Genomic DNA, 115343 nt, shown 5'->3' on the forward strand with positions numbered 1-115343 from the left:
CAGCTCCAGGACGTCGGGGGCGTTGCCGTCCGGGGTGACCCGTACGAGGTAGGGGGCGGGGCCCTTCCGGTCCGCCCACGGCGTGTCCGTCATGCCGCTGGGTGTGCCGAACCGGGCCAGGTCGACCGTCGCCGGCGTCCGCTCGGCGGTGTAGTCGCGGCCGTCGCCGCTCCCGTCGCCGCCCGTGGTGCGCACGCCGGTGGTGGCGTAGGCCCCGGACTCGTCCAGGTCGTAGGCGGCCGCCACGTCCGGGTCGGTGGCGTCCCGGCCCGCCGCGAAGGCGCGGGTGAGCAGGTCGAGGAGGGTGCCGCGGTAGCCGTTCGGCCGGGTGCCGGGCGGCAGGTGGAGCACCTTGGGCACGCGGGTGTCGAGGTTCGTGCCGGGGGCGCTCAGGATCTCCTCGGCCTTGACCCGGGCCCAGAACATCCGGGACCGCTCGGGCTCGCCCATCTCGTGCGGGCCGGACAGGTCCAGGGCGGTCACGGCCTCGTCCTCCAGGTCGCCGCCCCGCATCCACTGCGCGGCGGCCTCGATCGCCGGAACCTCCACGAAGCCCACCAGGTCGTCACCGGGCCATGCGGCCCAGTGGTCGGCCGCCGCGGCCAGCACGCGGCGCACGACCGCCCGGTCCACGCCGGACGCCGCCTCCGGGTGCGCCGCGACCACCCGGTTGAGCAGGTCCAGCGTGAACGGCCCGGCGGCGTCGAAGTCCGTGTCGCCGCGCCACATGTGGTCCACGGCGGCCACGCCGCGCAGCAGCTCCGCGAAGTCGGGTGCGTCGTCCACGTCGTGGCCGAAGGTCAGCCGCAGCGCCCGCACCAGGCGCAGCGTTCCGGCGCGCATCTCGTCGGAGACCTCGCCGCCGCCGGGACTCAGGCCGGCGACCGCCGCCAGCCGGTCGAGGTCGGGCCCCTCGGGGTCGGGGCGGAACAGGGCCCACGCCCGGTGACGGCCCTGCGCGTCGGCGAACAGGGTGCGGGTGTAACGGCCGTCGTGGCTGCGGGTGCCCTGCGAGCCGTAGGACAGCCGGACGCCGCGGCCCGTGGAGGTGGCGAGCTGCTGGCCCAGGGAGAGGCTGCTCAGCGGGTCGGGGACGAACGGGCCGGCGTAGGCGTCGCTCGCCGTGTTCGGCGGCACGGGGACGGTGCGGTCCCCGGGGACGCCGCTCCAGCAGACCACGAAGTCGATCCAGTGGTCCTTCGGCAGGGTCGACAGGCTCTTGCGGCGCCTGAGCCACGGCCCGGCCTCCCGCTCGTCGACCGGCCTGACGGTGCCGTCCCTCATCGCCAGGTGCAGGCGGCCGGGCGAACCGTGCGCGTCCAGGCGGTACGCGGCGCTCTCCGCGCCCGGACGCGGCAGCTCGTGCTCGGCGGAGATCCGCCCCGTGGCCGGGTAGTAGTGGACGTACGTCGACATCCGGTCCAGGTGGCGGTCGTCGTCCTCGAAGGCGGTCGCCCACTCCGCGGCGTGGTGCGAGGCGCGGCCGATCTGTCGGCCCGTCAGCGCGCTGACGATGGGGCGGGTGGCCACCTGCTGGTACCAGTCCGGCACGTCCTCGTCGGGGTCGGGTGCCAGGCCGGGCCCGCTCGCGGTCCAGTCGCCCGCGGGGGCCCCGGGGCGCCGGATGGTGTCGACGGTGCTCACGCCCTGGTCCGAACTGAGCGTCACCTCGCCGCTGTGCGCCCAGACCGTCAGGCCGGTGCGGTCCGCGAGCGTGCGCGGCAGGTCGAGGTACTGGTCACCGGCGAACGGGACGGCCAGCACGATCGGCGTGTCCTTCGGCAGTCGCTCGCGTGCCACGTCCGCCGCGACGAGCTCCACGAACTCGTCGACGTCCAGGTGCCGCGTCGAGCCGTCCGGCAGCAGTGCCTCCACCCTGTCGTGCCGCCCGCCCGCCGCGACCACGTACGGGGTGACGCCCCGGGGCCAGGGGGTCGGCCGTGTCTCCGCGATGTCGTACGGGCCGGGCCCGGTGTCCTCCAGTACGTCGCTGCGGGTGGTGTCCAGTTCGGCGGCCTCGCTGGTGTCCGGGGCCCAGTTGAGGCCGGGGACGCGGCGGCCCCCGGCGGTGAAGTGGCGGGCGCGGCCCGGTCCGGTCACGCCCAGCTCGGTGAGGTGGAAGGCGGCCAGGGCCGGCAGGCTCGTCGCGCGACCGGCCGCGGCGGCCCTGTTCACCAGCCCGAACAGGGCCTCGCGGATGTCCTGGTCCACGGACGTGCCCGGGGCGAGGTGCAGGACACGGGCGGCGAGGGCGGCGACGTCCAGCGGGCCGTGGCGCAGGGTGCGGTGGCGGCGGCGCAGGGCGTCGAGGGTCTGCGTGGCGGCCGCGTCCGGCGCCTGGACGACGCGGATCGTCGCCTGCCGTCCCAGGTCGGCCCGGCCGACGCCGGCGAGGGCGCCCGTGCCGGTCCAGTCGTCGGGCACCCGGTTCATGGCCAGCGCCTTGACGCGGAAGTCCTGGGCGGTCAGGCGCGGGGCGTCGGCGGGGAGGTGCTGCTGCAACCGGCGAAGCGCCTGCGTCAGCTGTCGCACGAAGTGGTTGCGGGCGGCCGTCGCGCGCTTCAGGCCCCGGTTGCCCTGGCCGTCGGCGCCGTAGCCGGTGACCTCGACGCGCGGTGGGGCCCAGCCCTCCCGGCGGTTGTGCAGTCCGGCGGCGGCCACCTGGTGCGCCAGCCGCTCGATGGTCTCCAGGCCGGTCGCGGACGGGGCCGTCGCCTCGCGCGCGTACGCCACGAGGCTACGGGGAGGGAGCGCGGACGGCGCCGGGGCCACCGGGCCCGTGAAGAGCGGCTGGGTGAGGGTGGTGGGCGCGGGGGCGGGAAGAGGTGGGGGCGCGGGCGCGGGAGCCGAGGTCGTCTCCACGCCCTCCATGGGGTCCCCCGCCGACGAGGAGCGGGCCTTGGCGGCGCTTTCCGGCGCGGCGGTCTCCGTCTGCCCGTCGGCCGCGTCCAGCGCGGTCGGGGCCTGGGCGGTGAGGACCGGGGTGGCGGGGGCCGGGGTGGCGGGGGCCGACGCGGGCGAGTCGCCGGACGGGTCGAAAGCGAAGGCTGTGAAGTCGAAGGCGGTGATGTCGAGGCCGGCGAGGTCGACGTGGTCGAGGTCCGCGCCGGCCAGGACGGCGAGGTCGAGGTCGGCCGCGGTGTCCGCCGCCGTGCCCTCGGCGGAGTCCTCCGCGAGGTCGAGGCTGGTGGTGTCCGGGATGGGATCGTCCGACGCGGTGTCCCCCGCCGTGCCCTCGGCGGGGGACACCGCGTCCGGGGCGGGCGCGGTCCAGCGCGGGCGCAGGCCCAGGTCGGAGCGGAGGATGTCGGCGAGTTCGGCGGCGGACTCGGCGTCCGTAGGCCCGGTCAGCGCGTGGTCCGCGACCCGGCGTACCGCCTCCTGGAAGGCCTCGCCCGCGTACCGGTAGTCGGCACGTGCCTCGTGCGGCTCGGCCGGCAGGACCAGGACCACGGCGGCGGCCCAGGCACGCACGGTGTCGGCCTCGTCCGAGCCCTCGGGAGCCGCGGCGACGAAGTCGGCGTACGCCCGCGCCCACACCCGCCGTGCGGCGTTGGCGGCCGCCGTGTCCGACGCGGCCGTCCAGGCACCGGGGCCGGTCATCCTGATCCGGGCCAGGTCGAGCGGTGGCAGTGCGGCAGCGGGGAGCCGGTCGTCGCCGCGCAGCGCCATCTCGGTGCGCAGGCCGACGGAGAGTGTGATGCCCGCCGCCTCCAGGTCGCGCGGGCCGACGGTCTCGTCCTCGGCGGGGGACGACTGCGCGGGCGGCAGGTCGGTCCCGGTCAGCCGGTCCGCGATCCAGCGGCGGGCGTCGGCGTCCCCCGGGACGGAGGGCGCCGCGGCGCCCTCCCCGCTCCCCCGCTCGGCCTCCCGCGCCGCGCCCAGGGTCTCCGGGGCGGTGCCCAGGGTCCGCAGTCGTGCCTCGGCGTGCTCCAGCCCGAGGCGCGCCGCGTCGGCCTCGGCGCGGGCGTCCGCGACCGCCGTCTCGTCGCCGCCGGCCCGCTCCGTCGTGGCTGCCTCGGTGGTGGCGCGTCCCAGTGCGGCCAACGCCCGCGCATGGGCGTCCCAGGCGGCGGCGAGGGCACCGGCGGGCCCGGACAGGGGCTCTGTCGGCGCGTCCGTACGGTGCGTGGGCGCGGAGTTGGTGGTCGGCGCGACCGGGCCCGTGGCGTCGGCCGCCGGGTCGCCCTTGGGGCGGCCGGTCCGGTCCCAGGTGCCGGTCGGGGCCGGCTGTCCGTCGGGGCCGGGCAGCATCGCGACGGTGTAGGTGCCGGTCGCCGGGTCGTGGTGGAGGGTGGTGGCGCCGCGGGTGGTCCACCAGTTGCGGGCCGAGTTGCGGGTGCCCTCGTCGGGGAGGCTGCCCCGCGGCGGCCGGGTTCCGGCCGGGCTGCCGTGCGGGACCACGGCGATCACCTCGGTGTTGCCGGCCTTCCCGAGCAGTTCCGCGTCGTGGAAGACCAGTTCGCCGAACTGCCGGGCGGGCACCGCGGCCGGGGTGGGGCCCGGCAGCACGAGCCCGTCGGCGTCGCCGTCGGCGACGTAGACGAAGGGGGTGGGGCGGCCCGGCTGCGTCACCCAGGGCGCGGGCTCGCTGCCGACCGGGACCAGTGAGCCGTCGGGCCCGCGCCCGAGCAGGGTGATCACGCTCGGGTCGAAGGTGCCCGAAGGCCGGTCCGTGCCGTCCAGGGTCCGGCCCCATGCGGTGCCGTCGGCGTTCCTCAGCAGCCGTTCCGGTGCCAGTGCGCCCTGCTGCTCCAGGTGGTGGGCGGCCAGTTCGTGGATCCGGCGCGGGTCGCGGCCCACGGCGGCCGCCTGCCGGGCCACGGTCACCGCTTCGCCGAACCGAGCCGGGTCGGGGGCGGGCAGGTGCAGCACGGCGGCGGCGAACACGCCGCGGTCCACCCTGCTCGTCACCATGGCGACCTTGAACGACGCCCACACCAGCCGCGACCACTCGGTCTCGCCGACCGGTGCCGTGGCGTCGAGTCCGAGGACCTGCCGGGCCAGGTGCTCGCGCTGCGGGGACGCGGCGAGGCCCGCCAGCAGGTGGGCCAGGTGCGGAAGGGCGAGCCAGTCGCTCAGCGGACCCCGCTGCCCGGCGTCGAGGCGACCGGCGGCCTCGGTGAGGAGGCGGCGGTGGTCGTCCGGGGTGACCGGCGGTACCGGCCCCGGGGCGAGTCCGGCCGAACGGTGCCGGCCGAGGATCCGCTCGTACAGGTCCAGGGTGAAGCGGCGCGCGCCGTCGCGGTTCAGGGCCGGGTCGGCCTCGTGCATCAGGTCGAGCGCGCCCATGCCGCGCAGCAGTACCGGGTACTCCGGGCTGTCGTCGACCGCGGGGCCGAAGATCTCGCGCAGCGCCCGCACCAGCCGCAGGGTCCGCTCCCGTACGGCGTCCGGGGCGGCGCCCGTACCGGTGTGCAGTGCGGCCTCGCGGGCCGGCCCGTCGAGCGCTTCGCCGGCCGGCTCCGGCCGGAACATGACCCACCGGTGAGCGCGGCCGCGCGCGTCGGTCACAAGGTTGACGTATGTCTCGGGATCGTTGTGCCGGGCCGGGCCGACCGAGTTGGAAAGGACGGTCGCGAACACCGTGCGGCCCGTCTCGTTCGCCATGTGCTGGCCGGTCGCCACGACCGCGAGCGGGTCGGGCACGAAGGGCAGCGGTCCGCTGATGTCACCGCCGAGGACGCCGCCGATTCCGGGGCGTGCCGCGGCGTAGCAGATGAGCGGCACCACGGGGTGTCCGGGGGCGAGCGCGGTGAGGCTGCGGCGGCGGGCGAGGGTGCGCGCGAACCGCGGCCCGTTGTCCTCCCTCGGGCCTTGCGGGGTGTGCCACATGACCGTGCCCGGGGCGCCGTGGTTGTTGGGGAAGTACGGCGTCGGCAGGCCGAGTTCGACCCAGGGCAGGGTGGCGGGGGTGCTGCCGTGGTCATAGCCGCTGCGCACGTAGGTGTAGGAGGTGACCGATCCGAGGCGGCTGTGTTCGAGTGTCCGTGACCAGCCGCCGTCCGCCTCCTGGGCGAGGGGCATCGAGATGTAGCCGGTGGACCGGTGGCCGTGGTGGGCGACGGAGAGGGCGGTGACCCGGTCGTCATCCGTTCCGCCGGGCGGGGTGCCCGGGGCCGCGGGTGTGTCGGCGAGCCACTGGCCCCGGGTCGTCCGCCCCTCCTCGTCGAGGAGCAGGAGCATCGAGCGGTCCGGGGCGCTCGGCGGGTGTCCGACGACCGCCCGGCCGGTGGCGGACCACACCTGTCGGCCGAGCCGGTCGGCGAGTGTGCGTGGCAGGTCCGAGGAGGCGCCGCCGGGTCGTTCGACGTGGAGGAGGATCGCGCCCGGCCGGTGGGCCAGGTCCTGGTCGAGGGCCAGCAGTTCGCGCAGCACCTCGCCGGGCACGGAGCGCGTGAACCCGCCGAGCCCGCGCACCACGACCGCGTCGTCCCGCCCGGCGGCGAGGACGAGGTAAGGGTCGGGGTCGCCCGGTGCGGGTCGCCACGGAGCGTCCTCGGTGCCGCCGTCGGCGGTCGTGCCGTCGGGGGTGCGCCGGAGCCGGCCGGTGCTGCCCGCGTCGAAGTCGCCCGGCAGGGCGCGGCCGGTCCAGTTCCGGCCGCGTGGGCGGCCTTGGGCGTCGGTGAGCCGGAAGTCCGGGTGGAACACGCCTCGGTGGGCCAGGTAGTGGGCGGACAGCGCGGCCAGGGAGGTGGCCCCCGTCGACGTGGGCAGTGTCATGAGCCGTACCAGGGCGCCGCGGGCCGCGGCGTTCACCTGCTCGGCGGGGCCGAGCAGCAGCACCCGGCGGACCATCGCGTCCAGGTCCAGGAAACCGCCGGGCGGGCGGGGGTCGGCCCCCCGCAGCCGGTCCAGCCGCTCCAGTGCCTCGGCGGCCCGGTCCCGGTCGACGTCGCCGAGGGCGCCGAGGCCGTACAGCGCGTCGAGGAGGGCTTCGCGGTGCCGCTCGGCCTCGTCGGACGTCACGTCCTGGAGCGTGGCGACGCCCGAGGAGGCGCCGGGGACCGTCGTCGCGGGGTCGCCGAGCGGGTTGGTGCGGTGCGACTCCCGGGGCTGGGGGCTGTTGAGGCCGGTGGTGGCGGGCCGGGTGTGGAGGGGGCGGGCCCCTGCCGGGCGGATCGGAAGGCCGGTCGCGGTGCGGGTACCGGTTCCGGACCCGCTCTCCAGCTCGTCGCGGAGGGCCTCGGCGTGTTCGTCGGGGAAGCGTCCGTCCCGCGCGACATGGGTGCGCAGTTCCTGCTCGCCGAAGGGGTGGATGTTCCAGTACCTGCCCAGGTTGTCCGTGTAGTCCAGGGCGCTGTCGTGGTCCGCGATGTCGTCGAGGGCGAGCTGGGCACCGCGCATCACCTCGTGGAACGTGTGGTGGTCGACCGTCAGGGAGACGGCCAGCATGCCGGCGCGGATCAGGCCGAGGTCGAGGTCGACGCCCCACTGGTCCCGCATGCGGGCGGCGTGCAGCATGAAGCGGTACGTGGATCCGGCGGTGCCGGTCGCCACCAGGCCGCCCGAGGACTCGGAACGCTGCTGGAAGCCGGCGCTCATCGCGAGGTCGTACAGGGACGTCGCCGGCAGCCAGGTCAGTCCGTGCTCGTTGACCGCGATGCGCCGCTCGGCCGCACTGAGCGGCGGGCGCGCGTCCTCCGGGCGGGTCCGGATCGTCACCGACCGCTCCAGTTCCTCGACCGCCTTCTTCTTCTGCGCGGGGGTCAGGTCCGGCGAGGCGAGGATCTCCTTGGCGCGCCGCTCGAACTCGGCGTGGGTCTCGCGCTGCCGCCGGCTCGGCCGTTCCTCGGCGATCTCGGGGTGCTGCTCCTCCCGGCCGCCGAGCATGTCGGGCACGAAGTCCTTGGAGATGCCCTCGTAGAGCAGCGCCACCAGTTCGCGCAGGTTGCCGCCGCGCAGCACCTGTTGCAGGGCGGGGCGGGAGGTGCCGACGACGCCGGCCTTGTACTTGCTGGTGTCGCCGAACAGGTCGAGGCTGTGGGGGTGCCGCTCGCGCGCCGCCTTCCACGCCGCGTTCGCCATCTTGCGGTACTCGGCCACCACGGCCTCGTGTTCGGCCAGGTACTCGCCCAACCGCTTGTCGAAGGCGAGGGACTCCTCGGCGTAGCGGATGCGTGCCATGACCCACGGCGGTGCGGCGCTGTTCCGGTGCTCCGGGCCGGGCAGCGGGGAGCGGCTGCGCGCGCGGGACGCGGCACGGCTGGGGACGGCGCCCTCGGACCGGGGCGCCGCGGACTCGGGCACCGCGGACTGGGGCGTCGCCGGCCGGGTGTTCCCGGGCGGGGCGGCCACGGGTCGGGCGATGTCCGTCGGCACGTCGGCGGTCGGCACGTCGCCCGTCGGGCGCGGGAGCGTGGCGCCGGTGAGCGAGGCGGGCGGTGTCGGCGGTGCCTGGCGGTGGTCGTCGATGTCGACGGTCACCGTGCGCCCCGCGTCGGGGTCCGAGGCGCCGCGTACCCGCTTGGCGTCCAGAGTGAGGCCGAAGTCCCGTACGGCCAGGGGTGTTCCGGCGACGCCCTGCTGCGAGGCGGCCAGGATCCGGGCCAGCCCGGCGCCGAGCTCCCTGCCGACGGCCTCGGCGCGCTTGCGGGCGCGGGCCTGCGAGCGGTTGCCGTGGCCGGTGACGGTGACCGCCGGCAGCGGCAGGCCGTGAGCCCGGTTCCACAGGCCCACGCGGGCCAGCGTCCGGGCCAGGGCTTCGATCGTGCCGTCGGCGCCCTCGGGCAGGCCGTGCTGCTCGCGAGCGAAGCGGATCGTCCGCTGGTGGGGGCGCGGGGTGTGGCCGTGGAGTACCACCGTCGTCAGCGGGTTGGCGAGCGCGGGGGATTCCTCGGACAGCAGCGCCGCGTTGACCTCGTGCGCCGACTCCCCCGGCCGCTTGCTGTACGCCCGGAAGAACCACAGGTCCTTGGGGCCGAGTACCGGCGCGGCGGCCCTGACGGCTTCCCTGGCGCGGGTGCGCGCCCGGTCCGCGGCGCGCTGGGCGAGGGCGTGCTCGGGCCGGTCCTCGTCGAAGTAGAACGGGATGCGCTCCGCGTCGTGGAGTTCGGCCAGGGCCCTGGCGGCCCGCGCGAGGTCGTCCAGACGGGCCGTCTCCGTGCCGTCCGCGCCGTCGCGCCGTGCGTCGGCCAGCCGCCGTTCGGCCGCGCGGGCGAGGCGGGTCAGGCCGTCGCCGCCGTGCCGGTCGAGGTTGTCGTCGACGATCGCGTCGAGTTCGTCGTCCGGGATGCCGCCGCCGGAGTGGGTCTCGTTCTCCAGCGTGATCTGGTGGGTGCCGTCCTCGCTGGCCAGGACGACCTGTGCGAAGTGGTAGGGCGCGTGCGGGCCGACCCGGTCGCCGGGCTTGGCGTGGTTGTGGGTGAAGAGCTGCGCGCCGCTGTCGTTGGTGGTGCTGACCGACTGGATCAGGTAGCCCTCGCCGACGCCCGCCCAGGCGTGCTCGTTGACGCCGATGCGCCGTGCCGCCGCGGACAGGAGGGCTCGGCGGGGGTTGTCCGCCGGTTCGTGGCTCAGGGCGCCGCCGTAGCGTTCGCCGGGGGTCGGGGCGCCGACGACACCGCCGGTGAACCGCTGGTCGAGGCCGGTGCGGCGGGCGGCCCAGCGCGGGGTGACGTCACCGGCGGGGCGGGTGCCCTCGGCGACCTCCGTCAGGGCCTGCGCCAGGTGGTGGGTGCCGGTGACCTCGCGGCCGTGCTGCCCGTTCACGGGGGCTGTGGCGACGGTGTCGCCGGCGGGGCCGCGGAAGGCGATGTGGGACAGGGACGCGGGCCCGGTGCCGGCCACCATCTGGGCGAAGTCCCGCGTGAAGGCGTGTTCCGCGGAGCCGGACGCGGTCAGGAACTCGGGCTCCACCCGGAAGAGGGGTTCGCCGTAGGAGCCGTCCTCCTGGGGGAGCAGGACGCCCGTCGACTCGTCGGCCTTCAGCCGTACCCCCGCTCCGGCCGCGGCCAGCCGGGCCGACGAGGCGTCGATCGCCGCGCGGGTGGCGTACGCCTGGCGCCCGCGGCCGGTGGTGCCCTCGCCGTCGGCGAGCAGCGCCAGGGTGCGGTCCTCGGAGATGTGCAGCGGCGGCCGGTCGGCCATGAGGACGGTGCCGTGGTCCTGGCTCGGCAGGAGCAGCGCGTCCGCCTCGGCGCCGGTGCCGTCCCCGGCGCCGACCTCCGCGACGTGCCGCGGGAGCGGCTCGGTGAACAGGACGCCGGTGCCGTGTTTGTCGATGACGCCGTAGTCGCGGGTGAGGAGCGGCCGGGTGCGGCGCTCGTCGATCCGCCGTTCGAGGACGAGGCGGTCGGCGAGGCGGTCGAACTCCGCGTCGCCGTCGCTGCTGGAGCGTTCGCCGTCGTCGTCGCTGTCGGGGCCGGTGTCGCTCTCGCTGTCGCTGCTCAGGTCGCGGGCGCCGGGGAGGCCGTCCCGCTCCGAGGGGTCGACCGGCGCCCAGCCCGCGCCCGTGTCGCCGTCGCGCAGGTCCAGGGCGAGCCGGGACCCGGCCGTGGGGTGCGTGGCCACGGCGACCGGTGCCTCGGGGCGCCAGACGCGACGGCCCGTGGTGCCGGCGACGAGGACGGCGAGCGGCGCGGCGATGTGCGGGGGCAGTGCCAGGACGATGTCCGCGCCGCGGGGCCGCCGGCTGTCGTAGGAGATGAGCATCGCGAGTTCGTCCAGGCGGGTCACCCGGAAGGTGCGACCCGGCATGAGGGAGACCTCGACGGCGCCGTCCGCCACCCGGGCGACGATCACGTACGGGTTCTGCCACGGTGCGGGCCGTTCGACGACCCGGCCGGTGCCGCGCAGGACGTAGGAGCCGGGCGCGGGGGCGGGGTGCTGCCCCGTGCGGCCGAAGTCGCGTCCGGCGGCGTTCCCCGCCGGGTCGCTCAGCAGGGTGCCCTCGTCCAGGGCGCCGCGTCCGGTCTCGATCTGCCGCTCGACGAAGTAGCGGGCGAGGTCGTCGGTGGTCTCCAGGTCGTCCGAAGAGGCGTCGAGTGCCAGGGAGCCGAGGAGCCGGTGGTCGGCGGGGCCCGGCCGGGCGTCGCCGGGCAGGTGCAGGACCTGCCGGGTGACGCGGTTCAGGGCGCGGAACAGCGACTGCGGTTCCTGGTCCTCGCCGGCCTCGGTCGACACCAGCGCGAACAGTGCCTCGGAGGTCTCCCTGAGCCGGTCGCCGGGGACGGTGTCCCACCGGGGGCCGAAGACCGTGTTCAGCCAGCCGGTGTCGGCCCAGCGCGGCTGCTCGTCCTCGTCGTCGGAGTCCGGCTCGTCGTCGGAGTCGTCGGACGGCTCGGACTCCTCGGGTGCCTCCCGCACCGTCGTCATCGGGCGGCCCGGGGGCAGCGACGGCGGGAGCGCGCCGTCCGGGCCGGTCTGCGGGGTGGGTTCGGGGAGCGACACGGGGTCGACCCAGGCGGGTTCGCGCCGTTCGGCCGGCGCGGCGGCCCGGGCGTCGGCCCAGCTCGTCTCCTCGGGGGAGGTGTGCGGCTCGACATCCCCGGTGACCGCGGCCCACAGCTGGAGGTGGCGTGGGCGCAGCCCGCTCGGCGCGAGGCCGTCGGGGGCCTGCTCGCGGAAGGCGCCGAGGAGGCTACCCGGCGCGTCGAGGCGGTCCGGGTTGGCCGCGTCGGGCGTCTCGTCGCGGAGGAACAGCTGGTGTCCCAGTTCGTGCGCGTACTCCTCCGGGTCCGCGTCGGCCCACCACGCCGGCTGGTTCATCGGCCGGTCGCGGCCGATCAGGTCGACGGTGAGGTGCGGGTCGTCGTCCGGGCCGACGAACTCGACGGTGACGTGCAGCCGGTCGCCGCCGGGGAGGCGGTGGCCGGGCCGGTTGTAGAACCGCTCCACGCCCTCGGCCACCCGCGCCGTGACGGCGTCGGTCGCTTCGCCGTGCGGGCGCAGGGCGAGGCGCACCGTGAGGTCGGTGACGGTGTCGCCGCCGTGGGTGAAGCGCCGTACGTCGAAGGCGGAGCGCACGACGGTCCGCGGCCGGTCGTCGATGCGGGCGGCGGGCGGCGCCGGGTCCCGCGTCAGCGGGACGCGCAGGGCGGTGGAGCCGTGGGCCGGTATCACGTACAGGGCTTCGGGGTCGGCCGCGATCCGGTGCGGCACGGGGTCGGGGTCGAGTTCGGCCAGCCGCGGGGCGAGGGAGTCCATGTTGGCGATGCGGCCGATCCAGCCGCTGTCGCCGCGCAGCAGCGTGCCCGTCGCCCGGTGCACGAAGTCGTGGCCGAAGCGCGTCCATCCGTCCGGCGGGAGCTCCGTCCCGTCGGGCAGCCTGATGTGCCCGGTGTCGGCCACCTCGTAGCGGAAGGGTTCCGCACGGGAGTCGGCGGTCCGGGTGTAGGCGTACCAGCGCCCCGGGGGTCGTTCCGCGGCGGTGGCCGGGGACTTGTCCCCGAGGTGCGCGGGCGGGGGTGTCGCGGGTGCCTCGCCGACGGGTACGACGGAGACGGGGCCGTCCGGGGCGGTGTCGCCGTGGCGGGGTCGCACGAGGGTGACCGGGCGGCCGATGGGCCACTGCTCGGCGACGGGGTCGAGGCCGTCGTCGCGGGAGCCGCCGAGCAGGCCGCCGCCCGTCCTGAGGCTGCCGCTCGGGCCGCGGGTGGCGACGTGGCGCGGTCCGCCGCGGTGGTCGTCGACCGTGATGTCCACGGTGGTGCCCGGGTCGCCGCCGGCCGACGCCCTGGGAGCGCGCGCCGAGACCGGGTCGACGGTGAACCGGTCGGCGGTGAGGTGCGGTCGGGGCGTGCCCGCCTGGAGCGTGGCGAGCGCGTCGGCCAGTTCGCGGCGGAAGGTGTCCGCGACCGCCTCGGCCCGCGCCTTGGCGGGGTCCCGGCCGACCAGGCGGGTGGCGCGCTGCCCGCTGACCGTGACGTCCGGCAGCGGCAGCCCGTTGGTGGCGTTCCACAGGCCCGTCCTGGCCACCACCTTGGCGAGGTGCCGGATGGCGTTGAGCGAGCCCTCGGGGGTCCGCTGGGCGCCCTTGTCGAAGGTGACGGAGACCGGCAGCGCCTGTTGGCCGCGGAGCACGACGGCGGTGAGCGGGTTGGCCTCGGCCGAGGGGCCCTCGGTGAGCAGTCCGGCGTTGGTGTCGTGGGCCGACTCGCCGGGCCGCTTCGCGTACATCCGCATGTACCACTGGTGCTTGCCCGGGATGACGGGTTCCAGGCTGCCGATGCGGTGCGCGGCGGCGCGCACGGCGGCCTCCAGTTTCCGCTCGGCCTCCGCGCGCTCCGGCGAGCCCGCTGCCGCGGTGTGCCCCTCCGTCTGGGCCTGCTTCGCCCGGATCAGGGCGAAGGTCAGGTCCAGGTAGCCGCGCAGTTCCGTGAGGTGCCCGTCGGCCGCGTCCGCTTCCCGGCGTTCGATCTCCCGGCGGAGCCGCGCGGCGGTCGCCCGCAGGTCGTCCAGGTCGTGGTTGCGGAGGTTGGCGTGGACCGCCCGGCGGTGGCGGTGGGTGCGCTGCGAGACGCGGGCGTGGTTCTCCAGGGAGATCTGGTGGGTGCCGTCCTCGCTGGCCAGGACGACGGTGGCGAAGTGGTAGCCGAAGTGCGCGCCGGTGGCGCCGGTCTGCGGCTTGGCGTGGTTGTGCTCCAGGCTGGCCTGGCCCTGCTCGCCGGCGGCCGCGACGGACTGGACCGCGTAGGCCTCGCCGACGTCGGCCCAGGCGTGTTCGTTGACGCCGATCCGGCGTGCGGCCTCCGAGAGGGCGTCGCGACGGGGGTCGTCCGGCCGTTCGAGGCTGAGCGCGCTGCCGTAGGCGCGGCCGGGCAGCGGCCCGCCGTGGCCGCCGGTGGGCCGGTCGTCCCGGCGCACCAGCCCGGCCGCCCAGTCCGGGTCCGCCGACTCCGGCCGTTCGTGGCCGTCCGCCACCTGGCCGAGGGCGTCGGCGAGGTGGTGGGTGCCGGTGACCTCGACGCCGTCGGAGGCGTTGACGGGCGCCGTGACGGGCGGGCCGCCGTCGGGGCCGCGGAAGACCATGTGCGAGGTGCGGGAGGTGTCGGCCAGCATGTCGGCGAAGTCCCGGCAGACCTCCTCCGTGGACTGTCCCGAGCGGGTCAGGAATTCGGGGGTCACGCGGTACAGGCGGCGGCTGCCCCCGTCGGGGGTGGGCAGGACGATGCCGACACCTTCGTCGGTGCGCAGCCGTACGGCGAGGCCCGCGCGCGCCAGTTTGACCGAGGAGGCTTCGACGGCCTCCCGCGTGGCGAAGACCTGCTGGCCGTAGGCGCCGTCCTCGACGGCGAGGGTGCGGTCGGCGGAGATGCGCAGGGCGGGCCGTCCGGTGACGGGCGTGGAGGTGTAGTCCTGCTCGTTCATGAGGAGCTCGGGGGCGTCCTCCGTGCCGGTCATCGACCGCGGGGTCTGCCAGTTGCCCCGGAGGCCGCCGGGCTTGCGGAACAGCACGCCGTCGCCGGTGTCGTCCACGATGCCGTAGGTGCGGGTGGTCAGCGGCACGGGCCGACGGGCCCGGAGTCCGTCGTCGGGTCCGGGGTCCCGCTCGTCCGGGTCGCCGGTCCCGGAGTCCTGCTGGTACAGGCCGAGGAGGTCGTCGAGGTCGCCTTCCTGACCCGGCGCGGCCGTGCTCCAGACCGTGCCGGCGCCGTCGTCGACGGGTCCGAGGGTGAGGTGGTCGGCGCCGGTCCGCCAGTCGGTGGACGGGCGCGGGGCGTGCTCGGAGTACCAGACCCGGGCGCCGGTCAGGTCGGCGACGTGGCGTGCGAGGGTCTCGATGTCGTCGTGGGGGAAGGCCAGGACGATGTCGTCGGTCCCGTGCCGGGCCGGGTCCCGGGTGACGAGCCGGGCGAACTCTCCGGCGGTGTCCAGCGTGACCGTGCCGTCGGGCGTGGTCAGCCGGACCGCGTCGCCGGCGTCCTGGGCGAGGACGACGTACGGCTTCGACCACGGCGCCGGCCAGGTGGTCAGCCGGCCGTCCGCGCCGTCCACCGCGTACGTGTCCAGGGGCGGTGTCTGGTCGCCGGTGCCGGTCCAGTTGCGCACGGTGCCGTCGCCCCGCGGGAACCGGGTCGCCCGTCCCAGGGCCCGGTCGTGGCGCCGCAGGTACGAGGCGAGGGCACCCTCGGCGGCCAGGGCGGACGGCGGGGCGTCGAGCGCGAGCGAGCCGAGGAGGGTCAGGTGTTCCTCGCCGACCCGTGTGTCGGGGCGGAGCCGCAGGACCCGCCTGGTCAGGGCGTGCAGGGCACTGAGCGCGCCGGTGGCCTCACCCGTGGTGCCGGTGTGCTCCCGGGCGAGCTGCCGCAGCGCGACGGCCGTGCCGATGAGCATCTCGGGCGAGTGGCCGCTGCGGGCGGCGGGGGTGAAGAGGAGGTCGAGGTACTCCTCGGGGGTGAGGTCCGGGCCGCCGTCCTCGCCGTCGGTCTCGTCGCCGTCGGTCTCGTCGCCGTCGGAGCTCTCGCCGTCGGTGTCTTCGGTGAACCGGAACTGTGCGAGCCGCTCGGCTTCGGTGTCCTCCGTGAAGCGGAACCGGGCCAGTGCCTCGGCCTCCGTGGGCGCGGGCCGCGGCCGGCGGTCCCCGCCCGGGTTCTCCGCGCCGGACAGCGTGTCGAGACCGAACGCCTCCTCGGGGTCGGGTTCTCGGCCCTGGTGCGGGCCGGCGCCCCGTGGGTGCGGGCCGACGTTCACGCCCCGGCCGTCGTCAGGGAAGACGGCGTGGGCGGTCGGTGCGGAGGCGTCCGGGGCCGTGCCGGTGCCGTCGGCGGGGGTCTCGATGGCCGGCCGCCTGCGGGGGGCGGTCGCGGTGGGTGACGGCAGCGGCGTGGGAGATGGCGAGGAGGCCGGTGAGGGAGCCGGCGGGGACGGCGGCAGCGGGACGGATGCCGCGTCCAGGGCCGGGTCCGTGGTCGGGGTCCGGGTCGTCGTGGTGTCCGGCGCGGTGCGGTCGGTCCCGGTCACCCGGGCCGGGGCCGGGGTGCGCTCGATCAACGGGACGAAGTCACCGCCCCGGCGGCGGAGCCGCAGGTGGGTGCCGCCGTGCCCACCGGGGCCGGGGTAGGTGTGGGCGGTGCCGTTCTCCTCGACGAGGGTGACGGTGGTGCCGGTCGCGGCGGCGGCCCAGCGGGCGACCGCCAGGTCGGCCTCGGTGGTGGTCCAGCGGGCCTCGGCGAGGTGGCGGCGCAGGTGGCCGTCCTTCGCCTCCTGGCTCGGCGCGGGGGCGCCGCGGGGCCGTACCGGGGGCGGCGGTGAGAAGAGGGCGGTCCGCTCGGCCGGGGTGCCCGGCAGGCCGTTCAGACGCATGAGTTGGGCGGGCGACGCCCCGGCACGCGACCGCAGGCGGCCTGCCTCCCGGCTGTCCGGGCTCGGCTGCGCGGCGGCGTGCCGCAGGGCGGTGGACAGGGCGCCGAAGAAGCCGTTGCCGCGGCCGGTGGGCGTTCCCTGCGTGTAGGTGGCGCCGTCGGGCGCGGTGAGGACGCCGTCGCGGGCCAGGCGGTAGCGCGGGCCGTCGCCCTCGGCGGGCGGCAGCCAGGGCGCGGTGGTGTGGCTGCGGTGGGTGGGCGGCTTGGGCGACTTGGGCGGCTTCCCGCTCGCGGCCCGGGTCTCACCGGACGTGCCGGAGGTGCCGGACGAGCCGGAGCCCTCGGGTACCGGTGCCGGCAGTGCGGTGGTGGACGGGGCGGGGGCGTGTGCGGGCAGGGCGGCGTGGAAGTGGCCGTCGGCGGCGAGGAGGACCGGGTCGGCCGCGCGGTCGACGGCGGCCGTGCCGTCACGGGTGGCGCTGTCCTGGTCGTCGCGGTACGGGAGGAAGCGCTGTTCGCGGCCCTCGCCGGTGATCACGGTCAGCGAGGTGCCGAGGAGCCGTGCGGCCAGCGCGGGCAGCAGGTCGGCGCCGCCGTGGTCACCGGCGCGGCGCCCGGGCGGGGCCGGGGTGTCGTCGGTCCGTCCGGCGTCGGCGGGCAGCGGCTCGGTGGCGAACGGGCGGGCCAGGGCGAGGGAGGCCAGCGCCGCCCGCTGCGCCGGCGTCGGCCAGAACGTCTCCGGGAGCCGGCCGAGGGCGTCGAACTCGGCCTGCTGCTCCCGGGACAGCGTGATGCCCGCGCCGTCCAGCTCCGCCTGGGTGAAGGTGTCGGCGGTGTCCGGGGCGAGGGAGTCGAGCAGGTCCCTGTTGTCGGGCCGGCCCAACTCCCGGGCGAGGCGGTCGCGGGCGGTGTGGACCGCGTCGGCGGTGACCTCGGGGTCGCCCGGGGACGCGGTGAACCGGTCGGCGAGGTCGGCGCCGAGCAGCCGGGGCAGCCGCCCGCGCTCCCGGGCCGCGGCGATGAGCGCGTGGAAGAACGAGGCGCCGTCGTGCGGTACGTCGTGGACCGCCCGCACGACGGTGCCGTCCGGTGAGGTGAGGGTGCGCGCTCCGGTGCCGTCGGGCTCGGTGACGGTGTACGGGGCCGGGGCCTCGGAGCGCCATGCGGGCTCGGTGTACTGCTGCGGCGCGTCCCGCACCGGCACCGCGGCCGAGCCCTGGTGGTGGGCGGTGAGCCGGGACGCCGCGAGGTGCAGCCGGTGGTGGTCCGCGGCGGCGGCGTCCACCCGCTCCCGCCACAGGTGGGCGTCGTCGCGGGCGGCCTGCCAGGCGCGGACGGCCGGGGACCCGGCGAGGTCCCGCGGCAGGACGGTCGTCACCGCGGACGCCAGGCCGGGGTCGCCGTCACCGAGCGCGGCGCGCTCCGCGGGGCCGAGGGAGAGCCACGCCTCCCGGGTCCGGGCGCGGGCGTCGTAGTACTCCTTCTCGGCGGCGGCGAGGTCGGCGGCGGCCTTGGCCATGTCGTCCCAGGCGGTGGCGGCCTCCTCGGGGAAGGAGGAGTCGTCCAGGAGGCCGTGGTCGCGGGCCTGGTCCTCGCGCAGCCAGACCAGGGCGGTGGTCTCGGCCTCGGCGGCGCGCGGGCCGCGCCTCGCCTTGCCGAGGGTGCGCAGGGGCCGGCTGTCGGTGATCCGGTGGTCCGCCTCGGAGACCGCCAGCCAGGTCACCGGCAGCGCGAAGAGCATGCTGCGGTCGGTGCCGAACTTGACGTGGGTGCCGAGGGTGACGTCCTCGGCGCCCTTGGGCGCGATGCCCTCGAGGGCACCGCCGACCGGGCCGGTGGCGCCGGGGTTGGTGACGCCGGCGCCGCCGGTGGCGACCAGCGGCGCGGTACCGAGGGCGCCTTCGGTGCTGTCGGTGATCCCGGCTTCCGTCGCCTGGGAGGTCTTGTGCCGCTGCATGGCCTCCATGCGGGGCGCGCTCTCGACGGCGAGCAGGCGGGCGCCGCGGCGGTGCATCTTGGCGTAGAGGCGGGAGTCGGCGGTGTGGGACTGGCCGAGGAGGCGTGCGGAGGACTGGGTGGGCAGCACGGAGCCGTCCGCGCCGAGTGCCTCGCGGAACCCGGCGGTGAGGCCGCCCTGGGAGATGGCCTCCTGCTGCGCCTGCGCGGGCGCCGTGCCGAGGGCGCCGAGCGGGGTGTGGCGGGCCATGCGCACCTGCCCGCTCAGTGCTTCGCCGGTGTGGCGCCTGCCGAGGTCACCGTCACCGAGGCCGTCGGCGCGGGCGGTGGCGAGGGTGAGCGCGTCCTCGACGTTGGCCGCGCCGCGGATGTCGACGGCGAGCATGCCGGAGCCGGTGCTGTCGTCGAACGACAGGATGTCGTCGCCGTCCGCGCGCCAGGCGGCGACGGCCTCCTGACGCGCCTGGTCGGCCGTCAGCATGCGTACCGCGCGTTCGGGTTCGGTGACGTCCTGTTCGGTGAGCGTGCCGTCGTCGCCGGTACCGGACGGCGTGAGCAGTCCGGCCGAGACGAGTTCGTGGAGCGTGCCGACGTGCGCGACGGCGCGCGGTGCCAGCAGGTCACCCGCGGAGTCGGTCATGGTGACGGTCAGGACGTAGCCGGTGACGACCTCCGCGTGCGCCTGTGTGGTGGCCATGTCGGGCATCGCGGTGCTGCCGAAGGTGTCGGTGCGGGTGCCGGCCCGCTGTCCGGTCGCCGTGCCCTGGAGGGACGGGTGGGCGGCGAGGACGTCGCTGCCCGGTGTGCGCTGGCCGGCGCCGAGGGTGAGGTCGCCGCCGCGGTCCTGGGTGACACCGAGCGCCAGGTCGCGGGCGATGGGCCGGTAGTCGTCCACCTCGTACCCGGTGCGCAGCCGCTGCACGGTGGTGTCGACGGGCGTCAGCTTGAACCGGACCTGTGCCGGGCTGCCGCCGACGGGCAGGTGGTGAGGGCTCGACCAGGTGCGGTGGCGGACCGGCAGGGTCATTCCGTCGGTGGTCAGCTCGTGCAGGTGGGCGAGGAGGAAGTCGGGCGAGAGCCGCTGCAGGACCTGCTCGCGGTCGTGCGAGGGAACGCCGGCCTTCTCCAGGCGCGGCAGGAGCTGCTGCGCCGCGCGGCTGGCGTCGAGCCGGCCGTTGGGGTGGGTCGGGAAGCGCCGGCCGCGCAGGAAGCCCGGCACCCGGTAGCCGCCGCCGAGGTTGCGCGGGGTGCCGGTGCCGAGGCCGTCCGGAGCGAGCCCGGTCTCGATGGCGTCCTGCATCGGCAGGTGGAACATGACCGCGTCCCGGACGCGGTGGAGCGCGGCGGCGGCCCGGCGTGGGGACAGCGCCCGCCCGGCGCGGTCGGAGAGCCGTCCCGCGGCCGTGCCGATCCGCTGTCCGGCCCGGGTGCCGATGGTGCCCATCGCGGCCGTCCAGCGGTCGCGGACGGCGACGGTCTCGGTGGCGTCGGCGACCACCAGGTACGTGCGTCCGGTGTACGTCAGGGTGGTGCTGCGCCCGCGGGTGACGGACTGCGCGAGGGCGCGGCCTCTGCCCCAGGCGTACTGGAGCGTGCTGCCGTAGGACCCGGACACCGGCTGGGTGCCGGGGGCCTGCTGCAGGGGCGAGAAGCTGCCCTGAAGGCCGAGCGTGGTGCGCGAGGTGGTGCTCCAGCCACCGGTGACCTTGTGGTCGTTGGCGACCGTGTTCTCCAGCGAGGCGGGCCCCGGGTCGCTCATGACCCGTACGTTGTCCAGCTCGCCGCGGAGGGCGGCCTTGAGGTAGTGCGTACGGAACGGACCGGCGCCGTTCAGGCCGGTGATGCGGGCACCGAACGGGCCGAGGTACTGGCCGAGTTGCCCGGCCACGCCGAGGTCGGCCACCGCGCGGCGCAGCGCGGTGCGGACCGGGGTGCCGGGCGCGCTGGTGTGCCAGGAGTCGCCGGAGGCGCGGTCCGCCGTCTCCTGCATGAGTTCCTGGCGTCGCGGGCCGCCCTGGGTGCTGAGCACCACGTGCGGGGAGCCGAGCAGCCGTTCGACGAGCGACCGGCTCCTCGCGTCGGTCCGGGGCATCGGACGGCTGGTGCCGTCGAGCAGTTGATCGGCCTCGGTGGCGGAGAGCCGCCGCGGGGCGGGGTCCGTGGGGGCGGACGTCGTCGGGGCCGTGGACGGCGCGGCGGACGGGTCCGCGGGGGCGTGGTGGTGGGAGCCGTGCGCGGCGGGGACGGCCAGTTCGACGCGTCCGACGGGCTCGGTGCCCCGGCGGAACAGCGGGCGTTCCGCGACCGTGCTGACGAAGACTCCGGCGCCGAGCAGTCCGGCCGTGAGCAGGCGGGGCCAGCCGCGCGGGCGCCGGTGCCCCTCGAAGTCGGCCCTGAGCTCCACCCGGTAGCTGTAGAGGTCGATGCCGCTCTGGGCCGTCAGGTGGTCGTGGGCGACGGTGACCGTGTTCCGGGTGGCCTCCTGACGGGTGTGGGCGTAGCGTCCACCGACCGTGAGGTTGCCGACCCGGCGCGGCAGCCCGGTGCCGCCCACCTTGTCGTGGTCGCGCGGCGAGACGCCGACCTCGACGCCGGCGGAGTAGGTGCTGGACTGCTGCTGTCCCTGACCGGAGACCTCGTTGCCGATCACAGCGTTGCGCAGGGTCCGCTCGTTGAGGGTGGCCTCGAACCGGCGGTCGGTCAGCCGGGCCCGCAGGGTCAGCGTGTGGTGCCCGCGCCTGACCTTGCCGTCCTCGACGAGCGTGACCGGGACGCCGGTGGTGGTCAGGTCGTCCAGCGCCTGGGCGAGGGTGGGCCGGTTCAGCGCCTCGCGCACCTGCCGCTCGTTGAACCACGCGGTCCGCAGCCGCTCGTCGCCGTACCAGAGCCGCGCCGACCGCGGGTGGCTCCGCATCGCGGGCGGGAGGAACAGCGACGGGTAGGAGGCGTGCAGGGTGTCCAGGACGGTGTCCGCGAACGTCCGCAGGGGGTCGCGCGAGGGCTCCGGAGTGCCGTCCCGCACCGGTGCCGTCTGCGGGCCGGTGGCGGGGTCGGTGCCGGAACCGGTGCCGGTGGCGGTGTTCTCGAGCGTGTTCCCGGGCCGGTCCTCGGGCGGGTTCCCGGGCCGGTCCTCGGGCGTGTCCCCGGGCGTTTCCCCGGGCGTGTCCTCGGGCGTTTCCCCGGGCCGGTCCTCGGGTCGGTTCTCGGGCAGGAAGCCCTCCGCGCGGACCTGGCCGCCGAGATGGACCGGGTCCTCCTTCCTGAGGTACCAGGGCACGGGGGGTTCGACGTCCGGGTTCGGGCCCGAACGGCCGGGCGTACGGCTGTCCCATCCGGCGAGCCTGCGGGCGTCCTGGGTGGACATCCAGTCCAGGCTGACCACCCGCACCGGCCGCGCCGCGGACGCCGGTTCGCCGGCGCCCCGGACCATCAGGGTGCGCTCGACCCGGTACAGCGCCATCGGCTGGTTGCGGACCCGGCCGGTGACCTTGCGGGCCGCGTCGGTGCCCAGGTAGTGGCCGCGCCCGGCGGCGAGGTCCGTACGGACCACCGGCCCGCCCTGCACCCGCACGTCGGTGACCGGCCCGGGGAACTGGTGGTTCGGCCCGGAGGTGACCTGAAGGCCGAACCGGGTCTCCCTGACGTGCCCGCGCTGGTTGGAGTACGTGGTCTGGGTGAGGTCGCGCACCTCGACCTTGGTCGACTCGGTGACCAGGTCGGCTCGGTGCGGCACCGAGCGCTCCACGACCAGGTGTCCCATGGGGCGTTGACCGCTCCCCCGGGTGAGCTCGGGTCCGCTGACCGGCCCGGTGAGCCGACCGAACAGGCCGAGCAGCCGCCCGGGACGGGTGTACGACACGAGGGTGCGGTGCGCCGAACTGCCGGGCCGCGCGCCGGAAAGGGCCAGCGCCACGTCCTCCGCCGGGTCCGTCAGGTACAGGCCCGTGGAGTCGAGCAGCCGCGGGTGCTCCCCCTCCGGGAAGGTGAGGGTCCGGGGCGCCCGGCGCAGCCCCTCGTAGGGCACGGTCAGGTCGTCGGGCAGCCGCCAGCTCAGCCCGTCCCGCATGCCGAACTCGGCGGTGTGCAGCAGCTGTCGCGTCCAGCGGAGGCCCGGCGCGGTACCGGTCGTACCCGTCGTGCCGGGCGTCCCGTCGGTGACGGCCGGGGCGGCGGCGGGAGGCGTCTCGGTGACGCGGTGGACCCGTACCCGGTAGTGGACATCGTCCAGGTGCAGGTGGGAGCCCTCATGGGCGCGGTACTCGGACTGCTGGTACGCCGTGGTGCCCTGCGAGTAGTCGGTGCGGCGGGCCCAGCCGAGTGAGGCACCGATCTTCAGCAGCCAGTCCAGCGGCGGGCCCATGCTCAGGGCGCCGGCGATCCGGCGTCCGAAGCCCACCGTGCGCCCGCCGCCCGTGCCGGTCTGCCCGCGCCGCGCCGTGTCCGCCTTGACCGTGCCGCCGCCCACGTCGGAGAGGCGTACCCAGCGGTGGTACGGAACGGCCTCCACCGTCATCTCGAGGCCGACGCCGGACTTCTCCCGGCCCACGAAGCGGGCGCCGCGCGGGGCGGTGAACGCCGAGGGCTGGTCGGCCAGCAGCCGCAGCAGCTCCGCCTCGTCGAACCTCTTCCGCAGCCCTTCCGGCAGCCCGTCGAGGATCTGACGCGCGGCGAGTTCGGGCGCACGCAGGGTGAGGACACCGGTCCCGGCGAACAGCCCGGCGGGCTCGGTGCCCGGCGGTGACCCGTCCGGGTCGGTGTCGTCCGGGTCGGTGTCGTCCGGGTCGGCTCCCGGCCTGAGCAGGGCGGCGGGCAGCCTGCTGCCGTCCTCGAAGGTGACCGTGCGCGGCGCCGGGCCCGGCCGGCGGGCGTCCGGGCCGGTCAGCAGCCGGGCCGGACGGTACCGGTCCAGCTGCGTCTCCAGCGGCGTCCGCTCGTCCTCGTCGGCCGGGTCGGGGCCGGTGTCCGTGATCCCGGCCATCTCGCGCAGCCAGTCCCCGTACGGGTCGGAACCCTCGGGGGCGGGCCGCGAGTCCCGGACGGGCTGCGGAACCGGGGCCGATGCCGGGTCCGTGTCGGGGGCGGAGTCCGTGTCGGGGTCGGGGTCCGCGTCGGGGACCAGGGCGTCGAAGTGGTCGGTCCCGTTGTACGCCACGTGCAGGGGGTCGCCCGTGCCGCCCGGGTGCAGCGCGATCGTGGTGAGCGCGCCGGGCGTCCTCGGGTCGGGCTGTACGACCCGCAGGTCGAGGTCGAGGGTGTGCGCCAGCGTCTCCGGGAGCAGGTCGGCGAAGGGGGACGGCCACAGGTCCACGCGTGCGGCGGTGGCGGCGAGCAGTCCGCGTCCGCCGAGCCGCCGCGCGTCGGCGGGGGTGGGCGCCACCTCGGCGAGCCCCGGGTAGTCGCTGCCGGCCACGATCTCCCGCCACCGGCCCGGGTCACCGTCGGTGACGACCTCCCGTGCGATCCGGTCCCACTCCTCCGCGATCCGGCGCTGCGCGCCCGCGTCGCTCTCCCCGGCCAGGGCACGCAGCCGCAGGTCGTTCACGACGGAGTGGACCGGGTCCGGCACGAGGGCGTCGGCGAGGTCGCCCAGTTCGGTGTGGGCGACACGGTCCCGCAGCCGCGCACGCAGCCCGCCGACGCTCCACGCGGCCCAGGCGGGCGGGACTGCCCGGGAACGCGCGCTGTCGAGGACCGATCGGAAGAAGCAGTTGCCGTCGGGCCGGGCGAGGACCCGGCGGAAGGTGCGTCCACCCACCCGCAGGAGGCTTCCCGGCTCGGGGGTGGTGGTCACCGGGCCGAACGTGGTCAGGTCCTCGGCGGGGCTCTCCGGTCGGCTCGGTACGGGTGCCAGGTCGGGCCTGCGGCGGGCGAGTTCGGCGGTGTCCTCGGGGCCGAGGCCCAGTTCGGACAGGGGCAGCGGATCGTCCGACAACCCCCAGGCGACCTGGGCCGACCGGGCGTAGTCGAGTCCGCGCACGTCGTCCCGGGAGACGAGCGCGGTCGGCGGCAGAGGGGGCGGCGGTGGGGGGATCAGGTCGTCGAGTGTGGTGCCGGGACCCTGGTCGGCCCGGGAGGCGTGTGCCGCCCGCAGGAAGGCGGTGTACTGCTCGGGCGTGGGTCCGGTGGAGGGGTCGACGGCGGCGCGACCGCCCGCCGGACCGCCTCCGGCACCGTGCCAGTCGGTGACCATGCGGCGGAGCAGGTCGGGGGTCATACGGCCGTCGCCGTAGCGCGTGGCGCTGTCCGTGCCGTGCCAGCGCAGGCCGTCCACGTGCGCGAGGCCGGCCAGCAGGTCCCGGTGGCCGGGCCGCTTCTCGGCGTCCGGTCCGAGCGCGTCGCGCAGGGTGCGGATCTGCTGGAGTGTACGGGCGCGGGCGAACGGGTCCGCCGGGCCGGGGCCGGTGTGCAGACCGGCGTCGCGCGCCAGCCGGTCCAGCTCGGCGCCGCTGGGCTCCGGAGTGAACAGCCGCCACCGGCCCGGCCCGTCCCCGTCCTCCATGAGCACCGCGCGGACGTCGCCGTCCTTGCCGCGGGCCGTACCGACCTCGGTGGTCGGCGCGTACACGGGGCGGCCGGTCCGGTTCGCCACATGCTGGGCGACCGGGAGTCCCGCGATCCTCGGCTGCCGCCCGGTCTCGCAGGAGTACAGCACCAGCGGCCGCTCCCGGTCGCCTTCGGCCGCCCACGCCTTGAGCGCCTCACCGAGTTGCACGCCGCTGACCTTCACGGTGGGCCGGGAGGCGTCGTGGGTGCCGAGGGTGACGGTACGCGGGGTGCCGTGCCCCACGAAGTAGTCGGCGCCCTGCTCGGTGCCGGCGCCGGGGAGCGCGGTCGGCGGACCGGTGAACACGGCACGGGGGGCGGACCTCGCCGGGTCCGCCGCGTCCGCGCTGTCCGTCGGGCTCGCCGTGCTCGGGGCGGCGGGTCCGGACTCCGTGCGTACGCCGCGGAAGGTGTCCAGTCCTAGCAGCGCCCGGCGCCCGGCGTCTCGGGCCGTGCCCTCGTCGGCCGGGTCCTGGGAGATGGTCAGCGTCCGCACGGTGCGCCCGGGTTCGGGCCGTACCGCCGTGTCCGGAACGAGGCGCCGCACCTGGTCCAGCGGGACGGAACGCCCGTCCAGTGTGGCCAGGACCGGCTCGCCGCCCGGCCGCGGGACCCCGTCCACAGGGCGTACGACGACCTGGGCTGCGCGCGACGGGGAGGCCACGGACGAGGTGGCGCCGACGTCGCCACCGGACTCCATGTGCAGTCCGACGGCGGGCTCACTCCAGGGCCGCGACGCCGAGACGAACTTGGCCGCGACGTCCGAGGTGACCCTCACGTCAGTGGGCGGGACGGCTCCGTCGGTGCGCGGGACGGCTCCGTCGATGCGCGGGACGGCTCCGTCGGTGGTCGGCGGTGGGGGCTCGACCGGCGCCACCGGTGCCTTCTCTGGTGGGGCCGCGTCCGCCGAGGGCACGGGGCCCGCGTCCGCGGATGCGGTGCTCTCGGTGACGACGGACCGCACGTCCGGGGCCGGACCGAGGGCGTCGGCAAGCGGCAGCAGCACGTCCGCGCCGGGGAAGTCGGCCTCCGGGGCGGGGGTGTCCGCGGGGACGGTGGCGAGACCGGTGAGCGGACGCGCCCGGACCGGGTCTTCGGGTGTCTCCCGGGTCAGCTCCACCGCGGCGCGTACCGGGCGTCCGGCGCCGTCCGGTGCGGCCGGCGGGCCCAGCACCACGGCGCGGTCGGCGCCGACCCGGTCGAGGAGCGCGGCCGCCTCGGGCGAACCGGCGGCCGGCAGCAGCCCCTCGGACACGACGACCGTGAGCGGCGCGGCGCCCCCGTCGACGGTGACGGGGCCGGTCGCTTCGGCCTTCGGCGGCACGGGGGCGGTGTCGCCGGGCGCCGCGTCCCGGGTCCCGGGCACACCGTCCGTCGAGGTCACCGTCTCGGGGACGGAGGCGTCCCGACCGGGCACGCCGGAGGATGGCGGGTCCTGCTCCGACGCGGGGGCGCCGCCGTCGGAGTCCACGGCAGCACGGTTGCCGGCACCCGTGTTGCTCCCGGCACCGGCCCCCGACCCGGGACCCGCACCGGGAGCGGCCGCCGTACCGGGAGCGGCCGCCGTACCGGGAGCGGCCGCCGTACCGGGAGCGGCCGCCGTACCGGGAGCGGTCGCCGTACCGGGAGCGGCCGCCGTACCGGGAGCGGTCGCCGTACCGGGGGCGGTGGTGGGGCCGACTCCGGTGCCTGTGCCCGTACCCGTGTTCCCGGCACCCGCACCCGCACCCGTCCCCGCGCTCGCGCCCAGGCCCGCGCCCGTACTCGCACCGACCCCCGTTCCCTCACCCGAACCGGAGCCGCTCCCCTCCCCCACCGGCACCGTGCCGTCGGTGACGGTGAGCGGCGGCGTCACCGTCACCGGTGGGCCGAAGCTCTCCAGGGAACGGCGCACGGCGTCCGTGTCGACCTCCGCGGCGGGGCCGCTTCCCAGAGGGACCACGCGGATCTCCGGGGCCTGGGACAGGTTGCCGTGCAGGGCGTCGCGGACGCCGATCTCCGTGGCGCCGGGAGGCTGCGCGCCGCGCAGGGCGGTGAGGTCGCGGAGTGACTGTTCACGGATGTCGGCGGAGCCGCGGTGCACCTGCTGCCACAGGGCGTTCTCCGTGGCGGTCACGGGCAGCGTGCCCGGGGAGTACGGCGGCGGGGCCGACGACGTGTACGGCGGAGGGTCCGTCACGGAGTACGGCGGAAAGTCCGTCACGGAGTACGGCGGAGGCGACTCGGCGCCGCCGTCCACCGAGGACGGCACGGGCGTAATGCCGGTGCCGCCGGTGGTGTCCGGGTGCGAGGGGCCGTCGGTGCGACCGGTGCCGCCACCGGTGCGCGGGGGTTCTTCGGAGTCCCCTGTCCCCGAGGACGCGCCGTCGCCGCCGGAGACGGTGGGCGGCCTGTCGCGGAATCCCTCGAGGATGTTGCGCAGTTCGGCGCCGCCGTTCATGGCACCGTCCGTGAGCGTGGCCTCGACCTGGCTGCTGATACCCGCGCCGACGAAGGTGGACCAGCTCGTGGACCAGTCGCCGTCGAACGCGCCCTTGATGAGGATCTCGGCGAGCGCCTCGCCGGAGCCGGCGGCGAGGAAGTCGGCCGTGCCCTTGATGCCGTAGTGCCCGGCGATCGCGCCCGGCCGGTCGGCGTTGTTGCGCAGGATCTGGTTGTTCCGCCACAGGTCGGGGTTGTCGCGGAAGTTGTTCCGGAAGGAGAACAGGTCCCGGAAGCCGGTCGGCGGGACGTACGGGTTGTTCGTGACCGGGTCGGGACGGCCGTTCGGGGGAGTGTCGACCTTGGTGTCCGGGTCCGGCTTGGAGTTCGGCGTGTGGTTGCCGGCGTCGAGGCCGAGGTCGTTCCTGAGCTTCGGCGGCGGCTTGAAGTCGAGGTCGGGCCCCTTCTTCAGGAAGGCGTCGTCGTAGCTTTTGACGATCTTGCCGGCGAACTCGGCGAAGATGCTGGTGAGTCCGCCGGCCGCGGCACCGAACGCGGCGTCCTTGAGGATCTGGCTCCAGTCGAAGCCGTCGGGACGGCGGCCGTCGGGAGCGAAGTTCATCATCGCCAGCCGGACCGCGAACGTGGTGAACGCCTCGGAGAACGCCTCGGTCAGCGAGGGCGCGATGTGCAGCCGCTGGAGCAGGTGGCTGAGCGTGGTGAGGATGAGGAACCGGCTGCGCATCTTGGCGAGCATGATCTGGCTCGCCGACGCGCCGCCGGTGAAGAACGACAACGCCAGGTAGATGGCGATCTCGATGAGCAGCCGGATGACCTCGGCGATCACCTGCCACTTGGACTCCATGATGTCCATGGAGGTCTTGCGCCGGCCCTCGGCGATCTTGTCGAGTTGCTCGGAGAACTCGCGCAGGTAGTTCCTGCCGCCGTCGTCGGTGAGGGTGCCCATCGCGGCGGCGTACGCCTTCGACAGGTCGTCCGGCATGGACTGGCCGATGTCGTGCACCGACTTCTGGATCAGCGCGGACATCTGGTCGATCTTGCGGCCCAGCCGGGCGTAGGGCCCGCGGCTCTCGTAGGCGAGGTCCTCGTCCGCGTCGATGAGTCTCTCTCCGGTGAGGATGAAGATCATCGCGTTGACTTCGGGCGACGGCATGATGCTCATCGGCAGCCGCCCGTGAGGCCGTGCGGGCAGCACCGCGGAGCCGCTCCCGGCGTACTGCGGGAGCGGCCTGCGGCGCGGGGGTCAGTGGCGGCCATGCCCGCCCGTGTCACCGCCGCCCGGGCCGAGACCGAAGCCGTCGGTCTCGATCCGGCTGGTGTTGCGGTCGATGTCCTCCAGGTTGCGGTCCCGGGTGCCCTCCATGAGCCGGACCTGGTTGAGCGTGGCGTCGGTGATGCTCACCAGCGCGTCGCGGACGGACAGCATGGTGTCCTTGGTGGTCTGCCGCTCCTTCTGCTCCTGCGGTCTGGCCTTCTCCGCGAAGTCACCCGAGGTGCCGGGCCACGAGACCGTGGGGGCCAGACCGTCGAGGAACTCCTCGGTCATGCTCCTGGCCAGGGTCGCGATCTCCTCCAACTGCCCGGTCAGGGCCTCGATGCGGGCCGGGTCGACGTAGTACCGCTGTCCCATGTCAGTCCTCCCCGTCCTCGCCGAGCGCGTCTCGCCAGCCCGGGGCCGCGCCGTCCGCGCGTGCCGTCTCCTCGTCGTCCTTCTCCAGCACGCCGGGGCCGAAGATCCGCTCCCAGTCCAGCTCGAAGCCCTTGAGCTCGGGCACCTCGCTGCTGGGTTCGGTGAAGGGGGCCATCGCCTTCATCACGTGCCGGTTCATCTTGAGCCGCGCCGCGCTCGCCGCCTCCAGGACGCTGGCGGCCAGCTCCTGCGGGGACATGGAGCGGTACTTGTCCTCCAGGAACTCGATGCCGGCCAGCTCGCCCTGCGGGCCCACGGTGGCGCGCACGGCACGGTCGGAGGAGAGCACCGCGAACGAGGCCTGCCGCAGCTCGCGTTCGGTCCGCTCGACCGCCTCCTGCGCCGACCGGAGTTCGGCCATGGCCTTCTCCAGACGCTGTTCCAGTGGTTCCGTCACGTCCGCTCCCCCGATGTCCTGCGACTGCACAGTGGATCTTGCCCGATGAGGTGTCCGCCGCGACAACCGGGGCCCGGTGGTGTCCGTCTCCCCACACGGGCGCGGCCGTCGCCCCTCCCGGCCGTCATCGTCCGATGACGGCCGGCGTACCGCCGTCCTCGGTGCCCCACACGTCCGCGTCCTCCTCCAGGTAGTCGGCGGACGTGGTGAACCCGCGGCCCTGGCCCGCCGTCTCCTCCTCCGGGGAGTCACCACCGGTGGTGGCCACGCGGGATGCCGGGGACAGGAACGTGTCGCCGTCCTCCTGGCGGTTCCAGGGGCTGCGCCGCCTGCGGTTGCGGCGCTCGCTCTCTTCGGCCGCGTCGACGAGGACGGCCCGTACCCGCTCGCCGTTGCCCTTCTCGCCGCCGCCTCCGGCACCGCCCATGCCGCCCATCGGCATACCGGGGGTGCCCGGCATGCCCGGGGCTCCGGCCGTGCCGGACGCGGCAGCCGGGCCGAGGGCGCTGCCCCCGGTCGCGGTGGTGCCGTCGGACAGCGGGGCCGCGGCGCCCGTCACCAGGCCGTCGGTGCCGACGGAGGCACCGGCGGTGAGTCCTCCGCCGCCGGCCGAGCCGAGGGGGCCCCCGTTGCTCAGGCCCAGGCCGGAGGGCGAGAGGGTCTCGGTGCTGATGCCGCCGCCCACGCCACCGCCGCCGCCGGGCGCGTCGAGGGAGCCGAGACCGTCGAGGACGCCGTCGCCGACCGAACTCGTCGGGGTGTCACCGGTGTTGAGGTCGTGCAGGTTCACCGTCTCGGTGTTGCCCCGGGCGTCGGTGACGGTGGCGATGCCGGTCTCCGGGTCGACGACCTGGGTGCTGCCGTCCGGGAACTCGGTGGTCAGCATGCCGTTGTCCAGGGAGGTGACGGAACCGTCGGGGTTGGTCACCTGCACGCCGTGGGTCAGGTCGGTGGTGGTGACGGACCCGTCCGGGTGGGTGGCGGTCAGCATCCCGGTCCCGGTGTCGAACGTCGCCCGGCTGCCGTCCGGGAAGTGGGTGAGCAGGTCGTCGCCGGCCAGTGTGGTCTCTCCGCCCGTGGGGGTCCGGAGTCCCGACCCGTCGTCCGGGCCGTTGCCGTCGAGGCTGCCCAGGTCGAGGTCCCCGAGCCCGCCCAGCTCCCCGTTCGACTGGGTCGGCAGGTCGCCCAGGCTGCCGAGGTCGCTCCGGCCGTTGAGGTCGCCGAGGCTGCCCAGGTCGGTGGTGGTCGTCGTCCCGTCCGGGTCGGTCGTGACCGCCCGGCCCGTCGACGGGTCGATGCTCTGCGTCGTGCCGTCCGGGAACGTCGTCGTCAGGTTGCCGTCGTCGTCCAGCGACGTGACCGAGCCGTCCGGGTTGGTCACCTGCGCGCCGTTGCCCAGGTCGGTCGTCGTCACCGATCCGTCCGGACCGGTCGTCGTCAGGGTTCCGGTGTCCGGATCGAAACGCGTGCTGCTCCCGTCGGGGAACTGACTGGTCGGATCGCCGCCCGTCAGCCGTGTGGTGCCACCCGTCGGCGTGTCCAGCACGCCGTCGCCGGCCCCGCCGTTGAGGCCGCCGAGGCTGCCCAGGTCGGTGGTGGTCGTCGTCCCGTCCGGGTCGGTCGTGACCGCCTGGCCCGTCGACGGGTCGATGGTCTCCGTACGGCCGTCCGGGAAGGTCGTGGTGAGCTTGCCGTCGTCGGTGAGGGAGGTGACGGAACCGTCCGGGTTGGTCACCTGCGTGCCGTTGCCGAGGTCCGTGGTGGTGGTCGTGCCGTCGGGGCCGGTGGTGGTGAGCAGCCCGGTGTCGGGGTCGAAGCTGGTGCTGCTGCCGTCCGGGAACTGCGCGACCGGATTGCCGCCGACGAGGCCGGGGGTGCGCTCGGACGGCATCCTGGTGCCGCCGCCGGAGTTGAGGCCGCCGAGGCTGCCCAGGTTCGCCGGCGGGGGCACGGTCGTCCGCTGGTCGCCGTCGCCCGTGCCGCCGGTGTCGCCCAGGCCGGCGAGACTCTCGCCGACCGCGTTGCGGGCGTCACCGAGGGCGTCGGGGTTCCGGGTGAGCGAGCCGTCGTCGCCGCCGTTGATGCCGCCCATGTCGCCCATGTCGCCCATGCTCTCGGTGACCGGGAGGTCCCGGTTCAGCATGTCGTCGAGGCCGCCGAGATCCGTCGTCGTCGGGTCGTTGAGCGTACGCAGCTGCTCCTGGGCCTCGTCCGCCTGCTTCTCCTGCTCGGCGCGCAGCTCGTCCTGGTACCGCTTGTCCTCCTCGCGCTGCCGGTTCTGCTCCTCCCGCAGCTCGTCCTGGGCCCGCTCGTCCTCCGCACGCTGCCGGTTCTGTTCCTCGCGCAGCTCGTCCTGGTACCGCTTGTCCTCCTCGCGCTGCCGGTTCTGCTCCTCCCGCAGCTCGTCCTGGGCCCGCTCGTCCTCCGCACGCTGGCGATTCTGTTCCTCGCGCAGCTCGTCCTGGTACCGCTTGTCCTCCTCGCGCTGCCGGTTCTGCTCCTCCCGCAGCTCGTCCTGGTAGCGCTTGTTCTCCTCGTTCTGCCGGTTGATCTCCTCCTGGGCCTCCTTGGCCTTGCGCTCCTCGTACTCCTGCGAGGCGGTGCTGGTCGACTTCGGCTCGGGGACGTTCTCCGTGAAGTCGCCGCCCAGGTCCAGGAAGGTGTTGTTCAGCGTGGACTGCACGCCCCGCGCGGGCTTGACGAGGTACTCGTCGACGCCCCGGCTCCAGATCTGTACGGCCTTGTCGCCGACCTTCGCCCAGTTGGCGATGTCGGTGAGGTCGCCGTACTCGGGATGGTTCTGCGAGAAGCCTTCCTTCGGGTCGTGGTAGGTGGACGAGGAGTACGCCGAGTAGGTCGTCTTGATGTCGGTCTGGGCGACGTTGTTGGTGTCCACCCACTGGGCCAGGTCGTCCAGGACGTACCGCAGCACGCGGTGCGGGTCGTAGTAGTCGGAGTTGGCCCAGGTGATCCAGGCGTCCAGCAGCTTGTCGGCGGCGTTCACCAGGGCCGAGCGGGCCTGGGAGAGGGCCCGCGAGTACACCGTCTTGCCGGTGCCGTCACCCTCGCCGGTGCTCGGCGCCTTGTCGAACGTCTCGATGTAGGCGTCGTAGTTCTCGCGGATCTTCGTCAGCAGGCTGCGGAAGACCTCCGCGGCCTCGCCCTTCCAGGCGGCGTCCTCCCGGCCGAGGGCGTCCTCCCACTCCTTGATCTTCGGCCCCTGGTCCCGGAAGAACTGGGCCGCGAAGTCGAAGCTCTGGCCGGTGGTGTCGAAGGACTTGAGGTCGACCGCTGCGCCTTCGGCCACCCCGAGGTTGCTGAAGCGGGCGTTCGACGTGTTGCCGCCGAGCAGTTCGAGGAGCGCCGTGCGTGGCCCGTTCATGTACCGGGCGAGCGCGACGGTGCTCATCTGGTCCTTGTTGTAGTCCTTGAACTCGTTGCCCTCGCGCACGGAGGCGTTGGCGACGTCGTCCGTCCCGGGGTCGGCGAAGATCGTCTCGTCGCCCGCCCGCACCCGGCCCTCGAAGACGATCCTGGCCTGCTTGATCTGGGTCCTCTTGCCGCTGTCGAAGAACCAGATGTCGTAGTCCTCGCCGGTGTTGCGGAGGAAACCGGAGGCGTCCTTGACGAAGGAACCGAGACCCCGGTCCCTGATGTCCATGCGGAACAGCTTGCCGCCGTGGTCGGAGCGGAGGGTGTCGAAGACGGTGCTGCGGTCCGGCACGGGGTAGCCGGTGATGTGCGTGACCAGGGTCGCCCAGACGTCGGACGACGCGTCCGTGACGTCTTCGTACTTGTTGACGTTCTCTTCGGAGTTCGCGTCGTAGCGGTCGACCACCGGGCGCCCTCTCTGGTCGGGATGTCGTGGTCACGCGGCACGGGTGCCGCGCGGTGCGGGTTCTCTAGGAGTCGGAGTCGTCCCCGGCGCTGCCGCCGGCGGTGAGGGCGTCGACCTCGTCGAAGTGCTGGAGGAGCGTCTGGGCGTCGATCGCGTCCAGGTTCTTGGCCTGGGTCTTCTCCGCGCCTTCGATGGTCTCGGTGAGCGCTTCCTGCAGCTCCTTGTACAGGTCGATCTGGTCGCCGAGGAGCTTGTCGAGGGCCGTGGCGGCCTCGCGGACGCCTTCGAGGAGCTTCGGTCCCGAGACCAGCGCCTCGGTGGCCATCTTGCCGATGCGCAGCAGCTGCTGGTTCTGGTCGAGGTTGTCCTCGGTGGTGTGGCCGTCGACGAGGTCGCCGAGCGTGCGGGGGTCGCCGTTCCCGCCCCCTTCTCGGTGCCTCTTCGCGCTCTTGTAAGCCCTGTCGACCTCGTAGTCGCGGAAGTTGGCCATCGCGGACAGGTCGAAGTGCTTGATGTCTGTCGGGTTGTCGGCCATCGGAAGCTCTCCTGCCGCTCGGTGGCGGATACGCGGGCTGCGAAAGGGGCGGGGGCACACCGGTACGTGACCGTCGCGGCGCGCCGCCCACCTCTCGTGACTGACGCGGGCCGGGCCCGGCGGGTCTCAACGCGCGCGGACGTTGCCCCAGTTGTCGGCGCTGCGGCGCTCGTCGCGGGAGTGGTTGTCGTGGATGGACTGGATCAGCGTGCCGTTGTCGTTGAGCAGGGTGGCCATGTTCTTGGTGGCCTGGTCCCACTCCATCTGCACCTGGCGGTACATCTCCTGGTCCGCACCCTCCCAGGAGGCGACGAGCGGCTTCAGCTCGTCCTCCAGGTTGTTGAGGGTGTTGATGATCTGCTGCGTCTGGTCCGTCAACTCCTCGACGGCCTTGCGGACCATGGGGTACTGCACGTCGATGATGCCGTCGGCCATGACGTCTCCTCTCGGGTGGCCGGACGTCTCGCGTCCGGCGGGCTCGAACAAGTGCGGCCTCGCTCGGGGCCGCACGGCGCCGGACGCGTCAGAGCAGCGCCTGGAAGACGCCCTGACTGGTCTTGCTGTTGAGAACCTCGGTGAGGTCCTGGTTCTCCTGCGCCAGACGGTTGGCGGAGGTGACGTTCTCCTGGAGGGCGTCGATCATCTTGCTGATCTGGACGACGACCGTCTGCGCCTCCGCGTTCCAGCTGCGGAAGAGCTTCAGCAGGGCCTGGCCCTCGTCGCCGCCGACGCCGGAACGCGACGCGATCTCGCCGACGTTGTTCTGGATCTTCTCCACCTGGCTCCGGGCGGCCTCCAGGGACGACACGCCCCCCAAGCCCTTGGCATAGTCCGCTTTCCTCGCGGCGCTGTCCGCCATGTCGCGCTCCCTTCGTTCGAGCGATCACGTTGGGGTGATCAGTCGCACCGTTGCCCGCTGAGGCTAAGTAGAGGCTCCCGTTCCGCGCAACGCGCTCCGGAAGTTTTCTGAAGTTCTTACGGTGACTCAAAATACGTCCCAGGTACGGATGTTGACCGCAGGTTTCGAGCGGATGAACACTTCCGCCGGGCCGAACTGTCCGTCATGCGGCATCCGTACGGGCGGCGAACCCCATGCGGGCGCCATTCGGGCGCACGGAAGCGGCAAACGGTCATCGGGCGGGCCCGCGGGGCGGGATAAGCGCGCCATCCGGCCCATTCACGGGACGGCCTCCGGACCGGAAATTCTGAGCTTTCCCTGAGGTTCGACGGCGACCGGAAAGAACGAAAAGGCGCCATGTCCCGTGGCCGCTACACCCGCCCCGAACGGAAAAGCCCTCCGCCTTCCTCCTTTTCCGCCCTCAGGAATCCCTTTGGGCCTCTTGTCGGGACCGTGACGCGGTGTCCGCTGTGTCCTGAGTGGCCGGCGGGTCCGCTGTGACGAAGCTCGCAGCGGTGCCCTTCTCCTCCGCGTCCCCTCCCTCCTGCCGCGCGTCCGTCCGGCAGTCGGGTGCCGTGACCCGGGCTTTCGCGGCGCCGGTGGCCACGTCCGGGTCCAGGTCCGCGCCGGTCGGCAGCGTCGCGAGCAACGGTGCGGGCACGGAGTCGATGTCGTCGGCGGCGTACCCGAGCGCCTTGAGGGAGTCCTCGGCGGGGACGCGGTACTTCACCCCGTTCTCGGCGACCAGGTAGGTGGTGCCCGCGTGGGCGGCGCCGCTGGCGTGCAGCGCCCGCACCAGGGCTCCGCGGCCGGGCCGGACGACGGTGGCGTCGGTCGGTACGCACGCCTGCCGCACCGGGGCGTCGGTGCCCGCCGACACCGCCACCGGGGCGAGTGCGGTCAGCGGGGCCAGCACCGAGGCGATGCGGGCTCCGGCGTCGCCGCCGTCCACCTGGGCGCACAGGGCGCTGCCGCGCGGTACGGACTGCGGGGCCGGCGGCGCGTCCGGCAGGCCCGCCGTGCCCGCCTGGCCGGCGTCCTCGGCCCGGTGCTCGCGCAGCGCGTCGGCGCCGACCGTGCGCGCCTCGGGCGACTCGCCCCGGTAGGCGTCCTTCTGGGTGGCCGGGTCGCCCAGCACAAGGGCGGCTCCGAGCCGGGTCAGCGGCACCAGGCCGTCCTCACGCAGCAGGTGGTACGAGCTCTCGCCGCCGGGCACGCTCACCTCGAAGACCTGGCCGACGCGGGTGGGCTCGCCGCCGAGCTCCGGGCCCTCCCCGCCGCGTCCCGGCACGTCGGGCGAGCGCAGTTCGGGGCCGGGGGCCAGCGCGTCCAGGAAGGCCGCCGAGACGGGCACCGCCTCCTCGGAGCCGTGGCCGAGCGCGGTGCGGGCGTCGGACTTCTCGTCCAGCGGCAGCCTGCTGCCCCGCCACACCAGGTACTCCGTTTCGTCCGGGCCGCGCACCAGCACCGCGCGGTCGGCGGCGATGTCCGTGGTGTCGACCGGCGCGCCGGCCACGAGCGTCGTCGCCCCGGCCTCCTCGACGGCCGAGGCGGAGACCGCCGCGGACGTGCTGGGGTCCGCGCCGTCCGGGCCGGTGACGCACATGTTCCAGGCCCCGCTGTCGAGCTGCCCGGCCTCCGGCAGGCTGTCGGGGGCGCCGGGAATGCCCACCGGGCCGCCGACGGGGACGCCCCGCAGCGAGGCGGTGCCGACGTCCTCGGTCGGCAGGTCGGCCCCGCCGATCAGGCGGGCCGAGGTGTAGTTGCGCACCGGGTGCAGTACGCCGTCGGTGTCGGTCCACAGGTAGCGGGCGCCGGTGTCACGGTTGACCACCAGGTGCCGGCCGTCGCGCCAGCTGTCGTTCCCGCCCGGGCGCAGCAGGCCGTAGACCACGGCGCCGGCACCGATGAGGACGGTGAACAGCACGCCGAAGACGACACCGCGGGTGGTGCGTCCGAGCGGGCTCTCGGGAGCGTCCGGGTCGGCCGTCAGCAGTCCCGAACTGAGCCTGCCCATCATGAAGCTGTGGGCCTGTACCTGGTCGCGCTTGGACTGCACGGCCTCTCCTCGTCTCGTCGTCCATGTGCCCGGGGGCGCGGGCACGCCCCGTGGCGGCCTCCAGGGCCGGTCCGACCGTTCGCGCCTGCCTTCGGGCGAGGACGCGAAGGTCGGGCAGGTCCTAGCCGAACAGTCCGCGCAGCCAGCCGAAGAGACCGGCCACCCACAGGCTGAGCGGCAGCAGCGCGACCGCGAAGACGGTGTGCGCCAGCTCCGCCGTGCGGCCCCAGTACGGCAGCATCCGGCGGCCCGGAACGGTCCAGGCGGCGATCACGAGGCCGGCGGCGGCGGCCAGCAGCACCGCGAAGACCACCAGGCGGGTGTCGCCGTCGCCGTCCACCGCCCAGGCGCGGGCGAGCAGCAGCAGACCCGCGACACCCGGCAGCGCCAGCGTCAGCCGCTGCCCGATGTGCACCAGGCCGCGGGAGTGCAGGAGCAGCAGCAGGCTCAGCACGAGCGCGGTCAGCACCTCGGGCAGGTTCGGGTGTTCGGCGAGGACGACGAGGGCCGCCACGGCGGCGGTGCCGGTGGCCGCGAAGAGCGCGGTCACCCAGCGTCCGGCCAGTTCGGTGCGCTCGGCGACCTCGTCGCCCGCGTAGGGCTCGATACCCTCCTGCAGTTCGCCGGCGGAGGACGGCAGCGCGGGCATCCGCATGCCGGCCAGCTTGAAGGCGAACGGCGCGACGGCTCCGGCGCCGAGTGCCAGGACCGTCATCACCAGCGCCACCGCGGCCGGCGCGTGCAGCCCGGCGTAGCCGATCAGTGCGCCGGTGACGGCGGTGGCCACCGCCACCAGCGCCGTGGCGAACAGGGACGGGGCGGCGACGGCGGTCGCCGCGAGGGCCAGCACCGCGCCGCCCGCGCCCGCGGCGCCCGCCGCCAGCAGGCGCGCGCCCACCACGCGGGCCGCGTCGGGGCCGGTCAGGTCGCCGCCGGGCAGGATCCAGCCGGCCAGGGCGAGGCAGGGCGCGACGAGCAGGCCGAGGACCGTCGCCGTGAGCCGGTCGCCGACCGCGCGGCTGGCCGAGCCCGCGCCGGCGAGCACCAGCACTCCGGTCACACCGGCGCAGGCCACCCGCAGCGAGTCGGAGCCGTCCAGCCCGGGCCGGAACACCAGCACCAGGGCGAGGGCCAGGGTAGCCACCGCCGCGCCGCCCAGCAGTCCGCGGGCGGCGTTCGGGCTCCAAGTGCGCATCCGGCGGCCGACCGTGTCGGATATGCCGTCCACGAGGTCGTCGAGGCGGGCCTCGGGCAGGGCCTCGGTGTGCGGGCGCAGGTAGAGGACGTCGCCGTCGGCGAGGCCGGCGTGGGCGAGGGTGGTCTCCTCGTCGAGCGGGGCGTCGCCCAGCCGCTGCAGCACCCAGCCGGCGTGGTCGAGCCCGGCCTCCTCGGTCTCCTCGCCGACGTACCGCAGCAGGGTGGGCAGCAGGTCGGTGACCGGTACCCCGGCGGGCACGGCCAGGTCGACGGAGACGTTCGGCGCACGTACGGTCAGGCGGCACAGTTCGGCCACCGTGCTGTCTGTCATCAGCACAACTTTCGTCATCCGTGGGGGGACTTCGGCAGAAGGAGTTCCACGAAAAGGGGACGGGAGCAGAATACGGAACGCGGCTTCGGCGGAGCGGAGGGGTCCCGACGCCGGAACGCCGGGGAATTCGGGGCCACGTACCGAGTGGTACGCACGCCCCGCGTGGACAGGCCGCGTTCGGTGAATGCAGACTACTGCCTACGCCCGTCGGATCGTGTCGTGGGCCTCGCACCGCGCCCGGAAAGGGAGTTGCCCGCTGCGCACGTCCCGTGCCCGATTCCCGCCCGGGAAATCCACGTGACTTCCGCCGCCCCTCGGGCCTCCCGGAACCGGCGCGGCACGACCCGGTCCACCCCGGGCGTACCGATTAACGGTGCGGGTCGCGGTCGCAATGCCCAGTGATAGCGGAGGTCCAGTCCTTGAGTGTGGTGTTGTTTCGCCGTCCCGCCCGCAGGCGCGGTCCGGAGATGCCCGAGGGCCAACTGACCCTCCAGGAACCGCCGGTCCTCTCGGAGACCGTGCCGGACACCTCCGCGATCTGGACATACCTGCCGATGGCGCTCATGTCCATGTCGATGATGCTGATGTTCCTGCGCCCCGGCGGTGGGAACGGCGTCTTCATGTACCTGGCGCTGGGCGTCATGGCGCTCTCCGCCGCCGCCATGCTGCTCGGCCAGCTGATGCGCCGCTCCGGCGAGCGCAAGCAGCGCCTGAAGGGTGAGCGCCGCGACTACCTCCGTTACCTGACGCAGATCCGCAAGCGCGTGCGGGCGACCATCGTGGAGCAGCAGCGGGCGCTCGCCTGGCGCCATCCCGAGCCCGGCTCCCTGCGGTCCCTGGCGCGCACCTCACGGCTGTGGGAACGGCGCCCGGCCGACGAGGACTTCGGCGAGGTCCGCATCGCGGTGGGCGAGCAGCAGCTCGCCCTCTCCCTCAACCCGGTCTCGACCCGGCCGGTCGAGGACCTGGAACCGCTGTGCGCGCACGCCCTGCGCCGCTTCGTACGCGCCTACTCGACGGTTCCCGAGCAGCCCCTCGGCCTCTACCTGCGTTCCTCGGCCCGCGTGCTGCTGCGCCCCGAGGATCCGGACGGCGAGGACGGCGCCGCCGCGGAGGTCCCGCCGCGGGGACGGACGCTCGGCCGTGCCGGCGAGGGGGCGCGTACGGAGGAGACGCGAGGCGTGGACGGGACACGGCCCGGGGCCGGGGTGCGTCCGGGCGGCCCCGCCGACGAGGCGCTGGCGGACCTGGTGCGTGCCGTGATCGCGCAGCTCGCCGTCTTCCACGCCCCCGAGGAGCTGTGGCTCGCCTTCTGCGTCAGTGACGAGCGGCGTGCCGACTGGGAATGGGTGAAGTGGCTGCCGCACGTCCTGGACCCGCACGAGGAGGACGGCGCCGGACCGGTCCGGCGGGTCACCGCGGACCTGGCCGAACTGGACGACCTGCTCGGCAACGAGTTCGCCGAGCGTCCCGGTTTCGACCCGGACGCCCGGCCCGGCCGTGACGAGCCGTTCACCGTCGTCGTCCTGGACGGCGTCACCGTGCCCGAGGGCCACCGCTGGGCCGGCCACGGCTACCGCAACGCGTTGGTCCTGGACGTGTCCGGCGCGACGCGCTGGCGTCCGGGCCGCAACACCCTGCGCCTGACGGTGGGGCCGGACACGATCAGCCTGGTGCGCACCGACCGCAGCCGCAAGGAGCGGTCGGTGCCGCTGGGCCGCCCCGACCGCCTCGGCCCGCTGGGTGCCGAGTCGCTGGCCAGGCTGCTCACCGCCCGCCGGATGAGCCTGGGCACCGACATCGCCCAGCCGCTGGAGACGGACATCGAGCTGACCGCGCTGCTCGGCATCCCCGACCTCCACCGGCACGACGCGCGGGCCCACTTCGCCCGGCAGACCGGGTCCGCCCGGCTGCGGGTGCCGGTGGCCGTCGGCGTCGACGGGCGCCCCGTCGAACTGGACATCAAGGAGTCCGCGCAGGGCGGCATGGGCCCGCACGGCCTGCTCATCGGCGCCACCGGCTCCGGCAAGAGCGAACTGCTGCGCACCCTGGTCCTCGGCCTGGCGCTGACCAACTCCTCCGAGACCCTCAACTTCGTCCTCGTCGACTTCAAGGGCGGCGCCACCTTCCTCGGCCTGGAGGAGCTTCCGCACACCTCCGCCGTCATCACCAACCTCGCCGACGAGGCCGCCCTCGTGGAGCGCATGCAGGACGCGCTGCACGGCGAGCTGATGCGCCGGCAGGAGCTGCTGCGCGCGGCCGGCAACTACACCTCGGCCCTGGAGTACGAGCGGGCCCGCGCGGGCGGCGCCGGTCTCGTACCGCTGCCCAGCCTGTTCGTGGTGGTCGACGAGTTCAGTGAACTGCTCTCCGCACACCGCGAGTTCATGGACCTGTTCGTGATGATCGGCCGCCTCGGCCGTTCCCTCGGGGTCCACCTGCTGCTCGCCTCGCAGCGCCTGGACGAGGGCCGCATGCACCAGTTGGAGAGCCATCTGTCGTACCGGATCGGCCTGCGCACCTTCTCCGCGATGGAGAGCCGCGGTGTGCTGGGTGTGCCGGACGCCTACCAACTGCCCTCCGCGCCCGGCAACGGCTACCTGAAGTCCGGCGTGGAGTCGCTGACCCGGTTCCGCGCCGCGTACTCGTCGGGCACCTACACCCGCCGTACCGGTGCGGTGGCCCGGGCCCGGGTCGCCAGTCAGGTGGTGCCGTGGACCAGCGGCTGGGTCGTGCCGCGCGCCCCGGAGGCCCCGGCGGAGCCCGAGCCGGTCACCGCGGAGACCGACGAGGAGGAGGAGACGCTGCTCGACGTGGCCCTGGACCGGCTGCGCGACTCCGGTCCCGCCGCCCACCAGGTGTGGCTGCCGCCGCTGGACACGCCCGTGCCCCTGGACGCGCTGCTGCCCGGCATCGTCGCCGACCCCGAGCGGGGCCTGAGCGCCGCCGACTGGTCCGGCACCGGCCGGCTGCGCGTGCCGGTCGCCCTGGTCGACAAGCCCTTCGAGCAGCGCCGCGACCCGCACGTCGTGGACCTGTCCGGCGCCGGCGGCCACGTCGCCATCGCGGGCGGTTCGCAGAGCGGCAAGTCCACCCTGACCCGCACGCTGATCGCCGCCCTCGCGCTCACCCACACCCCGGCCGAGGTGCAGTTCTACTGCCTCGACTTCGGCGGCGGCGGTCTCTCCCAGCTGGCCTCCCTCCCGCACGTCGGCGGGGTCGCGGCCCGGCTCAATCCGGAGCGCGTGCACCGGGCGGTCGCCGAGGTGATGACACTGCTGGCCCGCCGCGAGCAGTTCTTCGTGGACCACGCCGTCGACTCGATGCAGTCCTACCGGCGCCGCCGGGCCGCCGGGGAGTTCCCCGACGAGCCCTTCGGTGACGTGTTCTTGGTGGTCGACGGCTGGTCGACGGTCCGTCAGGACTACGACGACCTGGTGCCGAAGTTCAACGAGCTGGCCGCCCGTGGCCTCAACTACGGCATCCACCTGCTGATCAGCACGACCCGCTGGGTGGAGCTGTCCGCGCAGGTCCGAGACCAGTCGGGCACCCGTCTGGAACTGCGGATGGGTGACCCGATGGACTCCGAGATCGACACCCGCAAGGCGCGCTCGGTGCCCCGCAGCGGGGGGCGCGGCATCACCCCCGACAGCAAGATGCACTTCCTGGCCGCCCTGCCCCGCATCGACGGCAGTGGTTTCCTGGAGGATCTCGGTGAGGGCGTCACCCACCTGGTCTCCGAGATCTCCCGGCACTGGACGGGGCCGTCCGCCCCGCAGGTCCGGATGCTGCCGCACCGGCTGCCGGTGGCCGAACTCCCCGCCCCGCAGCCGACGGAGGGCGGCGGCATGCGGCTGGCGCTCGGCATCGACCAGGATGCCCTGGAGCCGGTCTGGCACGACTTCAGCCGCACGCCGCACCTGACCGTGATCGGCGACACCGAGAGCGGCAAGACCAACCTGATGCGCCGGATCACCGAGGGCATCACCGCCCGGTACGCGCCCAACGAGGCGAAGATCATCGTGGTCGACTACCGCCGTACGCTGGTGGACACGATCCCCGAGGAGTACCGCATCGGGCACGTGATCTCCCTGGACAACCTCAAGGAGACGGTCGAGGGCGCGGCCCGCGCGATGAAGACCCGGGTGCCCGGGGCGGACGTCGCGCCCTCCCGGATGCGCCGGTGCGACTGGTGGACGGGCCCGCGCCTGTTCGTCCTCGTCGACGACTACGACATGGTCTCCGGCAACTCCTTCCAGAGCCCCTTCGAGCCGCTCTTCGAGCACCTGGCCCTCGGCTTCGAGATGGGCCTGCACATGATCGTCGCCCGCGGCGCGATGGGTGCGGGCCGCGCCATGAGCGACGCGCTGCTGCGCCGCCTCGACGAAGCCAACAACCCGGCGGTGCTGCTGTCCTGCCCGCCCACCGAGGGGAACCTCTTCGGCAACACCAAGCCGCGCAACCTCCCGCCCGGCCGCGCCCTGCACGTCGCCCGCCGCAAGGCGCAGCTGATCCAGACGGCCCTGGTGGAGAGCACACCGGAGAGCTGACGGACGGCGGTGCGCGACGCCTGGGGGCGGTGACTGAGTGACCGCCCCCAGGCGTCGCGGAAGGGGGCGGGGCCGGTGCTCAGTCGCGGCCGGTGTCTGCCGGGCGCCAGCCGCGGGCGCGGGCCCGCGGGACGGCGAGGACGGCCCAGAGCACGGCGAGGACGCCGGCGGTGCCGAGGAGGACGAAGACGGTGGCGCGGTCCACGGCCCGGTCGGCCAAGGCGGTGTCCCGTACGGTGACCGGTCCCGCCGCCGCCCGCGTCCGGGCGGGGGCGTCCGCGTCGTCCAGCACGGTGGTGAGGGCGGCGTACGCGTCCAGCTGCGGGGTGTCCGCCGGATAGGCGGTGGCCGTCAGCCGGTGGACGATCTCCTCGGGGGTGTCGTCCGGGCGGGCGGCGCGGATCAGCGCGGCGGTCCCGGCGGTGTAGGCGGCGGCGACGGAAGCGCCGGCCCCGAGGTAGTGGCCGTCGCCGCGCGGACCGCCGGAGACCACGCCGGCGCCGGGCGCGGCGAGGTCGATGTCGGCGGTGGGCAGGGCGTCGGCGGGGCGGTCGCCGCCGGGAAGCATGTCGGCGACGGACAGGACCCCGGGCTCGCCGGCCGGCCAGTAGGTGCGGGTCGGCGTCTCCCGCGTGGCGTTGCCGGTCGGCGGGTCGGGGGTGGCGGCGGCGACCACCACCGCGCCCGCGTCGATCGCTTCGGCGACGGCGGAGGTCAGCCCCTCGTCCCGCTTCGGCAGGGCCACCCCGATGGCGATCACGTCCGCGCCGGCGGCGGTCGCGTCGCGCACCGCCCGCGCGACCAGTGCGGCGTCGGCCGAACCGCGCTCGTCGGTGCCGCGCAGGGCCAGCAGCTCCGCGCCCGGCGCGACGCCGGGCAGCCGGGTGGTGCCCCAGCCCTCCCCGACGATCAGTCCGGCGAGGAAGGTGCCGTGTCCGACGCAGTCGTCACCGGCCGCGCCCCGGGCGGTGACCCGGCCGCCGAGTCCCGCGGCGTCGGCGCGGACCCCGGTGTCGACCAGGGCGACGGTCGTTCCCGCCCCGGTGCCGTGCTGGTGCGTCCGGGCCAGGTCGAGGCGCTGACGCGACCAGTCCTGTTTCTCGGCCTTCTCCCGCGAGGCCGCGGTGCACTCCGCGGCGTCGGCCCCGGGGTCGAGCGCGGAGGGCATCGGCGGCAGCCCCTGGCGCTTGCTGTCGGCGGCGGGCGCCGCGCTCGCCGGCCCGGCCACGGCGGGCGCGGCCACGGGCAGCAGCAGGGTCGCGGCCAGCGCCGCGCCGCACAGGGGGCGGACCGCGCCCGTCCCGCGGCGCTTCACCGGGCCGCCTTCGGGATCGCGGCGGTGACGTCCGCCGGCAGCAGGACCCGCAGGTCGTCCAGTGTGGGCGCGGCGAGCGAACTGAGCCGCCCGGCCTGTCGGGTGACCATCGCCTCGACCATCTGCCGGGCCAGCCGGGCGTTGCCGAAGGACTGGTCGCGGGGCAGCGTGTCGAAGTACTCGCGCAGCAGCGGACCGGTCCCCGGACCGCACTCGTACCCCATGGCGGAGGCCTGGGCGCGCACGATGGTGACCAGTTCCTCGGAGGTGTAGGCGGCGAAGGCGACGCGGCGCGGGAAGCGCGAGGCGAGGCCCGGGTTGGAGGCGAGGAAGCGTTCCATCTCGCCGGTGTAGCCGGCGACGATGACCACGACGTCGTCCCGGTGGTCCTCCATCAGCTTCAGCAGCGTGTCCACCGCCTCCTGCCCGAAGTCGTTGCCGCCGCCGCGCGGGGTGAGGGTGTAGGCCTCGTCGATGAAGAGGACGCCGCCGCGGGCGCGGTCGAAGACCTCCCGGGTGAGCTGGGCGGTGTGTCCGACGTACCGGCCGACGAGGTCGGCGCGGGCCGCCTCGACCAGCTGGCCGCGCTGGAGGATGCCCAGCCGGCCGAGGATCTCGCCGTAGAGCCGCGCGACGGTGGTCTTGCCGGTGCCGGGCGGGCCGGTGAAGACCAGGTGGTGGCTGAGCGACGGGACCGGCAGTCCGGCGGCGGCGCGGTGGCGGGCCGTGGTGATGAGGTTGACCAGGTCCGTGACGTCGCGCTTGACCTCGGCGAGGCCCACCATGTCGCCGAGGCGGGTCAGCGGGTCGTCCTCCGGCACGCCGGTCCCGGCGGCCTGCTCGGCGGCGGACGTGGACACGTCCTCCGGCAGCAGCAGCCGCAGGTCGCGCTCGCCGACCTGCTGGAGGGTGGCGAGCCGGACCGCCTGCCGGTCCACCATCTCCTCGAAGACACCGCGCGCGGCACGGCCGTTGCCGAACCCGGCGTCCCGGGGCATCGCCTCGAAGTGCGCGGCCAGCGCCGCCGCCGTGCCCTCGCCCAGTTCGTACTGGTGCGCGGCGCACATGCTCTCCATGATGGCGACCAGTTCGGGCACGGAGTAGTTCTCGAACTCGACCGTGCGGGAGAAACGCGACCCCAGACCGGGGTTGGAGGCGAGGAACCTGGTCATCTCGTCGGTGTAGCCGGCGACGATGACGACGACGTCGTCGCGATGGTCCTCCATCAGCTTCAGCAGCGTGTCCACGGCCTCACGGCCGAAGTCGGCGCCGCCGTGTCCGCTGTCCGAGGTCAGGGTGTACGCCTCGTCGACGAAGAGGACACCGCCGAGGGCCCGTTCGAAGGTCTCGCTCGTCTTGATCGCCGTACCGCCGACGACCTGGGCGACGAGGTCGGCGCGCGAGACCTCCACGAGGTGTCCGTCGCGCAACGATCCCAGTTCGGCGAGGATCGCGCCGTAGAGGCGGGCGACGGTGGTCTTGCCGGTGCCGGGCGGGCCGGTGAAGACCAGGTGACGGCTCATCGGCGGGGCGGACATGCCGAGTTGTTCGCGGCGCTGGGCGAGCTGGGTGAGGTTGACCAGCGTACGGACCTGTTCCTTGACGTTGTCCAGGCCGATCAGCGCGTTCAGGGCGCCCAGCGGTCCGTCGGGCCGGTCCCTGGCGGGCGCGTCCGCGGCCCCCGAGCCCGCCGGGTCGGTGTTCTCGGCGCTGCCCGAACCCCAGGCGTCGCGCTTGCCGTTGCCGGTACTGGTGAGACCTTCCACGGCGAGTCGCTCGCCGGGGTTGGTCTGGACGAGGCCGCCGCCCTCGTTCTCCCGCGCGAGGCAGTTGACGAGCGAGATCGACGCGGTGGACTCCACGCGGAAGCCGTCCTTCGCCCCGCCGGCCACCTCGCAGCCGCTGAGCGAGGCGATGGCACCCTCGCGCAGCAGCACGCCGTGACCCCGCGGGGTGTGCACCGAGGTGCGGTTGGCGGTCAGCTCGCCGCCGGCGTCGACGACGACGCCGTCCGCGCCGGACCTCTCGACGCGGAAGTCCCGGACGGTGACGTGGCCACCGTCCTCCAGGACGAGGCCGCTGTCGGTGGCGTCGAAGACACCACCGCCGGCCAGGTACAGGGTGCTGCCGCCGGCGACGCGCACACCGGAGCCGGCCGGCTGCACGATCTCGCAGTCCTCGATCCGGCCGCGGGCGTCCTTGGCGGCGGTGATGCCGTCACCCGACGGCTCCACGAGACGGGCCCGGCGCAGCAGCGGGTTGGCCCCGGCGCGCAGCGCGATCGCCGGGGCGCCGCCGATGACCTCCAGTCGGTCCAGCTCCGCCGCCGCGTCCTCCTCCAGGAGCACGCCGGTCTCGGCGCAGTCGCGGACCGTCAGGCCGGTCAGTGCCGGGGAGGCCGCGCCGGCGACCCGCAGCGCCACGCCCTGGGCGCCGTCCACCCAGCAGTCCTCGAAGGTGCCCCGCGCCCGGTCGGTGACGACCACTCCGTGGCCCCGGGTACGGGAGACCCGGCAGCGGCGCAGTACCGGGTCGGTGCCCCCGGCCAGGGTGACACCGGTGCCGGACGCGCCGGTGACCCGGACGTCCTCCAGTATCGTGCGGCCGCCGCTGCTCAGATGGACGCCGTTGGCGGTGTCGTGCACGACCGTGCGGCTCACGGTGAGCGCGGAGTTGCCTTCCAGGGCGAGGGACGGCTTGTCGGTGGAGGAGATGTCGCAGTCCTCGACCGAGCCGCGGGCCTCACCGTTGGCGAGGATGCCGTTGCCGCGGGCGTCACGCACCGTGCAGCCCCGGACGCGGGCCTCGCCCTGCTCGGCGATGACCAGGCCACTGGTGCCGAGGTGTTCCAGGGTGCAGCTCTCCACGGTGGTCGGCGTGGTCGAGGTGACCACGATGGCCGCGCCCTGGGAGTTGCTCACCCGGCAGTCCCGCAGCGCCAGCGAGCCGGTGCCGCCGGCCAGCATCGCCGTCCAGGCGGCACCGGCTATCTCGCAGCCGTCGAGCGCGGCCTGGCCGCGCCGCACGTCCACGGCGGGCGCTTCGGCGTCGCTGCCGCGCAGCGTGAGCTCCGACAGCATCACGGCGTCGGCGCGCAGCGCGAGGACGCTGCCCGACCGGGGCCGGATCTCCACGGTGCCCCGTCCCTCGGCGGCGGTGAGGGTGACCCGGGTGTGGATCACCAGGTTCTCCGCGTACGTCCCCGGTCGGACACTGATGAGCGCGCCGGTGCGGGCCGCGGCGAGTGCCTCACCGATCGTCCGGAAACGGTCCCGGTCGTCGGGACCGACCGACAGTACCTGGCGCGACACGCGCGAACCTCCTAGCTCAGTCTGCGTCTTGGGCAGGGCCCGGGCGAACGGGCAGCGGACGGCCGCTTCCCCGTTCAGACGCTCCATTTCTGGTTGTCCAGCCCCGTGCAGGTCCACAGTTGCACACGGGCCCGGGCGTTGTGGTCGTGGCCTTCGATCTCGACGCACATGCCCACGGCCGTGTTCACGAGGTCGTGGGCCTCGTTGAGCGCGAACTTCTGCGCGGCGACGCCGGTGCAGCGGGCGAGCTGGATGGTGGTGCCCTGGGTGAAGTCGGCGCCCGCCACGTCCATGCAGAGTCCCCGCGTGCGGAGGGTGCCGTCGGAGGCGAACCGGAACTTCTGCGCGTCGGCGTTGTTGCAGTCCCACATCCACAGCGCCTTCCCGTCGGAGAAGTCACTGCCGGGTACGTCGATGCAGCGGCCGGAGAGGTGGCTGTGGAACGACACGGGGAGGCCGAGAACGGGCCCCGCGGGGGCGTTGTCGTCGGCCTTCTCCGCGACGTCCTCGGCGGAGTCCTCGGCGCCGGCAGCCTTCTCCTTCTCCTTCTCCGTCTCCGCCTTCTTCCGCGCTTCCGTCTTCTGCGCCGCGTCCCCGGCTGCCTTGCCCGGGTCGTCCTTCTCCTCGCCCCCGGCATCCGGCTTCGGCGCCGGTACCGCCTTCGACTTCGAGGGCTCCTTCTCGTCCGCGGAGCCGGTCGGCTGGGGGGAGTTGACCGCGAAGTCGCCCGTCTCGTCCTGCTCGTCCCCGCCGAGGACGGTCGCCGCGGTCGTCGACGCCCGCTCCTTCTTGTCGTCGTCGTCCGGCCCGAGGAGCAGGAACGGCACCGCGATGAGCAGCGAGCCTCCGATCGCGGCGGCGGCCAGCACGGCCCGGCCCGGCCGTCCCACCGGCTTGGCCGCGTCGTCGGGTTTGTCGATGGCCGTGGCGGTGATGGTCCGCACGAGCAGGGGGAGCCGGCTCTTGGCGACGGCGGCGCCGCCGGCCTCGGTGTCGCTTCCGGTGCCGGCACCGGTCCGGGCGCCGGAGGCGGTCGCCGGGGCGGCGGCCTCGGCCTGAGCCTCGGCCACGGGCTCCGCCTTCTCCTCCGGGGCGGCGGCGGCCTCGCTCGCCGGTGCCGCCTCAGCCTCGGGCTTCGCCGCGGGAGCCGCTTCCGCACCGGGGCCGGCAGAGGAGGTTTCGGCCGCGGCGGCGGACTCGGTGCGGTCGTCCGCCGACGTACTCGTGCGGGGTTCGGCGGCAGGCATCCGCTCGCCGTGGGAACCGGAATCCGTGCGCGCAGCCGGAGAGGTGGGGGGCCGCTGCGTCGGACGTGTCACGGGTACCTCCCGGAGGTGTGAGGCCTAGGGCCTGCCGGATCCTCGCCGTGGTCCGCCGGAACGCGGTCCGCCGGAACGAGGAGGGGGGCGACCGCACCGGCGTTGACCAGCAGCGAGATGGTGGGGGCGTGGGCCAGGGTGCGGGTCAGCTCCCGGGCGGGAAGGGTGTCATGGCGAAGTGTGGTGGACATGAACGCGTGTGCCGGTGAGGTGAACACGAGCACCACGGGCTCTCCGTCCTGCCCCGCGGCGACCAGCGGGGTACCGTCCGGCCCCGCCACGACGGTGATCGTGGCGTCCGCCAGCACGGCGACGGCCTCCTCCACGGAGCCGTAACCGGTCGCGGCGCGCTGTGCCGCCGCGTCCACGGGGTCGGTGGGCTCGGGCCAGCCGAGGGCACGGGCGGAGGGGCGGTAGGCGGGGTTGGCGCGGTAGGTACCGACGTCACCGGCGTCGTCCGACCGCCACTCCCCCAGCACCGCCCATTCCGGCGGGGGCCGCTCCTCGGTCCACTCCGGGTCCACCACGCCGATCCAGTGGCCGGGCGCCTGCCGGGCCGCGGCGCGGACGGCCTCGGGTATCGCGGGGGTGCCGTCGGTCTCGACGGTGCCGGAACCGGACGACGAGGCCGGGGTGCCGGGTGTGGCCTCCATGTGCTCTCCGGGCCGCATATCCACCTGAACTCTTGTTCCTCCGAACCGACGTTGATCAGCCGGAGCCAACAGAATGCCACAAGGGCCTGCGTGTTGGGCCGTCGGACGATGCCCGCATCAGGCCCTGACGTGCCCGTTTGCCGCCCGGTCAGGAGACTTTGCGGGAGCAGTCGCCCGCACCCGGACATTGTGACGGACGGTATTGCCGGGGCAGGAGTGGATCGGACACCTGCACGGGCTATGTTCGTACGCCGGTACGCCGTCGGATCCGCCCCGCTCCGTCCCCAGGGAGTATTCACATGCCCTCACAGAAGCCCGCCAGCAACGCGAACGCGACGCCGGCCTCCGCTTCCCCGGACACCCCGCAGCCGACCACCGCTCCGGCCACCACAGCCATCCCGGCGGCGGAGGAGGAGCGCACCGCGCCCACCGCGGAGGCCTCGTCGTCCCCCGGCTCCCCTGCCGAGGCGTCCGCGAAGGCCGTGCCGACCCCTACGGCCACCACCGAGGCGGGCGGTTCGCCGACGAGGGAGTCGGGAGAGTCGGTGGCAGCGGAGCCGGGAGAGTCCACGGCGAGGGAATCGTCCGCGGCGAAGGAATCGTCCACGGGCGAGAAGCGCACGGCCGTCGCGGTGGCCACCGCACCGGCAGTGCCTGCCAAGACCGCCGGCGGCGTCGACAGCGGGCGTCCCCGCAAGCCGATCCTCGCCGTGGCCGGGATCCTCGGGGCTGCCCTGATAGCCGTACCGCTGCTGCTGGCAGGTGACGCGGACGACGACAAACGGCCGGACAGTGCGCAGGAGTTGGCCGCGGGGAAGTCGGACACCGTGCTGGACCCGGGCTCGGCCGGCGCAGCCCTGGACGACTACGTCGTGGAGAAGCCCACCCCGACGGCGACCGAGAAGGAGCCGAAGCCGAGCCGGCCGGTCAAGGTCGTCGCTCCGCCACCGGCGCCGAAGCCCGAGCCCCCGACGAGCGCCCCGGAGCCGAAGCCCGCGACGAGCGCCCCGGTGAAGAAGGCCGCGCCGAAGCCGAAGGCCAAGCCGACCCCCAAGCCTGACTGGACCGCCTCGACGGTCCACGCCGTCAGCACGCTTGAGGTCAGCCAGGCCTGGACCACCAACCGCATCCGCATGGTGATGCAGCCCGACGGCAACCTCGTCGTCTACAACGAGAAGAACAAGGCGACCTGGGCCTCGATGACCTTCGGCGAGAACCACCGGGCCATCTTCCAGTCCGACGGCAACCTCGTCATCCACAACGGCGACGACCGCCCGATCTGGGCCACCGACACCTGGGGCAACGAGGGAGCCCGGCTGATCCTGCGCGAGGACGGCAAGGTGGTCATCGCCCGCTCCGGAACCGTCCTCTGGTCGACCTGATCCCACGGGCCGGCCAGGGCCCGCCTTCCGGCACTCCCACCGTGCCCGCCGACGGCCTCGCCGCCCCGTCGGGCGAGGCGTGCGGGTGCACGTCGTCGTGCCGCTGTTGGACCGAATGAGCGAGCCGCCCGGGGGCTACCGCGTGGCGGCCGGGAGGGCGGCGCAACCCGGTGGCCATGCTGGTGCAACGTGACCTTCCTGGCAGCCTGCCGGTCCAGATGCGCATGGAGACGCTCGTGAACGATCCATCACCGAGCCCGGCCCTCCCGCCTGTGGTGGACAGGCAGACCTTCCAGGAGTCCCGGGAAGCTCTGCTCGCACGGGAGAAGGCGCACACCCGTGAAGGAGACGCGATCGCGGCGGCGCGAAGGCGGCTGCCGATGGTGGAGATCGACGCCACCATCGAGGTCGTCGGCCCGGACGGGCCGATCACGATCCTCGACGTCTTCGAGGGCCGTAAGCAGCTCATCGCCTACTTCCACGCCTGGTGGCCCGGGCGGCCCGCCGCCGGGCAGTGCGAGGGGTGCACGTTCTTCAACAGCCAGGTCCGCGAGCTCTCCTACATCCATTCCCGCGATGCCACCTACGCCACCCTCTGCAAGGGTCCCTACCAGGAGAGTGTCCGCTACCGGGACTTCCTGGGTCTGGACATGCCGTGGTACTCGGTCGAGGAGACGGCGCCACAGCTCCTGGAGGGGCGTGACTGGCAGCGTCACCACCTCGTCTTCTACGTCCGCGACGGGAAGCGGGTGTTCGAGACGTACTACACCGGCGGCCGGGGCGTCGAGATCATGACGCCCACCCACGGGCTGCTCGACATGACCGTCTACGGGCGCCAGGAGGGGTGGGAGGACTCTCCCGACGGCTGGCCCCAACCCTGGTACTCCGCCGAGAATCCCGAGGAGTGGCGTACGAACGGGCGCCCCATCGCCCAGTGGTCCCGCATCGAGGCCGGCCGCTCCGACGAGCTGACCTGAGCCTCGTCCCGCAATCACGGGTTCTCGGCGAACGCGCAGGTCGTCGCGGACACCGGGAGGCGCCTGTCGTGGCCACCGCCCAGTGGCGCCAGGAACGGGGCGGGGAGCGAAATACTTGACCCTCACGCGGCGTCATGCCCCATCGTCGGGGACGTGGAGGAACACCTGACCGTGGGGCGCGTGGCCGAGCTGGCCGGCGTGAGCGTCCGCACGTTGCACCACTACGACGAGATCGGCCTCGTGAGGCCGTCCGCGCGGACACCGGCCGGATACCGGGCCTACTCGGCGGACGACGTGGAGCGGCTGCGGGAGGTACTCGGCTACCGGCGCCTGGGCTTCACGCTGCGGGAGATCGCGGCCCTGGTGGACGACCCGGCCACCGACGCGGTCGCGCACCTGCGCCGGCTGCGCGGCCTGCTGCGGGAGCAACGCGACCGCACGACCGCCATGGTGGCGGCCATCGACAGGGAACTGGAGGAACGAGCCATCGGAATCAAGGCGACGCCGGAGGATCAACTGAAGGTGTTCGGATCACAGTTGTACGAGACCATCGGGTCCGCCTACCCGGCGACACGGCGCACCGAGCCGCGCATCGCCGCGCGGATCTGGGAGGCGCTCGGGGACGCCCGGACGGTACTCAACGTCGGGGCCGGCACCGGCTCCTACGAGCCCACCGACCGCGAGGTCACGGCGGTGGAACCGTCCGCGGTGATGCGGGCGCAGCGTCCCGCGGGTGCGGCGCCGTGTGTGGCCGCCGGCGCGGAGGCACTGCCGTTCCCCGACCGGTCCTTCGACGCGGCGATGGCGGTCAGCACCGTTCATCACTGGCCGGACCCGCTCGCGGGGCTGCGCGAGATGCGACGGGTGGCCCGCCGTGTGGTCGTGTTCACCTACGATGCCGGCACGAACGGCTGGCTTGAGCGCTTCTGGCTCACCCGCGACTACTTGCCTGAGTTCGCCGGCCTTCTCGCCGGCTGGCCTTCACTGGCCGACATGACCCGTGCGATCGGGGGGCGTGCGGAGCCGGTGCTCATTCCGTGGGACTGCGCCGACGGCTTCTTCGAAGCCCACTGGCGCCGGCCCGAGGCGTACCTGGACGAGCAGGTGCGTCGCGCGGTGTCGGTATGGACCAGGGTCGGGCCGCAGGCCGAACAGCGGGCGGTGGACAGCCTCCGCGACGACCTTTCCTCGGGTCGCTGGGCCGAGCGGAACAGGGACCTCGTGGCCCTGGACAAGGCGGAGTTGGGCCTGCGCCTGCTCGTGGCCTGAAGTGCCGCGCCCTCGTCGGGGACGAGAGGACGAGAGCGCGAGGCAGCGACCTCGCGCCCGGTAGGTCCAGGGGGCGGGCCCGTCACCGGCGCCGCCGTCCCGGTCTCAGGTCATCGGTCCCAGCACCTCAGCGGGTGCGGCTGCCAAGTCGAGGGTTTCGAGCACGCTGAGCAGCTGCCGCTCCTCGTAGCGGAAGTGGTTCTCCATGATGGCGGCGATGCCTTCGAGGTGTTGGTCGAGCTCTTCCGGCGGCGCGGCCCGGTCGACCGCGGCCTGGAGGCCGCGCAGCAGGTGGGCGATCATCGAGTGGTCCTGCTCCAGCGAGCGCAGCACCGGGCGCAGCTCGGGGTGCGCAGCCGCGATGGCCGGGAAGAGGGTCCGGTCCTCGCCTTGATGGTGGCCGTCGAGAGCCGCGCAGAATCCATGGCAGTACAGCAGCAGTTCCCGGGTGGCCGCCTCACCGGGAGTGCCGTCGGCAAGCGCGGTGCGGGTCACGGCCATCGCTTCCCGCAGCCGGCGGTGGACTCGACGGAGTTCTTGGCTCCAGGCAACCAGCCTGGTCGTCTCGCGCTCAGTCACGCGAGGACGAAGGGTACGACGAGGGCATCGTCGGGCTCCTTCGATACGGCGCCTCCATGCCTGACACGGTCTGCCACCGGCACGCGACGCTGGTCATACAGTACCGCGCCTCCCGCCGCGTCAACACCGCTTTACGCATGCTCGTCGTGCGCCGACTGAACTCCTCCCGGAGGGCGCCGGAGCTGCCCGAAGTGCTCCTCGGCGGAGTCCGCCGCGGCCTCCAGCCATTGTGCTGAGCCTCGCCGCGACCCAGGCATTCGATATCGTATGACGGAAACAGTATACCGCTTGATGGAAGAGACGGGGGCGGCGCGTGGGACGGTCGGTACGGGTCCGGTGGCGGTGGCAACCGGCGCACACCCCGGACTTCTGCACGCGCGTACTGCGCGGCCTGGGACAAGTGGTGTTCCAGGCGAACCCGTGGACGGGCGGCGTCTTCGTCGTGGCCCTGTGTGTCGCCGACTGGCGGTACGCCGCGTACGCGGTGGGTGGCGCGGCCCTGGGCACCTGGACCGCCCGCGGTCTCGGCGTGTCACGCGACCGGCAGGAGGCGGGACTCGAGGGCGTCAACTCCGCGTTGCTCGCTCTCTGTCTCGCCGTGCTCCTCGACCGGGACCGGCCCGCGACGGCACTGCTCGCCGCCGTCGGCTGCATCGTGGTCACCATCGGCACGGCGGCGACGGTGCGCCTGCTGAGCACCTGGAACCTGCCGCCGCTGACCCTGCCGTACTGCCTCGTCGCGGTCTCGGTGACCGTCGCCGCACCGGCCTTCCGGCGGGTCCGGCCGCACGAAGAGAGCCTCGCCGCGCTGCCCGGCCCGGCCTCCGGGCACGGCACCCTGCACCCGGGCGACCTGCTGCGGGCGTTCCTCCACAACGTCTCCCAGATCTTCTTCCTGGAACTGTGGCACGTAGGGGTGCTGTTGCTCGCAGGCGTCTTCCTGGCGAGCAAGGCGGCCGGGCTGGTCGTCTGCGCGGGCAGCCTGACGGCCGTCGTGACGGCGTGGGTGCTCGGGACCCCGGCCGAGCGGATCGCCGACGGCACCATGGGTTACAACGCGGTACTGGTCGCGCTCGCGCTGTGCGGGGTGTTCCTGCCCGCGACGCCGGTCACATTGCTGTACGCCGTCCTCGGCGCCGCCACCGCGACCGCTCTGACGCCGGCCGTCGCCGCGCTGCTCGCACCGTCCGGCGGGCACGCCTTGACGTGGCCGTTCGTGCTGACGACGCTCGGTTTCCTGGCCGCCTCCCCCTCCTTGCCGCGGCTGGCCGGCACGAAGTCGGGCGCGGATACGGTGTGTCCGACCCGCGCCGTCTAGGTCGTGCTTTGGAAGCCGACTCCGTCCCTCGTCCCGCGTCGTGATGATCTCGAAGGGCATCGCGATCGTGGGATGCGGAGCTCTTGGGAGTAAGAACTCCTAACGAAAAGCCTCTTCTGCGGTTTGTGGCTCCTCGTCTCTCGGTCCGGCGGCATAGGCCAGCGGGGGTGCGATGGCTTGGGCATCGGCTCCCTCGCCGACCCATAGCCCGATGAAGAGTGCCGCGGTCGCTTCCAGCGGTCCCGCTCGTTCGAGAGAGCCGCCGGCCACGGGTTCACAGCCGACATGCCGCACCAACTGGTGCACAAGTGCGAGAGCCGTTTCGTCGTCGCCACAGACCGGAACAGCCAGTCGCCGCCCCAGGAACAGAAGTCACCCCCCACCGAGGTAGCTGACCGCTGCAGGATTGGGCGGCTATGGTCGCGGAGTGGACCGCAGGCGTAGGCGGACACCCCGCCGGGCCGGGCGGCGTGGGGGTGGGCGTGGGCGCAGGTGATCGGGCCCCACAGGGGCGACCCGCCTTCGGTCCTCGTTACTGGCGTGGTGGCGGCTTGCCACGCGGTGGGTCAGGGGCTGTCCGAGAACGGTCCGGGAGCGCCCTGCGGGCTCTCCCGGAAGCGACGCGCGGGTTCGCTGTGCTCCCTCGCGCTGCGGTCCTGCGCGCGCACCCTGTTCGGGTCGGGTAAAGGTGCAGGGCCCACGGCAGTTCATGAAGCCGATCTCCCTCACCCCCGCAACTTTCCATCCGTTCGGGTGGTTTGGTGCGCGTCATGTCTCAAGTTTTCCGTGGTCGGCCCACAGTCGGTGCGGCATGTTGAGGCGGTGGATTTCTTGGGGCAGGAACCGATGACCGATACGGTGGGTGAGACGGCGCTGTGGACGCTGTACCACCGCTCCCTGGCAGCCCGCGATCCCGAATGCGGCCTGGCCGATCCCAAGGCCATCGAAGTGGTCGAGGCCTTGGACTACCCGTTCGCGCAGCGTTTCGGCACGGACAACCGCGGATGGGCCCGGGGCATGGCGGTGCGGGCGCGGTGTTACGACCGTGAGGTGCGCGGCTTCCTGGCCCGGCATCCGCGCGGCACGGTGGTCTGTCTGGGCGAGGGGCTGGAGACGCAGTTCTGGCGAGTGGACAACGGCATGGTGCAGTGGCTGGGGGTCGAACTCGCCGAGTCGGCCGCGCTGCGTCGCCGGTTGCTCCCGGACACTGACCGGTGCCGGACTTTGACCGGTTGCCTCCTGGACGAGCGGTGGACGGAGGAGGTCGACGCCTCGGAAGGTGTCCTCGTCCTGGCACAGGGTGTGCTGATGTACATGGCCTGGGACCGTGTGCGGACCCTGGTGGAGGCGTGCGCAATGCGTTTGCCGCGGGCACAGTTGGTGTTCGACACCCCACCGGCATGGTTCGCCGCAGGCACCGTCCGTGGCTGGTTCCACTATCCGGCCGGGTATCGGCCACCGCCGATGTCGTGGGGTATGACACCCACGCGGCTGCGCGAACTGCGTGCCTGCCCGGGGGTGGCCGCCGCGTTGCCGGTGCGTGTGCCCCGTGGAGTGGGCCTGTGGTGGGGCCGGGTGGCACCTGTGGTTGACCATGTGCCCGGGCTGCGCTCGTACGGGCCCCTGTCTGTGACCCGCCTGCTCTTCGCACCCGTCCCCCATCCCGGCCGGCCCGCCGCCGCCCAGCCATCCCACAGCCGCGAGGAGCGCTGATGACCACCCTTCCCGACAAAGCCGAGTACAGCTGCGTGAACACGCCCCTATCCAAGGCGCCGACCTCGCCACCGACGTCCGTCCCGAGTACTCCCCTCGTGCCGGTGGAGGGAACCGTCCTGCGCCTGCGCGAGTTGGAACACGCTGACGCCGACGCCGTTCTGGACATCTTCGGCGACTCCCGCACCACCCGCTGCTACGGCTCCCAGCCGTTGACCGCCGCCGGCGCACGTGCCGTGATCGATCACGCCCACACGCAAGCCCGGCAGGTCCCCCGTACCTTCTACCGGCTGGGTGTCGTCATCCGTGACACCGACGAACTCATCGGCACCGCCAAGCTCTCCCTCACCCCTCCCTCCACCGACCAGTTCGTCGCCTGCAACCACCGCGCCGCCGAGTTCGGCATCGCCCTGAGCCCCGACCACACCAACACCGGCCTTGGTGCGGAGGTCGGCTCGCTCCTGGCTGTCCTGGCCTTCGACCGTCTCGCCCTGCACCGCATGTGGTGCCTCCTGATGCCCACCAACACCGCGGCGATCCGCGCCCTGGACAAAAGCGGTGCATTCATTGAGGAAGCGCGACTTCGGCACTTCGCGCATGTCGATGGCATCTGGCACGACATGCTCCAGTACTCCATCCTTGAGGACGACTGGAAAGCACTGCGCCAGAACAGGTCGATCCGCGCTACGTGCAGCCCCACCGCGACCTGATGACGGTCGGGCCGTCCCCGGGCACGTGGTGCATCTGGGCGTGTCAGGGTCGGCGGCGGAACCAGCCGCGACTCCTGCCCGGCTCATGTGCTCCGGCTCACATGGCGTGTCGGCCTGGACGCGTGCGGCTTGGGTGGCGGTCTTCTCGCGGGCGATGTCGTCGGCGCGGCACGTCCCGTACACGGACAGGTCACCGGCCGTTGACGCCTGGCTGTGCATGGTGGTTTCCTCCGACCGCCGGCCGGTGAACTTCTGCCCGCACCGCTTGCACACCGGCCGCCATGCCTTCCGCTCAGCGGCCCGGCACCGTTCTTCCTCCCCTTTGGCGCGGGCGGCCTGCGGCGGTACAGAGCATCGCCGTCGGGATTGTCGAGCGTGTCGGTCAGTGTCTGCTTGTCCGCGCGTCCCAGATGGCGCTACACAGCCGCCTGCGCGCCGTGCCTCTGTTCTTCAGAGCCGCGCGCAGGCCCGCCGCTGTGTCATCGGTCAGCTGCCGCAGATCAGCCTGGTCGGCGGCTGAGCAGAGTTCACCAATGCCGGACTTCCCTGGCTGCTGCGGGTGGGAAGTACGGCAGATCGTTCCATGGGGCCGGACTGCCGCTCGATGTCCTTCCCTCGCACGGCTTCGTGTGCAGTCGCAGGAGCGATCCGGCCGTGGCCCGGCACTCACCTGGGGCAGCCTCCACCGGATCGTCCTGCGCTCGGATCAGGATGTGGCCGTTTCCGCGGCCCATGCGCGTTGTTCTGCGGCGAGGCGAGCTTCGTCTTCGGCGGTGTCGGTGCCGGCGGCGCGGTGGACGACGAGGAGCTGGTTCTTGTCCCCGTACTTGTCGCGGTAGGCGATCACCGCGGGGCCGGCTCCGCTGGAGTGAGCGGGGAAGGCCTTGTCGGCACTCCAGCCGCCGTTGGTGGTGTAAGTGGCCCACCACAGTTTCTGGTCGTTGCCGCCGTGGCCGCGGTGGATGCAGTACAGATTGCTGTCGAACACGGCCAGGCCCGGGCCTTCCAGACTGCCGCCCGACTCAGATGAGTTCGAGCCCGCCGTCGACCGTGATCACCTGGCCGGTCGCATGACGTCCGGCCGGGTCGGCCAATCGGAGGATCCAGTGAGCCACTTCGTCCGCGTGCGCAATGTGACGGGCCGGAATGCGGTCACGCTCGTAGGCGTACATCTCCTCGGCCGCCTCCGGGGACAGACCAGCATGCAGCAAGACGTCGGTACGGGTGGGGCCGGGGGCGACCGAGTTGACACGGACCCCCTCACCGGCCAATTCCAATGCCCAACTGCGCGTCATCTGCTCGATGGCGGCCTTGGTAGCCGCGTAGTGCGCACCCCCCGCCATCGGGCGGTGCCCGTAAGTGCTGGAGAGGTTGATGATGGTCCCAGACGCCCTGCGCAGGTGTGGCAGGGCTTCTCGGGCCAAGAGGCTGGGCGCTACAACATTGAGCGCAAGCAGATCGACAACCGTCTTCTTGTCGGTCTCCGCAAGCGGCATGACCGCTGTCGCGCCGGCATTATTGATCAGGTGGTCGAGGCGACCCCAGCGCTCCACGGCGGCCCTCACCACCTTGCCGGGTGCACCCTCGCCGCAGATGTCGATCGCCATGACTTCGATGCCGGGGTGGGCGGCTGCGGTCTCCTTCAAAGGCTCCTTACGGCGCCCCACCCCGAGTACGTACGCGCCTGCTTCGGCGAAGGCGATAGCGGCGGCTCGGCCGATTCCGGTTCCCGCCCCGGTAACGATCGCAACGTGACCGGAGAACGTCTGGCGGGGGTCGTTCGCGGACATAAACACTCCATGTTCGATGTTCGTAGTACATAGAACATTATGAGCGAGGCAATTCGCGCCGTCAATCACGGAAGATGTCGGCGATCGCGTCCACGAGGAGGAGCCCCACGCTGACGCAGGGCGAAACCTGGTGTCATGCTCACGTCAACCATGAAGCCACGCACACTTGTGGCAGGCGCGTGTGCGGCAGGACTGCTTACGACGTCAGACGCGACTCGTCACGCTCAGTGACGTGCTCGCCGACGTGGTCGGCGGTGGCGGCGGCCAGCAGCGTCGACAGGAGGCCGGGGAAACGAGCCTCCAGGGCGTCACCTCGCAGCTTCACGTAGCAGCGCGTACCCTCTTGGCGACTTTGCGTCACACCAGCCTCACGCAGCGTTTTGAGATGATGGCTCAGCGTGGACTTGGCAACGGGAGCGTCGAACTGCCCCCAACCCCTCTCGGCGCCGTCGGAGAGGATCCGGACGATACCCAAACGCGTCGGATCGCTGAGCGCCCCGAGAAGACGAGGCAGGGAGATGTCGACGTCGGCAGGTGACGAGTGATGGCCCGGCATGTCGCTCATGCTACCGGACGTTCGGCAACTATCGAACATGAGGCGCGGCAGGTGCAAGAATGTGCTCCCCATCGGCGGGCACGCGGACGTGAGCGGGGTGCACTGTCACAGTCAGCGCGGCCACCTGGTCTGTCCATGTAGCACCTGAACTCGGCCGCAGGGGCGGTCGAGGGCACTCTCCCGCGAGCCACTCTGGAGCTGATGATGATCCGCGCCAGCCAGATCAATGGCTGTGGCCTCTGCACCGACATGCACACCAAGGACGCCACAGCGGCGGGTGAGGAATAGCAGCGACTGAACCTGGTGACCGTGTGGTGCGAGGCCACGGTGTTGGCGGCGCTGGAGCTGACCGAGTCCGCGTCGCCGAGGACTGAGCCGGCGAGCCGCCGACCTGTGTCCGCGGCATGGAAGCCCGGCTGAACTCCCGGCCGCGCTGGAGGTGCGGCCGGCGGCGCCCACCGCGAGCCTGCCCAGCCTCGCCGTGGCCCCACCGGCTTCGAGACGTGTGAGCAGCGCCGGATCTCCCGTGACACTCGTCGCCGAGTCAGCATCTGGCGCTCTTGACACGTGGTTCGACCTCTGCCGAAGGCCGCGTCCCGGACGCGCGTGCACACGTGCGCGACGCCGCTCCGCCCCCCACCCGGCTCCCGGCGGGCCGGCCGGTGCGGACTGCTAGGCTCGAAAGGGACACAGGTCACCGATCGAGGAGTCACAGACGTGGTGGGTGAAGACGACATCTCCGGGTGAGATCCGGATATGACGGCCACCGGCCGGCGCTCAGGAGCGCTGCCGAAGTGGTCCGTCTCGTCGTACCCCTTTCCCCGTCTGCCGCGGCAGAGGTCTCTGCTCTGCCCTCAGCGCTCCCGAGGTCTTCCCATGTCCGACGCAGCCGTCGTTTGCTCGAACCTTTCCTTCGCCTGGCCCGACGACACCCCGGTCTTCCACGACCTGTCCTTCTCCGTGCCCCCCGGTCGCACCGGCCTCGTCGCACCCAACGGCTCCGGCAAGACCACCCTGCTCAAGCTGATCGCCGGCGAACTCAAGCCCTCCACCGGCTCGGTCTCCTTCAGCGGCACTCTCGGCTACCTGCCGCAGAGCCTGCCCCTGACCGGCGACCTCACCGTCGCCGAGGTGCTCGGCGTCGCGGAGGTGATCCGCGCCCTGGACGCCGTCGAGTCCGGCGACGTCGACGAGCAGCACTTCGCCACCATCGGCGACGACTGGGACATCGAGGAGCGCACCCGCGCCCAGCTCGACCGCCTGGGACTGGCCGACCTCGCCCTGGACCGCAGCCTGAGCACGCTCAGCGGCGGTCAGGTCGTCTCCCTCGGCCTCGCCGCACAGTTGCTCAAGCGCCCCGACGTCCTGCTGCTCGACGAGCCCACCAACAACCTGGACGCGGAGGCCCGGCACAAGCTGTACGACGTGCTGTCGGACTTCAACGGCTGCCTGCTCCTGGTCAGCCACGACCGCGCGCTGCTCGACCGCATGGAGCGCATCGCCGAACTCGGCAGTGGCGACCTCCGCCTCTACGGCGGAAACTTCACCGAGTACGAGGAAGCCGTCCGTGCCGAGCAGGAGGTCGCCGAGAGGAACATCCGCAACGCCGAACAGGAGCTGAAGCGGGAGAAGCGGGAGGCGCAGCAGGCCCGCGAGCGCGCCGAGCGCCGCGCGAGCAACGCCGCGAAGAACCTCAAGAACGCCGGCCTGCCACGCATCTTCGCCGGCAACATGAAGCGGGGCGCGCAGGAGGCCGCGGGCAGGTCCGGCACGATGCACGCCGCCCGGGTCAGCGAGGCCAAGTCCCGCCTGGACGAGGCCGGGCGCGCACTGCGCGAGGAAGCGCGCCTCGCCCTGGAGCTGCCCGACACCCAGGTACCGGCCGGCCGCAACCTGTTCCTCGGCGAGGGGATGCAGGTCGGTCTCGGCGACGCGCACGTGTTCGGGGCGAACGGTGTCGACCTGGCGATCCGCGGCCCGGAGCGCATCGCGCTGACCGGACCGAACGGCGCCGGGAAGACCACGCTGATGCGCCTGATCACCGGTGACCTCGCCCCGGAGGCCGGCGACGTCACACGCAACGACGGCCGTATCGCGTATCTCTCCCAGCGACTGGACCTCCTGGACCTGGACCGCACCGTGGCGGAGAACTTCGCGGCGTTCGCCCCCGAGCGGCCCGAGGCGGAGCGCATGAACCTGCTGGCCCGCTTCCTCTTCCGGGGGCCGCGCGCCCACCTGCCGGTCGGGGTGCTCTCCGGCGGTGAGCGGCTGCGGGCCACTCTCACCTGCGTGCTGTGCGCCGAACCGGCTCCGCACCTGCTGCTGCTCGACGAGCCGACCAACAACCTCGACCTGGTCAGCGCGGGCCAGTTGGAGAGCGCGCTCAACTCCTACCAGGGCGCCTTCATGGTGGTCAGCCACGACGAGCGGTTCCTCGCCGCCATCGGGATCAGCCGCTGGCTGCGACTGGCCGACGGGACGCTGAAGGAGACCGGAGCCCCCGTGGTGTGAGCCGCCGGCGTGTGACCTGGCCCGCGCCCGAGGTTTCGCGCCCGGCGGGCCGACCACCGACCACACCGGACGGATCCCTGTGCCCCGACCCGCACTGCTCGCCCACGACCTCGTCCGCGACCTGGGCGGACGCCGTGTACTCGACGGCGTCTTCCTGACCGCCTCCCCCGGCCACCGCATCGGCCTGATCGGGGAGAACGGCGTCGGCAAGTCCACCCTCCTGCGGGTGCTCGCCGGCCTGGACGAACCCGACGCCGGACGTGTCACCCGCCCCGCCGATCTCGGCTTCCTCCACCAGGAGATGCCGTTCGACACCGCCTCGACCATCGGCGCGGTGCTCGACGAGGCGCTCCGCGAGGCCCGCGAGGACCTCGCGGAACTGGACCGGCTCGGCGAGGAACTCGCCCGGGCCCCGGAGGACGATCCCCGGCACCGGGAGCTCCTCGACACCTACGGCAGGCACCTGCAGCAGGCTCAGGACCGCGAGTCCTGGGACGCCGACCGCCGCGCCGCCCTGGTGCTGGACGGCCTCGGTCTCGGCAGGGTCGCACACGACCGCCCGCTCGGGTCGCTGTCCGGCGGCCAGCGCGGCCGGCTCGCCCTGGCCGCGCTGCTCGTGCGGCGCCCGTCCGCCCTGCTCCTCGACGAACCGACCAACCACCTCGACGACGCGGCCGCCGCCTTCCTGGAGGAGCAGATCCGGTCCCTGCCCGGCGCCGTGGTCGTCGCCAGTCACGACCGGGCGTTCCTCGACGCCGTCTGCACCGACCTGGTCGACCTCGACCCGGCGGTGGACGGCCCGGTCCGCTACGGCGGCAATTACAGCGCCTACCTGTCCCAGAAGCGGGCCGAGCGGGAACGTTGGGAGCGGCGGTACGCCGAGGAGCAGGCGGAACGGGAGGAACTGCGCATGTCGGCGGGCGTGACCGCGCACCGGGTCGCCCCGGACCGGGGCCGCGTCGACAACGAGAAGATGGGCTACGGCCACCGGGCGGGCCGGGTGCAGAACCAGATCTCCCGCCGGGTGCGCAACGCCACCCGGCGGCTGGAGGAGCTGGAGCGCGCCCAGGTGCCCCAGCCGCCGCGTCCGCTGCGGTTCGCCGCCGCTGACCTGGCGGCCCGGTCGGAGGAGGGCCCGCAGCCGCTGGTGGCCCTGCGCGACGTGCGCGTCCCGGGCCGGCTGGCACTGGACGGGCTGGAGGTGGCGGCGGCCGACCGGTTGCTGGTCACGGGCGGCAACGGGGCGGGCAAGTCGACTCTGCTCGGTGTGCTCGCCGGTCGCCTCCCGGCCGAGGGCGAGGTGCGCAGGCGGCACGGGCTGACGGTGGGGATGCTCGCCCAGGACACCGTGTTCGGCCGTCCCGAACGCACCGTCCGCGACACCTACGAGCTGTCGGTGGGCACGGCGCGGGCCGAGCGGGTGCCGCTGGTCTCGCTCGGGCTGATGCACGAGGCGGATCTCGGCAAGCCGGTCGGACACCTGTCCGTGGGGCAGCGCCGCCGGCTGGCGCTGGCGCTGCTCGTGGCGCGCCCGCCCCAGTTGCTGTTGCTCGACGAGCCGACCAACCACCTCTCCCCCCGCCTGTGCGACGAGCTGGAGGAGGCGCTGGGCACCGGACCCGGCGCGATCGTGGTCGCCAGCCATGATCGGTGGCTGCGCCGCCGCTGGCAGGGCCGCGAGGTCCGGCTGGAGCCGGTCCGCGACCCCCGGGCGGAGACGGTGCCGGCCCGGCCTTGATGCGGATGCGGATGCGGATGCGGATGCGGATGCGCCGCGGGAGGTACCGCACGCCCTCAGCGCGCGGCCGATGCGGCCGATGCGGCCGGGGTGTTCTCCGTGGGGATGTGGTCCGCATGCGGGATGCGCGTGACTGTCGCGCCGCGGGCGGGCGGTGTCCGGGGCCGGGTCAGTCGTGTGTGCCCAGGGTGTCGTGCGAGACCTGCCAGAGCAGCGACGCCGCCTCGGGGTCGAGGGCGTGGTCGGCCACGCCGGTACGGGCGGTCAACCTGTCGCGGACGGCCTCGTTGCAGTCCTCGAAGTAGCGGCCGCCGACCCCTTCGAGCAGCGGTGAGGCGGCGAGCAGGACGGAGGTCGCCGCACCCTGCTCCGTCGTCTTCCACCGCAACTCCGTGCCGCCCGGCGCCTGGGCGCGCAGCCGGGCGAGCTCCTCGTCGGAGACGTGGCGCTGGAGGTTGGTGCGGATCCCGCCGGGCATCAGCGCGTTGACGGTGATACCGTCCGCCGCCCAGCGCTTGGCCGCCTCGACGGCGAACAGGACGTTGGCGGTCTTCGACTGACCGTATGCCGACCAGGGTTCGTAGGCACGCCGGCGGAAGTGGATGTCCTCGAACACGACCCCGGAGCGGTGGTGGGCGCTGGAGCTGACGGCCACGACGCGGGCGCCGCCGTCCCGGGCCAGGGCCGGACGCAGGCCGAGGGCGAGCGCGAAGTGCCCGAGGTGGTTGGTGGCGAACTGGAGCTCCCAGCCTTCGGGGGTACGCAGCTCGGGCGAGGCCATCACGCCGGCGTTGTTGACCAGGATGTGCAGGGGCCCCTCCCATGCGGAGACGAACGCGGCGACCGAGGCCTGGTCGGCCAGATCCAGGGGGGCGACGTGCACGTCCTTGTTGCCGGTGGTCGCGGTGATGTCCGCGGAGGTGCGCGCGCCGGCGCCGGTGTCCCTGACGGCGAGGGTCACCTCGGCACCGGCCGAGGCGAGGGCGCGGGCGGTCTCGACGCCGATGCCGGAGGCGCCGCCGGTGACGACGGCGCGGCGGCCGGTCAGGTCGACGCCCGAGATGACCTCGGCGGCGGTGGTCTCGGCGCCGTAAGGAGTGGTGAGGCGGGTGGCAGGAGTGCTGGCGTTCATGGTCGTTCCCGTCTGGCCGGAGGCCTGGAGCTGGGTACGGAGACGGCTGCAGCCGGTAGAGTCGGAAACCGGAGGAGCCTCCGCATAACCGAGACTAAACGGAGGAGGCTCCGTTTGCAACCAGAGGAGAACCAGGTGACCACCCCCGACTCCCGGCCGCTGCGCGCCGACGCGCGCCGCAACCGCGACCGACTCATCGAGGTGGCCGCACGAGCCTTCGCCCAGGACGGGCCCGACGTGACCCTCGACGCCATCGCCAGGGAAGCGGGCGTGGGTATCGGCACCCTCTACCGCCACTTCCCCACCCGCGAGGAACTCGTCGAGGCGGCCTACCGCAGCGAACTCGCCCGGCTCTGCGACTCCGCCTCACAGCTCCTGGACGCCGGACCGCCGGACGCCGCCCTGCGCGCCTGGATGGACGGCTTCGCCCGCTACATGACCACCAAGCGCGGAATGTCCGGCGCGCTGCGCGCCCTCATCGCCACCGGGGGTGACCCCTTCTCCCGAAGCCGGGCCATGCTCACCGCCGCGATCACCGACCTGCTCCAGGCCGGCACGGCGGCAGGCCTGCTGCGCGCGGACGTCGAGCCGGATGACGTCCTCTTCAGCCTCAGCGGCCTCTCCCTCGCCGCCACAACCCCGGAACACCACACCCGGATGTCACGCCTGCTCGACCTCCTGATGGACGGCCTGCGCCACCAGGCCTCCTCGGGCACACCGGCCGACTGACAGCCGAGCAGCCGGATCACTCGGGGGTATGCACCGGACGGGTCTTGCTATAAAGTTCGTCAACAAGAGGCTGTTACCGGCAGTAATGGGCAGCCGAGAACGAGGCACCCCCGGACCCGACTCTAGGAGTCCCGACATGGCCCTCAGCAGGACCAAGAGCCGTACGCCCGACGACGGCATCGCGCGGCGCCTGCTCGACTCGTCCGCGCAGCTCTCGTACGACCCGCTCACCGAGGTCGACTGGGAGACGCCGCTCGACAAGGACTTCCACGGCGCCAGCCCCGAGTGGAGCACGCTCTACGGGACGGCGTACTGGAACGAGATGAGCGAGGCCCAGCGCAAGGCGCTGACGCGGCAGGAGGCCGCGTCGGTCGCGAGCACCGGCATCTGGTTCGAGATGATCCTGCAGCAGATGGTGCTGCGGGACATCTACGCCAAGGACCCGACCAGCGACACCTTCCAGTGGGCGCTCACCGAGATCGCCGACGAGTGCCGTCACTCGATCATGTTCGCCCGCGGTGCGAAGAAGCTCGGGGCTCCGGCGTACCGGCCGCACCGGATCGCCGTCGAACTCGGCAGGCTCTTCAAGACCGTCGCGTTCGGCGAGGCCGCCTACGCGGCGATCCTGGTGGCCGAGGAGGTCCTCGACGTCATGCAGCGCGACTGGATGCGCGACGAACGGGTCGTACCGTTCGTCCGGACCATCAACAACATCCATGTCGTCGAGGAATCGCGGCACATGAAGTTCGCCCGCGAGGAGACCCGCAGGCACCTCGCACGTGCCGGACGCACCCGCCGCCGGATCCAGGCACTCCTGATCGCCGTGGCCGCCTACGTCATCGTCACCAGCATGGTGAACCGCGAGGTCTACGCGAACGCGGGCCTGGACGAGGAGCGCGCCCTCCGCGAGGCGAAGGCCAACGAGCACCACAAGTCGATGATGCGGTCGAGCTGTTCGGGCCTCATGGAGTTCCTGACCTCGGTCGGCCTGCTCACCAAGCCCGCGCTGTTCTTCTACCAGCGCGCCCACCTCATCTGACACCCGGAGCCGAGCGCACGCCATGGCCTTCGCGATCACCCAGACCTGCTGCAACGACGCCACCTGCGTGTCCGTCTGCCCGGTCAACTGCATCCGCCCCACGCCCGAGGAGCAGGCCTTCGGCAGCACCGAGATGCTGCACATCGACCCGGAGACCTGCATCGACTGCGGTGCCTGCGCCGACGCGTGCCCGGTGGACGCCGTCTTCCCGGTCGACAGCCTGCCCGCCGGTCAGCGGGAGTACGCCGACATGAACGCGGCCTACTTCGCGCGGACGGAAGCGGAGGCGCAGGACACGGGAGACAGGTCCGGGCCGAACTTCCACCCCTGGGGCGAGCCGGTCTTCGACCGGGTCCTGCCCTCGGACTTCGGGCCGCTGCGGGTCGCGATCGTGGGCACCGGGCCGGCGGGCATGTACGCCGCGCAGGACCTGCTGCTGCACACCCGGGCCGAGGTGACGCTCATCGACCGGCTCCCGACCGCCGGTGGCCTGATCCGCTACGGGGTCGCCCCGGACCATCCGGCGACCAAGAAGATCGGCGACACGTTCACCCGCTTCCTCACCCACCCGCGCGTGCGCCTGCACCTCGGTCTCGACGTGGGCCGGGACGTCACGCCCGAGGAGATAGCGGCCCATCATGACGCGGTCGTCTACGCCGTGGGCGCCGCCGCCGACCGACGGCTCGGCATACCCGGCGAGGACCGGGTGGGCAGCCTGTCCGCGACCGGCTTCGTCGCCTGGTACAACGGGCACCCGGACGTCGCGCCGGACGCCGTCGACCTCTCGACCGAGCGCGTCGTCGTGGTCGGCAACGGCAACGTAGCCCTCGACGTCGCCCGTCTGCTGGTCTCCGACCCGGAGACCCTGGCCGGCACGGAGATCGCGCGGCACGCACTGGCGGAGCTGCGCCGCAGCAAGGTGCGCGAGGTGGTGCTGCTCGGGCGGCGCGGTCCGGACGACGCGGCGTACACCCGGCCCGAGCTGCTGGCCCTGAAACACCTTCCCGGCGTGGACCTGGTCGTGGACGACCACGACCCCCGCATCGGCGCCGTGATCGACGCCTCCCGGCCGAACGGCAAGGCGGCGGTGCTGCGGGAGGTGGCGCGGGAGGCCGTCGACTGGTCCGTCCCACCGGACACCTCGGGGCGGCGGCGCATCGTGCTCCGCTTCCTGTCCACGCCGCTGGAGATGTGCGGCGACGCGGCCCTGCGCGCCGTGCGCGCCACCGACGGGGACGGCGAGCTGCTGATCCCGGCCGGCCTGGCACTGCGGGCGATCGGCTACCGCGGAGTGCCGCAGACGGGACTGCCCTACGACGAGGCCACCGGGACGGTGCCGCACGAGCACGGGCGGGTGACCGGGACGGCCGGCACCTACGTGGTGGGCTGGATCAAACGCGGGCCCTCCGGAGGCATCGGCGCCAACCGCGTCTGCGCGGCGGAAACGGTCGGGACCCTGCTGGCCGACGCGGTCGCGGGGACCCTGCCCGCGCCGACCGCCGGACCCAAGCGCTTCCACCGCCTCGCACGGCGCCGCAGCCGCCGCTGACCCGACCCGGGAGGCCCAGCCGCTCCACGACCGCCGGTTCGCGGCGTCTCCGGCGAGATCTCCGTGTCTCATAGGATCGCCGGCATGGCTCTGCGACCCGTTCACGTGAACATCAAGGCCGTCGACCACTCGGCGGTCGGCCGGTTCTGGGCGGAGGCCCTCGGCTGGGCTGCCTACAGCCCGGGCGCGACCACCTATGTCGGACCCGGCGGCGGCCTCGTGTGGCCGGACCCGGTCGCCGTCGGCATCGATGTCGTCCCGGTGCCTGAAACCAAGACCATGACGAAGAACCGTGTGCACCTCGACCTGGCCACCACCTCCGCGGCCCACCAGGCGGAGTTGATCGCCCGCCTCCGGGCTCGCGGCGCGACACCCGCTCAGGTGGGCCAGGGCGAGGTGCCCTGGACGGTCCTGGCCGATCCCGAGGGCAACGAGTTCTGCGTGCTGGAGCCTCGGGAGGTCTACCGGGACACCGGACCGATCGCCGCGGTGGTGGTGGACTGCGAGGATCCACGGGGCATGGCCCGGTTCTGGGGCGAGGCGGTGGCCTGGAACCTGCACGAGGTGACGGAGGAACGTGCGGTGCTGCGCTCCGCCAAAGGTGTCGGCCCGTATCTCGAGTTCCTCCGCACACCCGACGTGAGGACGGTGCCGGACCGCCTCCACCTCGACCTGCTGCCGTATGCCGGTGACGACCCGGCAGCCGAGGCGGCCCGCCTGCGGACGCTCGGAGCCACCGACCTCGACGTCGGACAGGGCGACGTCCCGTGGACGTGCCTCATCGACCCGGAGGGCCACGAGTTCTGCGTTCTCGCACCGCCGAACTGACGGTGGGTCCGCCGCTCGGCCACCGATGTCACCGCAGCTGATCGAATGCCAGGTCGGCGTCGGCCACGGCCTCGGGGTGGACGTCGTCGGCGGCCCGACCCTCGGCGATCCTCTGCCAGTTGGTCCGGGCGAGCACCCGCTGGACCGCGAGGACCTGGGCGGCTCGGAGACGGGCCCGGACGCCCGCCCCGAGGGCGTCCGCCAGCGTCTCCTCGTCCTCGAGCTGGTACCGCGCGAGCCGCCCGGCCAGGCTCGGCGTGGTGAACACCAGGCGGTGGAACGCCACCACCTCGGGATGGTCGTTGAGGCCGGTGACGGGGTCGTTGCGATCGAGTCCGGCGCGGAAGTGCCGGTGCAGGGCCGTCACCGGGTCGGTGCCGGGTCCGCGGTCACGTACGACGCGTGCCGCCTCGCCCTGGTGGTCCGCGAACCGGTGCAGGATCAGGTCTTCCTTGGTGGGGAAGTACCGGAAGAGCGTCGGCTTGGAGATCTCGGCCGCGGCGGCGATGTCGTTGACCGAGACCTGCTCGAAGCCGCGCTCCAGGAACAGGGCCACTGCCGCATCGCCGATGGCGTCGCGTGTCCGCTCCTTCTTACGGGCTCGCAGCCCTACCGGCTCGCTCATCCGACCAGGGTATCTTATGTGACCGAGTTGCTTATTTAACCGAGTAACGCTTTCATGGCCGCATGACCCGAACAGACATCTCCCCCGTGCTCGTCACCGGTGCAACGGGACGGATCGGCCGCGTCGTCGTCGACCTGCTCCTCGACGCGGGCGTACCGGTGCGCGCCCTCACCCGTGACGCCGAGGCGGCGGCGCTGCCCGCGAAGGCCGAGGTCTTCACCGGCGACCTCACCGTGCCCGAGTCGCTCGACCCGGCGTTGAGCGGTGCCGGTGCGGTCTTCCTCGTCTGGACCGCCCCACCCGACACAGCCGCGGCAGTCGTCGGGCGACTCTCGGGCCATGTGCGGCGGGTCGTCCTCCTCTCCTCCCCGCACCGGACGCCGCACCCCTTCTTCCAGCAGCCCAACCCGACGGCGCGGCTGCACGCCGACCTCGAGCGCCTCATCACGGCCACCGGCCTCGACACGACGATCATCCGGCCCGGAATGCTCGCATCGAACGCGTTGGCCTGGTGGGCGCCCGCGATCCGGGCCGGTCAGGTCGTCCGGTGGCCTCACGGCGCCGCCGAGACGGCACCGGTCGACGACCGCGACGTGGCAGCCGTCGCGGCGCGATCCCTCCGGCACGACGGACACGTCGGAGGCGACTACGTGCTCACCGGCCCCGAGTCGCTGACCCAGGCCGCGCAGGTGGAGGCCATCGGACACGCCCTCGGGCGACAGATCGTGTTCGAGGAGATGACACCGGACGAGTTCCGGACCCTCGCGCAGGGCACGCCCCGCTCGACCGTCGACATGTTGCTCGCCGCGTGGAGCGCGGCGGTCGGGCGGCCCGCGTACGTCACCACTACGGTCGCCGACGTCCTCGGAACCGCGCCGCGCACGCTTCACCAGTGGGCCGCCGATCACGCCACCGCGTTCGCGGAGGGCCCGTGACCTCCTCGACCGCGCCCCGCGACGACTTCACCGTCGGTGTCGCGGCCGCCGGTTCCCCGCGTCCGCCGCGCGACCCCCCGGTGGCCGTGGCGAGGTCCGCGGCGAGCGCGTGCAGCCACACCTCCAGGTCGACCAGGAGGGACCACGCCCCGGGCGTCATGGCGGACGGGGGGACGGACGGCAGCGGCGCGAACCGGACCCTCACTCCCCCGCGGGGCAGTTCCGCCGCTCTCAGGCCGGCGGCCGCCACCTGCCGCGCGGCCGTGTCCATCCACTGCCGGGCTGCGGGCGGGAGGTCAGGGGCTCCCCGCGCGGGCGGCAGCCAGTAGGCGCCGGTGAGCACACGGGAGCCGTAGTTGAGGGCGGCGAGCCAGTCGGGGCCGTCGTCGTCCGTACGGAGGGCGGGCTCCGTACGGAACTGGGCGTATGCCGCCTCCGCGATGCGCAGCCGGTGCAGGACGGGCCACGAGGAGCCGGCCGTGGGCCTCTCGGACGCGTCGGTCCGTGGGCCGGCGCCGTGGCCGGCCGCCGCGTCGGCGGTCTCCCGCACCACGGGCGCGGTGGCCCGCAGCAGCGCCGCCACGCTGCGCCGCATCTCGGTGCGCGCGCCGGCCGGCCACGCGAGGAGCCCGCACACCAGCCCGATCGCGCTGCCGGTCAGCACGTCCACCAGCCGCGCCTCCTCCAGCCGCCAGGTCACGGGGGCGATCTGGGCGAACGCCGTCGACACCACCAGCGTGAACAGCCCCTGCGCCCACGCCGGGCCGCCGGCGGGTCCCACGGAGAAGGCGAGCACCATCATCGGCACCAGCAGACCTGCGTAGACCGCGGTCGCGTCACCCGCCCCGATGATGAGCGCGCCCGCCAGCACGGCGCCGAACAGGGTCCCGGCGGCAGCCGACCGTACGGCCGACCAGGTGCCGACCGCCGTCGTGCGCGCCAGGGTGAGCACGCTCAGCAGCACCCAGAAGCCGTGCGACAGGTCGAGCGACCCGGCCACCAGACGGGCGAGGGCGAGCCCCAGCGCCGTACGGACCGCGTTCTGGAACACGACGGAGCGCGGCGTGAGGTTGCCGCGCACCCGCACGAGCCACAGACGCGCCGTCGACAACCCCGCGTACCAGAACTGCTCGTGGGGCAGCCCGGGCACCGCGCGGTCGCCGCCCGCCGCGAGGCCCGCCGCCGTGCGCGCGGTCACCGTCGACACCGCCACCGTCAGCAGCGTCGACCTGCGCCGCAGTAGCTCATGAGGACGATCACGGCTTGCCGTGGCCGGGTCACCGCGCTCGTCCAGGAACCGCGCCGTCATCTCCTCGATCAGCTCCGCACCGCCGGCCGGGCGATCGCCGCGCAGGATGCCCGCGGTCTCCTCGCACGTCGCCGCGAGGCCGTGCAGCAGGGCCTGCGAGGCCGTGTCGGCCGGGGCGGGCGGGAGTTCGCCGAGCGCGGCCAGCTGGTCCAGCAGCCGCCGGGTGGCGGAACCGGCGTGGGCCAGTGCCCGGTCGCTCCGGCCGGCGCCGGTCGGCCGGCCGCCGTGCGGTTGGCACGAGAAGCGCAGCTCCCGCCCGGTCGTCCGCAGACGCCGGATCGTCTCGCTGTCGACGGGGTCCGCCCGCCGCGTCAGTCGCGCAGCGTGGGCCGCCAGGTCGAGGGCGTCCGCGACCCGCCAGGCGTACGACGGCCGTCGTGGGGAGGGAAACACCAGGAGTTCGCACAGGAAAAGCGCCGTGGCGCCCCATGCCAGTCCGCCGAGCCGTTCGGGCAGGGTGGCGGGGGCGTACGGCGGGAAGCAGGCCAGGATGTAGCAGAGCTGGAGCCCGGGGGCGACACCGGCCAGCCGCGGGGCGCAGACCGCACCGAACGTCAGGACGAGGGCGACGAGGAGCATGCCGAGGGCCGCTGTCCAGGTCGTCGTCGCGAGGACGGTGCCCAGCGCGATCGTGGCGGCGGCAGCCGGCGCGGCACGCAGCACGCTGCCCGCGCGATGGCGGCCCGAACCCGGCAGGGGGGACAGGACGGCGAGGGCGATGGGGGTGAACAGGGCGTACAGCGCGAGGACCGGCCGGTCCAGGAGGTACGCCGCGGGGTAGAAACCGGCGGCCGAGGCGACGGACACCCGGACCGCGCGTCCGCCGCCACCGAAGGACGCGGCGGGCGACGGCAGTGTCGGCATCGGCACCCTTTCGCGGCGGCTCCCCGGCGATTTCCGGGGCGGTCGAGCGGCGCCGGAACCTCGGCCGCGGGGACCCGCGGCCGACACATCATGCCGAACCACCCGGCCCGGGGACGGCCGCCGCACCCGCGGGGCGGGCCCGCTCCCCCGACCGGCGCAGCGGACACGCCCCGCCGGCCGCCGCACCAGCGGGGCGCACGTGAGGGTGAGGTGCCCCGGGGCCGCTTGGTGATCGTGGCAACGGCACGGAAGAGACCGCCGCCTGCCCCCTGACGCGGACCGGCCCGCACCCCCGGTGAGGGTGCGGGCCGATGTCGGCGCTTCCGGCGCTTGCGGTCACCTGCGCCGGCAGCACTTCACCTCAGCGAGCGGAAGAGGTCACTCACCGGGCCGGATGCGGCCGCGCCAAGCGCCGGTCTCTCCGCCGCGGCCCTCGATGTACTCCTTGAAGCGCTGCATGTCGCCCTTCACCCGCCGGTCGATCACACCCAGCATGTCACCGGTCTTCTCCGCCACACCGGTGGGCTCGACGTCCATGACCAGCTCGACCCGGGTGTGCGTGTCGTCCAGGCGCTGGAAGCTGACGGTGCCCTTCTGCTTCGTGTCCCCCGTGGTGGTGCGCCACGTGATGCGCTCGTCGGGGAGCTGGTCGACGATCTCGGTGTCGAACTCGCGCTTCACCCCGCTGACCTTGGTGGTCCAGTGACTACGGCGGTCGTCGAGCTGCCTGATCTCCTCGACACCCTCCATGAAGTGCGGGAACTCCTCGAACTGTGTCCACTGGTTGTAGGCGGTGTGCACCGGAACCTCGACGTCCACGGCTTCCTTGACCATGCTCATTCGGGAACCTCCCTCTCTGCTCAACTCGTCACGGCCAAGGCCGGCATCGAGCCCGTAACCTTGGCACGCAGGGCGAGTACCCGAGGATCACGCGCCTAACGTCCGTCTTCGACGCGGCTCCACCGCGTCGGCTCCTCACCCTCGCGGCCCTCACGCCGCGCGCCGGCGGCGGTGACCGTTGCCGTGGCCCGACCGGAAGCCGGTCTCGGCAGCCGGTCCGGACAGCCGGTCCGGCCGGCCGTGGACGGGCGTTGACGCGCAGGGGCCCGACAAACCGCATTCAACCGATTGTCACCGCTTAGAGGTAAGCACCCCGTCTCCCTGATGGATGAGGCCAGTTCACCCGCTAGCTTCGGCGTGGGGACGGATCACCGTGATCCCGCCCGCTCGTTGCCCACCCCTCCCTGTCTCCCGGTCGGTGCACCCGTGTGCGCCGGACGACCCGCCGCGCTAGGAGAAAGCCCGCCGATGTCCGTCGACAGCATCCCGGAAGCTCGGACCACACCCGAGGCGCCGCAGCAGTCCCTGAGCACCGCAGCCGCCCGCAACCTCGCCACCACCACCAAGTCCGCGCCGCAGATGCAGGAGATCACCTCCCGGTGGTTGCTGCGGATGCTGCCCTGGGTCGAGGCCGAGGGCGGCGCCTACCGGGTCAACCGGCGGTTGCGCCACACCCTCGGTGACGGGCGCGTCGAGTTCGTCCAGGAGGGCGCCACGGTCCGGGTGATCCCCCGGGAACTCACCGAGCTGGCCGTCCTGCGCGGATTCGAGGACGTCGACGTGCTCACCGCCCTCGCCGACCGCTGCACGCAGCGGGACTTCGCGGCCGGAGAGGTCCTCGTCGAGCGGGGCGGCCCCGCCGACCGGATCCACCTGATCGCCCACGGTCGGGCCAGGCGGACCTCCGAGGGCAAGTACGGAGGGGAGGTGGCCGTCGGGGTGCTCGCGGACGGCGACCACTTCGGTGAGGACGCGTTGGCGGACTCCGACGCCCGCCACGACTGCACGGTCACCGCCGAGACGGCCGGTACCCTCCTCACCCTCTCCCGTGCCGACTTCACCGCGGTCACGGCGTCCGCCCCACATCTCCGGGCCCACGTCGACGCGTTCGCCTCCCGCGCGCGGCAGCGGCAGAACAAGCACGGTGAGGCCGAGATCGCCCTGTCGGCCGGCCACGTCGGCGAGGCCGACCTGCCGGGCACCTTCGTCGACTACGACCTCAACCCCCGTGAGTACGAGCTCTCCGTCGCACAGACGGTCCTGAAGATCCACACCCGGGTCGCCGACCTCTACAACAGCCCGATGAACCAGAGCGAGGAGCAACTCAGGCTCACCGTCGAGGCCCTGCGGGAGCGTCAGGAACACGAACTGATCAACAACCGCGAGTTCGGGCTGCTGCACAACGCCGACTTCACACAGCGCATCCAGCCCCGCAGCGGTCCCCCGAGCCCGGACGACATGGACGATCTGCTCTGCCGCCGGCGCGGCACCAAACTGTTCCTCGCCCATCCCAGGACGATCGCCGCCATCGGACGCGGCTTCACCGCCTGCGGTCTCTACCCCGACCACGTCGACCTCGGTGGGCAATCCGTTCCCGCCTGGCGCGGCGTCCCCATCCTGCCCTGCAACAAGATCCCGATCAGCAGGGAGCAGACCAGCTCCATCATCGCGATGCGTACCGGCGAGGAGAACCAGGGCGTCATCGGGCTGCGGCAGACCGGGCTGCCGGACGAGTACGAGCCGGGGCTCTCCGCACGGTTCATGGGCATCGACGAACGGGCGATCATCTCCTACCTCGTCAGCGCCTACTACTCCGCCGCGGTGCTCCTGCCCGACGCGCTCGGCGTGATGGAGAACGTGCAGATCGCCCCCGGGCCGCGCTGACGTCCTGAACCGCCGCGGGTCACGCCCTGACACGCCCCCGCACCCCTGAGCCCTCCACCGCAGCAAGGAGCCGCCGATGCCCGACTCCGGGCCCCTCGGACCATTGCCCCCCGAACACCGGCCGACACCGTCCACCGCCGTGCGGGACGCCCCGGCGCCGAAGCCGCCGGACGTGCCGGCCTCCCCCGCCCCCTCGGACTTCCTGGCCGCGCTGCACCCTCCGGTCCCGGTCCCCTCCCCCGCACCGCCCCCGGAGCCCGCACCCGCCGTACCGGCCGCGCCCGACGCGCCGCCTGCCGGTTCCGCACTCCAGCGGATCCTGCGCGGGCCGTCCGGACCGGGCACGGCCTCGCTCGCGCTGTCCGCCAGGCACGAGCCCCCACCGGTTCCGGAACCCCCGGCTCCCGCCGAGCCCGCCGCGGGGCGAGCCGTCCCCGGTCTCTACCACCACCCCGTCCCGGAGCCCGACCCCGCGCGCGTCGAGGAGGTGAGCCGCCGCATCAAGCTCTGGGCCGAGGACGAGGTCCAGCTCTACCCCGAGGACTGGGAGGGCGAGTTCGACGGCTTCTACGTCGGCCGGTACATGGTCGCCTGCCACCCCGACGCCCCGACGGTCGACCACCTGATGCTCGCGACGCGGCTGATGGTCGCGGAGAACGCGGTGGACGACTGCTACTGCGAGGACCACGGCGGGTCGCCCGTAGGTCTCGGCGGGCGGCTCCTCCTGGCGCACACCGCGATCGACCCCTTCCACACCACCGCTGAATACGCGCCGCCATGGCGGGAGTCGCTCACGTCGGACGCCCCGCGCCGGGCGTACCGCAGTGCCATGGACTACTTCGTCCGCGCGGCCACCCCCTCCCAGGCCGACCGCTACCGGCACGACATGGCCCGGCTCCACCTGGGCTACCTCGCCGAGGCCGCCTGGGCCGAGACCGATCACGTCCCGGAGGTGTGGGAGTACCTGGCCATGCGCCAGTTCAACAACTTCCGCCCCTGCCCGACCATCACCGACACCGTCGGCGGCTACGAGCTGCCCGCGGACCTGCACGCCCGTCCGGACATGCAGCGGGTCATCGCCCTGGCCGGCAACGCGACCACCATCGTCAACGACCTCTACTCGTACACCAAGGAACTCGACAGCCCGGGCCGCCACCTGAACCTCCCGGTGGTGATCGCCGAACGCGAGCGGCTCTCGGAGCGCGACGGCTATCTGAAGGCCGTCGAGGTCCACAACGAACTCCAGCACGCCTTCGAGGCCGCCGCGGCCGAACTCGCGGAGGCATGCCCCCTGCCCACCGTGCTGCGCTTCCTCAGGGGCGTGGCCGCCTGGGTCGACGGCAACCACGACTGGCACCGCACCAACACCTACCGCTACAGCCTGCCCGACTTCTGGTAAGGAACGGACGTATCTGTGACCACTGAATCGACCTCCACCGCCACGGCGAGGATTCCGGCCCCGGCGACGCCCTACCAGGGGGACATCGCCCGCTACTGGAACAGCGAGGCGCGGCCGGTCAACCTCCGCCTCGGTGACGTGGACGGGCTCTACCACCACCACTACGGCATCGGCGCCGTGGACCACGCCGCGCTCGGCGACCCGGCGCACAGCGAGTACGAGAAGAAGCTCATCGCGGAACTGCACCGGCTGGAGTCGGCCCAGGCGGAGTTCCTCATGGACCACCTGGGCCCGATCGGTCCCGACGACACGCTCGTCGACGCCGGGTGCGGGCGCGGCGGGTCCATGGTCATGGCCCACCGCCGCTTCGGCTGCAAGGTCGAGGGCGTCACCCTGTCCGCCGCGCAGGCCGACTTCGGCAACGCGCGCGCGAAAGAGCTGCGTATCGACGACCACGTCCGCTCGCGCGTGTGCAACATGCTCGACACCCCCTTCGACAAGGGCAGCGTCGCGGCCTCGTGGAACAACGAGTCGACCATGTACGTCGACCTGCACGACCTGTTCGCCGAGCACTCCCGCTTCCTGAAGGTGGGCGGCCGGTACGTCACGATCACCGGCTGCTGGAACCCCCGCTACGGCCAGCCGTCGAAGTGGGTCTCCCAGATCAACGCCCACTTCGAGTGCAACATCCACTCCCGACGCGAGTACCTGCGCGCCATGGCCGACAACCGGCTCGTGCCGCACACCATCGTCGACCTCACCGCCGACACGTTGCCCTACTGGGAGCTGCGGGCCACGTCCTCGCTGGTCACCGGCATCGAGGAGGCGTTCATCGAGTCCTACCGCGACGGATCCTTCCAGTACGTCCTGATCGCGGCCGACCGCGTGTAGGCGGCGTCGCGGGGGCCGGGTCCACCCAGGCACCCGGTCCCCGCGACGGACGGGACGCCGGCAGGCCGCCTCCCGTGGTTCACGCCTCTTCGCGCAGGCCCCAGGGGGACCCGTACTCGGTGAGCAGGTCCAGGAACGGGCGGGCCGGCAGGGCCTCGGGACCGAGGACGCCTCGGCCGGACCAGACGCCGGTGGCGAGCAGTTCGAGGGCGACCACCGGGTTGATCGCCGTCTGCCAGACCACGGCCTGCGCACCGTACTCGCGCATCGACCACTGGTTGTCGACCACGTGGTACAGGTACACCTCGCGCCGCCTGCCGTCCTTGGACCCGGTCACCCAGGTGCCGGCGCAGGTCTTGCCGGTCATCCGGTCGCCGAGGGTCGCCGGGTCCGGAAGGCACGCGGCCACCACGTCGCGCGGGGAGACCCGCACCGGTCCGTCCTCGCCCGGCACGGTGACCTTGGCGGTCGAGTCCAGGCCCAGCTCGTGGAGCGTCTTGAGCCGGGCGATGAAGTCGTCGCCCAGGCCGTACTTGAACGTGACGCGCCGGGCGTCCACCCAGCGCGGGATCAGCAGCACCTCCTCGTGCTCCACGTTGACGCACTCGACCGGCCCGATCCCCTCGGGGAAGTCGAACACCTCCGGCTCGCTGAACGGCGCGGTGGTGAACCAGCCGCGCTCCTTCTCGTAGACCACGGGCGGGTTCAGGCACTCCTCGATCGTGGTCCAGATGCTGAAGGAGGGGGCGAACTCGTAGCCCTCGACCGTGAGGTCGGCGCCGTCACGGACGCCGATCTCGTCGATCTCGTCGAAGAGCTCGTCGGCGGCGTAGCGGGCGAAGACGTCGGACAGACCCGGTTCCACACCCATGCCCACCAGGGCCAGGCGTCCCGACGCGGCCCAGCGCTCACCCAGTTCGAACTGCGCGTCGCCGAGCTTCACCCCGCACTCCTCGTACGGCCGTGAGGGGTGCGGAGCGGACAGCGACATCGCCATGTCGACATAGTCCGCTCCCGCGGCCAGGGCGGCCCGGAACAGCGGCATCACGAAGCGCGGATCGGTCGCGTTCAGCAGGACGTCGCACCGGTGCGCGGTGAGGGTCCGGCGGACCTCCTCCTCGTCGGAGGCGTCCAGACGCAGCGCGCTGAACCGTTCCTCGTGCCCCGGCAGTGCCTCGACCGCCGCCTGTGTGCGGGAGAGGTCGTAGTCGGCCACGACCATGTGCGTCAGGAATTCCCTGCGGGCCGCGATCCGGGTGACGGCGCCGCCGACACCGCCCGCGCCGACGAGAAGCACTCGCATGACTGACACCTTTCGTACGGGAGGCGGTCGCCTCCGTAGTGGTGTCGATGCAACAGCCGGCCCTGCTTTAAGGTCAACCTTGTTGGCATAAGGCTCGCGGTGGTTCGCCGCGATGGCGGAAGGGGAGCGGCCGATGCCCAAGAAGGTGGTGCCGGAGGAGGCGCGGCGCAGGCGCAGGCCGACCCGGCAGGGTGCGGTGCTCTCCGAGTCGCTCATCGTGGAGACCGCGCTGCGGGTGCTGCGCGAACACGGCACCGGCGGGCTCACCGCCCGGCGCCTGGGCGCGGCGCTCGGGGCCGACCCGAGCACCGTCTACCGGTATTTCGGCGGCATGGACGACCTGGCGCGGGCGATCGGCAACGAGCTGATGGGACGGGCGCTGGACGGATGGGCCGCGGACGGCGACTGGCGCGGTGACCTGCGCTCCCTCGGGCTGGCCCTCCACTCCTCCTACCTCGCCCATCCCCAGGCCGCCGTACTCACCGCGAGCCGGGTGAGCGGGCGGCCCCGTGAGATCGCCGTGGACGAGGCGATTCTGGGCCTGCTGCGGGGCGCCGGCCTCCCGGACCGGGCCGCCGTCCGCTTCTACCACGCCTTCATCGACCTGACCCTGGCCTTCGCCGCGCTGGACGCCGGCTCACTGGCGCTGCCCGAGGAGGCCCGCCAGGCCGACGAGGACATGTGGGGTTCCCTCTACGCCCGGCTGCCCGCCGCCACCCACCCGAACATCGCCGCGACGGCCGGCCGGCTTGCGGCCCGGATGCCGCACAGCGCGTACCCGGTGGTCCTGGACACGTTGCTCGACGCCATCGCCGCAGAACTGGCGGTGGCGCCCGCGGCCGGATGAGCCGCCGTCGTCGCCGCGCACCCGCGCGGCCACCTCGCCGACCGCTCCGCCGCCCGGCGCCCTCGACGCCCTCGACGCGCCCGACGCGCCCGACGTCGGGGCGTCCGTCAGGTCACCGGGCCCACGGTCGGTGGCGCGGGGTCGTAGGCGGCCCGCCGGGTGAGGTCCCGCAGGCGCAGCGCGGCGGTGAGCAGGTCGCGGTGGCTGGTGTAGAGGGCGTTGACGCCGAAGCGCAGCAGGTCGGGTGCGCGCATGTCGGCGATCACGCCGTGTTCGGCGAGGGCGACGACCAGTGCACGGGCGTGGGGGTGGCGAAGGCTGACCTGGCTGCCGCGGCGGCCGGCCTCGGCCGGAGTGACGGAGGTGAAGCCCAGAGGGACGAGGAGTTCGTCGACGCAACGCAGGAAGTAGTCCGTCAGGGAAAGGCTCTTGGCGCGGACCTGGGTCAGGTCGACGCCGTCGAAGGCGGTGAGGGCCGCTTCGAGGGCGAGCAGGGACAGGATCGGCGGGGTGCCGATGCGGGCGCGGGCGATGCCTGAGGCGGGCGCGTACTCGTCGGCCAGGCCGAACGGGTCGGCATGACCGGTCCAGCCGGGCAACGGAGTCCGCAGCGAGGCGTGGTGGCGGTGCGCCACGTAGAGGAAGGCGGGTGCGCCGGGGCCGCCGGAGAGGAACTTGTAGCCGCAGCCGACGGCCAGGTCGATGTCGAGGGCGTCGACGTCGAGGGGCAGGGCGCCGGCCGCGTGGCACAGGTCCCACAGCGCGAGGGCGCCGACGTCGTGGGCGGCCCCGGTCAGCGTCCGCATGTCGTACAGCTCGCCGGTGCGGAAGTCGACGGGCGCGTAGCTGACGACGGCGACCCGGTGGCCCTCGGCGGCGAGGAAGCGCGGAAGAGCGGCCGGTGGGACCCGCCGCACCTCCAGGCCCCGGCGGCGGGCGACCGCGTCGGCCAGGTAGCGGTCGGTGGGGAAGTGCCGGGGATCGGTGACCAGCAGCGGGCGGTCCGGACGGAGCTCGGCTGCGGCGTCGAGCGCGGTGAACAGCTGCACGCTGGTGGAATCGCCCACCACGGTCTGCCCCGGCGCGGCCCCGATGAGCGCGCCGACGGTGTCCCCCACCCGCAGGGGTGCCTCCCACCATCCGGCGGCGTTCCAGGAGCCGATGAGGCCGGTGCCCCACTGGCGCCCGACCACGTCGTCGAGGGCGGCCGGGACGGCGGCGGGCAGCGGGCCCAGGGAGTTCCCGTCCAGGTAGACGACGTCCGGTGGGAGAAGGAAGCGGGCGCGGAGGGGAGCCAGGGCGTCGTCGGCGTCGAGTCGCGCGGCCCGCTCGTACAGGGCGGCGGGCACGGAGGGTGCGGTGGTCATCGGCGTGCGGCCTCCTCGCCCGCGCGGCCGGGGTGCCCCGGGGGGAAGGCGGCCGCCATCTCCCGGAGGGTGTCGGCGACCGCGCGGGCACCGGGGGCGCCCGGCTCGATGAGGGTGTAGTGGCCGGTGCCGGGCAGGACGACCGTCCGCAGGTCCCGGTGGACTGCGGCGTAGTCGCTGAACTGGCTGAGCGGGACCTCCTCGTCGGCAGTGCCGTGCAACAGCACGGTGGGCACACCGGTGCTGCCGGCGTCGCGCAGCAGGGTCAGGGGGTCGACCTCGGGCAGCCACTTCTCGAACTGCTCCTCGCCCCCGAGGAGCTGGAGGGCGGCGTCGTCGCTGAGGCGGTCGCGGCGGGTGGCGGTGAGGTCGGTGAGCGGTGCGAGGGCGAGCACGCTCGTCGGCAGGGTGCGCGTGTGCCAGCGGGAGCCGGGCGGCAGCAGGCCCCGGGCGGCGCACCACAGCGCCAGGTGGCCGCCGGAGCAATGGCCCACCAGGACATAGGGCCGCCCTTCGGGCAGGGTGTCCACGAGGCGGGCGACGTCGTCGAAGGTCTCGGGGCAGCCGCCGGCGCCGCCGGACCGCCGGAAGCCGGGGAGCAGCACGTCGAAGCCCTGCTGGGACAGGTACGCCGCGAACGGGGTCAGGTGCATCCGGTCATAGCGCCAGTAGCCGCCGTGCAGCAGGATGACCAGCGGAGCGTCGGGGGCGTCGGACGGCCAGGCGTCGTAGGACTGGTGGGGGTGGTCACCGTAGCGGCCGTGCGCCGGGGCCAGCACCGGCTTCAGGCTCAGGACGCGCCGTTCCTCCTCGGCCGCGAAGGCGGAGATGGCCCTAGACGTCACCGCGCGCCTCCCACAGTTCGGGGAAGACCGGGCGGGCCGCCCGCTGCTCCAGCCAGGTGAGCCCGGCGGAGCCGGCGCTGCCCGGTCTGGCGCCCATGGCGCGGCGGACGACCAGGACGTGGTCGAACCGCCAGCGGGTGACGAGTTCGGCGATGTCGGTGAGCGATTCACCGAGCGTGAGGTGGGGGTGGTGCCGGGGCCCGGCGTGGACGCGCCGCCACACCTCCACGACTCCCGGGTCGCTCGTGTAGGGGCTGGTCACATCGCGCTCGCGGACGTGGCGCGGGACGGGCAGGCCCTGTCGGTGGAGGTAGGCCAGCACCTCGTCGTACAGGGACGGTTCCCGGTAGGTCTCGGCGAGCGCCTCGTGGACGGCCGGGTCTCCCCGGTGGGCGCGCAGCAGCCCGGGCGACTTGTCGCCGAGGAGGAACTCCATGTGCCGGTACATCGCCGACTGGAAGCCCGACGCCTTGCCGAACGCGGCCCGGAAGCCGTTGAACTGGGCGGGGGTCAGCGCGGCGATGGGAGCCCAGGCGCCGCCCAGGGCGGTCAGCGCGCGGCGGCTGCGTGTCAGGGCGTCCAGGGCGGCGGGCAGGTCGTCCTTGGCGAAGGCCACCCGTGCCGTGCGCCACTCGTGCACGATCAGGGTGAACCAGAGTTCCATCACCTGGGTGGTGACGAGGAAGCCCATCTCGTCCGGGGCCTCGGTGAGCGGCTGCTGGAGGGAGTTGAGGACGGAGGCGTGCACGTAGGTGTCGTAGGGGCTCGCACCGGGGAACGGGCGGGTCAGGGCGTCGTCCGTCACCGGCTCGCCGAGTGTGGTCGTGCTGTGGTTCATCGCTTCTCCTAGGGGTGCCTTCGGGTCACACACCGAGGTGCGCGCCGCCGGAGGCGTCGATCCACTGGCCGGTGACCCAGCGGGCGTCGTCGCCGGCGACGAAGGAGACGACGTCGGCGATGTCCGCCGGGTCGCCGAGCCGGCCGAACGTGGAGGCCTCCGAGTACCTGCGGCGGATCTCCGGGACGGCGAGGGTGGGGTTGATCTCCGTCTCGGTGTAGCCGGGGGCGACGGCGTTGACCGTGATGCCTCGGGGGCCCAGCTCCTGGGCCAGGGCGAGGGTGAGGTAGTCGAGGGCGGCCTTGGTCATGGTGTACGAGACGATCGGCGGGAAGGCGACGCGGGTCGCGACGGAGGAGATGTTCACGATCCTGCCGCCGTCGCGCAGGCGGTCCAGCCCGCGTTGGATGATGAAGAACGGCGCCTTGGTGTTGACCGCGAAGACCCGGTCGTAGTCGGCTTCGGTGACGTCGGCGATGCGGCGGGGGACGGTGATGCCCGCGTTGTTGACGAGGATGTCCAGTCCCGTCGGCGCGTCCTGCTCGGCCAGGGCCCGGTCGAAGGCGGACCACAGGGTGTCGGCGTCGCCGGGGACGCCGAGTTCCGCGTGCACGGGGAAGGCGCGGCCTCCCTCGGCCTCGATCTCCTTGACGGTCCGCTCGGCGGCCGTCAGATCGTGGCCGTAGTGGACCGCCACCAGGGCGCCCTCGCGGGCCAGGCGGCGGCTGACGGCTCTGCCGATGCCGCGGCTGCCCCCGGTGACCAGGGCGGTCTTTCCGTCGTGGCGGGCGGCGGTGGTCATCGTGGGGCTCCTTGGGTGAGTGGTCACGGAGGTGGGTGGGCGAGGCGGGTGGGGTGCGGGTCAGGCGTCGAAGTCGAGGGCGACCTCGGGGGTGCGGGGGCGGGCCCGGCAGACGAGCGTGTAGCCGGCGGCACGGTCGCGGTCGTCCAGGGCGTACTGGCGGTCCGCGGTCACCTGACCGGCGACGACTCGGGCGCGGCAGCTTCCGCACACGCCCTCGCGGCACGCGTACGGCACATCGGGGTGAGCACGCAGCAGCGCGTCGAGGAGGACCGTGTCGCCCGGCAGGACGGTGGCGTCGCGGCGGCGCCCGTCGAGCAGGGCGGTGACCCGGGCCGAAGTCGCCTCCGGCGCCCGTCCGGGTGTCCGCGGGGACCGGGGTGCGCGTACCGCTCCCCCGGGCGCCTCCGTGGGGCGCGGTGCCGTGCCGGCCGCCGTGAAGAGCTCTCGGCGGACGAGTGCGGGATCGGCGCCCCGGTCCGCCAGGACCCCCCGCACGGTGTCGACGAGCCCGGGCGGACCGCACAGGGCGTACGTGGTGCCGGGGCCGGGGTCGGCGTCCAGGGCCGTCAGCAGGCGGCACAGTCCGGCCGCGTCGAGCCGCCGCGCGAGCGGGCCGTCGCTCCCTCTTCCCCGGTCCTCGCGGGTCAGCACGTGCAGGACGGTGAACCGGTCGACGAACTCGTCCTTGAGTTCGGCCAGTTCGTCGGCCAGCAAGGCGTCCGCGGAGGTGGGCACCGAGTGGACGAGGGTGACGCGGCAGGCCGGGTCGTGGCGCAGCGCGTGGGCGGCCATCGGGGCCAGCGGCGTGATGCCGGAGCCCCCCGCGAACAGGACGTGGTGGGCGCCGGGCAGCTCCGGCAGGGCGAAGGCACCGGTGGGCGGGGAGAGTTCGAGGTGGTCACCGGCAGTGAGCCGGGTGGCGGCGTGGACGCCGAAGCCGTCGGGGCGGCCGCGCCTGATCACCAGTCGGAGCCTGTCGGGGGCGTTCGGGGGCGGGCTGATCGAGTAGCTGCGGCGTGGTTCGGTGCCGGCCTCGGGACGCCGGACGGTGACGTGCTGGCCGGGGCGGTGGGTGAAGACGGTACGCAGGGCGTCGGGGACGTCGAGGGTGACGGCCACGGTGTCGACGGTGAGGTGACGGACCTCGGTGACGCGGAGCCGGTGGCGGCGGACGCGGTGGGAGGGGTCGGCCGTCGGGACGGACGACGTGATGGTGGCGGTGTTCACGGTGTGCCTCACAACGCGGTCATGTGGGGGAAGGGCTCACGGCACGCCGTGCACCACAGCACCGACTGGCAGCGGGAGGGGCCGAAGGGGCTGTGCGGCCGGGTGGCCCGGGAGCCGCACAGCGGGCAGGGCACACCGGCCAGTTCGACGGGGACCGCGCCGTCGGGGGCCGGGGACACGGGCGGTGCGATGCCGTGCGCGGCGAGCTTGCGCCGGCCCTCGCGGGTGATGCGGTCCGTCGTCCAGGGCGGGGCCAGGACCTGCCGTACGCGGCCCTCGGGGTGGCCGCAGGCGATCAGGACCTCCCGTACCGCGGCCGTGATCTCGGGCAGCGCGGGGCAGCCCAGATAGGTGGGCGTGATCTCCACCTCCAGCACACCGTCGGTGCCCGGGGCGACGGCGCCCACCACACCGAGGTCGCCGAGACCGATCACCGGCAGTTCCGGGTCCGGGAGGGCCCGCACCCTCTCGCGCACCTCCGAGGCGGAGAGCCGGACCTCGACCGACGCGGACCCGCTCACCAGGTGCCTCCGGGAAACTGGCGCCGCACGGACTGGAGTTCGGCGATCAGCGGTCCGAACTCCTCCGTGTGCAGGCCGGCACGGCCGCCCCTGGCCGACCAGGTGGGCGTGGGCACGGTGAGTCCCGCCTCCGCGACGACGGCGGTGACCTGCCGCAGCCACGTCTCGTACAGCGGTGCCGGGGAGGGTGCCGTACCGGAGGCGGCCAGGCGGCGCAGCACCGCGTCCTCCTCGAAGAGTTCGCCGGTGTACGGCCACACGCGCTCCAGGCCGTGCCGCATCCGGCGGGCGCTCTCCTCGGTGCCGCGTCCCAGCGTCACCGTCCAGCGGTCCGCGTGCATCCGGTGGAAGGCGACCTCCTTGGCGGCGCGCGACCCGAACGCGGCGAGTTCGGTGTCGGCGCTGTGGGCGAGCGCCTCGTAGCAGAGGACGGCGTAGTGGGTGTAGGCGAGCTGCCGGGCCACGGTCATCGCGAAGTCCCCGTTGGGGAGTTCGGTGAGCAGGGCGTTGGTGAACTCGCGGTCCGAGCGGGCGTAGGCGAAGTCGTCCTCGGTGCGTCCGCTGCCGTCGAACGCTCCGGCGCGGGTGAACAGGGCGCGGGCGTGGCCGATCAGGTCGAGAGCGATGTTGGACAGGGCCAGATCCTCGTCGACGGTGGGCGCGCGGGTGATCCACTGGCACAGGCGCTGTCCGAGGACGAGGGCGTCGTCGCCGAGACGCAGCAGGTGCAGGGACAGGTCGGCGGCGGAACAGGAGGTCTGGTCCGGCGGGAGGTCCGGGCGCACTCCCCTGACGTCACTGGTGGTGCTCACCTTCGGGGCCTTCCTCGGTCAGCGGTGCGAAGTGTTCGGGGTAGCGGTACGGCTTGTGCCGGGCGCCAGCGAAGTACGGGTCGCGTTCGTCCGGGGAGGCCGCGTGCACGGCGTCGGAACGGACCACCCACAGGGAGAGCGGCTCGCCCCGGCGCGTGTACAGGTCGCGGGCCGCGGCCAGCGCCGCGTCCGGGCCGGCCGCGCGCACCGATCCCACGTGCTGGTGGGCCAGGCCCCGGCGTCCCCTCAGGAACACCTCCCAGGAAGCCGGAGCGCCCTCCCGTGCCCCGCTCATCCGTCCTCCCCTTCCGCCCTGTCCGTCCGGGCGGCGTACGCGGCGGCGGCCTCGCGGACCCAGGCGCCGTCCTCGTGGGCGGCCCGGCGGTGGGCGACGCGCTGCCGCGACCAGTGGGTGTCGTCGCCCAGTGCCTCGCGGTAGGTGTTCCAGTCGACGGGCGTGAAGTCGTAGTGGCCGCGCTCCTCGTTCCAGCGGAGCGCGGGGTCGGGCAGGGTGAGGCCGAGGCGTTCGGCCTGCGGGACGCACGTGTCGACGAAGCGCTGGCGCAGCTCGTCGTTGGTGTGGCGCTTGATGCCCCAGGCCCTCGCGCGGCGGGAGACGGCGGCGCCCAGCGCGGCGGTCCGCGCGTCGGCGCCGTCCGCCTCGGTGTCGGGCGGACCGAACATCAGGGCCACGGCCGGCAGCCACCACCGGTTCACCGCGTCCTGCGCCATCTCCTTCTGCTCGGGGGTCCCTTCGCAGAGGGCGCGCATCAGGTCGTAGCCCTGCCGTACGTGGAAGGCCTCCTCCTGGCAGACGCGGCGCATGGCGCGGGCGTACGGTCCGTACGAGGTGCGGCACAGAGGCGCCTGGTTGATGACGGCGGCGCCGTCCGTCAGCCAGGCGATGGCGCCGGTGTCGGCCCAGGTGAGCGCGGGGTGGTTGAAGGTGGCGGAGGCACGCTGCCGGCCGCGGTGCAGGGCGTCCAGCAGGTCGGCGCGGTCCACGCCGAGGGTCTCGGCGGCGGAGTACAGGTACAGGCCGTGGCCGGCCTCGTCCTGGACCTTCGCGATGAGCACCGACTTGCGCCGCAGGGACGGGGCACGGGTGAGCCAGGCGCCCTCCGGCTGCATGCCGATGATCTCGGAGTGGGCGTGCTGGGCGATCTGGCGGACGAGCATGCGGCGGTATCCGTCGGGCATCCAGTCGCGCGGTTCGATCGTCCCACCGTCGACGACGAGCGCCTCGAAGCGCGCGAGCGCCTCCTGGTCGTCCGCGGTACCGGCGAGGGTCGGCGCGGTCATCGGGCGCCGCCCGGGTTTCCGGCGCCGGCGGCCGTGGTGGCGCGGCGCGTCGGTCCCCGCCCCGGGGCCCGGCCCCGTACCGGCTGCCTGGGCACTCGCATCACTCCTTCGCCTCGTGACCGACCGCGTCCGGCCGGAGGGGGCCGGGCGGAACGGATCGTTTCGTTGCGGTAAGAGGCCGGGCGGGCGGCCCGGCTATCCCCGTGACGCGAGGTTCGGGCGCGTGACAAAGCTCACGGGTCGGCCCGGGGAGTGGAACCGTGCCGTGTCCGCCTCTTGAGGGGGTGTCATTCGAGAACCGCGGCGGCCGGCACGCCGAGGCGAAAGGGGAAACCATGAGCACCATCAGGGAGTTGCTGGTCGAACTCACGGGCACGGCCGAGTACGCCGACCGGATCGGGGCCGACGTCGACCTGGCCGCCAGCGGCATCGATTCCGGGGACCTCGTGCGCCTCGTGCTGCTGGTCGAGCAGCGGCTCGGCGTGGAGATCACCGCCGAGGACATGGAGGGGCTGCACACGATCGCCGACTACGAGCGCTTCGTGGCCGAGCACGCCCCCGCCGGGACGCGTGGCACGGCAGGTGTCGGCGGTGCCGCCGGTGCGAGCGGCGGTGCGTGATGTGGCTGACACAGCTGTTGGAGCGCAACCGCCAGTGCCGGCCCGGCCGGACCGCGTTGGTGGACGAGGAACGCAGCGTCACCTGGGCCGAGTTCCACGACCGCACCCTGGAACTGGCGCGCGGGCTGGCCGAACTGGGCATCGAGCGGGGTGACCGGGTCGCCGTACTCTCCAAGGACCGGATCGAGGTCCTTGAGAGCTACTTCGCGCTCGCCCGCCTCGGGGCACTGTTCGTGCCGCTCAACCACAGCCTGGCCGAGCCCGAGGTCGCCGGGATCGTCGAGCGCGTCGGGGCGGTGGCCGTCATCGGTGAGTCGGACCTGCTGGACCGGCATCCCGAACTGCCGTCGTCGGTGCGGATCAGGCTGGCCCTCGACAAGCCCTCCTTCACGGCGCTGGGCACCCTGGCCGCCGACCGGGACCTGCCGGACGTCGCCGACACCGACCCGATCGCCGTGCTGCACACCTCGGCGACCACCGGACAGGCCAAGGGCGTCACCGTCGACAACGGGTCGTTCCGGGCGATCGCCCTCGGCTGGCTCGTGATGGCCCGGCCCACCGACGACATCGTCATGGTCAACTGCTGCCCGCTGTACCACGGCAGCATGGTCGTGTCCCTGACCTATCTGGCGGCCGGCGCGACGGTCGTGCTCATGCCCGGCTTCACCCCGCAGCGGGCGCTGACCGCGGTGGCGCGGCACGGCGCCACCCACATGTGGCTGGTGCCGCAGATGCTGCGCTTCATGCTCCAGGCCAAGGCGTCCCGGCGCGCCGACCTGACGAGCCTGCGGGAGGTCCTGTACGGCGCCGCGCCGATGCCGCTCGACGTGTACGCCGAGGCGGTCGAACGGCTGGGCTGCGGCTTCCGCCAGGTGTACGGCATGACCGAGGTGGGCGGCCCGTTCGTCACCCTCGGCCCCGACGAACACCCCGCCCCCGGGGACGTCGCCGCCCGTATCCCGTGCGGACGCGTCGTGCCCGGCATGTCGGCCCGCGCGGTGGACGGGGGCGGCCGGGAACTCCCGCCCGGTGAGATCGGCGAGATCGTGGTGCGCGGGCCGGGTGTCATGCAGGGCTACTGGAACGACCCGGAGGCCACCCGGGAGATCACGGCCGACGGCTGGATCAGGACGGGCGACCTCGGCTTCATGGACGACGAGGGTCGCATCAGCCTGGTGGACCGTACGAAGGACGTCATCATCCGGGCGGGCCAGAACGTCTACCCCTCGGAGATCGAGCGCGCCCTGATGTCCCACCCGGCGGTCCGGGACGCGGCGGTCGTCGGCATGCCCGACGAGGACTACGGCGAGGTGCCGCTGGCGTACGTCGTCCCGGAGCCGGACGCGGAGCTGGGAACGGCGGCCCTCCTCGCGCATGTCGCGGGGCTCCTCGCGCCCTACAAGCGTCCGCGGCGGGTGGAGTTCATCGAGCAGGTGCCGCGCAACCCCGCCGGCAAGATCATCAAGAAGCTGCTGCGGGTGTGAGCGGCGACGGTCACCCGGCAGCGGAACGCGCGCTGTCCGAACTGCGTCCGCTGCTGGCCGCCGCCGGGCTCGGTCTGGGTGTCGCGGCCGTCTCGGAGCCCTGTCCGGAACCGGCGGGGCCTGCCGAGGCGGCCGCGGCGGCGGCGATGCCGGCACGCCGCCGGCTGGAGTTCCTGGCGGGCCGTCGGGCCGCCCGGCGGGCGCTGCGCGCAGTGGGTCTGGACTGCGGTGAGATACCCCGCTCGGGGCGGTTGCCGGTGTTCCCGCCCGGCCGTGCGGCGTCGATCTCGCACAGCGCGGGCGTCGCGGTCGCCGTGGCCCGCCCGCCGGGGACCGCCGTGCCGCTCGGCTGCGACCTGGAGCTGCGGCCCCTCCCCCGCGCGGCGGCACGGCTGGTGCTGCGGGCCGACGAGGAGGTGCTCCTCGGCCAGGAGGAGCAGGAGGAGCAGGGGGAGCTGCCTCGCTTCCCCGCCCGGCCCGCGTGCACGACCTGGTCGGTCACCGCGCTGTTCTCCGCGAAGGAGGCCGCATGGAAGGCCTTGGCCGTGCCCGGAGACGGGCGCCGGGTCGGATCCGTGCACGGGCACCGGGCGGGGCCGGGCGACGATCAACAGACCGGGCCTCTGAACGACCGCCAGGCCGAGCCGGTCGACGGGCATCGGGCCCGGCGTCCGCACGACCGCCAGGCAAGGCCCGGCCGCGAGCACCCGGCCGCCGTACCGGACAACGGCCGGCACCGCGACGGGCCCGGGGGCCGGCGTCGAACGGTCCCCGGGGGACAGCCTCCGCCCTGGTCGGCGGGGAGCCTGCGGGATCTGCGCGTGTGCCCGTCGGGAGACGCCCTGCTCGTGCGCCTGCGCGCGCACCCCGCCCACGCCGTGCGGGTGCGGGTGGTCCGCGTCGGGGCCGGGGTGTTCAGCTACGTCCTGGGCCGGGCGGGCGCCCACGACTGAGCACGGGCTGCCGCCCCGGCGCATCGCACCGGGGCGGCAGCCCGCCGTTCCTGGTCAGCGGCCCGCAGGGCCGCCGTCACGATAGGAGCGCCGCGCGGCGTCGGCGGCCTTGTCGGTCTGGGCGTCGTACTTGCCCCCCGTGCGCTGGTCGACCGTTCGCTCGGCCCCCGCGACGCCCTTGTCGGCCTGGTCGGGGTGGCCCTTGGCCATCTGCTTGGCCTTGGTCATCATCTCGCCCAGCTTGCCCATGGGGTACCTCCCGGGATCGTGCGTGTGCCGTTCCCGGCCGCAGGTACCCCTCAGGCCGTGTGCGAACCACCCCGCCCGGCGCGCCGCCACAGCGGACCTCACATCCGGTCCCCCACTCGCGCCGCCATGTTCCCGGCCGGGTGCCGGTTGTCGTGGATGAGCTGATGCGCGAGGCCGATCTCGTCGAAGTCGAAGGTCCGGGAGAGGCAGGGATCGATGATGCCCTGGTCGATGAGCCGGGTGACCTCACGTGCCTCCCGGGCGGTGGCGACGTGCGACCCCTGCAGGCGCTTCTGCCGCATCCACAGGAAGCGCAGGTCGACGTCGCCGTTGTAGCCGGTGGTGCCGCCGCACAGGACGACCATGCCGCCGTTGTCGCACAGGTACAGGGAGGTGGGGACGGTGTCGGCGCCGGAGTGCTCCAGCACGATGCGCGGGCCGCGCCGCTCGCCGAGCACGTCCCACAGGCGTCGGCCGAAGGCGCGGGCGCCCGAGAGCCAGCGGCCCATCGCCTCCTCGTCCGAGGTGTCCGGCAGCCGTCCCCAGTGATCGAAGTCCCGCCGGTCGATCCAGCCCTCGGCGCCCAGCTTGAGGCAGAACTCGCCGCGTTCCTCGCTGGAGACGACCGCGACGGGGATGCCGCCGACGTGTCGGACGAGCTGGATGGCGATGCAACCCAGGCCGCCGGCGCCGCCCCAGATCAGCACCGGGTCACCGGGGCGCACCGTGTGCGGGGGCCAGCCGAAGAGCTGACGGTAGGCGGTGGCGGCGGTCGCCATGTAGCAGGCCGCCTCCGCCCAGGAGAGCCGGGCGGGCTTGGGGTGGCACATGTAGTCGTCGACGACCGCGAACTGGGCGAAGGAGCCGTAGTTCTCCTCGTAGCCCCACACCCGCTGGCCGGCGGACCAGGTGGGGTCCGCTCCGAGGCGGACGTCCTCGGCCCTCTCGTCCCAGCGATTGGCCAGGACCACGACCTCGTCGCCGAGCCGCACCCCGCGCACGTCCTCGCCGACCGCCCACACGATCCCGGAGAGGTCGGAGCCGCCGATGTGGAAGTCCTCGGTGGCGCCCGCCTTCTGCCGGGCGGCGATCACGTCGAGCGGCGAACCGAGGGCCGCCCATACGTTGTTGTAGTTGATCCCGGCGGCCATCACCTTCACCAGGACCTGTCCGCGGCCCACGGGCGGCACGTCGACCACCTCGGTCCGGAAGGCGTCGACGGGCTGTCCGTAACGCTCGCGACGGATGAGCGAGGCGTACATCTTCCGCGGGGCGGTGCCCATGTCGGGCGCGTCGCCGAGTTCGTAGAGGTCTTGGGTCGCTCTCACGCTGGCTCTCCTCAACGCGGGTTCACTGGGCAGGGGTTACGGGGCAGGGGTTACGGGGCAGGGGCTACGGCGGCTCCATCGCCGAGGCCGCGCAGGGCCTTGGCCACCGCCTCGCCGATGCGGGCGATCGGCTCGGGCTCGGTCATGTCGTAGTGACCGCACGGCACGTGGTGCTCGTGAAGGGTGCCGTCCACGTAGGGCCGCCAGCTGTCGGCCTTGCCGGGCAGCACCGCGAGGTCGGCCGGGCGGCCGGCGGTCTCCTCCTCGACCGCGCTGAAGAACAGCACGTCGCCGCGGAAGACGCCGGGGGCGAACTGCGGGGCGATGCGCAGGTTGTTGCGCATCACGGCGGCTATGGCGGCGGCCTCCGCCCGGGTGACGGGCGCACTCGACGGGTCGGTGGTGACCCGGGCGTCGATCCGGTCCAGGACGGTGTCCACGGGCACGGGGTCCGCGTCGACGGGGAGACCGGCCACTCTCGACAGCAGCGCCGCCACCTGGCGTTCGGCCGCGTCGGGGTCGTGGGCGGTGCCGTGCGGCTGGGGGGCGTCGAGCATGGCGAGGAGTTCGACGCGCTCGCCGTCGCGTTGGAGGGCACAGGCCATGGCGTGGGCGACGAATCCGCCGTAGGACCAGCCCAGCAGCCGGTACGGTCCGCGCGGCTGGAGCCGGCGTACCAGGTCTAGGTAGTGGGCGACCATGGCGGCGGCGTCGGGCGCGGGCGGGCGGGTGCCGTCGAGCCCGGCCGCCTGGATGCCGTGGACGGGCTGGTCGCCGCCGAGATGGGGCAGCAGACCGGTGTAGCGCCAGGAGACACCCGCTCCGGGGTGGACGCAGAACAGCGGTGTGGCGGTGCCCTCGGCGCGCAGCGGCAGCAGCGGCCCGAGCGCGGTGGAGGCGGTGTGCGGGGTTCCCTCGTCCCGTTCGTCGGCGGCGGCGAGCACGCCCGCCACGGTGGGCGCGGCCAGCAGTGTCGCCGCCGGGACGTCGAGGACGCCGGTCCGGCGCAGTCGTCCGGCGAGCAGCACGGCGCGCATCGAGTCGCCGCCGAGGTCGAAGAAGTTGTCGTGCAGGCCGATGCCGCCGATGCCGAGGGTCTCCTCCCAGAGCCGGGTCACCTCCCGTTCCCTTTCGGTGCGGGGCGGTACGTGCTCCGTGGTCAGCCGGGGCCGGGGTGCGAGGCCGGGGCCGTCCTCCCGCTCGGTCCCGGCGTCGCCGGGGTCCGTGCGGGCGCCGGGGGCGTCGATCCAGTGGCGCCGGCGGTCGAACGCGTACGGCGGCAGCGGGGCCCGTCGTGGTGTGCCCGGCACCGGGGGCAGGGCGTGGTCGACGCCTGCGCTCCACAGCCGTCCCAGGGCCTCGGCGAGGACGAAGTCGTCGGACGCCTCGGCCTTGGCGTGCCGCATGGTGGTCACCGTCACCGGCGCCTCGTCGGCGAGCCGGGCGGCGGCCAGCTTGGTGAGGGTGTCGCCCGGCCCGATCTCCACGAGGACGGGACGGAGGCCGTCCCACAGGGCGGTGATGCCGTCGGCGAACCGCACGGTGTTCCGGGTGTGGTCGATCCAGTGCCGTACGGAGGTGGCCTGGGCGTCGGTCACCCAGGTGCCGGTGACGTTGGTGACGTAAGGGATGCGCGGCGGGCGCAGGGTGACGCCGCTGAGGTGGGCCTCGTAGGCGGGCAGGACGGGGTCCAGGACGTGGGAGTGGGCGGCCACGGGGATGCGCAGGCGGCGGAAGGGGACGCCGAGCCGGGTCAGTTCGGCCTCCAGGCGGGCTACGGCGTCGACGTGTCCGGCGACGGTGCAGGCGCCGGGGCCGTTGACGGCGGCCAGGGACAGGTCGTCGTCGAGCAACGCCCCGATCTCCTCGGCCGGGGCCGCCACGCCGACCGTGGCGCCGCCGGCGGAGCTGATGAGCCGGATGCGTTCGGTGACCAGTGGCAGCATGTCGGCGAGGTCGATGACCCCGGCCAGGCAGGCGGCCGTGTACTCGCCGAGCGAGTGGCCGAGGAGCGCGTCGGGGCGGACGCCCGCCTCGATGAGCGTGCGCCCCAGGGCGTACTCGGTGACGACGAGCCCGAGGAACGCGGCGGTGTCGTCGGGCCGGCGCTCCTCGAAGAGGGCCGTGCGCAGGTCGGTGCCGAGGTCGGGCCGCAGGATGCGTGCGCACTCGTCGACGGTGTCGCGGTAGACGGTGTGGTCGCGGTAAAGCTGCGCGCCCATGCCGGGGTACTGGGTGCCGCCGCCGGGCAGCAGGAACGCCACACGGGCCGGGTCGTCGGGGACCGGCGGGGTGGCGGGTACGGCGGAGCGCAGCGCGTCGAGGGCCTCCTCGCGCGTGGCCGCCGTGACGGTGAGGCGGTGGCGCAGCGCGGGCCGGTCGGTGCGCAGGGAGTGGGCGATGTCGTCCAGGCGCTGACCGGGGCGGCGTTCGAGGTGCCGGGCGAGGGCGTCGGCCTGGCCGCGCAGGGCGCCGGCGGTGCGCGCGGACAGGGGCAGCACCAGGCGGCGGCCGTCCTCGGGCGGGCGGGGTGCGGCGGGGGCGGTGGGCGGGGCCTCCTCCAGGACGACGTGGGCGTTGGTGCCGCCGATGCCGAAGGCGCTGACGCCGGCCCGGCGGGGGTGCTCGCCTTCGGGCCAGTCCTCCAGGGCGGTGGGGACGCGGAAGGGGCTCGCGTCGAAGTCGATGAGCGGGTTGGGCCGGTCGAAGTGCAGGCTCGGCGGGATCTGCCGGCGTTCGAGGGCGAGGACGGCCTTGACGAGCCCGGCGATGCCGGCGGCTGCCCCGAGGTGGCCGATGTTGGTCTTGACCGAGCCGAGGGCGCAGAACCCGGTCCGCGGCGTGCTGTGCCGGAACGCCTCGGTGAGCGCGGACACCTCGATGGGGTCCCCGAGTCGGGTGGCGGTGCCGTGCGCCTCGATCAGGCCGATGGTTCCGGCGTCGATCTCCGCCTCGGCCTGGGCCGCGAGGATCACCTCGGTCTGTCCGGCCGCGCTGGGCGCGCTGAAGCCGACCTTGCGGCGGCCGTCGTTGTTGACGGCGCTGCCGCGGATGACGGCGCGGATGCGGTCGCCGTCGGCGAGGGCGTCGTCCAGCCGCTTGAGTACGACGGCTCCCACACCGTCGCCGGAGGAGGTGCCGGCGGCGTCCGCGGCGAAGGCACGGCAGTGCCCGTCGGGGGAGAACGGTCCGTCGGGCACGTGCCGGTAGCCCAGTGAGGCGGAGGGGTTGAGGGAGACCGCGGCGGCCAGCGCGGTGTCGCAGCGGTGGTCCAGCAGGTCCTGGCAGGCGGTGTGCACGGCCACCAGCGCGGTGGAGCAGGCCGTCTGGAGGGACACGCTGGGGCCGGTGAGCCCGAGTTCGTAGGAGACCCGGGTGGCGAGGGTGCCCAGGGAGTTGGCGGTGGCCGCGTGGACGAGCTCGACGGAACCGGGCTGCCCGGCGAAGCGCGGGTGCAGGTGGGCCGGGTAGTAGCGGCTGTCGCCGCCGCCCGCGTAGACGCCGAACGCCTCGCGGGTACGGTCGTCGCCGAGGCAGCCGGCGTCCTCCAGGGCGTGGTAGGCCGTCTCCAGGAGCAACCGTTGCTGCGGGTCGACGACGGCGGCCTCCGCGGGGCTGTAGCCGAAGAAGCCGGAGTCGAAGCGGTCGATGCCCTCGACGGCCGACGCCATCCGGACCAGTGTGGGGTCGTCGAGGTCGCGTCGGTCGCCGCCCGCGGCGAGGAACTCCTCGTCGGTGACGGGCCGTACGGACTCGCGGCCGGCCGCGAGGTTGTCCCAGAAGGCGTCGAGGTCGTCGGCGCCGGGGAAGCGGCCCGCCATGCCGATGACGGCGACGGCGGGGACGTCCTCGCCGTGGGGTGCGGTGGTGTCGTGCACGGCCTGTGTCTCGTCCTCTCGGGGTTCGTGGGGGGTCTGGGTCGCCTGCGGTGCGGGGGTGTCAGGCACGTCCGCGGTCCTTCCCGTGCCGTGCGGTGCGGCGGGCGCGGGCGGTGCGCTGCCGCTGTGCCTGCTCCCTGGCGCGGTCGAGGCCGTCGGCCGCGTGCCGGGGCGGCTGTTCGGCCGCCGCCGTGGGAGCGGCGCCGGCGGCCGACAGGTGGCGGGCCAGGTCGCGCACGGTGGGGTGCGCGAAGAGGTCGACGACGGACAGGTCGGTGCCGAGGGCGCGGTTGACGGCGCTCTGGGCGGTGACGAGGAGCAGGGAGTTCCCGCCGAGGTCGAAGAAGTTGTCGTCCCGGCCCACCCGGTCGTGGCCCAGTACACCGCGCCACACCTGCGCGAGCCGGTGCTCCAGCTTCCGCAGGTCGTCCCTCGCTTCCGCCCGGTCCGTGGCGGGGGTGGCACCCGCCGAGCGCAGCGTCCAGGCGTCGGACAGTCCGGCCGTCCGGGCGGTGTCGGCCGCCGCGTGGTAGAGGGCGCCCAGGTCGGTGCCGTCCTCCAGGCCGACGCGCGCGGCCAGGCGGCGCACCTGGCGGGCGGGGGCGTCGACGTGGCTGCGGACCCAGGGGGCGGTGCGGTCGGCGCCGATCAGCACGTGGGGTTCGTCCAGAGTGCGGGCCAGGTCGAAGGAGCGCAGCGCGGCGGGGGTGTCGAGCAGCCGGTAGCCGCGGGCCTCCGTGAGCGCGGTGAGCCGGTAGCCGCGGCTCATGCCGCGCTCGCGCCACATGCTCCAGGCCAGGGACTGGGCCGGCAGGCCGAGCGCCCGGCGGTGCAGGGCGAGGGCGTCGAGGCACGCGTTGGCGGCGGCGTAGGCGGCGTTCAGGGCGCCGCCGAAGAAGCCGTTCACCGAGGAGAAGGTGATGAAGGTGCCGACGGGGTGGTCGGCGGTGAGGCGGTGCAGCGTCCACGCGCCGCGCACCTTCGCCTCCAGCGCCCGACGCCAGGTCGCGGCGTCCAGCTCGCTCACGGGGCGTTCCACGAGCGTCCCGGCCAGGTGCAGCACCGAGGACAGGGGCACGCCCCAGGTCTCGGCGGCGGCCTCCACGGCGGCCCGCACCTGACGCTCGTCGGTGACGTCGGCACGGGCGTAGCGCACCTCGCCCAGCTCGCGCAGGCGCGGGAGGGCGTCGCCCTCGGGGTCCGGGGTGCGGCCGACGATGAGCAGGCGGGTACCGGGTGTGCGCAGCAGATGCGCGGCCACCTCGACGCCGACACCGCCCAGTCCCCCGGTGAGGAGGGTGAAGCCGTCGTGTGCGGGCGGCTCGGCGCGGGCCGGGGTGGCGGGCAGGGGGGCGAGGCGGCGTACATGGCGGTGTCCGTCGCGGTACGCCACCTCCGCGCCGTCCGTGGTGACGGTCGCCTCGGCCAGCACGACGGGCAGCGGGTCCTCAGCGGCGTCCGGGGCGAGGTCGAGGTGGGTGCCGCGCAGCCGGCCGAACTCCTCGCCCAGCGACTTCAGCAGCGCGCCCGCCGCGGCGTGGCCGGGCAAGGGGCGTTCACCGGGGCGCACGGCCTGCGCGCCCGCCGTCACGTACAGCAGGTCGACGGGGTGCGGCCGGCCCGGGCGGGCGGCGAGGGCGCGGGCGAACGCGAGCAGGTCCTCCGCACCGGCCGTGCCGTGCGGCTCCGTCTCGGGGGCGCCGTCGCGCCGCAGGCCGGCGAGGTGCAGTACCGCGTCGACGGGCGGCCGGTCGCGCTCCACCTGCCCGAGCAGCGCCGTGTAGTCACTCACCTCGCCGGGCCGGACCCGGTAGTGGGCGGCGTCGAGCCGTGCGAACTCCGTGCCCGTGCCGACCACCGTGCACAGGCCGCCGTCCTCGCGCAGCGCGTCGGCGAGCCGCTGGGCCGACAGGGCCCGGGGCTCCGGAAGGTCGCCGTTCGCCAGGACGAGGGTGTGCCGGCCGGGGTGGGCCGGACGGGCGTCGGGGCGTTCCGCCCGCTGCCACACCGGCCGCAGGAACCAGTCGGGGACGGTGGTCTCGGTGCCCAGCAGCAGTTGGGTCCGGCGGACCTCCTCGTCGAAGTCGCCCGCCTCGAACGCCTTGCGCAGCTTGGTGCGCTGGATCTTGCCTATCTCGGTCTTCGGGACGGCGTCCGGGGCGACCGGGATCAGGTAGGCCGGGCTGACGCCGATCTCCCGGGCCACCTTCCCGGTGATCTCGCGCAGGGCGCCGGCGGTGACGTCCGGCACGGGATGGAAGAAGAGGGCCAGTTCGTCGGTGGGCGAGGACGGGTCGGTGCGCACCGCGACCGCCGCGGTGAAGCTGTTCTCCACCCACGGCAGTTCCTCGACGCACGCCTCGATCTCGTGGCTGTAGTGGTTGACGCCGTTGACGATGATGACGTCCTTGGCGCGGCCGGTGATGTACAGCTCGCCGTCGCTCAGGTAGGCCAGGTCGCCGGTGTCGAACCAGCCGTCCTCGGTGAAGGCCTCCGCGTTGGCGGCCGGGTTGTCGTGGTAACCGCCGGTCACGGACGTGCCGCGGACCTGGAAGCGGCCCGCCTCGCCCTCGTCGAGGACCGTGCCCTGTTCGTCGACGATCCGCATGGCGAATCCCGGGTAGGGCAGGCCGCAGCTCACGAAGGTGCCCTCGCCGTCGCGGGGTTCGGCGGGCAGGACGGCGTCGGTGACCACGGAGCAGGTCTCGGACATGCCCCAGCCGGGGTGCATCACGTCCTGCGGCAGGCCGAACGGCTTCAGCGCGCGCAGGAAGCGGCGGGCGGCCGAGGCCACGACGACCTCGCCGGCGTTCATCACCAGCCGCATCGGCGAGAGGTCCCAGTCGCGGTCCGCGAAACGGTCGGACTGCTCGGCCAGGAGGCCGAAGGCGAAGTTGGGCGCCCAGGTGACGGTGACCCGGTGCCGGTCGGCGAGGTCCATCCAGCGCGCCGGGTCCTGCAGGATCCAGGAGGTGGGGGCGTGGATCTGGCGGCAGCCGAGGTACACGTCCCGCAGGTGGAACATCACCACGCCGGTGACGTGGTCGAGCGGGATCCAGTTGAGGGAGACGTCGTCCGCGCCGAGCCGGTTCGTCTGCTCGGTGGCGGCCGAGCGGGTCAGCACGTTGCGGTGGGTGAGCCGCACCGCCTTGGGCAGGCCGGTGCTGCCCGACGTCATCAGCATCAGGATGAGGTCGTCCGGTCGGGCGGGGTGCCAGTCGTGGTCCTCGGGCGCCTCGCGCAGGGCGTCGGCGGTGGTGAGCCGCAGCCCGGGCCGGTCCCACCCGTCCGCGAGGGCGCGCAGCCCGGCCTCGCGGCCCGCGGAGCACACGATCCAGGGCCGGCCGAGCATCCGCCAGATGCCCTCCAGCTTGGTCAGCGCCGCCGAGGGGGTGTCGTAGGAGGCGGGGACGGTCAGCGGGACGGCGACGAAACCGCCGAGGACGCAGCCCCACAGGACGGCCAGGAAGTCCTCGGTGGCGTCGCACTGGAGGATGACCTGGTCCCCGGGGCGCAGGCCCGCCCGACGCAGCCCGGCGAGGACGCGGGAGGCCTCGGGGATCAGGGCCGCGTAGCTGCGCCGGTGCTCGCTGCCGTCGGCGTGGACGTGGACGATGTCGCCCCGGCCCCGTTCGGCGGCGCGGCGCAGGGCCTCGGCCCAGCTCGGCACGGAGGGTTCGCACAGGGCGGGGCCCTCGCTGAGCGCCGGGACGGCCGACGAGCGGCCGGTGCGGCCGGCGGCGGGGACGGGTGCCGTGGTGCGGACGGGCAGGCCGGTGTGGCGGCGGTCCGGTTCCTCGGGCGTGGGCTCCACCGTCACCTCGGCGGTGGTGACGCCGGGGAGGGCGGCCAGCCGGTCCCGCCAGGTCCGGGCGGCGGTACGGTCGACGGTGGGCAGGGCGTCTAGGGCCACGGTGTCGACGGTGCCGTCCCCGGTACGGGGCAGCGTGTTGACGGCGGTCACGCGAACGGTGTCGTGGCCCGCGCGGTCCAGGGCGTCCTCGACACGTTCGGCGGCGTCCGCCCGCCCGGGCACCACGTAGAGCCGCGGTGGGGTGCCGTCGGTGCCCGGGAGGGCGTGGGCGTCGCGGACGCCGGACACGCGGAGGGCGGCGGCCTCCAGTTCCGCGGATTCGGTCGCTGCCGGGGCGGAGGTGCGCTCGGGGAGCGCGGGAAGGTCTCCCACGCGCACGCCGGGGTCGGTGCTCACCGTGCGCAGGACCTCGCGCAGGGAGCGGGCGAACGCCTCGGCCGTGCCGGCGTCGTACAGGTCGGTGGCGTACTCGACGTGCAGGGTCAGGCCGTCGGGGGTGCCGTCGGCGGTGTGGCGTTCCAGGACGTCCACGAACAGGTCGAACTTGGCGGTGCCGGTGGCGGTGGGCCGCAACTCGGCTCGGTGGCCGTCCATGGCGAGGACGGCCGGTTCGTTGTTCTGGAGGGCCAGCATCACCTGGAACAGGGGGTGCCGGCCGGGCGCGCGGGTCGGGTTGAGCGCGTCGACCAGCCGGTCGAAGGGCAGGTCCTGGTGGTCCAGGGCGGCCAGGTCGGCGCTGCGGACACGGGTCAGCAGGTCCCGGAAGGCGGGGTCGCCGGAGGTGTCGGCCCGTAGGACCAGGGTGTTGCTGATCAGGCCGATCAGGGGGTCGAGGCCGGGTTCGGTGCGGCCGGCGACCGGGGTGCCGAGGACGATGTCCTCGCCGGCGCCGCAGCGGGTGAGCAGGGCGCCGACCGCGGCGTGCAGCACCATGAAGAGGCTGGTGCCCGAGCGGTCGGCGAGGCGCACCAGGGCGCGGTGCAGGTCGGCGTCGACCGCGGTCTCGACGTGTGCGCCACCGCCCGGGGCGGCGGGGCGGGGCCGGTCGCCGGGCAGGGTGCACTCCTCGGGCAGGCCGTCCAGGGCCGTGCGCCAGTGCGCGGTGAGCCGTTCCAGCCGTCCGGGGCCTTCCGGTTCGGGGGTCAGCAGGGCGCGCTGCCACAACGCGTAGTCGGCGTACTGGACCGGCAGCGGCGTCCAGTCGGGTGCCCGGCCGGCCCGGCGGGCGGCGTAGGCGGTGCTCAGGTCGTCGGCGAAGGGGCGCAGCGACCAGCCGTCGGCGGCGCTGTGGTGCAGGACGAACAGCAGGGTGGAGCCCAGGAACCAGACGGCGAGGGGGCTTTCGGCGGTCAGGTCGAAGCGGTGCCTCGCCGCGGCGCTGATGTGGGCGGCGGTCTCCGCGGCGGGGCAGTCGACCCGGTGCAGCGCCGGACGCAGCTCGCCCGGCGCCAGGACGCGCTGGTGGGGGACGCCGTCGTGCTCGGCGATCACCGTCCGCAGGATCTCGTGCCGGTCGGCCAGGTCGCCGAGGGCCGCCTGGAGGGCCCGGGGGTCGGGGGCGGTGTCCAGGGTGACCAGGAGCGGGATGTTGTAGGTGGCGGCTCGGTCGTCGAGCCGGTTGAGGAACCACATGCCTTCCTGGGCGAAGGACAGCGGCACCCGCTGCGGGCGTACGGCGTCGCCGAGGACGGGCCGGGGCAGGGTGCCGCCGGTGGGTGCGGTGAGCCGCCGGGCGAGGGCGCCCGGGGTGGGCGTCTCGAACAGGGCGGTGATGGGGATCTCGGCACCCGTGTCGTGCCGCAGGCGGGCCAGGAGACGGGTGGCGAGGAGGGAGTCGCCGCCGAGGTCGAAGAAGTTCACGTCGGTGCCGACGGTCTCCCGGGGCAGTTTCAGTATGTCCTCGAACAGGGCGCAGACCACGGCCTCTTCGGGCGTTCCCGGGCGGTTCCCGGAGGCGGCGGCGGTGAAGTCGGGGTCCGGCAGGGCCCGGACGTCGAGTTTGCCGTTCGCGGTCAGCGGCAGCGCGTCCACCGGGACGCAGACGGCCGGGACCATGTGCTCGGGCAGGTGGGCGGCGGTGTGGGCGCGCAGCTCGGCGGGGCTCACCGGCGCGGCGCCGCTGGGGACGGTGTAGGCGACCAGGTGCTGGGCGCCGTTGTCGGCGCGGCGGGCCACGACGGCGGCACGTGTCACGCCGGGGTGGGAGGCGAGGACGGCCTCGATCTCGCCGGGCTCGATCCGGAACCCGCGCAGCTGTATCTGGGCGTCGGCACGGCCGAGGTAGTCGAGGGTGCCGTCGGGCCGGCGCCGGGCCAGGTCGCCCGAGCGGTACATGCGGGTGCCGGGCGGGCCGTAGGGGTCGTCGAGGAAGCGGTCGGCGGTCAGGTCGGGCCGGTCGAGGTATCCGGCGGCGACCCCGGCGCCGGAGACGTACATCTCGCCGGTCGCCCCGGGCGGCACGGGGCGGCCGGCGTCGTCCAGCAGATGGACGCGGAGGTCGGCGAGGGGGGTGCCGATGACGCTGCCGCGGCGCGGGTCGTCCAGGTCGGCGCGGGTGAGGCGGTGGTGGGTGACGTGCACGGTGGTTTCCGTGATGCCGTACATGTTCACCAGCACCGGGCGGTCCAGGCCGTGCCGGTCGGCCCAGGGGCGCAGACGCGCCGGGCGCAGGGCCTCTCCGCCGAGGACGACGTAGCGCAACGCCCCGGCGTCCCCGTGCCGTTCGGCGTCGGCGTCGGCGTCGACGAGTTGCTCGAACGCGGACGGCGTCTGGTTGAGGACGGTCACGCCCTCGCGGTGCAGCAGCTCCAGGAACTCGCGCGGCGAGCGACTGACGGCGTAGGGGACGACGACGACGCGGCCGCCGTGCAGCAGGGCGCCCCAGATCTCCCAGACGGAGAAGTCGAAGGCGTAGGAGTGGAACAGCGTCCACACGTCGTCGGCGCCGAAGGCGAAGTGCTCGGCGGCCGAGGCGAAGAGCCGGACGACGTTGGCGTGCGGGACGGGCACACCCTTGGGACGGCCGGTGGAACCGGAGGTGTGGATGATGTACGCGATGTCGGACGGGCGCACCGGTCCCCGACGGTCGGCGTCGGTGAGGTCGGCGGCGGATCGCCGGGCGAGGTCCGCCGCGACCGCTTCGTCGTCCAGGCGGACCACGGGCAGCGCGTCCCCGGCGAGGTGGGCGTGGGCGCGCTCGGTGACGAGGAGGACGGGTGCGGCGTCCTCGACGACCAGCCGCAGCCGTTCGGCCGGGTGGCCGGGGTCCAGGGGGAGGTAGGCGGCGCCGGTCTTGAGGACGGCCAGCAGGGCGGGCAGCAGCCATGTCCCCCGCTCCAGGGCCAGCGCCACCACCCGGCCGGGGCCCGCCCCGCGTTCGGCCAGCAACCGCGCCAGCCGGTTGGCCTCGGCGTTGAGTTCCGCGTACGTGAGCCGTTCGTCCCCGCAGGTGACGGCGGAGCGCTCGGGTCCGGCCGCCGCCCGCTCCTCGAACAGCTCGGTGAGCGTCCGCTCGACGGCATGCGTGTGCACGGGGGTGTCGCGGGGGTGCTCGCCCGGCAGCAGGACGTCCAGGTCGCCCACCGGGTCCGTCGGATCGGCCTCGGTCAGGCGGCGCAGCAGCGTGAGGAACCGGTCCCGGTGCAGGGCCAGTTCGTCCTCCTGGTACAGGGCGGGGTTGGCGTCGAAGGCCAGCCACAGTCCCCCGGACCGGCCGCCGGGGCGCACCGAGATCTGCAGGTCGTCGACGGCTCCGCCGGACAGGTGGTGCCAGGTGGTGGGGTGCCCGCCGAAGTCCGGCGACTCGTCGAACGGGACGATGTTCAGTACCGGCCCGTACAGTCGGCGCCCGGTGCCCATCAGCCCCAGGTCGCGGCGGAGGAACTCGCCGCGGTAGCGCTGGTGGCGGCGCAGCGCCGTCAGTTCCTCGGCGACGGCCCGTGCCAGTTCCGCGACGGAGGTGCCGGGGGCGGCGGCCACACGCAGCGGGAGGACGTCGGAGGCGGTGGCGGGGGTGCGCAGGGCGGCGCTGCCGGGGCGGCTCATGGTGGCCAGGCCGAGTACGAGGTCACGGGCGCCGGTCATCCGGTGCAGATAGGCGACGGTGGCCGTGGTCAGCAGTTCGGTGCGCCGGACGCCGAGGCGGGCCGCGGCGGCGTCGAGGGCGTCGGCCTCGGCGGGCGTCAGCGTGGCGGCGCGGCGCAGGAAAGGCGCGGTGGGGGCGGCCGTACGAGAGGTGAGACGGGCAGGCTCCGGCAGGCCGGCCAGGTGGCGCGCCCAGTGGTCGCGGTCGCGGGTGTACGCCTCGGAGGCGCGGTAGGCCGCCTCCTGCTCCTGGAGCCTGCTCACCGGCGCGAACCCGCATGGGTCCGGTGTGCGCCCCTCGGCCAGCGCGTTGTACGTCTCGGCCAGGCGCCGGCCGAGCAGCTTGTAGCTGTAGCCGTCGAGCAGGAGGTGATGGGCCCTCAGCAGCCACAGGAAGCGGTCGGGGGCGAGGGTCAGCAGGGTGTGCGCGAACAATGGGCCCTTCTCGATGTCCACGGGCGCCGCGAGGTCGGCGCGGACGTGGGCCCAGGCGGCGGCCTCGGGGTCCCGGGCGCCGCTTACGTCGACCCGGTGCAGTGGCCAGGCGTCCGCGTCCGGAGCGGTGCGGCAGCGGGGGCCCTCGTCGGTGTCGCCGAACCGCAGGGCGAAGGTGTCCGCCTCGCCGACGGTGCGTCGCAGCGCGGTCTCGAACAGGCCGGTGTCGAGGGGACCGTGGATCTCGACCGCCTCCGCGGTGTTGTACGCGGCGCTGTCCGGCGCGAGCCGCCCGGCGTACCAGAGGCCCTCCTGGGCTCCGGACAGCGGTCGACGTTCGTCCTCCTGGAGTGACATAGCACAACCCTCACGTGGCAAGCCGTAACTGTCCCGGACGGCGAAGGCCCGGCCGGATCGGACGTGTGCGGCCACCGCTCCCCGCCGCGCTCGTGCACGGGTCGGGCCGGCCCCGGAGGGCGGGACGGGAGGCCGCATGCCGAGGGCGGGGGGATCGCGTCACCCGGCCCCGGTTCACGGCACATCACGGTGCGGCAGTGAGACCGGGCGGGTCAAGCGGGACCGGGCCCGTGCGGCTCCGCTTCAGGGGTTTCCCTGGAGAACGAGAGGCCGGGGAGTGCGGGTGCCGGTGCAACTTCTAGGGAAATCACGCGACTTCCCTCCCGACCGCGTTCGCGGCTGGATTCGGCCGCGATCCGCCGTGCACTCTCGAAGGGCCCCACCCCGGCGGACCGCCGGCGGCGGCAGGCCGACTCCGGGCCGTGGAGGCCGTGGAACCCCCGACATGAACGACGGAAAGAAGGCTGACGGCATGCACCGTGCGCTGTGTCCGGTCGAGACGCTCTACGTGGGTCAGAGAAGCAGAGCCGTCCTGTCCTGCAGCCTGCGCGGACCCGTGGACGCCGCGGCGCTGTCGGCCGCTTTCGACGCCCTGACGAGCACCAACCCGACGCTGCGGTCCCGCATCGAGCAGGTCGGCACGGACCACGTGCTGCGCCTCCTGGCCGAGGACGAGCGGCCCACCCTGACCGTCCGCACCGGCGACGAGGAGGAGGCCTACGCGGCGGAGCTGAACCGGCCCCTGCCGGTCGGCGGTCCGCTGAGCCGCGCCGTCCTGGTCAGCGCGCCCGACGGTGAGAGCCACCTGTTCGTGCTGGTGGTGGACCACACCGTCACGGACGGGCACAGCAGCATCGCCCTGCACAACGCGCTGTGGGACCGTTACCGCGCACTGGTCGACGGCGAGCACACCGACGGGACGGCCGAGGCGGGTCTCCCGTCCTGGCCCGAGCCCGTCAGCCGGCTGCTGCCGCCTGCCGACGAGGCCGACACGGCGAAGTACCTCGACGGCCGTCTGGAGGAGACGCGCCGGCACCCGGTCGCGCTGGTGCCGTACGACACCGCCGCCGAAGGCGGGGCCGACGCGGCCGGACACATCGAGGTCCGCCGGCTGACCCTGGACGTGGACCACACCTCGCGCCTGCGCGCAGCGGCACGCGCCTCCGGCGTGTCCGTGCACGCGCTGGTCGCCGCGTCGCTGCTGGCCGCGGCCCGGCGGCGGCTGGACGGCCACGGCCCCCGCGCACTCGGCTGCCTCTCCCCCGTCGACCTGCGCTCCCGCCTGTCCCCGCCGCTGCCGGCCTCCGCGATGGTGCCCGCGGTCACGACGCACCTCCAGACCCTGGCGGTCTCCGAGACGTCTGAGCCGCTGGAGCTGGCCCGTGCCGTGCACGCCCGGCTGAGCGACTTCCTCGCGCGGGGCGACCACTTCCACGAGGTGCGCATCACGCCGGAGATCCCTCGCAACCCGGCCCTGCAGATGGCGACCGTGATCGCCACCAACATGGGTGTCGTTCCCGGCCCGCGACTGCCGCGCGGCCTGCGGGCGGTCGACGTGCGGCTGGTGCCGGCCCGTGAGCACTACTTCCCCCAGGCGGGGCGCAGCCCCGTGATGGCGTGCGTGGTCTCCTTCGAAGGGCGGCTGTCCATCGAGTTCCCGCACTCCACCGCCTGTTTCAGCCCGTCGTTCATGCGGGCGTTCCGCGATGACGTGCGCGACGGCCTGCTCCGCTTCACGACCGCGACCGCAACCGCGTCCCCCACGGAGCCCGAGCCGGAGCCGGCCCGCCCCATCACCGGCTGAGCCGCCCCTCCCCGCTCACGCACACGCACCCCCGTCCGCCCGGCTGCCGTAAGGAGACTCCGTCCGACATGTCCACCGTCAGCGAACTCCCCTCTCCCCTGGTACTGCTCCCCCGAGCCCAGGCGGGCGACGAGCAGGCGATGAACCGCTTGTTGACCGGCATCACGCCCTACGTCGCACGCATCTGCCGCTCCGTCACCCGTGACGACGGGGCGGACGCCACGCAGGAGGCGTTGCTCGCCATCTACCGCGGCCTGGGGTCCCTGCGCGAACCGGCCGCGTTCTACGGCTGGGTGCGCTCGGTGACGGTCCGCGAGGCCGTCCGTACCGTCAAGCGCTACGGCGAGGAGCGGAGCTGCTCCGAGCTGGAGTCGCGGCAGGAGGCGAACCCCCTGGACGCGGTGCACATCAGCGATGTGCTGGAGCGGTTGTCCGAGGCGCACCGGCAGGTCCTCACCCTGCGCGCCTACGGACTCAACGAGGAGGAGATGGCCGAGGTGCTCGCCCTGCCCCTGGGCACGGTTCGCTCCCGTCTCTTCCGTGCCCGCCGACGGTTCCAGGAGGCGTGGCTGCCCTCGGCGGCGTGAGACGGCGGCCGGCGCCACGGCCGGTCCCGTACGCGCAATGGCCGTGGCGGTGTGTGTCACCGCCACGGCCACCTTGTCCGGACCTTCGGAGAACGGCGGACGTGCTACCGCACGCGTTCCGACAGAACGCGCGGGGGCCACTGGCCGACGGCGAACATTCCGAGCGCGTGCGCACGCGCCACCAGGGCGGGGCGGTTGGACGCCTCGAACCTCCGCAGCATCTGACCGACGCGGTACTCGACTCCCTGACGGCTCAGATAGAGACGGGAGGCCAACTGCGCGGTGGACTCTCCGCGCGCGACCCCTTCGAGAACCTGCGCGTCGAGCGCGCTGAGCACGGGCCCGGCGGCGGCCTCCGCCAGGGCGCCCTTCTGTGGTACGCGCCTGTCCTCGGCCCGGCGCGTTTCCGCCGCGCGGTGTGCCGCTCCCGCCCTGCGCAGGAGGATGACGACGCCGAAGACATCGCCCGAGGGTTTCCTGACGGCGACCCCGGTGAGTTCCGCCAGGAAATCCCGTCCGGTGCCGTCCCGGTAGGTCACCGTTTCCGTGAATCGCCGGCAGCGTCCTGAGGAGAGGAAAGTGAACTGTTCCCGCAGCCTTGCGGGAACAGGAGAACGGAGAAGGTCGAGAAGTCGGCGCCCGCGTATCTCGTCGGTACTCAGGCCGAATTGGCGGGCGAATTCCGGCTCCGCGGCCGTGACGACCGGGTCCCCCGGGGAGACGTGGGCCGTCCAGGCGTCCGCCGAGGCGGCGCCGCGGTGCGCACCGCCTCCGGTCGGGGCGCGAGGGGCGGGGGCAGCCGGAGCGGTGGCATTCCTCTGCTTGCCGGGTGAGGCGTCGGGGAAACTCGTGGTCGCCACGAACGTACCGTCCTTCTTCCTGCGCGTGGGGGCTGGGAAGGGTTGCGAGCGCGGAGCGGGCCTGCAGTGCTGTGCCTGGGTGTCGGCAAGCGCCGGAGGGCGGCACGAACCACCTCGTCGGTGGCCGGGCCGGGTGTGCCGCGCCGCTCGGGCGGGCCGGCGGCGGGCGTCGGCCTCCCGAGAGTCATCAGGGTGAGCGGAGCGGACGGCGCCGAGGCGGCCGACGTCCGGACACCGGGGATAACGTTGTCATGGCCACTGATTCTCGTTGTCCGATCCCGACGCCGGAAGGCCGCCGGGCGGACCGGCCGACCGTACGGCAGGCCTGCGGGAGAAGCCCGGCCGGGAACCGTGCAACACGAGGAACCTCCACGAGACGAAGTGGGGATCGCATCAGGAGCGGTTTAGAGACTAGGGGTCGACAAGTCCTGTGACAAGGGTTTGCCAGGTGACCTCGGTCATCCGCCAATTCCTTTTAAAGCGGGCGGCTTTCGGGCAGTGTGAACCCCCGATACAAACCCTTGGGCGAAGAAGGACGCGGCTACGGAAATCGGCGGTCGGCCCACCTTCGGCAGCGTGTCCGTGCCATCCGCCGTCCGTGGCGTGTCGCCCGCTCCCGTGCCCGACCGGGCAGGCCCACCCGGGGAATGCCGTCCCCGCGGCGTCGGTACCGGTGAACGAGGCCCGTACCGCGTGGACCTGCCGTACTCGCTGCGGCCTAGATTGTGCGCATGACCCAGTTCAAGGACTTCAACTTTAAGCTCGTCGTCGTCGAGCAGCTCATGTACATCGACGAAAAGCTCACTCCTCCGTTCCGGCTCGCCGATCTGCTGCGGGAGCGCGGCCTCGGCGGCGACCCCTGGGAGTACGCCCACCGGCACGGCCTGGACCACCAGGTCGTGCCCGAGGCGCGCGCCTTCTTCGAGTCGCTGGAGATCGGCGACGAACTCCTGGCGGGAGTGGAGGAGTTGTGCATGGACGGTGGGAACCAGGTCTACCAGGAGTGCGCTCCCGTGTGGGACGGCGAGGACGACCTGTTCGACATCTCCTCGCTCGACGACCTGGCTCTCCTTCCGAAGCTCCGGCGAGTCCTCGGTTCCGAGTTCCTGGGCCCGGAACTCCAGGACGAGCTGCGCGGCCGCGGCATCGCCGCCGACTGAAACCTCGGGGCGGCTGCCGGAAGGGCCAGTCGCGTCCTCGCCCTTCGCACGGAAGGCGGGGATGAGCCGTCGTGCGGCCCGAGCGCGCATCGGTGTCCGAGGCGGGTCAGCCCTTGGCGGCCAAGGTGTCCTGGGAGTCCTGCCGCAGCAGGGCGGCCGCCTCGGGGTCCGGGGCGTGCTCCGGCGTCTTCCACTCCAGCTCCGCGCCGCCCGCCGCCCGGGCGCGCAGCCGGGCGAGCTCCGCGTCGGAGACGTGGCGCTGGAGGTCGGTCCGGATTCCGAGCGGTGGTGGGCGCTGGAGCTGACGGCCACGACGCGGGCGCCGCCGTCCCGGGCCAGGGCCGGACGCAGGCCGAGGGCGAGCGCGAAGTGCCCGAGGTGGTTGGTGGCGAACTGGAGCTCCCAGCCTTCCGGCGTGCGCAGTTCCGGTGAGGCCATCACACCGGCGTTGTTGACCAGGATGTGCAGGGCCCCCTCCCACGCGGAGACGAACGCGGCGACCGAGTCCTGATCGGCCAGATCCAGGTCCGCTACCCGCCCGCCCTGGTTGCCGGTCGTCGCGGTGATGTCCTCGGTCGTGCGCGCGCCGGCGCCGGTGTCCCTGACGGTGAGGGTCACCTCGGCGCCGACCGAGGCGAGGGCGCGGGCGGTCTCGACGCCGACGCCGGAGGCGCCGCCGGTGACGACGGCGCGGCGGCCGGTCAGGTCGACACCCGGGACGATCTCGGCGGCGGTGGTCTCGGCGCCGGAAAGGGGGTGGCGAGGCGTGAGGTGGGAGTGCTGGCGTTTCATGGTCGTTCCCGTCTGGCCAGAGGCCTGAGCTGCGGCTCCGCCTCGGACATTCTGAAGGCCGGACCACCGGACGCCGCCGTGCGCGCCTGGATGGACGGCTTCGTCCGCTACATGACCACCAAGCGCGGAATGTCCGACGCGCTACGCATCCTCATCGCGCCGGGGGTGATCCCTTCTCCCGCAGCCGGACCGTGCTCACCAGCGCCCTCACTGGCCTGCTCCGGGCCGGCACGGGAGCGGGTCCGCCATGGCGGAGGCGCACGCTGAGAACCCCCGGAACGGGTCGCTTCGGGGGCGTGGCGCGGGCGGCCGGGCGGCGTTCGTCGGGCCTGGGGCCCGCCGGGTTCCTATGCTCGAAGGAGAACGGTCATCGGCACCGTACCGACGAGGGAGGCGGATTCCATGACCGGAACGGCGGACGCGCGTGAGGCCGACCGCGCGCTCAAGGCGAAGCACCGGACGATGTGGGCGCTCGGCGACTACCCTGCGGTCGCCACGCGTGTCGTGTCGGCTCTCGGCCCCTCCCTGGTGGAGGCCTGCGCGATCAAGGACGGGGACCGGGTGCTGGACATCGCCGCCGGATCGGGGAACGCCTCGATCCCCGCCGCCCTGGCCGGCGGCGACGTGGTGGCCTCCGACCTCACTCCCGAGCTGCTGGCCGTGGGCCGCAGGGAGGCGGAGGCGCGCGGCGCGGTACTGCGCTGGCAGGAGGCGGACGCCGAGGCACTGCCGTTCGAGGACGGCGCCTTCGACACGGTGATGTCCTGCGTGGGGGTCATGTTCGCCCCGCACCACCAGGCCGCCGCCGACGAACTGGTCCGGGTCTGCCGGCCCGGCGGCACGATCGGGCTGCTGAGCTGGACCCCCGAAGGATTCATCGGGCAGATGTTCGCCGTCATGAAGCCGTACGCACCGCCCCCTCCCCCGGGGGCCCAGCCGCCGCCGCTGTGGGGGCGGGAGGAGCACGTACGAGCCCTGCTCGGCGACCGTGTCACCGACGTCGGGGCACATCGGCGGAAGCTCCGCGTGGACACGTTCAGCGAGCCGGAGGAATTCCGCGAGTTCTTCAAGACCGCTTACGGACCGACGATCACCGTCTACCGGAACATCGCCGACGACCCCCGGCGGACCGCCGCCCTGGACGCGGCCCTCGCCGACCTGGCGGGCGGCGCGCTGCGGGACGGCGCCATCGAAGCGGAGTACCTGCTGCTCACCGCCCGCCGGAGCGGCTAGGCGGTTTTGTCCGAGCGGGTTCGGTCAGGCAGAGGAGCCGGCCGAGGTCGTCGTTTCGCCTGGGCACCGCCTGACGCCTTCACGGCCGTGGTATCAGATCCGACATCACGTCGAGGGGCAGTGAGGGGTTGGCCGCTGCCGCCTCCACCACCCGCCGGTCGGCGTCGGTGAGCAGCTCTTCGGTGACCGACGGTGGAAGGGCCGCATTGCCTGCCGCCACCGGCCTCGCCCGGGCGTCGGCCAGACAGGCGAGCAGCGCCGGTGCCGACGCGTTGCGATGGCCGGCGATCACACGGAGCACCTTCGGTACCGAGGGCGCCTGCCGGGCGAGGGCCTCCAGAAGTGCCGGGGGCGCATCCGGATTGGCGGCCACTTGAGCGGCGACCCGGACTCCGTGCCGTTCGAGCATGGCGCGCAGTCGGCCCTCCGAGAGGCCCGGGTGCGGGGCGATGGACTTGACCACCTTCGCGTCGGAGTCGGTTGCCAGCGCGTCCCGTACGACGGGTGACAGATCACGTCGCTGGGCCACGAGCATCCGAGCGGCCGGGTTCGGTGACGCGGCCAGCTTCTCGACCTCGTCGGGGGACGCGGAGGCGATCCGCGGCAGCAGAGTGGCACCGATCTTGGTGGCGCGGGCCAGGTCGGTCAGTACGTCGAGCGGGACGAGTGGGTTGTGGGCGAGCCTGCGCCGCACTGCGTGGTCACGGTCGGTGGCCAGTATGCGGACCAGGACATCGTCGATCGAGGGATTCTCGGCGAGGTCGGCCCGGACACCGGAGTTCGGGTCCGAGGCGAGCCGAGCGCACACCTCCGGCGGCAGATCGGGGCGCGCGGCGAGCGCCCAGCGCAGCAGCAGCGAGGGGTGGCCGGCGAAGCCCAGGACGGCCTCGGTGGGTGTGGCCGGATGGTGAAGGGCCATCCGCTGCGTTTCGTGCGTGCTGGACTCGTGGAAGCCCTCACAGGAGGCTCCGGGCGGCAGGTCGCAGTCAGGGCGCGAGCAGCGCGGATCGTGGGTGAACGGGATCTGCTCACGTTCGCAGACCGAGCACCGCTGCGCGGGAGGCAGCCCCTCGCCGCTGAGCAGCGCCGCCAGTACGGCCGGTGGCGTCGCTTCGTTGGCCGCCACGGCCCGGCGGACCTCGGCGTGTGGATGCCTGGCGAGTCCGGTGGCCGTCTCCGGCGATGTCCACGACGCCAACTCCGCGACGACCCTGACGTCCGGGTCGGTGGCCAGGATCTCCACCACGTCGGGCGGCAGGCCGGGACAGGCGGCGAGCTTCTCCCGGCGCTCCACGACCGGGTCCCGCGCGAAGGCGCGCGTCCACTCCACCCGTCCGGCGCCTTCGGCCAGCAGGGCGAGCGCGACGTCCGGTCGCGTCGCGGGATCGACGTCGTCGGCGGTCAGCAGGCCCGCGTACGCGAGCGGCACAGCGCTGTCCTCGACGCGCGAGGCGAGAGCCACCGCCTGCGCGCGGCTGAGGTCCGCCCGCTGTGCCAGGTCCATGGCGATGTCGGCGTCCGCGACCGCGATCAGCCGGTCGACCAGCTCGGACGGCAGACTCCTGTTGGCGGCCAGACCGCACAGCACGTGATGCACGACAGCATCCTGCCGCAAGCGGGGCCCGATGCCGCCCCGGTTTTCGATGGACCACCCTGCCGGTGCCGCCGCCCCACGCGTCCGCTGTCGGCTCGCGTCCGCCGTGCCTGCGCAGGCCACCGTACGTGGGGGTGTCAGGCCAGGGGCTTGTGCGCGAACACCCACCGGTTCCCCTCCAGCGCGTCGTTCGGCTCGGGGAGGGGGCCGCGGCCGTGCCGGTGGGTGAAGTCGAAGGGGGTGTGTACCGAGGTGGACCACCCCTTGGCCCTCAGGTCGCCCGCGGAGTCGGGGCGTGGCCCCTTGTCGAAGAGGTGGAGCAGGTCGATGCCGATCCGCTCCCGCGTCGCCGTGTAGATCGCGCTGTCGCGGTAGGCCAGCAGGTCCTTCTCCAGCTTGGCCTCGAAGGCGAGGGCGCTGCCACCGGTGGTCAGCCGGTCCACCGTGTCGATGAGATACGTCTCGGCGCGGCTCGGCAGGTAGAAGAGCAGCCCCTCGGCGAGCCAGACGCTCGGCGCGGACGGGTCGAACCCCACGGTGGTCAGCGCGGTGACCCAGTCGGCGCGCAGGTCGACCGGTACGGCGAGGCGCCGTACCTTCGGGACGGCCGACAGGTCGGTGAGTACCCGGTGCTTGAACGCCAGCACGCCCGCTCTGTCGATCTCGAAGAGCACGCAGCCGGGCGGCCACTCCAGCCGGAAGGCGCGGGTGTCCAGCCCCGCGCCCAGCAGGACGACCTGCCGGGCGTCGCTGCGGACCGACCGGAGGAGGAAGTCGTCGAGGACCCTGGTCCGCAGACCGAAGTAGCGGGCGAACCGTCCCCACAGCGGATCGGCGTCTCCGTCCGGGACCTCGTCCAGGCGCACCGGCCAGTCCGCGCACACCGGGGCGGCGCGTGTGAAGTGCTCCGCGTAGACGTCCTGCGCCAGGCTGTCGTGGCGATGGGTCTCGATCGTCCGGGCCGCGGCGACCAGGAGGGCGGTCAGTCCCACTCCCCCGTCCACGCCTTCCCCGTCCATGTGCCGCCGCGCCGTGCCGGCGCTGCCTCCTCCGTCGGCCGGAGCGGGGACCGTGCGGTGCCCGCCTGTCCGACGCGGTGAGTCCGCGGTGCCGCGTGTCTCTGTCATCGACTTCCTTCCTCCGGGAGCAGGACGGGTTTCACCACGCGGCCCGCTTCGCAGTCGCTCTCGGCCTCGTTGATGTCGGCCAGCGGGTAGGTGCGGATCAGTTGGTCGAAGGGGAAGAGACCGGCCTGCCACAGTCCGGTCAGCCGGGGTATCAGTACGCCGGGCACGGCGTCGCCTTCGCAGATGTGGCGGATGCCGCGGCCTCGGTCCAGCGTTCCCCGTGCGAGCGGCAGGGTGGTGGGGAGCCGTGCCACCAGGCCGAGAGTGCCCGTGGGGCGAAGAGCGCGCAGCGCGTCGTTGACGAGCGGGGGCGAGGCCGTGGTGTCCAGCGCGTACTGCGCTCCCCCGTCGGTCAGCCGCCGGATCCGGTCGGGCAGTCCGGTCGTCGCGGCGGGCAGCGGGATCGCGCCGAACCGTTCGGCCAGGGCCAGGCGTTCGGGGTGCCTGTCGACGGCGACGGTCAGCGTGCCGGTGGCGGTGGCCGCCATCACCGCGGCCAGGCCCACCGCTCCCGCGCCGAAGACCGCGAGGGTGTCGCCGGGGCCGGCGCCGAAGCTGTTGAGGACGGCTCCGGCGCCCGTGAGGAAGCCGCAGCCGAGCGGACCGAGCAGTTCGAGGGGCAGTGCGGGGTCGACGCGGACGGCGTTGCGGGCCGGGACCAGTGCGTAGGCGGCGAACGAGGACTGGCCGAACCAGCGGGGGGCCATGGCCACTCCGGCCGCGTCGGTGAGGCGCGGCGGGTCCTCGCTGCGCCCGCCGAAGAGGTTGAGGGAGGCGAAGGAGTCGCAGTAGGCGGGAGCCGCACTGCGGCAGTTGCGGCAGGTGCCGCAGGAGTCGAAGCTCAGCACGACGTGGTCGCCGACGCCGATCGCGGCGTCGGGACCGCCGCCCGTGCGCACCACCACCCCGGAGCCCTCATGGCCGAGCACCGCCGGCAGCGGGCTGCGGCCGGCCGACCGCCGGACCGCGAGATCGGTCCGGCACATTCCGCAGCCGGCGATCTCGACCAGCACCTCGCCGACGGCTGGTTCCGCGCGCAGGACCATCTCCTCGACGGTGAAAGGGGCCTCGTACGAGCGCAGTACGGCCGCCTGGAACCTCATCCCTGTTCCTCCCGCGGGCGGTGGACGACGAACGGCCGGAGGTTGCCGTACAGCCCCCACGGACCGCCCGCAACGCCGACACCGCTGTGCCCGGCGCCCGCGAAGGGCTGGGCGAGGGACAGTTCGGCGTGGTGGTTGACCCAGGCCGTGCCGCATTCGAGTCGGTCGGC

At 73.8% G+C, this 115343-nt stretch carries 66 protein-coding genes and 3 pseudogenes (2 of these 69 cut by a window edge); 26 read left to right on the top strand and 43 right to left on the bottom strand.

The window, feature by feature from the left end:
* From ACGF5T_RS17095 to eccD, 9 genes are all read right to left on the bottom strand, one after another.
* Nucleotides 1-28347, bottom strand: the 5' portion of a protein-coding gene (locus tag ACGF5T_RS17095; protein ID WP_366767028.1) for a lonely Cys domain-containing protein. It extends 465 nt beyond the left edge of the window; only the first 28347 of its 28812 coding nucleotides appear in the window; its start codon is at nucleotides 28345-28347; its stop codon lies beyond the left edge, outside the window.
* A gap of 81 nt (nucleotides 28348-28428) precedes the next feature.
* Nucleotides 28429-28815 carry a hypothetical protein gene (locus ACGF5T_RS17100; RefSeq protein ID WP_366767029.1) on the bottom strand — a complete coding sequence of 129 codons (387 nt, stop codon included), beginning with the start codon at nucleotides 28813-28815 and terminating at the stop codon, nucleotides 28429-28431.
* Nucleotide 28816: 1 nt separating this feature from the next.
* Nucleotides 28817-29272 (bottom strand): YbaB/EbfC family nucleoid-associated protein, encoded by a 456-nt coding sequence (locus ACGF5T_RS17105; protein WP_356609994.1) that lies wholly within the window; start codon nucleotides 29270-29272, stop codon nucleotides 28817-28819.
* Nucleotides 29273-29396: 124 nt separating this feature from the next.
* On the bottom strand, nucleotides 29397-33110 hold the full coding sequence (locus ACGF5T_RS17110) for an AAWKG family protein (RefSeq protein ID WP_366767030.1): 3714 nt from the start codon (nucleotides 33108-33110) through the stop codon (nucleotides 29397-29399).
* A gap of 64 nt (nucleotides 33111-33174) precedes the next feature.
* A complete protein-coding gene (locus ACGF5T_RS17115) occupies nucleotides 33175-33645 on the bottom strand; it encodes a type VII secretion system-associated protein (protein ID WP_356609996.1) in 471 nt (156 codons plus the stop codon).
* Between the two features lie 126 nt (nucleotides 33646-33771).
* Nucleotides 33772-34080 carry a WXG100 family type VII secretion target gene (locus ACGF5T_RS17120; protein ID WP_356609997.1) on the bottom strand — a complete coding sequence of 103 codons (309 nt, stop codon included), beginning with the start codon at nucleotides 34078-34080 and terminating at the stop codon, nucleotides 33772-33774.
* 88 nt (nucleotides 34081-34168) lie between these two features.
* Nucleotides 34169-34504, bottom strand: coding sequence for a hypothetical protein (locus ACGF5T_RS17125; RefSeq protein WP_356609998.1), 336 nt, complete (start codon nucleotides 34502-34504; stop codon nucleotides 34169-34171).
* A gap of 460 nt (nucleotides 34505-34964) precedes the next feature.
* Nucleotides 34965-36602 (bottom strand): type VII secretion protein EccB, encoded by a 1638-nt coding sequence (eccB, locus tag ACGF5T_RS17130; protein WP_366767031.1) that lies wholly within the window; start codon nucleotides 36600-36602, stop codon nucleotides 34965-34967.
* Nucleotides 36603-36723: 121 nt separating this feature from the next.
* Nucleotides 36724-38130: a type VII secretion integral membrane protein EccD gene (gene eccD / locus ACGF5T_RS17135; protein WP_366767032.1), complete on the bottom strand. Its 1407-nt coding sequence runs from the start codon at nucleotides 38128-38130 to the stop codon at nucleotides 36724-36726.
* A gap of 467 nt (nucleotides 38131-38597) precedes the next feature.
* Between eccD and eccCa the strand changes: the two genes are divergently transcribed.
* Entirely contained in the window at nucleotides 38598-42680 is a 4083-nt protein-coding gene (eccCa, locus tag ACGF5T_RS17140) for a type VII secretion protein EccCa (protein WP_366767033.1), read from the top strand.
* 79 nt (nucleotides 42681-42759) lie between these two features.
* Here the strand turns inward: eccCa and ACGF5T_RS17145 are convergent, their stop codons facing one another.
* The 5 genes from ACGF5T_RS17145 to ACGF5T_RS17165 all read right to left on the bottom strand — a co-directional run bounded on the left by ACGF5T_RS17145 (nucleotide 42760) and on the right by ACGF5T_RS17165 (nucleotide 49918).
* Complete coding sequence (locus ACGF5T_RS17145; protein WP_366767034.1) at nucleotides 42760-43995, bottom strand: S8 family serine peptidase; 1236 nt, start codon at nucleotides 43993-43995, stop codon at nucleotides 42760-42762.
* Complete coding sequence (locus ACGF5T_RS17150; protein WP_356610003.1) at nucleotides 43992-47306, bottom strand: right-handed parallel beta-helix repeat-containing protein; 3315 nt, start codon at nucleotides 47304-47306, stop codon at nucleotides 43992-43994. Before ACGF5T_RS17150 ends, ACGF5T_RS17145 begins: the two co-directional genes overlap by 4 nt.
* Nucleotides 47307-47380: 74 nt before the next feature.
* Complete coding sequence (locus ACGF5T_RS17155; protein ID WP_366767035.1) at nucleotides 47381-48553, bottom strand: RICIN domain-containing protein; 1173 nt, start codon at nucleotides 48551-48553, stop codon at nucleotides 47381-47383.
* 68 nt (nucleotides 48554-48621) lie between these two features.
* Nucleotides 48622-49278, bottom strand: a complete 657-nt coding sequence (locus ACGF5T_RS17160) for a type VII secretion system-associated protein (protein WP_366767036.1) — start codon at nucleotides 49276-49278, stop codon at nucleotides 48622-48624.
* Nucleotides 49279-49573: 295 nt separating this feature from the next.
* The gene (locus tag ACGF5T_RS17165) at nucleotides 49574-49918 is read right to left on the bottom strand and encodes a hypothetical protein (protein ID WP_366767037.1); all 345 of its coding nucleotides are present in this window, start codon (nucleotides 49916-49918) and stop codon (nucleotides 49574-49576) included.
* 10 nt (nucleotides 49919-49928) lie between these two features.
* Between ACGF5T_RS17165 and ACGF5T_RS17170 the strand changes: the two genes are divergently transcribed.
* The 3 genes from ACGF5T_RS17170 to ACGF5T_RS17180 all read left to right on the top strand — a co-directional run bounded on the left by ACGF5T_RS17170 (nucleotide 49929) and on the right by ACGF5T_RS17180 (nucleotide 52906).
* A complete protein-coding gene (locus ACGF5T_RS17170; RefSeq protein WP_366767038.1) occupies nucleotides 49929-50660 on the top strand; it encodes a mannose-binding protein in 732 nt (243 codons plus the stop codon).
* A 224-nt stretch (nucleotides 50661-50884) separates the two neighbouring features.
* Nucleotides 50885-51637, top strand: coding sequence for a DUF899 family protein (locus ACGF5T_RS17175; protein ID WP_392888394.1), 753 nt, complete (start codon nucleotides 50885-50887; stop codon nucleotides 51635-51637).
* Nucleotides 51638-51790: 153 nt separating this feature from the next.
* Nucleotides 51791-52906, top strand: a complete 1116-nt coding sequence (locus ACGF5T_RS17180; RefSeq protein ID WP_366767039.1) for a MerR family transcriptional regulator — start codon at nucleotides 51791-51793, stop codon at nucleotides 52904-52906.
* A 105-nt stretch (nucleotides 52907-53011) separates the two neighbouring features.
* On the opposite strand, the gene ACGF5T_RS17185 is transcribed toward ACGF5T_RS17180, so the two are convergent.
* A complete protein-coding gene (locus ACGF5T_RS17185) occupies nucleotides 53012-53485 on the bottom strand; it encodes a hemerythrin domain-containing protein (protein ID WP_366767040.1) in 474 nt (157 codons plus the stop codon).
* Nucleotides 53486-53798: 313 nt separating this feature from the next.
* On the opposite strand from ACGF5T_RS17185, the gene ACGF5T_RS17190 reads away from it, so the two are divergent.
* On the top strand, nucleotides 53799-54803 hold the full coding sequence (locus ACGF5T_RS17190) for an urea transporter (protein ID WP_392888279.1): 1005 nt from the start codon (nucleotides 53799-53801) through the stop codon (nucleotides 54801-54803).
* 99 nt (nucleotides 54804-54902) lie between these two features.
* Here ACGF5T_RS17190 and ACGF5T_RS17195 read toward each other — a convergent pair.
* A pseudogene (locus ACGF5T_RS17195) lies at nucleotides 54903-55172 on the bottom strand (NADP oxidoreductase); the annotation flags it as partial.
* 477 nt (nucleotides 55173-55649) lie between these two features.
* On the opposite strand from ACGF5T_RS17195, the gene ACGF5T_RS17200 reads away from it, so the two are divergent.
* Both ACGF5T_RS17200 and ACGF5T_RS17205 read left to right on the top strand, forming a co-directional pair.
* Nucleotides 55650-56516 carry a class I SAM-dependent methyltransferase gene (locus tag ACGF5T_RS17200; RefSeq protein ID WP_366767042.1) on the top strand — a complete coding sequence of 289 codons (867 nt, stop codon included), beginning with the start codon at nucleotides 55650-55652 and terminating at the stop codon, nucleotides 56514-56516.
* Nucleotides 56516-57226 (top strand): GNAT family protein, encoded by a 711-nt coding sequence (locus tag ACGF5T_RS17205; RefSeq protein WP_366767043.1) that lies wholly within the window; start codon nucleotides 56516-56518, stop codon nucleotides 57224-57226. The genes ACGF5T_RS17200 and ACGF5T_RS17205 overlap by 1 nt, the downstream gene beginning before the upstream one ends.
* Before the next feature lie 706 nt (nucleotides 57227-57932).
* Here ACGF5T_RS17205 and ACGF5T_RS17210 read toward each other — a convergent pair.
* The 3 genes from ACGF5T_RS17210 to ACGF5T_RS17220 form a co-directional block, all read right to left on the bottom strand.
* Entirely contained in the window at nucleotides 57933-58214 is a 282-nt protein-coding gene (locus ACGF5T_RS17210) for a hypothetical protein (protein WP_361013397.1), read from the bottom strand.
* 34 nt (nucleotides 58215-58248) lie between these two features.
* Nucleotides 58249-59016: an SDR family oxidoreductase gene (locus ACGF5T_RS17215; protein WP_366767044.1), complete on the bottom strand. Its 768-nt coding sequence runs from the start codon at nucleotides 59014-59016 to the stop codon at nucleotides 58249-58251.
* Nucleotides 59017-59212: 196 nt separating this feature from the next.
* On the bottom strand, nucleotides 59213-59572 hold the full coding sequence (locus ACGF5T_RS17220) for a metalloregulator ArsR/SmtB family transcription factor (RefSeq protein WP_361013571.1): 360 nt from the start codon (nucleotides 59570-59572) through the stop codon (nucleotides 59213-59215).
* Between the two features lie 144 nt (nucleotides 59573-59716).
* On the opposite strand from ACGF5T_RS17220, the pseudogene ACGF5T_RS17225 reads away from it, so the two are divergent.
* From ACGF5T_RS17225 to ACGF5T_RS17235, 3 genes and pseudogenes are all read left to right on the top strand, one after another.
* A pseudogene (locus ACGF5T_RS17225) lies at nucleotides 59717-59935 on the top strand (carboxymuconolactone decarboxylase family protein); the annotation flags it as partial.
* Nucleotides 59936-60448: 513 nt separating this feature from the next.
* Nucleotides 60449-62083 (top strand): ribosomal protection-like ABC-F family protein, encoded by a 1635-nt coding sequence (gene abc-f, locus ACGF5T_RS17230; RefSeq protein ID WP_366767045.1) that lies wholly within the window; start codon nucleotides 60449-60451, stop codon nucleotides 62081-62083.
* A 79-nt stretch (nucleotides 62084-62162) separates the two neighbouring features.
* Entirely contained in the window at nucleotides 62163-63821 is a 1659-nt protein-coding gene (locus ACGF5T_RS17235; protein ID WP_366767046.1) for an ABC-F family ATP-binding cassette domain-containing protein, read from the top strand.
* Between the two features lie 169 nt (nucleotides 63822-63990).
* Here the strand turns inward: ACGF5T_RS17235 and ACGF5T_RS17240 are convergent, their stop codons facing one another.
* A complete protein-coding gene (locus ACGF5T_RS17240) occupies nucleotides 63991-64953 on the bottom strand; it encodes an SDR family NAD(P)-dependent oxidoreductase (RefSeq protein WP_361013390.1) in 963 nt (320 codons plus the stop codon).
* 135 nt (nucleotides 64954-65088) lie between these two features.
* Here ACGF5T_RS17240 and ACGF5T_RS17245 point away from each other — a divergent pair, with 135 nt between their 5' ends.
* From ACGF5T_RS17245 to ACGF5T_RS17260, 4 genes are all read left to right on the top strand, one after another.
* Nucleotides 65089-65682, top strand: a complete 594-nt coding sequence (locus ACGF5T_RS17245; protein WP_366767047.1) for a TetR family transcriptional regulator — start codon at nucleotides 65089-65091, stop codon at nucleotides 65680-65682.
* A 136-nt stretch (nucleotides 65683-65818) separates the two neighbouring features.
* Complete coding sequence (locus ACGF5T_RS17250; RefSeq protein ID WP_356610015.1) at nucleotides 65819-66721, top strand: diiron oxygenase; 903 nt, start codon at nucleotides 65819-65821, stop codon at nucleotides 66719-66721.
* A 22-nt stretch (nucleotides 66722-66743) separates the two neighbouring features.
* On the top strand, nucleotides 66744-68270 hold the full coding sequence (locus ACGF5T_RS17255) for an FAD-dependent oxidoreductase (protein WP_366767048.1): 1527 nt from the start codon (nucleotides 66744-66746) through the stop codon (nucleotides 68268-68270).
* Nucleotides 68271-68354: 84 nt separating this feature from the next.
* Entirely contained in the window at nucleotides 68355-69098 is a 744-nt protein-coding gene (locus ACGF5T_RS17260; RefSeq protein WP_366767049.1) for a VOC family protein, read from the top strand.
* 28 nt (nucleotides 69099-69126) lie between these two features.
* Here ACGF5T_RS17260 and ACGF5T_RS17265 read toward each other — a convergent pair whose 3' ends face one another.
* Entirely contained in the window at nucleotides 69127-69723 is a 597-nt protein-coding gene (locus ACGF5T_RS17265; RefSeq protein WP_356610018.1) for a TetR family transcriptional regulator, read from the bottom strand.
* A 62-nt stretch (nucleotides 69724-69785) separates the two neighbouring features.
* On the opposite strand from ACGF5T_RS17265, the gene ACGF5T_RS17270 reads away from it, so the two are divergent.
* Nucleotides 69786-70658 (top strand): NAD(P)H-binding protein, encoded by an 873-nt coding sequence (locus ACGF5T_RS17270; protein WP_366767050.1) that lies wholly within the window; start codon nucleotides 69786-69788, stop codon nucleotides 70656-70658.
* Here the strand turns inward: ACGF5T_RS17270 and ACGF5T_RS17275 are convergent.
* Nucleotides 70570-72831: an FUSC family protein gene (locus ACGF5T_RS17275; RefSeq protein WP_366767051.1), complete on the bottom strand. Its 2262-nt coding sequence runs from the start codon at nucleotides 72829-72831 to the stop codon at nucleotides 70570-70572. The genes ACGF5T_RS17270 and ACGF5T_RS17275 overlap by 89 nt on opposite strands.
* A gap of 378 nt (nucleotides 72832-73209) precedes the next feature.
* On the bottom strand, nucleotides 73210-73671 hold the full coding sequence (locus ACGF5T_RS17280) for an SRPBCC family protein (protein WP_356610021.1): 462 nt from the start codon (nucleotides 73669-73671) through the stop codon (nucleotides 73210-73212).
* 468 nt (nucleotides 73672-74139) lie between these two features.
* Here ACGF5T_RS17280 and ACGF5T_RS17285 point away from each other — a divergent pair, with 468 nt between their 5' ends.
* From ACGF5T_RS17285 to ACGF5T_RS17295, 3 genes are all read left to right on the top strand, one after another.
* Nucleotides 74140-75555 (top strand): family 2B encapsulin nanocompartment shell protein, encoded by a 1416-nt coding sequence (locus ACGF5T_RS17285; protein WP_366767052.1) that lies wholly within the window; start codon nucleotides 74140-74142, stop codon nucleotides 75553-75555.
* A 76-nt stretch (nucleotides 75556-75631) separates the two neighbouring features.
* Entirely contained in the window at nucleotides 75632-76954 is a 1323-nt protein-coding gene (locus ACGF5T_RS17290) for a family 2 encapsulin nanocompartment cargo protein terpene cyclase (RefSeq protein ID WP_366767053.1), read from the top strand.
* 15 nt (nucleotides 76955-76969) lie between these two features.
* Nucleotides 76970-77845 carry a geranyl diphosphate 2-C-methyltransferase gene (locus ACGF5T_RS17295; protein WP_366767054.1) on the top strand — a complete coding sequence of 292 codons (876 nt, stop codon included), beginning with the start codon at nucleotides 76970-76972 and terminating at the stop codon, nucleotides 77843-77845.
* A gap of 79 nt (nucleotides 77846-77924) precedes the next feature.
* Here ACGF5T_RS17295 and ACGF5T_RS17300 read toward each other — a convergent pair whose 3' ends face one another.
* Entirely contained in the window at nucleotides 77925-79148 is a 1224-nt protein-coding gene (locus tag ACGF5T_RS17300) for a saccharopine dehydrogenase C-terminal domain-containing protein (protein ID WP_366767055.1), read from the bottom strand.
* Between the two features lie 133 nt (nucleotides 79149-79281).
* Between ACGF5T_RS17300 and ACGF5T_RS17305 the strand changes: the two genes are divergently transcribed.
* On the top strand, nucleotides 79282-79995 hold the full coding sequence (locus ACGF5T_RS17305; protein ID WP_361013370.1) for a TetR/AcrR family transcriptional regulator: 714 nt from the start codon (nucleotides 79282-79284) through the stop codon (nucleotides 79993-79995).
* A 107-nt stretch (nucleotides 79996-80102) separates the two neighbouring features.
* Here ACGF5T_RS17305 and ACGF5T_RS17310 read toward each other — a convergent pair whose 3' ends face one another.
* From ACGF5T_RS17310 to paaA, 9 genes are read right to left on the bottom strand one after another with little or no spacing between them, the layout of a single operon-like run.
* Nucleotides 80103-81362, bottom strand: coding sequence for an aminotransferase class V-fold PLP-dependent enzyme (locus ACGF5T_RS17310; RefSeq protein WP_366767056.1), 1260 nt, complete (start codon nucleotides 81360-81362; stop codon nucleotides 80103-80105).
* Complete coding sequence (locus tag ACGF5T_RS17315; RefSeq protein ID WP_366767057.1) at nucleotides 81359-82207, bottom strand: alpha/beta fold hydrolase; 849 nt, start codon at nucleotides 82205-82207, stop codon at nucleotides 81359-81361. Before ACGF5T_RS17315 ends, ACGF5T_RS17310 begins: the two co-directional genes overlap by 4 nt.
* Nucleotides 82197-83045 carry a tryptophan 2,3-dioxygenase family protein gene (locus ACGF5T_RS17320; RefSeq protein ID WP_366767058.1) on the bottom strand — a complete coding sequence of 283 codons (849 nt, stop codon included), beginning with the start codon at nucleotides 83043-83045 and terminating at the stop codon, nucleotides 82197-82199. Before ACGF5T_RS17320 ends, ACGF5T_RS17315 begins: the two co-directional genes overlap by 11 nt.
* A 25-nt stretch (nucleotides 83046-83070) precedes the next feature.
* Nucleotides 83071-83847, bottom strand: a complete 777-nt coding sequence (locus ACGF5T_RS17325; RefSeq protein ID WP_356610029.1) for an SDR family oxidoreductase — start codon at nucleotides 83845-83847, stop codon at nucleotides 83071-83073.
* A 60-nt stretch (nucleotides 83848-83907) separates the two neighbouring features.
* Complete coding sequence (locus ACGF5T_RS17330) at nucleotides 83908-85077, bottom strand: ferredoxin--NADP reductase (protein WP_356610030.1); 1170 nt, start codon at nucleotides 85075-85077, stop codon at nucleotides 83908-83910.
* Between the two features lie 8 nt (nucleotides 85078-85085).
* On the bottom strand, nucleotides 85086-85598 hold the full coding sequence (paaD, locus tag ACGF5T_RS17335) for a 1,2-phenylacetyl-CoA epoxidase subunit PaaD (RefSeq protein WP_366767059.1): 513 nt from the start codon (nucleotides 85596-85598) through the stop codon (nucleotides 85086-85088).
* The gene (paaC, locus tag ACGF5T_RS17340; protein ID WP_392888397.1) at nucleotides 85595-86335 is read right to left on the bottom strand and encodes a 1,2-phenylacetyl-CoA epoxidase subunit PaaC; all 741 of its coding nucleotides are present in this window, start codon (nucleotides 86333-86335) and stop codon (nucleotides 85595-85597) included. The genes paaD and paaC overlap by 4 nt, the downstream gene beginning before the upstream one ends.
* Before the next feature lie 58 nt (nucleotides 86336-86393).
* The gene (gene paaB, locus ACGF5T_RS17345; protein ID WP_361013359.1) at nucleotides 86394-86705 is read right to left on the bottom strand and encodes a 1,2-phenylacetyl-CoA epoxidase subunit PaaB; all 312 of its coding nucleotides are present in this window, start codon (nucleotides 86703-86705) and stop codon (nucleotides 86394-86396) included.
* Nucleotides 86702-87712, bottom strand: coding sequence for a 1,2-phenylacetyl-CoA epoxidase subunit PaaA (gene paaA, locus ACGF5T_RS17350; RefSeq protein ID WP_356610033.1), 1011 nt, complete (start codon nucleotides 87710-87712; stop codon nucleotides 86702-86704). Before paaA ends, paaB begins: the two co-directional genes overlap by 4 nt.
* A 335-nt stretch (nucleotides 87713-88047) precedes the next feature.
* Between paaA and ACGF5T_RS17355 the strand changes: the two genes are divergently transcribed.
* Genes ACGF5T_RS17355 through ACGF5T_RS17365 form a run of 3 tightly spaced genes read left to right on the top strand, consistent with a single transcriptional unit; the run spans nucleotide 88048 to nucleotide 90769 of the window.
* A complete protein-coding gene (locus ACGF5T_RS17355) occupies nucleotides 88048-88332 on the top strand; it encodes an acyl carrier protein (RefSeq protein ID WP_356610034.1) in 285 nt (94 codons plus the stop codon).
* Complete coding sequence (locus tag ACGF5T_RS17360) at nucleotides 88332-89816, top strand: AMP-binding protein (RefSeq protein WP_366767092.1); 1485 nt, start codon at nucleotides 88332-88334, stop codon at nucleotides 89814-89816. The genes ACGF5T_RS17355 and ACGF5T_RS17360 overlap by 1 nt, the downstream gene beginning before the upstream one ends.
* The gene (locus ACGF5T_RS17365; RefSeq protein ID WP_366767060.1) at nucleotides 89813-90769 is read left to right on the top strand and encodes an enterobactin synthetase; all 957 of its coding nucleotides are present in this window, start codon (nucleotides 89813-89815) and stop codon (nucleotides 90767-90769) included. The genes ACGF5T_RS17360 and ACGF5T_RS17365 overlap by 4 nt, the downstream gene beginning before the upstream one ends.
* 54 nt (nucleotides 90770-90823) lie before the next feature.
* On the opposite strand, the gene ACGF5T_RS17370 is transcribed toward ACGF5T_RS17365, so the two are convergent.
* The 4 genes from ACGF5T_RS17370 to ACGF5T_RS17385 form a co-directional block, all read right to left on the bottom strand.
* Nucleotides 90824-91018: an antitoxin gene (locus ACGF5T_RS17370; RefSeq protein WP_053126211.1), complete on the bottom strand. Its 195-nt coding sequence runs from the start codon at nucleotides 91016-91018 to the stop codon at nucleotides 90824-90826.
* Between the two features lie 98 nt (nucleotides 91019-91116).
* A complete protein-coding gene (ccrA, locus tag ACGF5T_RS17375; protein ID WP_356611649.1) occupies nucleotides 91117-92346 on the bottom strand; it encodes a crotonyl-CoA carboxylase/reductase in 1230 nt (409 codons plus the stop codon).
* A 50-nt stretch (nucleotides 92347-92396) separates the two neighbouring features.
* Nucleotides 92397-96293, bottom strand: coding sequence for an alpha/beta fold hydrolase (locus ACGF5T_RS17380; protein ID WP_366767061.1), 3897 nt, complete (start codon nucleotides 96291-96293; stop codon nucleotides 92397-92399).
* Nucleotides 96286-104913, bottom strand: coding sequence for an amino acid adenylation domain-containing protein (locus ACGF5T_RS17385; protein ID WP_366767062.1), 8628 nt, complete (start codon nucleotides 104911-104913; stop codon nucleotides 96286-96288). Before ACGF5T_RS17385 ends, ACGF5T_RS17380 begins: the two co-directional genes overlap by 8 nt.
* A 472-nt stretch (nucleotides 104914-105385) precedes the next feature.
* On the opposite strand from ACGF5T_RS17385, the gene ACGF5T_RS17390 reads away from it, so the two are divergent.
* Complete coding sequence (locus tag ACGF5T_RS17390) at nucleotides 105386-106717, top strand: condensation domain-containing protein (RefSeq protein WP_361013565.1); 1332 nt, start codon at nucleotides 105386-105388, stop codon at nucleotides 106715-106717.
* Nucleotides 106718-106785: 68 nt separating this feature from the next.
* Nucleotides 106786-107304: a sigma-70 family RNA polymerase sigma factor gene (locus ACGF5T_RS17395; protein ID WP_356611644.1), complete on the top strand. Its 519-nt coding sequence runs from the start codon at nucleotides 106786-106788 to the stop codon at nucleotides 107302-107304.
* A gap of 104 nt (nucleotides 107305-107408) precedes the next feature.
* Here ACGF5T_RS17395 and ACGF5T_RS17400 read toward each other — a convergent pair whose 3' ends face one another.
* Nucleotides 107409-108164, bottom strand: a complete 756-nt coding sequence (locus tag ACGF5T_RS17400) for a PAS domain-containing protein (protein ID WP_366767063.1) — start codon at nucleotides 108162-108164, stop codon at nucleotides 107409-107411.
* A 731-nt stretch (nucleotides 108165-108895) separates the two neighbouring features.
* Between ACGF5T_RS17400 and ACGF5T_RS17405 the strand changes: the two genes are divergently transcribed.
* Complete coding sequence (locus ACGF5T_RS17405; protein WP_366767064.1) at nucleotides 108896-109324, top strand: DUF6892 domain-containing protein; 429 nt, start codon at nucleotides 108896-108898, stop codon at nucleotides 109322-109324.
* Nucleotides 109325-109603: 279 nt separating this feature from the next.
* Here the strand turns inward: ACGF5T_RS17405 and ACGF5T_RS17410 are convergent.
* A pseudogene (locus ACGF5T_RS17410) lies at nucleotides 109604-110085 on the bottom strand (SDR family NAD(P)-dependent oxidoreductase); the annotation flags it as partial.
* Nucleotides 110086-110518: 433 nt separating this feature from the next.
* Between ACGF5T_RS17410 and ACGF5T_RS17415 the strand changes: the two are divergent.
* Entirely contained in the window at nucleotides 110519-111349 is an 831-nt protein-coding gene (locus ACGF5T_RS17415) for a class I SAM-dependent methyltransferase (protein WP_366767065.1), read from the top strand.
* 79 nt (nucleotides 111350-111428) lie between these two features.
* On the opposite strand, the gene ACGF5T_RS17420 is transcribed toward ACGF5T_RS17415, so the two are convergent.
* From ACGF5T_RS17420 to ACGF5T_RS17435, 4 genes are all read right to left on the bottom strand, one after another.
* Nucleotides 111429-112946, bottom strand: a complete 1518-nt coding sequence (locus ACGF5T_RS17420; RefSeq protein WP_366767066.1) for a hypothetical protein — start codon at nucleotides 112944-112946, stop codon at nucleotides 111429-111431.
* A gap of 134 nt (nucleotides 112947-113080) precedes the next feature.
* The gene (locus tag ACGF5T_RS17425; RefSeq protein WP_356611657.1) at nucleotides 113081-113962 is read right to left on the bottom strand and encodes a class I SAM-dependent methyltransferase; all 882 of its coding nucleotides are present in this window, start codon (nucleotides 113960-113962) and stop codon (nucleotides 113081-113083) included.
* 104 nt (nucleotides 113963-114066) lie between these two features.
* The gene (locus tag ACGF5T_RS17430) at nucleotides 114067-115173 is read right to left on the bottom strand and encodes an NAD(P)-dependent alcohol dehydrogenase (RefSeq protein ID WP_366767067.1); all 1107 of its coding nucleotides are present in this window, start codon (nucleotides 115171-115173) and stop codon (nucleotides 114067-114069) included.
* Nucleotides 115170-115343, bottom strand: the 3' portion of a protein-coding gene (locus ACGF5T_RS17435) for an aldehyde dehydrogenase family protein (RefSeq protein WP_366767068.1). Its footprint extends 1236 nt past the window's final position; 174 of the gene's 1410 nt are visible here — the last part of the coding sequence; the start codon falls outside the window, past its right edge; the stop codon is at nucleotides 115170-115172. The genes ACGF5T_RS17430 and ACGF5T_RS17435 overlap by 4 nt, the downstream gene beginning before the upstream one ends.

It is taken from the genome of Streptomyces sp. NPDC047853 (assembly GCF_043204535.1).
GTDB lineage: Bacteria > Actinomycetota > Actinomycetes > Streptomycetales > Streptomycetaceae > Streptomyces.

Excerpts from the sequence above, each read along its gene's own strand:
- ACGF5T_RS17200 (WP_366767042.1), top strand. The coding sequence starts at position 55,650 with ATGACCGATACGGTGGGTGAGACGGCGCTGTGGACGCTGTACCACCGC.
- ACGF5T_RS17280 (WP_356610021.1), bottom strand. The coding sequence starts at position 73,671 with ATGAGCATGGTCAAGGAAGCCGTGGACGTCGAGGTTCCGGTGCACACC.
- ACGF5T_RS17125 (WP_356609998.1), bottom strand. The coding sequence starts at position 34,504 with ATGGCGGACAGCGCCGCGAGGAAAGCGGACTATGCCAAGGGCTTGGGG.
- ACGF5T_RS17355 (WP_356610034.1), top strand. The coding sequence starts at position 88,048 with ATGAGCACCATCAGGGAGTTGCTGGTCGAACTCACGGGCACGGCCGAG.
- ACGF5T_RS17305 (WP_361013370.1), top strand. The coding sequence starts at position 79,282 with ATGCCCAAGAAGGTGGTGCCGGAGGAGGCGCGGCGCAGGCGCAGGCCG.
- ACGF5T_RS17390 (WP_361013565.1), top strand. The coding sequence starts at position 105,386 with ATGCACCGTGCGCTGTGTCCGGTCGAGACGCTCTACGTGGGTCAGAGA.
- ACGF5T_RS17395 (WP_356611644.1), top strand. The coding sequence starts at position 106,786 with ATGTCCACCGTCAGCGAACTCCCCTCTCCCCTGGTACTGCTCCCCCGA.
- ACGF5T_RS17175 (WP_392888394.1), top strand. The coding sequence starts at position 50,885 with ATGGAGACGCTCGTGAACGATCCATCACCGAGCCCGGCCCTCCCGCCT.
- ACGF5T_RS17100 (WP_366767029.1), bottom strand. The coding sequence starts at position 28,815 with ATGGGACAGCGGTACTACGTCGACCCGGCCCGCATCGAGGCCCTGACC.
- ACGF5T_RS17250 (WP_356610015.1), top strand. The coding sequence starts at position 65,819 with ATGGCCCTCAGCAGGACCAAGAGCCGTACGCCCGACGACGGCATCGCG.
- ACGF5T_RS17120 (WP_356609997.1), bottom strand. The coding sequence starts at position 34,080 with ATGGCCGACGGCATCATCGACGTGCAGTACCCCATGGTCCGCAAGGCC.
- ACGF5T_RS17415 (WP_366767065.1), top strand. The coding sequence starts at position 110,519 with ATGACCGGAACGGCGGACGCGCGTGAGGCCGACCGCGCGCTCAAGGCG.
- paaA (WP_356610033.1), bottom strand. The coding sequence starts at position 87,712 with ATGACCGCGCCGACCCTCGCCGGTACCGCGGACGACCAGGAGGCGCTC.
- ACGF5T_RS17360 (WP_366767092.1), top strand. The coding sequence starts at position 88,332 with ATGTGGCTGACACAGCTGTTGGAGCGCAACCGCCAGTGCCGGCCCGGC.
- ACGF5T_RS17220 (WP_361013571.1), bottom strand. The coding sequence starts at position 59,572 with ATGCCGGGCCATCACTCGTCACCTGCCGACGTCGACATCTCCCTGCCT.
- ACGF5T_RS17275 (WP_366767051.1), bottom strand. The coding sequence starts at position 72,831 with ATGCCGACACTGCCGTCGCCCGCCGCGTCCTTCGGTGGCGGCGGACGC.
- eccCa (WP_366767033.1), top strand. The coding sequence starts at position 38,598 with ATGCCCGAGGGCCAACTGACCCTCCAGGAACCGCCGGTCCTCTCGGAG.
- ACGF5T_RS17270 (WP_366767050.1), top strand. The coding sequence starts at position 69,786 with ATGACCCGAACAGACATCTCCCCCGTGCTCGTCACCGGTGCAACGGGA.
- ACGF5T_RS17405 (WP_366767064.1), top strand. The coding sequence starts at position 108,896 with ATGACCCAGTTCAAGGACTTCAACTTTAAGCTCGTCGTCGTCGAGCAG.
- ACGF5T_RS17320 (WP_366767058.1), bottom strand. The coding sequence starts at position 83,045 with ATGAACCACAGCACGACCACACTCGGCGAGCCGGTGACGGACGACGCC.
- ACGF5T_RS17265 (WP_356610018.1), bottom strand. The coding sequence starts at position 69,723 with ATGAGCGAGCCGGTAGGGCTGCGAGCCCGTAAGAAGGAGCGGACACGC.
- ACGF5T_RS17370 (WP_053126211.1), bottom strand. The coding sequence starts at position 91,018 with ATGGGCAAGCTGGGCGAGATGATGACCAAGGCCAAGCAGATGGCCAAG.
- ACGF5T_RS17260 (WP_366767049.1), top strand. The coding sequence starts at position 68,355 with ATGGCTCTGCGACCCGTTCACGTGAACATCAAGGCCGTCGACCACTCG.
- ACGF5T_RS17385 (WP_366767062.1), bottom strand. The coding sequence starts at position 104,913 with ATGTCACTCCAGGAGGACGAACGTCGACCGCTGTCCGGAGCCCAGGAG.
- ACGF5T_RS17115 (WP_356609996.1), bottom strand. The coding sequence starts at position 33,645 with ATGGCCGACAACCCGACAGACATCAAGCACTTCGACCTGTCCGCGATG.
- ACGF5T_RS17155 (WP_366767035.1), bottom strand. The coding sequence starts at position 48,553 with ATGCCTGCCGCCGAACCCCGCACGAGTACGTCGGCGGACGACCGCACC.
- eccD (WP_366767032.1), bottom strand. The coding sequence starts at position 38,130 with ATGACAGACAGCACGGTGGCCGAACTGTGCCGCCTGACCGTACGTGCG.
- ACGF5T_RS17425 (WP_356611657.1), bottom strand. The coding sequence starts at position 113,962 with ATGGACGGGGAAGGCGTGGACGGGGGAGTGGGACTGACCGCCCTCCTG.
- ACGF5T_RS17290 (WP_366767053.1), top strand. The coding sequence starts at position 75,632 with ATGCCCGACTCCGGGCCCCTCGGACCATTGCCCCCCGAACACCGGCCG.
- ACGF5T_RS17205 (WP_366767043.1), top strand. The coding sequence starts at position 56,516 with ATGACCACCCTTCCCGACAAAGCCGAGTACAGCTGCGTGAACACGCCC.
- ACGF5T_RS17285 (WP_366767052.1), top strand. The coding sequence starts at position 74,140 with ATGTCCGTCGACAGCATCCCGGAAGCTCGGACCACACCCGAGGCGCCG.
- ACGF5T_RS17430 (WP_366767067.1), bottom strand. The coding sequence starts at position 115,173 with ATGAGGTTCCAGGCGGCCGTACTGCGCTCGTACGAGGCCCCTTTCACC.
- ACGF5T_RS17325 (WP_356610029.1), bottom strand. The coding sequence starts at position 83,847 with ATGACCACCGCCGCCCGCCACGACGGAAAGACCGCCCTGGTCACCGGG.
- ACGF5T_RS17240 (WP_361013390.1), bottom strand. The coding sequence starts at position 64,953 with ATGAACGCCAGCACTCCTGCCACCCGCCTCACCACTCCTTACGGCGCC.
- ACGF5T_RS17300 (WP_366767055.1), bottom strand. The coding sequence starts at position 79,148 with ATGCGAGTGCTTCTCGTCGGCGCGGGCGGTGTCGGCGGCGCCGTCACC.
- ACGF5T_RS17310 (WP_366767056.1), bottom strand. The coding sequence starts at position 81,362 with ATGACCACCGCACCCTCCGTGCCCGCCGCCCTGTACGAGCGGGCCGCG.
- ACGF5T_RS17215 (WP_366767044.1), bottom strand. The coding sequence starts at position 59,016 with ATGTCCGCGAACGACCCCCGCCAGACGTTCTCCGGTCACGTTGCGATC.
- ACGF5T_RS17255 (WP_366767048.1), top strand. The coding sequence starts at position 66,744 with ATGGCCTTCGCGATCACCCAGACCTGCTGCAACGACGCCACCTGCGTG.
- abc-f (WP_366767045.1), top strand. The coding sequence starts at position 60,449 with ATGTCCGACGCAGCCGTCGTTTGCTCGAACCTTTCCTTCGCCTGGCCC.
- paaB (WP_361013359.1), bottom strand. The coding sequence starts at position 86,705 with ATGAGCGGGGCACGGGAGGGCGCTCCGGCTTCCTGGGAGGTGTTCCTG.
- ACGF5T_RS17160 (WP_366767036.1), bottom strand. The coding sequence starts at position 49,278 with ATGGAGGCCACACCCGGCACCCCGGCCTCGTCGTCCGGTTCCGGCACC.